Source organism: Streptomyces sp. NPDC060232 (genome assembly GCF_042726555.1).
Taxonomy (GTDB): Bacteria; Actinomycetota; Actinomycetes; order Streptomycetales; family Streptomycetaceae; genus Streptomyces.
This window is the reverse complement of record NZ_JBHXAG010000001.1, coordinates 787,956-896,237: the sequence shown is the minus strand read 5'-3', so window position 1 is coordinate 896,237 and position 108,282 is coordinate 787,956. Positions and strand designations below refer to the sequence as shown.

The 108,282-nt window shown below is 71.5% G+C and carries 89 protein-coding genes and 9 pseudogenes (1 of these 98 cut by a window edge); 50 read left to right on the top strand and 48 right to left on the bottom strand.

The window, feature by feature from the left end; genetic code table 11:
- Positions 1 to 597: 597 nt before the first annotated feature.
- The gene (locus tag ACFWFZ_RS04040) at positions 598 to 1,206 is read right to left on the bottom strand and encodes a L,D-transpeptidase (RefSeq protein ID WP_387116166.1); all 609 of its coding nucleotides are present in this window, start codon (positions 1,204 to 1,206) and stop codon (positions 598 to 600) included.
- Positions 1,207 to 1,444: 238 nt separating this feature from the next.
- On the opposite strand from ACFWFZ_RS04040, the gene ACFWFZ_RS04035 reads away from it, so the two are divergent.
- Positions 1,445 to 2,314, top strand: a complete 870-nt coding sequence (locus tag ACFWFZ_RS04035; protein ID WP_387116163.1) for a DUF2690 domain-containing protein — start codon at positions 1,445 to 1,447, stop codon at positions 2,312 to 2,314.
- Between the two features lie 73 nt (positions 2,315 to 2,387).
- Here the strand turns inward: ACFWFZ_RS04035 and ACFWFZ_RS04030 are convergent.
- Positions 2,388 to 3,230 (bottom strand): annotated as a pseudogene (locus ACFWFZ_RS04030) (site-specific integrase); the annotation flags it as partial.
- 58 nt (positions 3,231 to 3,288) lie between these two features.
- On the opposite strand from ACFWFZ_RS04030, the gene ACFWFZ_RS04025 reads away from it, so the two are divergent.
- From ACFWFZ_RS04025 to ACFWFZ_RS04010, 4 genes and pseudogenes are all read left to right on the top strand, one after another.
- Positions 3,289 to 4,551, top strand: coding sequence for a cation:proton antiporter (locus tag ACFWFZ_RS04025; RefSeq protein WP_387116160.1), 1,263 nt, complete (start codon positions 3,289 to 3,291; stop codon positions 4,549 to 4,551).
- Between the two features lie 50 nt (positions 4,552 to 4,601).
- Positions 4,602 to 4,801, top strand: a pseudogene (locus tag ACFWFZ_RS04020) (IS5/IS1182 family transposase); the annotation flags it as partial.
- 305 nt (positions 4,802 to 5,106) lie between these two features.
- A complete protein-coding gene (locus tag ACFWFZ_RS04015; RefSeq protein ID WP_387116157.1) occupies positions 5,107 to 5,955 on the top strand; it encodes a hypothetical protein in 849 nt (282 codons plus the stop codon).
- Positions 5,956 to 6,272: 317 nt separating this feature from the next.
- The gene (locus ACFWFZ_RS04010; protein ID WP_387116154.1) at positions 6,273 to 7,967 is read left to right on the top strand and encodes an alkaline phosphatase D family protein; all 1,695 of its coding nucleotides are present in this window, start codon (positions 6,273 to 6,275) and stop codon (positions 7,965 to 7,967) included.
- Positions 7,968 to 8,708: 741 nt separating this feature from the next.
- Here the strand turns inward: ACFWFZ_RS04010 and ACFWFZ_RS04005 are convergent.
- Entirely contained in the window at positions 8,709 to 9,194 is a 486-nt protein-coding gene (locus tag ACFWFZ_RS04005; RefSeq protein ID WP_387116151.1) for a hypothetical protein, read from the bottom strand.
- 16 nt (positions 9,195 to 9,210) lie between these two features.
- Positions 9,211 to 9,456, bottom strand: coding sequence for a hypothetical protein (locus ACFWFZ_RS04000; RefSeq protein WP_387116148.1), 246 nt, complete (start codon positions 9,454 to 9,456; stop codon positions 9,211 to 9,213).
- A gap of 182 nt (positions 9,457 to 9,638) precedes the next feature.
- Here ACFWFZ_RS04000 and ACFWFZ_RS03995 point away from each other — a divergent pair, with 182 nt between their 5' ends.
- The gene (locus tag ACFWFZ_RS03995) at positions 9,639 to 10,535 is read left to right on the top strand and encodes a phosphotransferase (RefSeq protein ID WP_387116145.1); all 897 of its coding nucleotides are present in this window, start codon (positions 9,639 to 9,641) and stop codon (positions 10,533 to 10,535) included.
- A 65-nt stretch (positions 10,536 to 10,600) separates the two neighbouring features.
- Here the strand turns inward: ACFWFZ_RS03995 and ACFWFZ_RS03990 are convergent, their stop codons facing one another.
- The 3 genes from ACFWFZ_RS03990 to ACFWFZ_RS03980 are packed head-to-tail and all read right to left on the bottom strand — an operon-like array spanning position 10,601 to position 13,645.
- Positions 10,601 to 11,956: a tyrosine-type recombinase/integrase gene (locus ACFWFZ_RS03990; RefSeq protein WP_387116142.1), complete on the bottom strand. Its 1,356-nt coding sequence runs from the start codon at positions 11,954 to 11,956 to the stop codon at positions 10,601 to 10,603.
- Positions 11,957 to 11,960: 4 nt separating this feature from the next.
- Complete coding sequence (locus tag ACFWFZ_RS03985; RefSeq protein WP_387116139.1) at positions 11,961 to 12,974, bottom strand: site-specific integrase; 1,014 nt, start codon at positions 12,972 to 12,974, stop codon at positions 11,961 to 11,963.
- A gap of 53 nt (positions 12,975 to 13,027) precedes the next feature.
- The gene (locus ACFWFZ_RS03980; protein WP_387116136.1) at positions 13,028 to 13,645 is read right to left on the bottom strand and encodes a TetR/AcrR family transcriptional regulator; all 618 of its coding nucleotides are present in this window, start codon (positions 13,643 to 13,645) and stop codon (positions 13,028 to 13,030) included.
- Positions 13,646 to 13,713: 68 nt separating this feature from the next.
- On the opposite strand from ACFWFZ_RS03980, the gene ACFWFZ_RS03975 reads away from it, so the two are divergent.
- The gene (locus ACFWFZ_RS03975; RefSeq protein WP_387116133.1) at positions 13,714 to 15,048 is read left to right on the top strand and encodes an alpha/beta hydrolase; all 1,335 of its coding nucleotides are present in this window, start codon (positions 13,714 to 13,716) and stop codon (positions 15,046 to 15,048) included.
- 51 nt (positions 15,049 to 15,099) lie between these two features.
- Here ACFWFZ_RS03975 and ACFWFZ_RS03970 read toward each other — a convergent pair.
- Positions 15,100 to 16,085: pseudogene (locus ACFWFZ_RS03970) on the bottom strand (IS256 family transposase).
- Positions 16,086 to 16,228: 143 nt separating this feature from the next.
- Positions 16,229 to 16,672 carry a hypothetical protein gene (locus ACFWFZ_RS03965; RefSeq protein WP_387116130.1) on the bottom strand — a complete coding sequence of 148 codons (444 nt, stop codon included), beginning with the start codon at positions 16,670 to 16,672 and terminating at the stop codon, positions 16,229 to 16,231.
- 532 nt (positions 16,673 to 17,204) lie between these two features.
- Here ACFWFZ_RS03965 and ACFWFZ_RS03960 point away from each other — a divergent pair.
- The 3 genes from ACFWFZ_RS03960 to ACFWFZ_RS03950 all read left to right on the top strand — a co-directional run bounded on the left by ACFWFZ_RS03960 (position 17,205) and on the right by ACFWFZ_RS03950 (position 19,077).
- On the top strand, positions 17,205 to 17,765 hold the full coding sequence (locus ACFWFZ_RS03960) for a hypothetical protein (RefSeq protein WP_387116127.1): 561 nt from the start codon (positions 17,205 to 17,207) through the stop codon (positions 17,763 to 17,765).
- 318 nt (positions 17,766 to 18,083) lie between these two features.
- Positions 18,084 to 18,530: a hypothetical protein gene (locus tag ACFWFZ_RS03955; RefSeq protein WP_387116124.1), complete on the top strand. Its 447-nt coding sequence runs from the start codon at positions 18,084 to 18,086 to the stop codon at positions 18,528 to 18,530.
- A 64-nt stretch (positions 18,531 to 18,594) separates the two neighbouring features.
- Positions 18,595 to 19,077, top strand: a complete 483-nt coding sequence (locus tag ACFWFZ_RS03950; protein ID WP_387116121.1) for a hypothetical protein — start codon at positions 18,595 to 18,597, stop codon at positions 19,075 to 19,077.
- A 329-nt stretch (positions 19,078 to 19,406) separates the two neighbouring features.
- On the opposite strand, the gene ACFWFZ_RS03945 is transcribed toward ACFWFZ_RS03950, so the two are convergent.
- Positions 19,407 to 19,610 (bottom strand): hypothetical protein, encoded by a 204-nt coding sequence (locus ACFWFZ_RS03945; RefSeq protein WP_387116118.1) that lies wholly within the window; start codon positions 19,608 to 19,610, stop codon positions 19,407 to 19,409.
- 401 nt (positions 19,611 to 20,011) lie between these two features.
- Here ACFWFZ_RS03945 and ACFWFZ_RS03940 point away from each other — a divergent pair, with 401 nt between their 5' ends.
- Positions 20,012 to 21,499 (top strand): hypothetical protein, encoded by a 1,488-nt coding sequence (locus ACFWFZ_RS03940; protein ID WP_387116115.1) that lies wholly within the window; start codon positions 20,012 to 20,014, stop codon positions 21,497 to 21,499.
- Positions 21,500 to 22,206: 707 nt separating this feature from the next.
- Positions 22,207 to 23,778: an alpha/beta hydrolase gene (locus ACFWFZ_RS03935; protein ID WP_387116112.1), complete on the top strand. Its 1,572-nt coding sequence runs from the start codon at positions 22,207 to 22,209 to the stop codon at positions 23,776 to 23,778.
- A 974-nt stretch (positions 23,779 to 24,752) separates the two neighbouring features.
- Here ACFWFZ_RS03935 and ACFWFZ_RS03930 read toward each other — a convergent pair.
- The 3 genes and pseudogenes from ACFWFZ_RS03930 to ACFWFZ_RS03920 all read right to left on the bottom strand — a co-directional run bounded on the left by ACFWFZ_RS03930 (position 24,753) and on the right by ACFWFZ_RS03920 (position 30,677).
- Entirely contained in the window at positions 24,753 to 25,493 is a 741-nt protein-coding gene (locus ACFWFZ_RS03930; protein WP_387116109.1) for a hypothetical protein, read from the bottom strand.
- A gap of 291 nt (positions 25,494 to 25,784) precedes the next feature.
- Positions 25,785 to 29,906, bottom strand: coding sequence for a hypothetical protein (locus tag ACFWFZ_RS03925; protein WP_387116106.1), 4,122 nt, complete (start codon positions 29,904 to 29,906; stop codon positions 25,785 to 25,787).
- Between the two features lie 194 nt (positions 29,907 to 30,100).
- Positions 30,101 to 30,677, bottom strand: a pseudogene (locus ACFWFZ_RS03920) (DUF4253 domain-containing protein).
- Positions 30,678 to 30,820: 143 nt separating this feature from the next.
- Here ACFWFZ_RS03920 and ACFWFZ_RS03915 point away from each other — a divergent pair.
- The gene (locus tag ACFWFZ_RS03915) at positions 30,821 to 31,351 is read left to right on the top strand and encodes a hypothetical protein (RefSeq protein WP_387116103.1); all 531 of its coding nucleotides are present in this window, start codon (positions 30,821 to 30,823) and stop codon (positions 31,349 to 31,351) included.
- Between the two features lie 45 nt (positions 31,352 to 31,396).
- Here the strand turns inward: ACFWFZ_RS03915 and ACFWFZ_RS03910 are convergent, their stop codons facing one another.
- Positions 31,397 to 35,269, bottom strand: a complete 3,873-nt coding sequence (locus ACFWFZ_RS03910) for a hypothetical protein (RefSeq protein ID WP_387116100.1) — start codon at positions 35,267 to 35,269, stop codon at positions 31,397 to 31,399.
- 577 nt (positions 35,270 to 35,846) lie between these two features.
- Between ACFWFZ_RS03910 and ACFWFZ_RS03905 the strand changes: the two genes are divergently transcribed.
- Positions 35,847 to 36,335, top strand: a complete 489-nt coding sequence (locus tag ACFWFZ_RS03905; RefSeq protein WP_387116097.1) for a hypothetical protein — start codon at positions 35,847 to 35,849, stop codon at positions 36,333 to 36,335.
- A 428-nt stretch (positions 36,336 to 36,763) separates the two neighbouring features.
- Here ACFWFZ_RS03905 and ACFWFZ_RS03900 read toward each other — a convergent pair whose 3' ends face one another.
- Positions 36,764 to 37,573, bottom strand: coding sequence for a dienelactone hydrolase family protein (locus ACFWFZ_RS03900; RefSeq protein WP_387116094.1), 810 nt, complete (start codon positions 37,571 to 37,573; stop codon positions 36,764 to 36,766).
- A 1,210-nt stretch (positions 37,574 to 38,783) separates the two neighbouring features.
- On the opposite strand from ACFWFZ_RS03900, the gene ACFWFZ_RS03895 reads away from it, so the two are divergent.
- The 3 genes from ACFWFZ_RS03895 to ACFWFZ_RS03885 are packed head-to-tail and all read left to right on the top strand — an operon-like array spanning position 38,784 to position 40,760.
- A complete protein-coding gene (locus tag ACFWFZ_RS03895) occupies positions 38,784 to 39,482 on the top strand; it encodes a hypothetical protein (protein WP_387116091.1) in 699 nt (232 codons plus the stop codon).
- Positions 39,427 to 40,242, top strand: coding sequence for a hypothetical protein (locus ACFWFZ_RS03890; protein WP_387116089.1), 816 nt, complete (start codon positions 39,427 to 39,429; stop codon positions 40,240 to 40,242). The genes ACFWFZ_RS03895 and ACFWFZ_RS03890 overlap by 56 nt, the downstream gene beginning before the upstream one ends.
- Positions 40,239 to 40,760: a DUF6262 family protein gene (locus ACFWFZ_RS03885; RefSeq protein WP_387116085.1), complete on the top strand. Its 522-nt coding sequence runs from the start codon at positions 40,239 to 40,241 to the stop codon at positions 40,758 to 40,760. Before ACFWFZ_RS03890 ends, ACFWFZ_RS03885 begins: the two co-directional genes overlap by 4 nt.
- Positions 40,761 to 40,874: 114 nt before the next feature.
- Here ACFWFZ_RS03885 and ACFWFZ_RS03880 read toward each other — a convergent pair.
- The 7 genes and pseudogenes from ACFWFZ_RS03880 to ACFWFZ_RS03850 all read right to left on the bottom strand — a co-directional run.
- Positions 40,875 to 41,054: pseudogene (locus ACFWFZ_RS03880) on the bottom strand (transposase); the annotation flags it as partial.
- 201 nt (positions 41,055 to 41,255) lie between these two features.
- Positions 41,256 to 41,690: a hypothetical protein gene (locus ACFWFZ_RS03875; RefSeq protein WP_387116082.1), complete on the bottom strand. Its 435-nt coding sequence runs from the start codon at positions 41,688 to 41,690 to the stop codon at positions 41,256 to 41,258.
- Between the two features lie 107 nt (positions 41,691 to 41,797).
- Positions 41,798 to 42,265, bottom strand: a complete 468-nt coding sequence (locus tag ACFWFZ_RS03870) for a hypothetical protein (RefSeq protein ID WP_387116080.1) — start codon at positions 42,263 to 42,265, stop codon at positions 41,798 to 41,800.
- A 35-nt stretch (positions 42,266 to 42,300) separates the two neighbouring features.
- Positions 42,301 to 43,611 (bottom strand): tyrosinase family protein, encoded by a 1,311-nt coding sequence (locus tag ACFWFZ_RS03865; protein WP_387116078.1) that lies wholly within the window; start codon positions 43,609 to 43,611, stop codon positions 42,301 to 42,303.
- A 543-nt stretch (positions 43,612 to 44,154) separates the two neighbouring features.
- Complete coding sequence (locus tag ACFWFZ_RS03860) at positions 44,155 to 44,445, bottom strand: hypothetical protein (RefSeq protein WP_387116076.1); 291 nt, start codon at positions 44,443 to 44,445, stop codon at positions 44,155 to 44,157.
- 399 nt (positions 44,446 to 44,844) lie between these two features.
- Positions 44,845 to 45,375 (bottom strand): DUF4396 domain-containing protein, encoded by a 531-nt coding sequence (locus ACFWFZ_RS03855; protein WP_387116074.1) that lies wholly within the window; start codon positions 45,373 to 45,375, stop codon positions 44,845 to 44,847.
- Positions 45,376 to 45,614: 239 nt separating this feature from the next.
- Positions 45,615 to 46,652: pseudogene (locus ACFWFZ_RS03850) on the bottom strand (MFS transporter); the annotation flags it as partial.
- Positions 46,653 to 47,442: 790 nt separating this feature from the next.
- On the opposite strand from ACFWFZ_RS03850, the gene ACFWFZ_RS03845 reads away from it, so the two are divergent.
- Complete coding sequence (locus ACFWFZ_RS03845; protein WP_387116072.1) at positions 47,443 to 48,072, top strand: DJ-1/PfpI family protein; 630 nt, start codon at positions 47,443 to 47,445, stop codon at positions 48,070 to 48,072.
- A 98-nt stretch (positions 48,073 to 48,170) separates the two neighbouring features.
- On the opposite strand, the gene ACFWFZ_RS03840 is transcribed toward ACFWFZ_RS03845, so the two are convergent.
- Together ACFWFZ_RS03840 and ACFWFZ_RS03835 are read right to left on the bottom strand one after the other, a co-directional pair.
- Positions 48,171 to 48,362, bottom strand: coding sequence for a hypothetical protein (locus ACFWFZ_RS03840; protein ID WP_387116070.1), 192 nt, complete (start codon positions 48,360 to 48,362; stop codon positions 48,171 to 48,173).
- Positions 48,363 to 48,448: 86 nt separating this feature from the next.
- Complete coding sequence (locus ACFWFZ_RS03835; protein ID WP_387116067.1) at positions 48,449 to 49,036, bottom strand: TetR/AcrR family transcriptional regulator; 588 nt, start codon at positions 49,034 to 49,036, stop codon at positions 48,449 to 48,451.
- Positions 49,037 to 49,152: 116 nt separating this feature from the next.
- Between ACFWFZ_RS03835 and ACFWFZ_RS03830 the strand changes: the two genes are divergently transcribed.
- On the top strand, positions 49,153 to 50,010 hold the full coding sequence (locus tag ACFWFZ_RS03830; RefSeq protein ID WP_387116064.1) for a class I SAM-dependent methyltransferase: 858 nt from the start codon (positions 49,153 to 49,155) through the stop codon (positions 50,008 to 50,010).
- 26 nt (positions 50,011 to 50,036) lie between these two features.
- Here ACFWFZ_RS03830 and ACFWFZ_RS03825 read toward each other — a convergent pair whose 3' ends face one another.
- From ACFWFZ_RS03825 to ACFWFZ_RS03815, 3 genes are all read right to left on the bottom strand, one after another.
- Positions 50,037 to 50,324 (bottom strand): metal-sensitive transcriptional regulator, encoded by a 288-nt coding sequence (locus ACFWFZ_RS03825; protein ID WP_387116333.1) that lies wholly within the window; start codon positions 50,322 to 50,324, stop codon positions 50,037 to 50,039.
- A gap of 136 nt (positions 50,325 to 50,460) precedes the next feature.
- Positions 50,461 to 52,746 carry a heavy metal translocating P-type ATPase gene (locus ACFWFZ_RS03820; RefSeq protein WP_387116061.1) on the bottom strand — a complete coding sequence of 762 codons (2,286 nt, stop codon included), beginning with the start codon at positions 52,744 to 52,746 and terminating at the stop codon, positions 50,461 to 50,463.
- A gap of 87 nt (positions 52,747 to 52,833) precedes the next feature.
- Positions 52,834 to 53,118: a heavy-metal-associated domain-containing protein gene (locus ACFWFZ_RS03815; RefSeq protein ID WP_387116058.1), complete on the bottom strand. Its 285-nt coding sequence runs from the start codon at positions 53,116 to 53,118 to the stop codon at positions 52,834 to 52,836.
- 194 nt (positions 53,119 to 53,312) lie between these two features.
- Between ACFWFZ_RS03815 and ACFWFZ_RS03810 the strand changes: the two genes are divergently transcribed.
- Entirely contained in the window at positions 53,313 to 54,272 is a 960-nt protein-coding gene (locus ACFWFZ_RS03810; protein ID WP_387116055.1) for a hypothetical protein, read from the top strand.
- Between the two features lie 67 nt (positions 54,273 to 54,339).
- On the opposite strand, the gene ACFWFZ_RS03805 is transcribed toward ACFWFZ_RS03810, so the two are convergent.
- Positions 54,340 to 55,494 carry an aminotransferase class V-fold PLP-dependent enzyme gene (locus ACFWFZ_RS03805; RefSeq protein WP_387116051.1) on the bottom strand — a complete coding sequence of 385 codons (1,155 nt, stop codon included), beginning with the start codon at positions 55,492 to 55,494 and terminating at the stop codon, positions 54,340 to 54,342.
- Between the two features lie 1,011 nt (positions 55,495 to 56,505).
- Between ACFWFZ_RS03805 and ACFWFZ_RS03800 the strand changes: the two genes are divergently transcribed.
- Both ACFWFZ_RS03800 and ACFWFZ_RS03795 read left to right on the top strand, forming a co-directional pair.
- Positions 56,506 to 57,495 (top strand): Ku protein, encoded by a 990-nt coding sequence (locus ACFWFZ_RS03800; RefSeq protein ID WP_387116048.1) that lies wholly within the window; start codon positions 56,506 to 56,508, stop codon positions 57,493 to 57,495.
- A gap of 21 nt (positions 57,496 to 57,516) precedes the next feature.
- Positions 57,517 to 58,554, top strand: coding sequence for an ATP-dependent DNA ligase (locus ACFWFZ_RS03795; RefSeq protein WP_387116045.1), 1,038 nt, complete (start codon positions 57,517 to 57,519; stop codon positions 58,552 to 58,554).
- A 770-nt stretch (positions 58,555 to 59,324) separates the two neighbouring features.
- Here the strand turns inward: ACFWFZ_RS03795 and ACFWFZ_RS03790 are convergent.
- On the bottom strand, positions 59,325 to 59,540 hold the full coding sequence (locus ACFWFZ_RS03790; protein ID WP_387116043.1) for a hypothetical protein: 216 nt from the start codon (positions 59,538 to 59,540) through the stop codon (positions 59,325 to 59,327).
- A 165-nt stretch (positions 59,541 to 59,705) separates the two neighbouring features.
- On the opposite strand from ACFWFZ_RS03790, the gene ACFWFZ_RS03785 reads away from it, so the two are divergent.
- Complete coding sequence (locus ACFWFZ_RS03785; protein WP_387116330.1) at positions 59,706 to 60,365, top strand: TMEM175 family protein; 660 nt, start codon at positions 59,706 to 59,708, stop codon at positions 60,363 to 60,365.
- A 1,181-nt stretch (positions 60,366 to 61,546) separates the two neighbouring features.
- Here the strand turns inward: ACFWFZ_RS03785 and ACFWFZ_RS03780 are convergent.
- On the bottom strand, positions 61,547 to 61,873 hold the full coding sequence (locus ACFWFZ_RS03780) for a hypothetical protein (RefSeq protein ID WP_387116040.1): 327 nt from the start codon (positions 61,871 to 61,873) through the stop codon (positions 61,547 to 61,549).
- Positions 61,874 to 61,961: 88 nt separating this feature from the next.
- Positions 61,962 to 64,013, bottom strand: a complete 2,052-nt coding sequence (gene ligA / locus ACFWFZ_RS03775; protein ID WP_387116326.1) for an NAD-dependent DNA ligase LigA — start codon at positions 64,011 to 64,013, stop codon at positions 61,962 to 61,964.
- A gap of 270 nt (positions 64,014 to 64,283) precedes the next feature.
- Here ligA and ACFWFZ_RS03770 point away from each other — a divergent pair, with 270 nt between their 5' ends.
- Positions 64,284 to 64,625: a HopJ type III effector protein gene (locus ACFWFZ_RS03770; RefSeq protein ID WP_387116037.1), complete on the top strand. Its 342-nt coding sequence runs from the start codon at positions 64,284 to 64,286 to the stop codon at positions 64,623 to 64,625.
- Between the two features lie 394 nt (positions 64,626 to 65,019).
- On the opposite strand, the gene ACFWFZ_RS03765 is transcribed toward ACFWFZ_RS03770, so the two are convergent.
- The 3 genes from ACFWFZ_RS03765 to ACFWFZ_RS03755 all read right to left on the bottom strand — a co-directional run bounded on the left by ACFWFZ_RS03765 (position 65,020) and on the right by ACFWFZ_RS03755 (position 69,089).
- Entirely contained in the window at positions 65,020 to 65,349 is a 330-nt protein-coding gene (locus ACFWFZ_RS03765) for a hypothetical protein (RefSeq protein WP_387116034.1), read from the bottom strand.
- Between the two features lie 217 nt (positions 65,350 to 65,566).
- On the bottom strand, positions 65,567 to 68,206 hold the full coding sequence (gene rph / locus ACFWFZ_RS03760; protein WP_387116031.1) for a rifamycin-inactivating phosphotransferase: 2,640 nt from the start codon (positions 68,204 to 68,206) through the stop codon (positions 65,567 to 65,569).
- A gap of 259 nt (positions 68,207 to 68,465) precedes the next feature.
- Complete coding sequence (locus ACFWFZ_RS03755; protein ID WP_387116028.1) at positions 68,466 to 69,089, bottom strand: TetR family transcriptional regulator; 624 nt, start codon at positions 69,087 to 69,089, stop codon at positions 68,466 to 68,468.
- 99 nt (positions 69,090 to 69,188) lie between these two features.
- On the opposite strand from ACFWFZ_RS03755, the gene ACFWFZ_RS03750 reads away from it, so the two are divergent.
- Together ACFWFZ_RS03750 and ACFWFZ_RS03745 are read left to right on the top strand one after the other, a co-directional pair.
- Positions 69,189 to 69,380, top strand: coding sequence for a hypothetical protein (locus tag ACFWFZ_RS03750; RefSeq protein WP_387116025.1), 192 nt, complete (start codon positions 69,189 to 69,191; stop codon positions 69,378 to 69,380).
- Between the two features lie 92 nt (positions 69,381 to 69,472).
- Positions 69,473 to 69,688 (top strand): DUF4190 domain-containing protein, encoded by a 216-nt coding sequence (locus ACFWFZ_RS03745; RefSeq protein ID WP_387116022.1) that lies wholly within the window; start codon positions 69,473 to 69,475, stop codon positions 69,686 to 69,688.
- A gap of 101 nt (positions 69,689 to 69,789) precedes the next feature.
- Here ACFWFZ_RS03745 and ACFWFZ_RS03740 read toward each other — a convergent pair whose 3' ends face one another.
- From ACFWFZ_RS03740 to ACFWFZ_RS03730, 3 genes are all read right to left on the bottom strand, one after another.
- Positions 69,790 to 71,943, bottom strand: a complete 2,154-nt coding sequence (locus ACFWFZ_RS03740) for a CHAT domain-containing protein (protein ID WP_387116019.1) — start codon at positions 71,941 to 71,943, stop codon at positions 69,790 to 69,792.
- Between the two features lie 10 nt (positions 71,944 to 71,953).
- Positions 71,954 to 72,361, bottom strand: coding sequence for a hypothetical protein (locus ACFWFZ_RS03735; protein WP_387116016.1), 408 nt, complete (start codon positions 72,359 to 72,361; stop codon positions 71,954 to 71,956).
- A 187-nt stretch (positions 72,362 to 72,548) separates the two neighbouring features.
- Positions 72,549 to 73,895 carry a hypothetical protein gene (locus ACFWFZ_RS03730; protein ID WP_387116013.1) on the bottom strand — a complete coding sequence of 449 codons (1,347 nt, stop codon included), beginning with the start codon at positions 73,893 to 73,895 and terminating at the stop codon, positions 72,549 to 72,551.
- A gap of 292 nt (positions 73,896 to 74,187) precedes the next feature.
- Between ACFWFZ_RS03730 and ACFWFZ_RS03725 the strand changes: the two are divergent.
- The 4 genes and pseudogenes from ACFWFZ_RS03725 (at position 74,188) to ACFWFZ_RS03710 (ending at position 76,647) form a co-directional block, all read left to right on the top strand.
- Positions 74,188 to 74,612 (top strand): annotated as a pseudogene (locus ACFWFZ_RS03725) (pyridoxamine 5'-phosphate oxidase family protein).
- A gap of 202 nt (positions 74,613 to 74,814) precedes the next feature.
- A complete protein-coding gene (locus ACFWFZ_RS03720) occupies positions 74,815 to 75,792 on the top strand; it encodes a GlxA family transcriptional regulator (RefSeq protein WP_387116010.1) in 978 nt (325 codons plus the stop codon).
- 71 nt (positions 75,793 to 75,863) lie between these two features.
- A pseudogene (locus ACFWFZ_RS03715) lies at positions 75,864 to 76,271 on the top strand (MBL fold metallo-hydrolase); the annotation flags it as partial.
- Positions 76,272 to 76,347: 76 nt separating this feature from the next.
- Positions 76,348 to 76,647: a hypothetical protein gene (locus ACFWFZ_RS03710; RefSeq protein ID WP_387116323.1), complete on the top strand. Its 300-nt coding sequence runs from the start codon at positions 76,348 to 76,350 to the stop codon at positions 76,645 to 76,647.
- 54 nt (positions 76,648 to 76,701) lie between these two features.
- On the opposite strand, the gene ACFWFZ_RS03705 is transcribed toward ACFWFZ_RS03710, so the two are convergent.
- Complete coding sequence (locus tag ACFWFZ_RS03705) at positions 76,702 to 77,379, bottom strand: MerR family transcriptional regulator (RefSeq protein ID WP_387116007.1); 678 nt, start codon at positions 77,377 to 77,379, stop codon at positions 76,702 to 76,704.
- A 147-nt stretch (positions 77,380 to 77,526) separates the two neighbouring features.
- Here ACFWFZ_RS03705 and ACFWFZ_RS03700 point away from each other — a divergent pair, with 147 nt between their 5' ends.
- Entirely contained in the window at positions 77,527 to 78,912 is a 1,386-nt protein-coding gene (locus tag ACFWFZ_RS03700; protein WP_387116004.1) for a YhgE/Pip domain-containing protein, read from the top strand.
- 127 nt (positions 78,913 to 79,039) lie between these two features.
- Entirely contained in the window at positions 79,040 to 81,100 is a 2,061-nt protein-coding gene (locus ACFWFZ_RS03695; RefSeq protein WP_387116001.1) for a protein kinase, read from the top strand.
- A 133-nt stretch (positions 81,101 to 81,233) separates the two neighbouring features.
- Here ACFWFZ_RS03695 and ACFWFZ_RS03690 read toward each other — a convergent pair whose 3' ends face one another.
- Together ACFWFZ_RS03690 and ACFWFZ_RS03685 are read right to left on the bottom strand one after the other, a co-directional pair.
- Positions 81,234 to 81,542: a hypothetical protein gene (locus ACFWFZ_RS03690; RefSeq protein WP_387115999.1), complete on the bottom strand. Its 309-nt coding sequence runs from the start codon at positions 81,540 to 81,542 to the stop codon at positions 81,234 to 81,236.
- Between the two features lie 165 nt (positions 81,543 to 81,707).
- Positions 81,708 to 82,772, bottom strand: a complete 1,065-nt coding sequence (locus ACFWFZ_RS03685) for a serine hydrolase domain-containing protein (RefSeq protein WP_387115997.1) — start codon at positions 82,770 to 82,772, stop codon at positions 81,708 to 81,710.
- 344 nt (positions 82,773 to 83,116) lie between these two features.
- Here ACFWFZ_RS03685 and ACFWFZ_RS03680 point away from each other — a divergent pair, with 344 nt between their 5' ends.
- The 3 genes and pseudogenes from ACFWFZ_RS03680 (at position 83,117) to ACFWFZ_RS03670 (ending at position 86,574) form a co-directional block, all read left to right on the top strand.
- On the top strand, positions 83,117 to 83,821 hold the full coding sequence (locus tag ACFWFZ_RS03680) for a 4'-phosphopantetheinyl transferase family protein (protein WP_387115994.1): 705 nt from the start codon (positions 83,117 to 83,119) through the stop codon (positions 83,819 to 83,821).
- A gap of 54 nt (positions 83,822 to 83,875) precedes the next feature.
- A pseudogene (locus ACFWFZ_RS03675) lies at positions 83,876 to 84,190 on the top strand (nuclear transport factor 2 family protein); the annotation flags it as partial.
- Positions 84,191 to 85,002: 812 nt separating this feature from the next.
- Positions 85,003 to 86,574, top strand: a complete 1,572-nt coding sequence (locus tag ACFWFZ_RS03670; RefSeq protein ID WP_387115991.1) for a S8 family serine peptidase — start codon at positions 85,003 to 85,005, stop codon at positions 86,572 to 86,574.
- A gap of 776 nt (positions 86,575 to 87,350) precedes the next feature.
- Here the strand turns inward: ACFWFZ_RS03670 and ACFWFZ_RS03665 are convergent.
- The 3 genes from ACFWFZ_RS03665 to ACFWFZ_RS03655 all read right to left on the bottom strand — a co-directional run bounded on the left by ACFWFZ_RS03665 (position 87,351) and on the right by ACFWFZ_RS03655 (position 90,552).
- Positions 87,351 to 87,803: an STAS domain-containing protein gene (locus ACFWFZ_RS03665; protein ID WP_387115988.1), complete on the bottom strand. Its 453-nt coding sequence runs from the start codon at positions 87,801 to 87,803 to the stop codon at positions 87,351 to 87,353.
- Entirely contained in the window at positions 87,800 to 88,831 is a 1,032-nt protein-coding gene (locus ACFWFZ_RS03660; RefSeq protein ID WP_387116320.1) for a B12-binding domain-containing protein, read from the bottom strand. Before ACFWFZ_RS03660 ends, ACFWFZ_RS03665 begins: the two co-directional genes overlap by 4 nt.
- Positions 88,832 to 88,932: 101 nt before the next feature.
- On the bottom strand, positions 88,933 to 90,552 hold the full coding sequence (locus ACFWFZ_RS03655) for a PP2C family protein-serine/threonine phosphatase (RefSeq protein ID WP_387115985.1): 1,620 nt from the start codon (positions 90,550 to 90,552) through the stop codon (positions 88,933 to 88,935).
- Positions 90,553 to 90,829: 277 nt separating this feature from the next.
- Here ACFWFZ_RS03655 and ACFWFZ_RS03650 point away from each other — a divergent pair, with 277 nt between their 5' ends.
- Together ACFWFZ_RS03650 and ACFWFZ_RS03645 are read left to right on the top strand one after the other, a co-directional pair.
- Positions 90,830 to 91,174, top strand: coding sequence for an STAS domain-containing protein (locus ACFWFZ_RS03650; protein WP_387115982.1), 345 nt, complete (start codon positions 90,830 to 90,832; stop codon positions 91,172 to 91,174).
- 67 nt (positions 91,175 to 91,241) lie between these two features.
- Positions 91,242 to 91,676 (top strand): ATP-binding protein, encoded by a 435-nt coding sequence (locus ACFWFZ_RS03645; RefSeq protein WP_387115979.1) that lies wholly within the window; start codon positions 91,242 to 91,244, stop codon positions 91,674 to 91,676.
- A 649-nt stretch (positions 91,677 to 92,325) separates the two neighbouring features.
- Here the strand turns inward: ACFWFZ_RS03645 and ACFWFZ_RS03640 are convergent.
- Positions 92,326 to 92,484, bottom strand: a complete 159-nt coding sequence (locus ACFWFZ_RS03640; protein ID WP_387115976.1) for a hypothetical protein — start codon at positions 92,482 to 92,484, stop codon at positions 92,326 to 92,328.
- 132 nt (positions 92,485 to 92,616) lie between these two features.
- On the opposite strand from ACFWFZ_RS03640, the gene ACFWFZ_RS03635 reads away from it, so the two are divergent.
- Both ACFWFZ_RS03635 and ACFWFZ_RS03630 read left to right on the top strand, forming a co-directional pair.
- On the top strand, positions 92,617 to 93,864 hold the full coding sequence (locus tag ACFWFZ_RS03635) for a diacylglycerol kinase family protein (protein ID WP_387115974.1): 1,248 nt from the start codon (positions 92,617 to 92,619) through the stop codon (positions 93,862 to 93,864).
- Positions 93,865 to 94,056: 192 nt separating this feature from the next.
- Positions 94,057 to 94,887 (top strand): phosphatase PAP2 family protein, encoded by an 831-nt coding sequence (locus ACFWFZ_RS03630; protein ID WP_387115971.1) that lies wholly within the window; start codon positions 94,057 to 94,059, stop codon positions 94,885 to 94,887.
- 7 nt (positions 94,888 to 94,894) lie between these two features.
- Here ACFWFZ_RS03630 and ACFWFZ_RS03625 read toward each other — a convergent pair whose 3' ends face one another.
- Positions 94,895 to 95,215, bottom strand: coding sequence for a DUF1905 domain-containing protein (locus ACFWFZ_RS03625; protein WP_387115969.1), 321 nt, complete (start codon positions 95,213 to 95,215; stop codon positions 94,895 to 94,897).
- Positions 95,216 to 95,294: 79 nt separating this feature from the next.
- On the bottom strand, positions 95,295 to 95,795 hold the full coding sequence (locus ACFWFZ_RS03620; RefSeq protein ID WP_387115966.1) for a MarR family winged helix-turn-helix transcriptional regulator: 501 nt from the start codon (positions 95,793 to 95,795) through the stop codon (positions 95,295 to 95,297).
- 101 nt (positions 95,796 to 95,896) lie between these two features.
- On the opposite strand from ACFWFZ_RS03620, the gene ACFWFZ_RS03615 reads away from it, so the two are divergent.
- From ACFWFZ_RS03615 to ACFWFZ_RS03570, 10 genes are all read left to right on the top strand, one after another.
- Positions 95,897 to 97,108, top strand: a complete 1,212-nt coding sequence (locus ACFWFZ_RS03615; RefSeq protein ID WP_387115964.1) for a PP2C family protein-serine/threonine phosphatase — start codon at positions 95,897 to 95,899, stop codon at positions 97,106 to 97,108.
- 52 nt (positions 97,109 to 97,160) lie between these two features.
- Positions 97,161 to 97,688: a MarR family winged helix-turn-helix transcriptional regulator gene (locus ACFWFZ_RS03610; protein WP_387115961.1), complete on the top strand. Its 528-nt coding sequence runs from the start codon at positions 97,161 to 97,163 to the stop codon at positions 97,686 to 97,688.
- 188 nt (positions 97,689 to 97,876) lie between these two features.
- Positions 97,877 to 99,169, top strand: a complete 1,293-nt coding sequence (locus ACFWFZ_RS03605) for a PP2C family protein-serine/threonine phosphatase (RefSeq protein WP_387115958.1) — start codon at positions 97,877 to 97,879, stop codon at positions 99,167 to 99,169.
- Complete coding sequence (locus ACFWFZ_RS03600; RefSeq protein WP_387115955.1) at positions 99,166 to 100,800, top strand: ATP-binding protein; 1,635 nt, start codon at positions 99,166 to 99,168, stop codon at positions 100,798 to 100,800. The genes ACFWFZ_RS03605 and ACFWFZ_RS03600 overlap by 4 nt, the downstream gene beginning before the upstream one ends.
- A 62-nt stretch (positions 100,801 to 100,862) precedes the next feature.
- Positions 100,863 to 101,321 (top strand): response regulator, encoded by a 459-nt coding sequence (locus tag ACFWFZ_RS03595; RefSeq protein WP_387115952.1) that lies wholly within the window; start codon positions 100,863 to 100,865, stop codon positions 101,319 to 101,321.
- 79 nt (positions 101,322 to 101,400) lie between these two features.
- Positions 101,401 to 101,763, top strand: coding sequence for an STAS domain-containing protein (locus ACFWFZ_RS03590; RefSeq protein WP_387116318.1), 363 nt, complete (start codon positions 101,401 to 101,403; stop codon positions 101,761 to 101,763).
- Between the two features lie 285 nt (positions 101,764 to 102,048).
- Positions 102,049 to 102,828 (top strand): restriction endonuclease, encoded by a 780-nt coding sequence (locus tag ACFWFZ_RS03585; RefSeq protein WP_387115949.1) that lies wholly within the window; start codon positions 102,049 to 102,051, stop codon positions 102,826 to 102,828.
- The gene (locus ACFWFZ_RS03580) at positions 102,825 to 104,030 is read left to right on the top strand and encodes a phosphatidylserine/phosphatidylglycerophosphate/cardiolipin synthase family protein (protein ID WP_387115946.1); all 1,206 of its coding nucleotides are present in this window, start codon (positions 102,825 to 102,827) and stop codon (positions 104,028 to 104,030) included. Before ACFWFZ_RS03585 ends, ACFWFZ_RS03580 begins: the two co-directional genes overlap by 4 nt.
- A gap of 180 nt (positions 104,031 to 104,210) precedes the next feature.
- Positions 104,211 to 105,287, top strand: coding sequence for a zinc-dependent alcohol dehydrogenase family protein (locus ACFWFZ_RS03575; protein ID WP_387115943.1), 1,077 nt, complete (start codon positions 104,211 to 104,213; stop codon positions 105,285 to 105,287).
- 102 nt (positions 105,288 to 105,389) lie between these two features.
- On the top strand, positions 105,390 to 105,839 hold the full coding sequence (locus tag ACFWFZ_RS03570) for a universal stress protein (RefSeq protein WP_387115941.1): 450 nt from the start codon (positions 105,390 to 105,392) through the stop codon (positions 105,837 to 105,839).
- 31 nt (positions 105,840 to 105,870) lie between these two features.
- Here the strand turns inward: ACFWFZ_RS03570 and ACFWFZ_RS03565 are convergent, their stop codons facing one another.
- A complete protein-coding gene (locus ACFWFZ_RS03565) occupies positions 105,871 to 106,863 on the bottom strand; it encodes an Acg family FMN-binding oxidoreductase (RefSeq protein ID WP_387115938.1) in 993 nt (330 codons plus the stop codon).
- Positions 106,864 to 107,038: 175 nt separating this feature from the next.
- Positions 107,039 to 107,698, bottom strand: a complete 660-nt coding sequence (locus ACFWFZ_RS03560; protein ID WP_387115935.1) for a CBS domain-containing protein — start codon at positions 107,696 to 107,698, stop codon at positions 107,039 to 107,041.
- 430 nt (positions 107,699 to 108,128) lie between these two features.
- On the opposite strand from ACFWFZ_RS03560, the gene ACFWFZ_RS03555 reads away from it, so the two are divergent.
- Positions 108,129 to 108,282: the 5' portion of a GAF domain-containing protein gene (locus tag ACFWFZ_RS03555; protein ID WP_387115932.1), read on the top strand. 1,595 nt of this gene lie beyond the right edge of the window; only the first 154 of its 1,749 coding nucleotides appear in the window; it begins with the start codon at positions 108,129 to 108,131; its stop codon lies off the right edge, out of view.

Here is a 108,282-nt window from a genome sequence, read left to right as displayed (position 1 = left end):
GCCCGCACCGTTCGGTTGGGCGGGGAGGGCGTTGCCGCGGGCCAGCCGCTTGGACGGGACGGGCACCGCTTTCGGCGGCAGCCCCCCCCCGGCGGGGGGGCCCCCCCCCCCCCCCCCCGCGACCCGGTGGCGGATCGCATCCCGTTGGTGGGGGCAATAGCCCCCCAGGCCGGGACCGGCAGCAAGGGCCGGATCTCGGCCCACTCCGCGTCCGTCAAGTCCGATGGATACCGGTGCAGGCGATCGGGATGGTCGGCCGCGTTGCCACACATGCGCACGAAGCAATCACACGATTGTGCGACCAAGTTGAACTGGACGGGCTCGTACACGCATAACAGCGACATCGGTGCCTCCCGGCACTGCGCAGTCAGACTCGCATCCCCGAGTTACCGAAAGGACTGTCTTCACGCGCGGACAACGGGAATTACACCTGGGCGGGAAGGCTGTTCGAACGGTACGCACATTGTTCGGTTGAGATACGGCTTCTGAAGTCTCGTTGTGCTGTACCTGGGAAGCGCAGCCGCTATTGCGGACATGGACCCCCGGCGGTGTGCTGCCGGGGGTCACGCTTGTCGGCCAAGTGCTCGGCTCTGTGTGTCAGCCGACCCGCAGGGTCAGGTTCGGCCAGTCGTTCTTCAGACGGGAGAACAGGTCCTTGATGTGATCGGGGCGCAGCTTGATGCAGCCATAGGACTTGTAGTCGCTGTCACCGTCCCATCGGGTGGGCTCGGTGGAGCCGCGGCCGCCGTTCTTGGTCATCTCGCTGTGGATGAACAGATCATCGCGGGTGACGGCGTCCTTCTTCTTCCCCGACTTGGGGTGGCACTCCTTGTTGGAGAGCTGGATGGCGTAGCCCTTGACCGTGCTGTCGCGGCTGGTCTGGTGTCCCTTCACCTGGTAGGTGCCGCTGGGCAGCCATCCCCTGTTGCTGAGGCAGTCGTTCGTGGATCCCAAGCCGGACCCGGCACGGTAGCTCTTGACCACGTGGCCGCCCTTGACAAGGGAGAGGGTCGAGCGGTCCGGGTGCTTCCAGTTCTTGGTGAACTTCAGGTAGGCGGACGAGTTCGCGGGGGGCCGCGCCGATCCCCCTGCGGGGTCGCCGTCATATGCGGCAGCGGTGGCGGGCGCCGACAGAGCGACCACGGTGAGCATTGCGAGCGAGGCCGCCGCAGTGGCGATGCCGCGGGAGCGGGTTGCGTTGTTCACAGTCGTTCGTCCTTTTCGTGTCGTGCCTCCGAGGTTGTCCGGACCGCGGCAGGGCATGGCGCTGCCAGGGACAGTCGGAGGCGGGATTGGCCGGACGTTCGCGCCGGCTGTCAGCAACTTTGCCGCGTGTTCCTCGTTGGCTCTACGGTGTCCGAGGCACCGGCCATACGTGTATATACACGGCCTCGCGTATGGGCTTTGAACTGGTGTTTTAGGTCGTGGACAGAGGGGGCGCGTGGTGGACGCTCAGCAGAATGCCGATGCTCTGGACGGTCAGCAGGCAGTCGTTCCCGCGCGCGTCGAACTGGGCCAGCTCCTGAGGAGTTGGCGTGTGGCGAACAACCGGGGCCAGCCTTGGGTTGCCAAGGAGCTCAACACCAGTCAGCCGACGGTTTCGCGATGGGAGTCGGGGCAGAGCCTGCCCGAACCTGAGTCGATTGGTGCGTTATGGCGGATCTGTGCCAAGCCTGAGCAGTCCACGTTGAGCGATCCGCAGCTCGACAAGGCCTTGGCCCTCCACCGCCGCGCGGTAGAGGAAAGCACACACGTCCCAAAGCAGAGGCCGGCACCTGAGTGCGTAACGCCGCAGCAGGACCAACCATCGCCGCAGCCACATGCCAGGAAGAAGCGGCTGGTGGCCTGGACTGTGGTGGCGGTCGTGGTTCTGGGGACACTGGCTTGGGTTGGTTTCCACTACGCGGACAAGGATGCGGGTGCATCCCCTTCTTCTGCCTCCCCATCGACAGCCCCGGTCCGGCCGACGCCGACCGCAACATGCGACGGGGCCTCGTGCGCGTCGCTTGAGCCGGCGACCACGACATGCTCGAAGGACGCCACCACCGCGTACACCGGCCACGGGTACGGCGTTCGGGTTGAACTGCGCTACAGCGCCGTGTGCCACGCCGCCTGGGCCAAGATGAGCGGCACCTCGGAAGGAGACCGGATCATGGTCACCCCGAAGCAGGGGCACGCCCAGGAGTACCGCCAGCAGTACGGCCACGACGCCCACACCCGGATGGTTGCCGCGCTCACCCCAGGCGAGGCCCGGGCCTGCGCGATCATCGACGACCGCGGCACCGTGTGTGCCACCGAAACCGCCAAACCGTGATCGGCTGCAGAGCCGACACTTTCCACCCTGCGCCCGGCAACAGGCCACCGCCCGCCCCCGAGATCACCCCAGATCAGAAAGAGCCTCGCGGGCTGAGCGTTGTTCTTTCGGCGCAGCGGTCGCCGGGGGCGAGCAGGCTGGTGACTTCTGCGAGGAAGGCCGCGCCGGGCACGAAGTATTTCCGGGCGGCACTGAGGGACTTGTGCCGGGACTACGCCATGAACAGAAGCAGGGAGACGCCCTGTTCGCCGAGGTGGGTCAGGCCGGAGTGGCGGAACTCGTGCGGGTCCCAGCCGGTGCCCTCCTCGCCGCCGACGCAGGTGTGGCGGTCCAGCAGGGCGCGCAGCTGGCCGTAGGACAGGCGGGCCAGGCCGGAGTCGAGGCAGACGTCGCGCGGGGTGAGGAGCTTGCCGGGGCCGGGCTTGCGGTGGGTGACGAGGAGCGGGCCGCGGGTCCGCTCTCCGATCAGGCGTGGAAGGAGCCGGGCGGTGCCTGCGTCCCAGTAGACCGTCTCGGTGGCGTAGTCCTCACGGGCCCGGCCCGGGCGGCGGACGGCCTTGGCGCCCTTGGCCTTCACCCGGCACTGGCGGGCGGCGAGGTTGAGGTCCTCGATGTTCACGCCGAGCAGCTCGTCGGCACGGGCGACTGTCTCGTAGAGCATCAGGTAAGTGACCTTCTCGCGCAGGCGACGTCGCGCCGCGCGATCAGGCGGTCGATGGCGGTCCTGGAGCGAGCGGACCGGGGTGTTCGAGCCGGGGTCGGGCATCCCCTTGCACCAGGCCGGGATGTGCGGGGCTGCAGACCGATCGGCAGCCACCTCTACGCCGGCAGAGCCGCGCAAGCCCCGCCCACTCCGTCGGTCCGATACCGACCGCGGTCCGCCCTCACATCGGCACCGGGCATACGGGCCGACACCCCAGCACGCCTCCGCTGTCGGCCGTGTGAAGGGGCTCGACTGGGACAGGATGGGACAGGTGACGCTCTCCGATGCGGTTTACCTGGCTTTGGGCATCGGCGCGCTCGGCGCGGCCGTGCTTCCCCGGCTCGTCTTCCGCCGGCCGTTGTCCATGCCGATGGTGTTCCTCGCGGCCGGCGCCCTGGTAGCGGTACTGCCGGTGTCGGTCCCGGTGCTCGATCCGGAGCGGCAGCGGCTTTGGGTGGAGCATGCCACCGAGGTGTGCGTGATCGTGTCGCTGATGGGAGCCGGGCTGGCTCTCAACCGGCCGGTCGGCTGGCGCCGCTGGATGGGCACGTGGCGGCTCCTCGGCGTCAGTCTGCCTCTGACGATCGCCGGGATGGCCGTGACCGCGGCTCTCGTATTCGGCTGGCCGCTCGCACCGGCACTGTTGCTGGCGGCCGTGCTGTCGCCGACGGACCCGGTGCTCGCGGGGGAGGTGCGGGTGGGTGAGCCGACCGACGCGGACGACGACGAGGACGAGGTTCGGTTCTGCCTCACCTCGGAAGCCGGCCTCAACGACGGACTCGCCTTCCCGTTCGTACTCGCCGCCCTCGCCCTCGCCGCGGTCCCCGCCGGGCAGTCAACCGCCTGGATCGCGAACTGGGTCCTCGTCGACGTCCTGGCCCGGATCGCGATCGGGGTGGCAGTCGGCGTCCTGACAGGATGGCTGCTGGGGCTGATGTTCTTCCAGGCTCGCCTTTCGGCTTTGCGGCTCTCCGAGCACATGGAGGGGTTCGTCGCCCTCGGCGCCACGTTCACGGCGTACGGAGCAACTGAACTGCTGCAGGGCTACGGGTTCCTGGCCGTCTTCGTCACAGCCTGCACGATCCGTGCCGCCGAACGCAGCCACGGCTACCACAAGGTCCTGCACGAATTCACCGAACAGATCGAACGGCTGCTGACCGCCTTCCTGCTCTTCCTCCTCGGCGGCTACCTCGTCGCGGACGGACTTCCCTCGCTCACCTGGCAGGAAGCCCTGGTGGGACTGGTGCTCGTCCTGGTTGTCCGGCCCGCCGCAGGATGGGTGGGCCTGCTGGGCGGCGCAGCCGGCCGCCGTGAACGCATCGTCACGGCCGTGTTCGGGATCCGTGGCATCGGCTCCCTGTTCTACCTCGCCTACGCCCTCGGGCGCAGCGACCACTTCGGCCCCTACGAGCAGCAGCTGTGGACCGTCATCACCTTCACAGTCATGCTGTCTGTCCTCCTGCACGGCGCTACCGCCACCCCCGTCATCCGCCGCCTCGACCGGCTCCGCGACACCTCTCCCACACCTCCCTGAGCTGGGGAGTCTCAGTAGCCGAAGAAGCCCAGGAGCAAGTACGACTCTTACATGTCCGGGCTCTCAAAGGGGGCACGGCGGGCTCTCGCCCGTTGACCGCGCCCGGCCCGGATCCGAGCACCATCTGACGGTCGACCGCCGAGGAACCCCGCCCGCCGTCATGCGTACCGATGGCAATCGCCGCGACGTCACCCAACTCCGGCCGTCGCTGGACGCCATGTGGCGGATCCGGGGCCTATGGAGACAACCCCCGCCACAATCCGGGACTTAATCCAGTTCGGTGGCGCAATCACGTCCGCCTGATCGGATGATCTCTCCGCTTCTGGCGGCAGGCTGCCAGGAGGGCGCTGGCTCTCGGGGGTGCTGCCCTTCCAGGGTGATGCCGCCAGCGGCCCTCACTCCGAGTCGGCGGGAGTGCCGCCGCAGCGAAATCCGGCCACGCTAAGCAATGTCACAATCACTGAGAACTATCCATACGGGGTCGTCGAGAGAGGTCTCCTGCACATCTTGCAGAGGGCCCGGGTCGCTGTAGCCGCCCTGGGGGTGGTGGCCGGCATGCTGGTGGCTTCAGCTGGCCCGGGAACGTCGGTCTCGCAGGCAGCGACGCACGCGGACGGCGCCACTGCGGCGTCGCGCATCTACGGCGTCGAGATCGTCAAGCAGGGCAGCGGGGCCGGCGACCTGCAGACCCAAAGGGTCCTCTGCCCGCAGCGCAAGGTTCCGATCGGCGGAGGCGCCGAGGCCGGTTTCGGCCGCACCCCCTGGGGCCACGACATCCAGCTCGTCAGCAGCGCCCCGCTGATCGAGGGCGGCCAGCCCGTCGGTTGGAGAGCGTCCGCTTACAAGACGGTCTCCCCCGGCATGACCCTGACGGCCTACGCCGTCTGCGCCTACCCGCCCGACGGTTACCAGATCATGCAGAGCGCCACCATGCCGGCACCCAACGACAAGCTGGCCGCATTGTCGTGTCCGGCCGGGAAGGTCGCCCTCGGCGGAGGCGGAGAGGTCAGAGAGGTCAACGGGTCCGACGCCTGGCTGAGCAGGTCGTATCCCACCCCGGTCAGCGGCACCGCCCAGCCCACCCGGTGGGCACTCGGCACCGCCGGATGGGAGACGGCCACCGCCGTGGTCCACGCGGTCTGCCACGACCCCGTCTACGCGCTGACCGTCACCCGCTCTAACACCGCCTCCGAACGCCCTTACGGCGGCCTGCTCACATGCCCCGCCGGGACCGTCGTCGCCGGTGGAGGCGCATCGGCCAACGGGCCCGCGGCCAGCCTCATCTCCAGCCGCCCCGCCAAGGCGGCCGAGACCGGTTCGCGCGACGGCTGGTGGGCCCAGGGCAGCGACAACCTGCAGAGCTCCAACATTGACCTCTACGTCATGTGCACCGAGCCCGTCTAAGGTCTGTATCGAGTTGCCCCGTGGAGCAAGGAGCGGCGTTCGGTGCGTGCCCTCGGCGTGCGGGACGAATGTCCTCGTAGCGGAGCTACTAGGGCATGTGGCTCGTGCGCCGAGGGCACGCACCGGGCGCCGCGACGCCGCGGGGCAACTCGATACAGGCCTCAAGGCGCGGGCCGTCGCTGCTGACCCGCTGCTCCCGTGTCCGCCAAGTCCGACGCGGGGCGGCCGGGCAGCACAACGGCCCCGTTCGCGCCGCCGTTCAGTACTGTACAGAGCGGCCGTTCCGTACCGTGCGGAGCACCGGAAGGGAACTCGCGATGGCCGGTCTGAGGCTGGGCCCGCTCCTGCGACACGTGGACTGGGAGTCGGGCACCAGCGCGACGGTGTGGGTCGAGACCGACCGGGCGTGCACGGCGGAGGTCCGGTGCCTGGGCGGCGGCGGTGGTTCGGCTCCCACGTTCTGCGTCGTCGGCCACCACTACGCACTGGTGGTCGTGACCGGACTCGCCCCTGGGTCCGCCACAACGTACGAGGTGCTGCTCGACGGCGAGCGGGTGTGGCCCCTCGCGGACTCGCCCCAGCCGCCCAGCACCATCCACACGCCGCCGGTCCCGGCGACGGGCGCGGTGGTCGCCTTCGGCTCGTGCCGGTGGGCGGCGCCTGTTGTGGGCGAGCACGATCCGGTGGGCCCCGATGTCCTCGACACCCTCTCCGCCCGGCTCGCCGCCGACCCGGAGGCCGAGCGTCCGGACGTTCTCCTCCTCCTCGGCGACCAGGTGTACGCGGACGAGACGTCCGCCGACACCCGCGCCTGGATCGCCCGGCATCGGCGGGCTGCCGGCACCGGCTCCGCCGCCCCGCCGGACCAGGTCGCCGACTACGAGGAGTACACCCGCCTCTATGACGAGTCCTGGGGCGACCCCGAACTGCGCTGGCTGCTCTCGACCGTACCCAGCTGCATGATCTTCGACGACCACGACGTCATCGACGACTGGAACACCAGCGCCGCCTGGGTAGCCGACATGCGGGCAACGCCCTGGTGGCGCGAGCGGATCGCCAGCGGCCTGATGTCGTACTGGGTCTATCAGCACCTCGGGAACCTCTCCCCCGCCGAGCTCGCCGAGGACGAGCTGTACGCGGCGGTACTGGCGGCCGATGACGGCACGGAGGTGTTGCGCGAGTTCGCCGAACGCGCCGACGCCGACCCTGCGACGGTGCGCTGGAGCTACCGCAGGGACTTCGGCCGCACGCGGCTGCTGATGGTCGACACCCGGGCCGCGCGGGTGCTGGAGGAGCAGCACCGGGCGATGCTGGACTCCGAGGAGGCCGCCTGGCTGCGGATGCAGGCGTTCGACGACCCCGGCGGCGTCGACCACCTGCTGGTCGGGACCTCGCTCCCGTGGCTGCTGCCCCCGATGGTCCACTTCGCGGAGGGCTGGCACGCGGCGCTCTGCCGCGGCGAACGCGGGCCGCGCTGGGCGCGCGTGGGCGAGTGGCTGCGCCGACGGGCGGACCTGGAGCACTGGGCGGCGTTCACCTCGTCGTTCGAAAGGCTGACGGCGACGGTTGCCGAGGTGGGGAGGGCCGAGGCGGCCCCGGCGACGGTGTGCGTGCTCTCCGGGGACGTGCACCACGCGTATGTGGCGGAGCCCGTCTGGACCACCGGGCGGCAGCCGCGCTCCCGTGTCTTCCAGTTCACCTGCTCACCGCTGCACAACTCTGTGCCGACGGTCATACGGGCCGGATTCCGTTTCGGCTGGAGCCGGTTCGCCAAGGGGATCGGGCATCTCCTCGCCCGCCACGGACGGGTTGCGAGACCGGCGGTCCGGTGGGGGCGTACCGGCGGACCGTGGTTCGGCAACCAGTTGATGACGCTGACGCTGCGCGGACGTTCGGCGCGGCTGCGGCTGGAGAGGGCCTCGGCGGGTGCCAAGCGGGGGCGCCGCGGGACGGACCGTGCGGGAGCGCGGCTCATCGGCGTCCTGGACCGCAGTCTGACGGACGGAAGTTGACGCCCCGCCGGACGGTCCCCCATTACTTTCTTGTACTTTCTTGGAGGCTCACCGATGGGGTCACCGGGCCTCTAACAGCGAGCCCAAGCTTCGCGAGATGTTCGGGAGGCTGCCGGCCAAGCACGGGACCGTCTTGGTCGCGGGCCACTGCCAGCCGGCCCCCATCGGTGCCCTTGCCGATGGGGTGGCCCGGCGTTGGAGGGCTTCGAAGAACAGCCGGCCGGCGGCGGTGTCCCAGACGGCGAGGTCGCCGTCGAGGGCCAGGTTCTCGGGCAGTTTCTCGCAACGGCGACCAGGACGGGGAACCTGTCCTGGATGAGTAGCCGCTCCGGGTTTGCGGAAGCAGTCGGCCGCCGTGGTCTGCGGAGGCGAAGAGGAGCGCGCGGTGGCCGTGCAGCGCGCTGTCCTGGAAGCCGGGGCCGCCGCCATGGCGTAGAGCGCCTCTTCCCTCGCTGTCGGGAAGCCGGGCGTCAGCGCGCCTCGCGCCGCCGCCGTCACGCGCCGGGCCAGGATGGTGGCCCCGCGGGCCCGTTGCCTTCGGGGGAAAGAGACCGGATGATCACCACGGGCATTCAGCACTGTGGCAGCTCTGTCCTGGTCAGTGTTGGCGGGGGACTCGACGAGGAAGCGGGGGCGACGGTGCTTCAGCAGGCGCCGGAGGACGTCGCCGTCCACGCGCGTTCATGATCGACCTGCACGGCGTGGTGACCATGGACGCAGCCGGCCTGCTCCGACACGGTCTTACTGGGAGAACGCGTAGGTCCGGACGGGGTCGAGGTGCAGTTCGTAGGGCCCGAAGCAGTCGGCCGCGAGGGTCGCGACCGGAGCGCCGCAGGGGCAGGCCCGGTTGAGTCCCTCGTCGCCTGTCGGTCCGCAGCACCCACTGCTGTTCTCCCAGTTGGGCAGGGGCTGAAGGCCAGCGGCGTCATCAGGGTGCACCAGCACCGTATGTCGGCTGCCCGCCCAGATGACGAATCCTTCTTCACGGCAGACCACAGGTCCGCGCGACTGAGCTGGCTGCGGGCGCTCCTGATCGTCCTGCACGACGTAGGGAGGTCCCCAGGGCTCGGGATCGATCACGTAGTGGCCCCGCGGAACGGTGGAAGGTGCCCGGCGTGTCTCCTTGTCCCGGTCGCGCTCGTCGTCGGAGACGTCAGGGATGGCGGCAAGCTCGGCCAGCTCCGGCGTGATCGCGGTGCCGCACTTGGAACAGAGGAAGACGGTCATCCCCTCGTTGTAGTGCTCAGGCCTGCCGCTTCGCATCCTCGTTTCGCTGCTCGGAGTCGACGCGCGCGACGACGTCACGGAGATCGGGCATGCCCAGGTGGACGGTGGTATGCCGGACCGCGAGGTCGCGCATGGCGGCGAGCTTCTGCTCGGCGGCGGCGAGGCTGGCCTCGATCGCGGCTACCTCGCCGAGCCATCCCTGTTCCTTGGCCTCCTGGAGCCGGTCGAGCAGGTTCGCGTGGATCTCTTCCAATCGGGGCATCTGCTCGGGATCAGGCCGCAGGACAGGGCAGCGGATGCAGGCTTCTCTGAACTTGGAGGCTGGGCGTCCCAGAGCCTCTCATCTGCAGCTCTCTGTAACCGGATTGGTGATGCCAGAGGAATCACAGCGAGTGTTCCGGAGCGAGAGCCGCTCCGCCTGCCGCCTCAGTACTGTGACTTCGCATGACCGACACCGAGATCGAGATCACCGCAGACCTGGTCCGCGACCTGCTGCAGGAGCAACATCCAGACCTTGCAGGGCTGGCCATCCGGGAGGTGGCGGGCGGCTGGGGCAATCAAATGTGGCGCCTCGGGGACGAGTTGGCTGTGCGCATGCAGCGCATGGACCCCACTCCGGAGCTCCAGCTCAAGGAGCGGCGGTGGCTACCGGTGCTAGCCCCGCGCTTGCCGCTCCCGGTGCCGCTCCCGGTGCGGTTCGGGGACCCGTCCGAGCGCTTTCCCAAGCACTGGACCGTGATGACGTGGGTTGCCGGCGAGCCGCTGGACCACGGCTCGATCAGCCGCGGCGCCCACGCGGCCGACACGCTGGCGGGCTTCCTCCGGGCGCTCCATGTGGAGGCGCCCGCCGAGGCGCCGATCTCTACGGATTTCGGTGCCCATCCCAGGAATTGCACGGACGGCTTCGAGAACTTCTTCCAGGCCGTTGTCCCCGACGACATCGCTGCTGACGTCCGGGCCGTCTGGGACGACGCCGTTGCGGCCGACGCGTGGGAGGGCCCGCCGGTGTGGGTGCACGGCGACCTCCATCCCGCGAACGTCGTCGTCTCGGACGGAACGCTCTCGGGCATCGTCGACTTCGGTGCCATGTTCGCCGGCGATCCGGCGTGGGACCTCGCCGCCGCATGGGTGCTGCTGCCCGCGGGCACGGCCTCACGGTTCTTCGACATGTACGCGCATGCAGACGCGGCGGCGATCCGGCGCGCCCGCGGGCTGGCTGCTATGAAGAGCCTGTTCCTGATGCTCATGGGGCAGAACGGAGATCGGGGCCTTCCCGGCGGCAAGCCGCGCTGGGGACCTGCAGGCCGGGCGGCACTTGATCGTGTTCTGAAGGGCGTTTGAGGCACGCTTCTTTGCACCTGTTCTCGATCTTGGTTGAGGGCCATGCGGCAGCCACCTTCGTGGGTTCATCGATCACCACGCATGGTGGGGATGCCAAGGTCCACGGCCGTATGCTGCCCGTGGCCCCGATCGAGCTGGCTGAGCTTCTCCTCGGCGCCAGCCAGGCTGACCTGGAGACCCTCGACCTCGCCGAGCCAGCCTTCCGTCTCGGCTTCGGCGATTCGGGCGATCAAGTTGTCGCGGATCTCGGCAAGCCGTGCCCGTGGGGCCGGGTCAGGTCGGAGGAGCGAGCATCTGACACAAGCGTGCTCATGAATGCAGGGGGATCCGAAGGCGCGTGCACAGGTGCCGATGGACACCTTCCGCTTCTCGAAGTGGGCGAGGAAGGCGTCCCACTCATCCTCTGTCGGGATCCGGTACTCCTCGCCGGGGCGGGAGGCCCGTCGGCGGGCGATGAACGCCCGGTGGGCGTCGATCGTCTCGGCAGGGTAGACCGCCTTGTATCCGATCGTGGTGTCGATGTTCTTGTGACCGCAGATGACCTGGGCAATGCGCGGGGGCAGTCCGTTCATGACGGCGTCAGTGACGAAGATCCTTCGAAAGTCGTGGGGAGAGAAGGACAGTGCCTCACCTTCGGCGTTGGTCAGCCCGGTCGCGGCCAGCGCATTGATCAGCAGTCTGCGGATCGCGGTCGGGGTGAAAGCGCGGTGCTCGGAGCCGATTCCGCGCTGGAACAACAGCGGCATCGGCGGGTTCCAGACCTTCTCGCGGACGTCATAGGCGGCCACCAGCGGAACCATCCCGCCGGGGCCGCGCAGTCGACTGATGATGGCGCTGAGGACGTCGGCGAGTTCTGGGCTGACCAACAGGAGTCGCTCGGTGTCGGTCTTGGACGGAGCGATCTGCAGCAGCGGCACGACCTCGCCGGTGGCCGGGAGCCGGTACTGGGTGACGCTGTGGTGCGTGAGTTCCAGGAGTTCCTCGTTGCGAACGCCGGTCAGACGCAGGACCTCGATCGCGGCGAACGCCCAGAAGGCTTCCTCTTCTTCATAGGACAGGTTTCGCCGGCGCCCGCTGGAGGTCTCCTCTGCCCACGTGAGGTGGCCTGCGGCCTTCGGAGGGATGGCTCTGCGCAGGGCTCCGCCGGTGCCGGGGATCAGTTCTCCGGGCTCGGTGTCTCCCGCCGCCTGGAGCAGGCCGGCGGCTTCACGGCGCCGCCGGTCGGTGGTGCTGACCAAGATGGGAAGGACGGGCAGCCGCTCGCGGGTGCGCTGATCCATCCGGGCTTTGCGTCTCTTGCGTTCCTTTGCCTTGTGGATCTCGTCGTCGCTGATCGGACAGGGCACGGCCCATGGCCCCCAGCGGGCCGGTTCCTCGGCCGCCCAATGCGCGATGTCGAGGTAGAACGCTCGGACGCGCATGAGTTCATCCTTGGCGTTGAGTCGCGGGCTGGAGACCTCGACGCTCTTGCCGTCGGGGCCCGACGACGGTGCGCTTCTTGACTTTCAGGTCGTCCTTCCAGGCGCGAGCCACCGCCGGGGGCAGCCGCAGTGAGTCGATTCCGGGCGACAGAGCTTCGATCGGATTGTGGTGCGCGTGAGCCCGCCCAGAGCGGCGGGACAGATCCAGCGGGAACGGGTTGAGCAGCGGGCCGGTCCCCGCATCGCGGTGCACATCGTAGAACCGGCGCAGGACCGTCTCGCTGTGCACGACGGTGGCCGGAGCGTATCCGGATCCGGTCGACGGCTTCCCGGTCACCGGGTTCGCGGCACCGGCTCCCCGTACCGCTTGCGGGCCCTGGGCCTTGATCTTCATGGGTTTGACGGTCTCTTGGATCCAGCAGCTGAAGTCCCTGGCCTCCCGACGGGTCGCCCGGTTCCAGGAAACGTCCACGGCCTGCAGGAACCGCCACCACCGCAACAGATCCAACCCGTAGGAACGAACCGTTGACGGCGCTTTCCCCGCGGCCAGCAACTCCTGAAAGTGGATGGCGACCGCCTCGACGGCCGCTCCGTCGGGATCGATCAGCCGGTAGGGCTCGTATACCGGTCGCCGGTCTCCACCAGCCGACCCAACCGGGGAACCACCAGGGCCGAAAAATCTCGTCGGGGAGCATCGTTCATCACGGGGGGTGACCGTAGTGCTCGATGACTCCATCCGCCCACTGAACTGGGCAATCTCCAGGGTTCGTTCAGTCAACGGGGCATCCGTTGCCCGGTCCTCCAGATGGATCCTCGCCAGCGGCCCCGCCTCCTGGAGATCATCCAGAACCTCCGCGAGCGCATCCGCGAGGCGCGCGCCAACGGCTGCCTCGGCGAGGTCGAAGGACTTCAAGTCAGCTTTGACGCCGCGATGGCCAAGCTCAACAGCCTCCAACGGGCTCCGACCGATGGACGGCCGCACCTGGTTGACCTTGGCATGCCGGTCGTCACCGACCACGCACCACGGCTTCAGCCAGGGTCGGGAGAGCCTGGATTCCGGCCCTGATCCGGTCACCGGGCGAGTTCGGCTTGGTGAAGACTGCGGAACACCTCCGGGGTCGTCCATCCGCGCAGCGTGGCGTGAATCGTCGAGCGGAAAGCGGCCTCGGCCGTGGTGGCGTCGAGGGCCCCGGCGAGTTCGAGAGTCACGAGCCCGTGCAGGGTAGCCCAGATCGACAGGGCGATCGACGTCGCTTCGCCGGCGAGGACGGACGCCGTCAAGGCACGATCGATCGCCGCGAGGAGCGGGCGGATCGGGTCACTGGCACCGGCCTCTCCCGACGGGTCGAAGGACTGCACACCACCGAACAGCACCGTGTAGAGGTGGCTGTGTCCGCGCCCCCAACGACGGTAGGCGACGGCCAGTGCGTAGAGGTCGGCGAGAGAGTCCGCGGAGGTCTGTACCGCCGACAGGTCCTGGAACAGGCCGGCGACGGCTCTGTCGCGCACCGCACGGATCAACCCGTCCTTACCGCCGAACAAGGAGTACACCGCCGTCGTCGACGCCTCGGCGGCAGTGGCCACGGCGCGGACCGTGACGGACTCCCGCGGACGGGTGGCGAGCATCTCGGTCGCGCACTCCACAAGCCGCTCTTTGACGGCCTCGTCGTTTGTTCTGGGCCTACCCACGGTCAGCAGCCTACCCCCTCTGATAACGTCGTTTTGAAACAGCGTTCTGAAACTGTCGGAGGTCCGCCGTGCCCACGTTCGTCATACGTCTCGTCCGCTTCACCGGACGCCTACTGTTGGCCCTGGCCGCCGTTGCGGCGCTGGTCGTCGTCTTCCTCGCACTGATCGCACTCACGGACGGGGCGGGTTCGGGGCTCGCCGCGTGGTTGACGACCCTCGGGACCGGGACCGTCTTCGCGCTGTGGCGGGGTCGGCACCGCACCTGGCCGGCGCGGCTCGTGCCGTTCCTGCCGGTGGTCGTCGCGGCGGCGTTGACGGCGGCGGTCTGTATCCCGACCGCACCGACGGCCCGGCGGTATCCGCCCGCGCTGCCGTTCGTGTCCACTCAGCACTGGAACCTGGCCACGGGCAGCCGGGTCGCGGTCTATCACTACCCGCCCGCGAACCCCGGCCCCCGGCATCCCGTCCCGCTTGTGTACCTCCACGGAGGACCCATCCGCGGCATCTCGGTGCAAGACCACACCTTTCTGCAACTCCTGGCACGCCAGGGCTACGACGTCTACGCCTACGAACAGGCCGGCGGCGGACGAAGCGACCTGCTCCCCATGGACCAGTACACGATCTCCAAGGCGGTCCGTGACCTCGCCGCCTTCGTCGACCGCCTAGACAAGGGCAAGGTCGACATCCTCGGATTCTCCGGAGGCGGAGTCGTGCTCACCCGAGCCCTGGCCGACCCAGGCGTCGCCACACGCCTGCACCGGGCGATCATCGCCGAGCCCGGGCCCATGGACGGCCCCACCGCACACATCACCGGGCACAAGGGCCGAGCATCCGCACAAGGCCTCGCCCCGAACCCGACCGGACCGCGATCGACGCACGTCCCCCGGTACGCCGTGGCATTCGGCCTCATGCGACTCGGACTCCTCAGCCCCGACACCGGACTGATCGGACAGGCCGAAGGCGCCAACGCCTTCACCGCCGCAGACCTCGGCAGCGACACCGCATCCGCCTACTGCGCGGGCGACGCGCACCGCATCCCCAGCGAGGACACCGAACAGAACTTCTCCTTCAGCCCCGCCGCCAGCCTCCGCGTCCAGCAGACAGTCAAGGACTCGCCCTCCATCGCACCGCTACTGAGGCAGTCCCGGACCCCCGCGATGCTGATGATCGCCGAATGCTCCTCCCAGGTCCGTCAATGGGCGACCGCCATCCTCGCCAATGACCCCGCCATCCAGCGCACGCAGTACATGCCCGGAGTCGGACATCACATGTGGAACGGCCTCGACGACAACAACGACCGGGCCGCCGCCGTCATCACTGCGTTCCTTCAGGACAAGCCGGCCCCCCTGCCGAACTACCCGACCCGCGACGAGATCCCTGCCTTCATGCGCGACCACAAATGAAGTCGTGCAGCCGGGTCTGTCAATCGAACGGTGTATCGAGGGTGGTTGGGGTTACTGACGGGCTGCGGAGAGTCGGCCGTCGAAGGTGATGTCGAAGGCGTTCAGGGCGGTCTTCCAGCGCATGGTCCAGCGGGCCTGACCCCGGCCGGTGGGGTCGAGGGACATGATCGCCATGTAGACGCACTTCAGGGCGGCCTGCAGCAGGTGGACCACGCAGGTCTGGACGGTGGTGCGGGGCCAGACGGTCTCGACCGCGTCGGGCAGGCCCTTGAGGCCGTCGCAGACCAGCATCAGGACGTCGCTCACGCCGCGGTTCTTGATCTCGGTGAGGATGTGCATCCAGTGCTTGGCGCCCTCGCCGCCGTCGCCGGCCCACAGCCCCAGGATGTCCCGCCGGCCTTCGGTGGTGACCGCCAGAGCGACGTAGATCGGCCGGTTGGCGACGGCGCCGTCGCGGATCTTCACGTGGATCGCGTCGATGAAGACCACCGGATAGACCGCGTCCAGGGGCCGGTTCTGCCATTCGGCCATGCCGTCCATGACCTTGTCGGTGATGGTCGAGATCGTCTGGCGGGAGACTTCGGCGCCATAGGCCTCGGCCAGGTGGGCCTGGACTTCACCTGTCGTCAGGCCCTTCGCGGACAGCGAGATGACCATCTCGTCGACGCCGGACAGGCGCTTCTGCCGCTTCTTGACGATTTCGGTTCGAAGGAGCCGTCCCGGTCGCGGGGCACGGCTATCTCCACCCGTCCGACGTCCGTCAGGACGGTCTTGCCTCGTGTTCCGTTGCGGGAGTTGCCGCCGTTCTTCCCGGCCGGATCGTGCTTGTCATAGCCGAGGTGGTCGGTGATCTCGCTCTCCAGGGCGGACTCCAGCAGCCGCCTCGTCAGCTGCTGCAGCAGCCCGCCCTCGCCGGTCAGCTGCAAACCCTCGGCCTGGGCGCGGGAGACCAGCTCGTCGATCAGCCGGTGACAAGACGTGTGCCTCAAGGACGGCGGCACCCGCGCCGACCAGCTCGAAGCCGAGTTCACCGACATCGCATGCCCCTCCAGTGAGCCGAAGCACGACAGTCGACACAGAAACGGGCTTGTTGTCACCCGACAAGCGCTGTACTGAGCAGGGCCGCGTTCTCGGGGCGGTGCCCGGGCCGGCTGCCGACCCGGGCACCCGGTTCACGTCTCTACTCCATGAACTGGAAGGTCCACGCCTGGCGGCGGTTGCTGACGTCGAGTGGCCTCAGGGCGATACGGGGCGGGAAGATCCGCAGCAGGCTGAGGTCCAGGGCCAGCTCCTCGCCGTCGACAGGGCCTCCGGGTACGACGACGTGGAAGGTGTGCGGCTGGTCGCTCTGGTAGAGAGTCCACTCGCGCGGCTCGGGGTATCCGACGACCGGCTTGTTCATCTCCGGGTCGCCGTCGTAGGAGACGTAGGTTTCGCTGCAGAGGTTGCGGATCGTGTAGTTGCCGTTACTGAGTCTCTCCAGCTGCCATTCCTGCTCGCCGGGGTTGCCGGTTGGAGGCAGCAGGACAACGGGTGTCTTGGGCTCCGATGCCCCGTCCAGCAGCGTGAGCAGCTGCTCGGGAGGGCGGGTGATCGTGTACGTGCCGTTCGGTACGGATGTCATGGCCGACTCCACTTCTGGCGTGCGGCGCCCGTGCGGGTCGCCGCTGGTCTTTGGGCCAGGCGGATCCCTTCCCTGCCGACGTGCGACAGAGGGTCGGAAAGGCCCTACGTCACCCTTCAGGGGTACAGCGGATGCGTCCCGGTGTTCGACCGGCTCGGTGAAGTCGTCCTCCGACGCCTTCCGTGGTGTGTCCGGTGGCAGTTGCTCTGCGGAACCGAGGCGGCACGCATCGCGGCGCACTGGCGACGGGCCGGCAAGGAGCCCGGCCACCGTGCCGCCGCCGCGCACTGGTCCCGCATCGCCGCGGCTCAGGCCCGCGAAGAACACGCCTATACCGATGCCGCCCGGCACATGGCGGACGCCGCCGCCGTACACGCCCCGATGGACCCGCAGCGCGTCCCGGCGCTCATCGAGCTCGCCCGCGCCGAGTACCGGAAGTACGACGAAAGCCTGGGCCACTGCACCGAAGCGGCCCACGCGGCGAACGCGACCGACCAGCCCGCCCTGCTCGCCGAGGTCGCCCTCCCTCTCTGTGCGGGCGCGGGCTCTGTTCCTCGCGGGGCGGCCGGACGAGGCGCAGGAGGCCTACTCCCAGCTGCGTCGGCTGCTGCCGATCCCGATGGCGAACCCGACGTGGCCGGCGGTACTACTGCACGTGGTCGACCTCTTTGCACTGGTCGGCGATGCCGAGGGGGCGCAGTTGGTATACGACCAGCTGGTGCTGTTCCAGCCGTATCCGGGAGCGCTCGGCACGCCGACGGCCTGTTTCTCCGGTACGGTCAGTCGCGAACCCGGCCGCCTGGCCCTGGCTGCCGGCCACCCGGCAGAGGACGCCGAGAAGCTGTTGCGCGAGGCGCTGATCCGCAACCGGGCTCTCGGCGCGCGGCCGTACGTGGCGCTGACCTGCCTGGACCTCGCCGCCGTCCGACGCGACCGAGGTGCCCTGGCGGATGCGGCAGCCCTCGCCGGGGAGGCTCCGGTCCTCGCCGACCGGCTAAACCAGCCCGGCCCCTGCGCCGCTGCTCTGCGCCTCATTGAGGACCTACGGGTCGCCGCCGGCCCGCTCACGCCGGGAACCGGGGAAGGATGTTGAGGACAAGGCGGCAGCCCTGCTCGGCTCGATGGTGAGGAGCTGCGGCCGCGGGCCCAGCCCTCGGGCTCAGCCGTCGGGCTCAGCCGTCGGGAGGAGGGGCGGCGGGTGTTCGGCGTGCCCTGGGCAGCCGCGAAGCCCGGGAGTGACGCGGGTGCCGGGATCGGCCGGCTGCCGGGTCGCGGACGGCGCGTGACGGTCGTGCGGGGCGTACCGATTCCGCCGGCGCGACGCTCATACGAGACGTGACCGGTTCCCGTCAGGAGGTCGGAAGCGCGCGGCACCCGCCGCTCGCGGCACACCTCGGGAAAGGGACCCACAATGACGCACTCGTCACCGACAACGCGCCGGCACGGACGCTTCGGCACCGCCGGTCTGCGGTCATTCGCAGGGCTGCTCCTGGCCGTCGCGTCGATCCTGATGGCGGGTGCGCAGCCGGCGGCCGCGCACCCGCCGAGCGGATCCGTGCACGTGTGGGCCTCCGACGTCCGGGTGCGCACCTGCCAGAGCACCTCCTGCTCCCTGGCGACCACGGAGCGGCTGACCAACGTCCGGGTCCAGGCGTACTGCCAGATGGACGGAGGCGAGGCCGGGCGCGTGACGGACGGCGCGTACACCAACACGTACTGGGTTCAGATCATCACTCCGGGCCGGACGCTGGGCTGGATCTCCGCGGTGTACGCCAGCGGTGGTTCGAACAACTCCCCGGTCCCCGGCGCACCGGTCTACCGCCCCGGCGACGCCACCGTGCACTGCGAGTTCATCTAGATCCGCCCCTGACGGCGCCCGCCACCGCCGTTCGCCCGATCATCCGACGACACCCGAGGAACCCGTGAACACTCGACGTCTCATCAAGGCAATGACCGCCGCGGCCGCCGCCGCGGCGGCTCTGACCCTGGGGTCGCCCACGGCCGTCGCATCGCCCGCGGCCGCCCAGGCCGGTCCCCCGACGACCACTGCCTCGCCCGCCTCGCCCGCCTCTCCCGCCTCTCCCGCCTCTCCCGCCTCTCCCGCGTCCGCGGCGGCGACGTCGGTCTACGTATGGGCAACCAATGTGAACGTCCGCTACGACGGGGCCGACGCCGACTGCGTCCACTACCCCTCCCGCGCCTCGTGCGTGAAGATCGTCGCCACGGTGTCGCGGACGACGGCCGAGGGCATGTGCCAGCACCCCGGCGAGGAGATCGTCGACAGCGGCTACCGAAACCGCTGGTGGACGCTGCTCAAGCTGCCCGACGGCACGATCGGCTGGGTGAACAACATCTACATCCGGGGCGGCGAGAAGATCGCGGGAGTGCCCGACTGCGGCTGGTAGGCAGCATGCTGGGGTGCGCACCAGGTGCCGGGGCCGTCCGTGGCGCCGGGGCGAGGTCGTCGGCCTTCATCGAGGACGGGTCGTGGCCGGCGCCCCGTCGACCTGCTGCCAGACCGCGAGGCATCCAGCCTCGCGGCCTGGCTCGCCGAACGGCCAGGCGCTGAGGTCATCTGCCGGGATCGGGCACCGTTCCTCGCCGAAGGCGCCTCCGCCATCGCTCCACAGGCCGTCCAGGTCGTGGGCCGTGGCACCTCTGGCACAACCTGAGCGAAGCTGCCGGACGGGCCGTCGCCCAGCACCGCCACCTGGGCCAGCGACTGGCTCTGGAGCTAGGCGACGAGGTAATCGAACCTCGCCTTCCCCTCGTCGGCGGAGGTGACCTTGGCCCCAGGGGTGCCGGGGCCGGATGCCGGCGCGACGACGGCGACAGCGGCTGTGGCGACGGCGGCTTCGGGCCCGGGTGCGCCAACCGGGGTAGCGATTGCGGCGACGATGGCGAGGGCAGCGACAGCGCGCAGGGTCCACTTCAGCATGACGGGACTCCGATCCGGACGTGTGATGGCATGCCCTCGATCGTCGCCACCGATGCAGGGTCCGGGCATCGGCCGAAGGTCGCGTCTGTCTCCCCCGCACGGGGGAGGCGGCCGGCCACGGGGGTGCCTCCCGTCCATGCAGCAGCTGCGGCACCGTCGACCACGTCCGCGGCGGCACCTGGGACGCGCCTTTGTGCGCGAAGTGCATCAACCCGGATCCGGACTTCTGGGCCCGCTGCCCCGTTTGCCGCACCACATGGCAGCTCAGCACCCGCCCCTGCCAGTGATGTGCCCTCGACCAGTTGGTACGCGACCCCCTTGGCGGCAACACCGGCACAGTCCGGCAAGACCTCGTCCCCCTCTACGAGGCACTGTCCTGAGCCGAACGTCCCACCAGCACCATGTTCTGGCTATCGGGCTCGAAGGTCAGCACCCTGCTCCAGCAAATCGGCCGCGACGAACGACCCGTTACACACGAAACACTCGACGAGCTCCCCGCGAGCAGGGTTCTCGCACATCTCCGCAGCGTCATGGTCGCCACCGGAGCACTGCCGGCCCGCGACGAACGCCTCGTCGCCCTGGAGGGCTGGATCACCGCGGCAGTCCAGGGCCGCACCGACCCCGCCGAACGCCGGATCCTGCACGGATACGCAAGCTGGCATCACCTGCGGCGACTCCGACGCCGCCTCGGCAAGGAACACACCACGCATCTCCACCTCGACTGGCTGACCGGCAACGGCCTGACGCTCAGCCTGACCTGGAGCACCCCGCCCGACGACTGGCAGGACAAGGAAGCGCACACGCACGGTCACACCGCGGTGGTACTCCGGCCCGACTGGACCATGGTGCCGTCTCGATCCATCACGCCCTACGATCTGGCCGGCCCCCGGGTACCAGCGCCCCGTCCCGATGGCCGGGCGGCGGCGTACCAGTTGGTGACCGAGCTCGGCCCGGACTGGGACCCGCGTCTCACCGTTCGGGCAGCGGAGGAGCTCTCGGACGGCCGCATCCTCGCCACGCTCGGCGGAGTGCAATTGGAGTGCTGGCTTCCGTCGGGGGAACGGGAATGGGCCATCCCGGACAAAGAAGGGGGCCGCGAAATCGCCGTGGCCTGGGACGAGACCTCAGCCTGGATCTCCCTCGTACGCCCCGAAAGACACAACCGACCCCCGCAGTCCGTGGTCCGGCTGTCGCTGGCGGACGGTGCGCAAGTGGACCAGGTCGCACCGTCTGGCTATGTATCACTGTCGAGTGCGGCGGACGGCGATCCGACCCTCGCCCCCTCCAGGTACTGGATCAGGGGTATACCCGTCGCCAGCAGGTACCCCTTTCATATCCGGCACGCCGGCCAACCGTATTTCCTGCGTAAAGCAGGAAGGCGCCCGGCGTTCAAGTCCTGGCGTTCCGTGGGTAGCCACCGCCGAGCTGGAGCCCGAACGAGGTCTGACCGACCGGCCGAGCCGGAGGAAAAGAACGTACGGCGCCTGTTCCCCTACTCCTGGGTCCCCGGTGAAGAGCACTACGGTGGGCCCGGCGTGGAGGCCGCCGACGGGAGCCTGATCCACGCGGGCAGGGTCTGCAGGCAGAGACGCCAGCCCGGTGACTCGTTCGTCGTACGTCGCGCGGCATCGGACGGGACACCACAGTGGGTCTTTCGCACCGACTACTCCGCCACCGCCCTTGACGCCGACGCGACCACCGCCTTCATCGCCTACGACGACGGCGAGATCGTCGCTCTCGGCCTCGATACCGGCACCGTGCTCTGGCGACACCGTCTCAGCCTCGGAAACGTGTCTTTGATACCGACAGCACTCACCCTCACCCAGGCAGGTCGCCTGCTCATCGGGACCCACGACGGTCGAATCCTCCTCTGTTCCACCACAACCTGACGGCCTCTGCACACAGTGCCGCTACCCGATCGTTCGTCTGACCTGTGAGCGCTTCAGTTCGCGAAGTCCGCCAACTGACCCGCTCGGTCGCACCCCGGCACGCTCCTGACCGGCTGCGGCAAGCCGAGAGGCCTACTGCGAAGCACCGGCGGCAGCGGTCCCGGCGCACCGACTGACAGAACCCTGCGCCGCACTGACATCTACTCTGCGCACGACAAGAAACGAGCCCCGGACCGATCCACGGTCCGGGGCTCGCCCGTTTTCTGTCGCTCGGTGGGAACACCCTGGGGAACACCAGCCAGGGCTCAAAGGAAGCCGCGGCGAAGGACGCTCTGTCATTCTCCCCGGGGGTGCTGCGATCGGACTGTACAAGATCATGGACGTTCCTTCCGCCCGGGGTGTCAGTGCCAAGGCGATGTGGGCGAGCCATCTGGATCCAGACCGTAGGGCCAGCGTTCTTGGACGCTGTCGGGCAGGGTCCCAGTGGGCGATCTCCCCTTACGGCAGGCGCGTGACCTGGACAACCCTCAGCGCAGCCCCGCCGGCGGTCTCCTCCCGGAGGAGGAGGCCGGACCGGGCCGCAGGTCCCGGACCAGGGGTGGACGGGACCGGGGTCCTCGTGCCCTTGGGCGATGCGCCGTACCAGGGCGGGTTCCTAGCCTCGGGGCATGCGATCACACGAAGCGGACGATGCTCAAGGAGACCCCGTGACCACTGTCAGCCCCGCCGCACGCCGCGCCTTCGCCGTGGGCCTCACCCTCGCCGCCTGCCTCACGTCCTCCCCCGTCCTGGCCACGGCCGCCGAGACCCCCGCCCAGGACAGCTCCAGGGCCGGACTGGACCGGTACTACCGCCAGCACCTCGGCTGGGGCAGCTGCATCAAGGGCACCGACGACACCACGGGCCGCGATCTGGACCAGGCAGGCGTGCAGTGCGCGGACGTGACCGTGCCCCTGGACTACGCCGACCCCCGGGGGCGCACGATCACCGTGGCGATCTCGCGGCTCAAGGCCACCGACACCCGCCACCGCATCGGCGCGATCCTCCTCAACAACGGCGGTCCGGGCGGTCCCGCCCTCCAGTCCCCGCCGCAGGCCCGTGCGTCGATGAAGGAGGTCGGCGCGCGCTACGACATCGTCGGCTTCGACCCGCGCTTCATCGGGCGCAGCACCGCGCTGGACTGCGGCTTGCCCGTCGGCATGACCTGGCTGTCCGCCGGCACCGGCCGGGCGGGCTTCGACCGCCAGGTCGCCCTGCAGAAGAGCCTGGCCGACAAGTGCCGGGCCACCGACGCCGCAGTGCTCCCGCACATCACCACCCGCAACACGGCCCGCGACATGGACGTCATCCGCGGCACGCTCGGCGAGCGGAAGATCTCCTTCCTGGGCTACTCGTACGGCACCTACCTGGGCACGGTCTACACGCAGATGTTCCCTGGCCGCCACGACCGGATGGTGCTGGACGGGGCGATCAACCCGAGCGACTACCGCCCCCGGCTGCTGAAGGGCACCGAGCGCGAGAACGAGAAGGCGCTGTCCGACTGGGCAGCCTGGGCCGCGGAGCACCACGACACCTACGGCCTCGGCCGCAGCCGCGCCGAGGTGCTCGCCGCCGTCGACCGCATCGTCGCGGTGGCCGCGCGCGGTCCGCTGACCATCGGCGCCGGCGCCGATGCCTTCCGGATCGACGACAGCCAGGTGCCGCTCCTCCTCTTCTCGGGCATCGCGGACGACACCGCCCCGGCGCGGGCGTCGTTCGGCGAGCTGCTTTCCGTACTGGCCAAAGCCGCGGAGGGCCGGCCGACGACGGTGCCGCCGATGCTCGTCCCGGAGCTCCGGTACGTGCTGCGCGGTGAGGGCGAGCCCACCGGCGCGCAGTCAGCCGTCATCTGCGGGGACGTGGCCGCCGCGCGCGATCCCGAGCTCTACTGGCGGGACATCGAGCGCAACCGCACCGCGCACCCGCTGTTCGGCGCTCTGACCAACAACATCAACCCGTGCGCCTTCTGGGACTCGCCGCGCGAAGAGCCCACCCGGGTGCGGCGCGATGCGCCTGCACTGATCGTCGCCGCCACCGGTGACCCGCGTACGACGTACAAGGGAAGCGTCGAGCTGCACAAGCAGCTGCCGAGCTCCAGGCTGGTCACCCTTGAGGGCGCCAACCGGCACGCCCTCTACGGACACTATGGCAACGCCTGCGTGGACGACCAGGTCAACCGGTACCTGGCCACCGGCAAGCTGCCGGCGAGGGACCGGACCTGCGTCAAGCAGGCGGGATAGCGGCCGGCCGTTCACGTTCCGAGTGCGCGCCCCTCAGGCATCCTCTGCCGGCTCCCCTTGACCCCGCTTCGGCCACGGCGCCCCTCACTGTGGCGGATCACGCATCGGGCTCGTGCGTGCGGCAGCTTGTCCGGAGCGAGGGCGCCCCCAGCCGTGGTCGTCGGAGGCGTTCGGCGGGGGGCAGGTGTATGCCAGGATCAGCCCAGTCGCCGACGGCCTCCCGGCGCGCCTCGCCGAACAGCTCCGAGCGCTGGCCCCCCGCCGACAGCAGGGTCAACGTGGCGGCCATGCCTGAAGTCTCGCCGAGCACACGGCCGCCCTGATCGACGCCATCAACTCGTACTACGCCCCTAAGCTTGTCGTTTAACCCTCAGGCTGCCCCCGGGTGGATCAGTCGATCCAGATCAGCATCGCGTGACCGGCGGATGCGGCGCCCTGGAAAAACTCCATCAGGGGAGTAAACTTGCGAGCACGTCTGCCTGGACTGGGCGGCGGTAGGTGAGGGGTCGCCCAGGCGGTTGAGGACCTTGACCTGGACTCCGGGCAGGCCGGGAGGGACGGAGTAAAAGTTCCCGTCGAACTAACACCAGGCTCTGCGGGCTGACCGTCCACTCGACTTCCAGCTCGGCCGGGGAGGGGCCGCACCGGGATGTCGAGCATCGGCTCGGCCGCGGCGAGCTCACCGACCGTGGTGGCCACTCCGTCGATGCGGCGGCGCCACTCGTCCCTCCGGACGGCAAGTGTGTTGACGCCGGACCGGGCCTGGACGACGGTCAGCCCCGTCGGGGACCGTGCGCCACCAGCGTCGGGCCGACGGAGTGGTTGGTCTTCTCCACCCGCGGTTGCCGCGGCCGGGCGGGCAGATGTCCACGCCGGCTCCGTAGTACTTGGCGACGGCGGGAGGCGAGGGCGGTGCGTGCGGGCGACGTGGGTCAGGAAAGATCCGGAAGGGGGCGGCCCAGGGGCCGTGGGCCTCAGCTTTGCGCCTGCTGGAGGAGAGAGATCTGCTGGGCGATCATGGCGGGCGGGAAGGCGCGTATGTCGCGGCCGCCGACCGACAGTTTGGTGAACGTGGCGATGACGCTTCCGGTGCGGACCACCGTGTACTGGGTGACGTGCGGGCCCACCTCGGTGGGGGCGGTGATCTCGAACTGCACCGCTTCGTCCCCGAGTCTCGGGGCGGGATCGACTGTGACCGTGCCCTTGTAGGTCGTGGTGGGGGCCGGGCTCTCGTAGTACCGGCAGGTGCTCAGACCCTCGCGAACCTCCGCGAACACCGCCACTGCGCCGGAGTTCCCATACGAGGCGAGGGTGGATGCGCCGCCGTTGTCGTCCTTCCAGTTGAACGTCTGGCCCACCACGGACGGGGCCGGCTGGGAGGGCCGCCAGGCGTGGGCGGCTGCCAGCAGCTGTCGGCAGGCAGGATCGGAGACCTGGTCCTCCCGGCCGCTGACCTGGGGCTCGCGGACGGAGACGGGATGCCAGTCCGCGTCCGGGCTCTCCTGCGGCAGTGCAGCCGACACCAGCTGTTCGGCGGTCAGCGGGCGGCTCGCGGAGGCCACGGCGGAAGGGGGGACGGAGGCGGAGGCGGGCTCGGGGGGCGCGAGCTCGGACGCAGGCTTTCCAGGACCCGCCCCGCAGCCGGCGACGGCCAGTGTGGCGACCGCCACGAGGGCCGGCACGCCGGAAGTCCGCAGTGCGAAGCGTATTGCCATGGTCTGCCCCCGAGCACGGTACGGATGATCAGGCGGAGGCTACCTCACCGGAATCCCGGTGACACACGGGGCCCGCTTGCGCGCGGTGCCGCCTGTGGTTCTGGCACGACCGCCGGGAAGCGGTCACGAATCTCCTTCTGATCGCCGCCGGCAGCGGGGCGCGCAGCCGCCAGCGGCACACCCAGGCGCAAGCACTCGGTGCCGTCGGCCCGCGCGACCATCACCCCGCCACCCTGCCTTCCTGCTTGCGTGCCACGGAGCCGTATGTGCGTGAGGCGTGCAGCAGCAGCATCACGCATTCGTTTCTGGCCGTGCCGCACTGTCCGCCCAGGCTCGGGTGAACCGCTCGTGCGCGGGTGCCGGGACCGCAGCGGGGGCTTCTGCCGGGGCGGCGGGTTTGGGGCGCGGGGCCTTTGCGGCGGTCAGCTCCTTGCGGACGGCGCGGTGATGACCGATGGACCAGGAGTTCCAGCGGCGGACGGTGCGGTCGGCCGGGCGGTCGAAAGTGTGCAGCTGGAGCTGGAGGGCGGCCGCGTCACGGCTGACACCGAGAGCCGCCGCCACCTCGTCCACCAGCTCCGGGACGCTGAACAGCGGGTTGGTCTCGTACTGGCCTGGCGGAACGGGGGTGGTGGCGGACCGGTCCGCCAGCCTGTGCAGAGCGGTGAGTAGATCGGCGGGCAGGTCCGTGAGCCCGCCGAGCAGGACGCGGGCACCCTGCGCCGCAGGGTCTTCTACCGGGCGCTCGGCGAGAGCCCAGGCGACAGCGGTGGCGGCGGCCTGCATGCCGTCGGCCTCCAGAGGGTTCTCGAGGCGGCCGGTGAGCAGGGCCTTGGCCCAGATCTCCGGGAGTCCGTGGTCCGCGGCGAGGGCAGCGGCATGGCTGCCGTCATCGGTGTACGGGGCACTGCCGAGCAGCTGGGCCCAGGCCACGGCCATGCGTTCCGCGGCCGCGGTCATCCCGCCAGGGGCCCAGAGTTCCGCCGGGTCGCCGGGCAGAGCGGCGGCGAGGACGGCGCGTCGGCCGGCCGGCCCGAGCCTTCGCTGGAACTCGTCGTACGTGTAGAGGGTGTTCTGGTCCGCCTTGTAGGGCTTGGAGCGGACCAGCTTGCGGTGCGCACCGTAGTCGTCGCTGCCGGCGAATCCGTCGAGGACCAGGGCGGCGATCGGGCGCGGCACCCCGGTGCGCCAGCGGAACAGGTCGAGGGCCTCCTCGGGCACCGGCAGCGGGCCCTGTCCGGCGAGCAGGGCCAGCAGGCGGGGGAGCCGGGCGGTGTCGTCGGTGGCGACGGTGTGCGTGGCGCACTCCTCGGCATCGTCTGGTACCGGATCGGCTGCTCGCTGGAGGAAGGGGGCGAGACCGCTGCGGTCCGGGCCGGAGGCCACGGCGAAACCGTCCGCGCGCAGTGCGGCGATCCGCTGCTCCGGGGCCCGGCCGGTCCGCCAGGAGCTGTCGGCCTCCGCGAACGGCTGCCGGCTCCACACGCCGAGCAATGCCGCGAGCGCCTGTCGCTGCTCGTCGGGGGTGGCCGCGACGACGGTCCGCCAGGCCACGGCATCGATCCGGCCGGTCAGCACCGCCCACTCGGAGGGCGGCGCGGGCAGGGCGAGCACCCGCACCTCGTCGTCGATCTCACCGCGCAGGTACCGGCCGTCGGCGGCGACCGAGGTGAGGAGGGCGGGCTGTGGCTGCGGCTGCCGTTCCTCGTAGCCGCGCAGCTGGGGCAGCAGGCCGTGGAGGGCCGGGACGAGCCGGTTGTCCGGCGCAGGGTCGGGCAGGTCGACGACCGGCCCGGCCCGCATGACGGCGACCCGGTGGGACAGCTCCTGGCGGCGGCGCAGCACGTCAGCGGCGAGCCGGACGGCGCGGTCGACGCCCTCCTGGACCCGCGGGTCGGTCACTCCCGGGAGGGGGCGCCCGATGCCCTGGTGCAGCAGCTCGCGCACCGCGCTGTCCGTGACCGTCCGCAGGACACGGGACGAGGGCTCGTCGCGCGGGGTGAGGAAGTGCCAGAAGGCAGGTGGCGGCACCGGCCCGGCCAGTTCGCCCAGGGTGGCCCGGCTCCGGGTCCTGTGGCGGCTGCCGGGGAAGCTCTGGACCTGCCAGAGCAACGAGTTGTCGCCAGCGGCATGGCAGCGGATGGTGGTCCCTCCGGCCAGGACGGCGTCCTCACCGCCGAGCGGCAGGGCAAGGATTCCCCACGGGCGCCGGCCCCAGTTGTTGCTGCGGTAGGAGGCGGTGCGGCCGTCGATGGACTCCAGCACGAACTCGCGGGGCGAGGGACCCGCGTACGGGGTGCGGTAGTCCACCCGGCAGCCGGTGAGTGTGCCGTCCTGGCCGAGCGGGGAGGGCGGGGCGCCGGGCGGCAGTGCGGCGAGGATGCGGTGGTCGGGGAAGGGCTTTGTGCCGGGCGGGGACCGGTCGGGGTCGTGGAAGGCGGGCAGGGTGCGGTCGGCGGTGGGAACACCGGTGGCCGGGTCGATGCGGGCCCAGCCGCCGCGCCCCTCGCTGAACACCGTGGCGCTCCAGAAGGCGTGGCCGTCGTTCATCTGGTAGTCGCGGGCGCCGATGCCCTCACAGCCCCCGGCCCGCAGCACGCGCTCGCCGTCGAACCGGCCGCCCCCGTCCGGGGTCTCGAACTGGTAGCCGAGGCCGCCCTGGATGCTGCCGCCGTAGGGGCGCAGCCCGTACGTCTGCTCTGGTTCGAATTCTTCGCTGGGGTGGTCGGACCAGTAGGCGGTGTTGGAAGAGTTCTCCTTGTGCTCCTCGTTCCAGGCGACGAGGAACTGTCCGCCGACCCAGTGCACGGTGTGGCCGAGTGCGCCGTCGGGCAGTTCCAGGGTGTGCTCTGCGCGCAGCCCGGCGTGGTCGACGGCGAGGGCGCGGGTCTCGCCGTACACGGTGAGCACCGGCCAGGTGCAGGTGACGTGCACGGTTTCGTCAGGCCGGAACGCGGCGAGGGCCTGGTCCAGGGCGGGCCAGCCCAGCTCCTCTGGGAGCCCGGCCCGCAGGGCGCGGGCCAGTGGGCCGGTGAGGTCGAGTGCGTCGAGGGCCTCCTCGATGCCGTCCAGAGCGATGGCGGTGGGCCGGTCGAGGAGGCCGCGCAGCTCGTCGACGGCCTCGTCGGCGGCGGCGAGTCCCCCGCCGCGCAGGGCGTCGAGCAGCTTCTCGACGCGGGCGTGCACCTCGGCCGTGATGCCCGGGTTGTGCGGGAGCCGGCTGATGGCAGTGCCGCTGATCGCAGTGCCGCCACGGGTGCGGAGCCCGGCGTGCACGGTGCCTTCCAGCCGGGGGCCGAACACCGGGTCGGTGGCGAGTGCCTTGAGGTCGCGCTGGGAGTGCTCACCCCAGAACTCCAGGCTGATCGCAGCACCGGGGTCGTGGACGGGTACGCCCTCGGCGAGGCAGAGGTCGAGGAGGTCGGCGTCCAGATGCGGCCACCGATAGCGGTCCTCGTGCAGCCGGACCGGGGTGCCGTGCGCGCGCAGCAGCGGAGCGAACCGGCCCACCAGGTCCAAGAGTTCCGCGGGCATGGGCTGGCGGGTCACCCCACCGCCACCGACCGTGCGGTGGGAGTACCCGGCGGCGTACCGGCGCAGCCAGTCGCCGAGGCCGCCCTCCGGGGTGATCCGCCCGGCCGCGGCCGCGTCGGCGGCACCGCACGCGATGAGCAGCCGCAGCCAGGCAGCCGCGTCGTTCTTCGACTCGGGAAACAGGTCGAGGAGGGCGGTGGCCTGCTCGTCGGCGGGCGGGTGGTCGCGGAGCGGGCCGGCTGCCGCGTCGAGCAGCCGGTCGGGTATGGCCTTGCCGCGGGCCGCGGCCAGCACCCCGCCCAGCACCCGGGCCTCCTCCTCGCTGCCGAGCCCGGCCGCACGGGCCGAGTCCCGGACCCGGCGGGCCAGATCGGCGGGAAGCTCGCCGGGGGACGCCGCCCAGGCGCTCAGCAGGCGGACGAACTCGTGGTGCGCGTCGACCGGGTCGAGGACACCGGCCAACCAGGCCGCCGCACCGCTGAGTTCACTGGCGGGCAGGGCGCCGAACCGGGCGAACAGCAGCTGATTCGCCCGCCGCCAGTCGGGATCGACCGGCAGAGCGTGGGTGCGCTCGGCGGCGCGCGCCTGCGCGTAGGCGCGGGCGGCGGAGCGGCGGTGCGTCTCCAGCATCCAATGACCGATGGTGTCCCAGAACCAGGGCAGGTGGTTGGCCGGCAGGCCCCGGGCCAGGCGCTCCGCGTCGTCCACGAACCGGCCGGGCTTCTCCCAGGCCCGGTGCCGGCTGCTGCCCGCCCGTTCCAGCGTGTCGCGGGCGTCGGTTTCGACGCCCGGCCCCTGAGTACGTGCCCAGTCGGCGTACGTCTCGGAGATGCGGTGATTGGCTGGGAGCGGGACGGGAGTTCCGGTGTTGCTGGTCATACGTGTGATCTTGCCAGGTGGTTCTGACAGGGGTTGTTCACGAGTGCCTCTGATCAGGCATGCGTGAAGCCCCTTGAAGATCGCTTCCCGCCAGACGGGTGATCGCTTCCCAGGTATGGGACGGATCAGTCCCACCAGAAGTCCCAGCGGTGGGCACCGGTGATCTGCTCGGCGTACGCGGCCAGTGTGTACGGTCAGCAGGCCTGCCAGATGTTGTCCGGGCAGAACGCAAAGTGCTCGGCCGCGACCAGGAGAGCATTCCGCTCGCTCACCGGCGGCGCGGCGACGCTGAGGTGCAGCGTGTCGAACCCCTGCGACGACACGGGCGCAGAACCGGTGCTCCCAATCGTGGAGGACGGCGGAGATCATCGCGGTGTCGTTGTCGTAGTTGCAGGGGCCAAACCAGCCCGCAACGGTCAACGCATCGGCACCCGAAGGTGCGGCGATCAGCCCCAGACGTGTTCGCGGGCAGTCGACGAGGAACGCCTTGACGAACTCGGAGGCCAGTTCATCGGGGCCGGCTTGCGCTCCCAGATCTACGCCCTCACCGCACTGGGACGCCACCAGGAGGCAGAGGCGCTGGCACGCGAAGCACTGGGCAACAGCAAAGTCGGCGGGCGCAGCGTCGTGGTCAACCGCTGCCCAAGCCCCGGTCGCGCGATCCCGGCCCCAGAGGCGGGTGTGAGCGTGATCGCCGCTCGTGTACCAGGCGCACGAGGCAGCGGGGACGGCCAGGCCGAGGTGGAACTCGGCGACGAGGCCGCCGCCCATGACCGCCGACAGCGACAGCCCCAGCGACGCTCAAGTCGCTCAGCGGGTAGCCGGGAGCCGTCCGGACGCCCGCTTCGAGCACGCCTGGTGCCGGGGGGCGGCGGCGCCGCAGAATGGGGTAACGCGAGAGGAGGGACGACACCGTGGATCCGATCACACTGGCAGGTATCACCGCCGTTGCCCTGAACGAGGGGGTCAGGTTCCTGTACGAACAGGCGGGTGAGGTTCTGCGGAACTTCCGTGAGCGACGCGCGGCCACCACCTCGTTGCCCGCGGAGTTGTTCGAGGGGGCTCCGGGGGAACTCGTCGCCGACCCGGAGAGGGTCGCCGCACTCGAACCAGAACTGCGTCTGCTCCGGCGCCACCTGGGCGAGTACGCGCAGGGTGTGGACCCCCTCGACCCGCGGGACGCCGAGGTCCTCGCGCTCGTGGACGGGCTGCGTCGCACTCTGGAGGCGGTCTACGGCGCGCCCATCGTCTTCCGTGGGGAACCGCGACCGGAGGACGGGCCCCGGATCCGCGGTGGGGTCGAGGTAAAGGAAGTGCGCGGTTACGTGGCGGGCATCCGCGCCCGCACGGCCGCGTCAGGAGACCTGACGGGTTCGGTGCGCGCCGACAGTGTCGAGGAGGGCGGCCGGGCGGTCGGAGTCGATCTCGGGGGCAACTCGGGCTGATGCCGGGAGGGCGGCTCCATCTTGGCCCCGGCCGGGCTGGGCCGCTCAGTTCCCCGCCCCGGCCGGGGCCGCGAGAAGCTGCTCCTCAATCTCTGTGCCGGGGGTGATGATGGCCAGTGTGGCGAGCAGGTCCACGTGGTCGAGGTTGGGCAAGCCCGGCGAGCCCACAATCTCCTCCAGCGCGCGGCGGGCGGAGGCGGTGTCCGGGCCGCCGCGCAGCACCGTCACGGCCAGTGTCTCGGCCACCTCCGCAAGCGAACCGCCGTGCGTCCGGGCGGCCTCGGGCCAGAGCAGCCGTAGGTCGTCGTAGCGGCCCAGGCGGGCCGCCGTCCCGGCCAGTTCGGTGAGGGCCCGGATCCGGTGACCTGGGCCCGCGAGCGCCCTCGCACTGTCGACGGCGTGGGAGAACCGGGAGGTGGCCTCCCGGTCGTCACCTATGTCATGGAATGCCTCAGCGAGTTCGGCTGAGGCCTGGACGCTGCGGCGCAGTTGGACGTCGAATTCGTCACGGATCTCGACATCGCGCGGGCGATGGCCGCGGGGGTGCTCGAAGCCTGCGCTGAACGTCGCCCTCTCGAGTGCCCTGTTCCACTCTCGCGAGGCCGCAGTGATGCCCTCGGGCCACTCCAGTCTGATGGTCTGGAGCAGGCACCAGACCGCGCCCTCCTCGTCGACTCCCCCAGGGACCCAGGTGTCCTCGGGCAACTGGGCCAGTCCCCCGAGGATTCCCTGCACGGTGAGGCACAGTGCAGCACGGCTCTCCTCGAAGGCCTGCCCGTCGTCGCCGGCCCGACGAACGCGCATCGTCAGAGCCTGCTCGTACGGGGAGAGCCTTCGTGTCGGGTCGTTCGGGGTGGCGCCCTCTGCCTCCTGAAGCAGGGCCAGTTCGGTGTATTCGGCATGGGCCGCGAGCCTGTTCCGCACGTCGCCCAGGTTCATCAGGCCGGCGGCTTCACCGCTCGTCGTCGGTGTACGGGTCACCCTCACAGCCTCGGCGGGTAGCCGGGCTCGCAGCAAATTCTTCACCAGGCGGTCGGCGTCCTGCTGTCGGCGCCGGTCTCGGGGCAGCGCGGTGAACCACGCGGCAGCCTCGGCGCCGAGGGCCTCGGCGCGCCGGCGGTCTCCGCGCACGTGCGCGGCCCAGGCCAGCGCCGCCCGGGCGGGGCCGGCCACCATGGGCTCGCGCCCGCGGAGGCCCGCAGTGCGGGCCAGTGTGTCCGCCAGGCGTCGGTGGTCCGCGTCGGCGAGGACCAGGTACGCCTGGGCGCACAGGCTGTGGGGGATCCGGTTGGCGGCTTCCCGGGCTGCGGCGACCAGAGCCGTCCGGGGGCCGGGCCGGGTCTCGTCACGGGCCAACCACGCGAGAGCCCGTACATGTTCGGCGGGATGGTTGGTGCGTAGCCGGTCGGCCTCCTCGCGTGCCCGGTCGCTCTGCCCGGCAGCGGCCAGGAGGCGTACGACGGCCAGCCGCAGCCCGACGCCGCACCAGCCGTGGAAGCCGTCGATGTGCCCGGCATGCAGGTCGCTTTCGTAGGCGGGCAGCTCCTTGACCAGTGCGTCGAGCAGCGCGGGAGCCGTCCGGTCGCCGATGCGGACCATGGTGGCGGTGTGGTGCAGCAGGACCCGGATGTCCCGCCGGGGGTCTGCCAGAGCCGCATTGCCCGCCGCGCGCGCCCGGGCGGTGCCGGCCGGGCCGAGCCGCGCGGCCTGGACGATCCGGGCCAGCAGGACCGCGGCGTCACTCAGCTCTCCGGCCGCGCGCGCCGTTCGGTCGGCGAGTTCCGGGAGACGCCTGTCGAGTTCGCCCCGTGCTGCGTGCACCAGCAGGACGGAGTCGGCGACGTCCGGCTCGGCCAGCGGCGACGTCCAGGGATGCGAGTCCTCCGGCGGCGGCATGTGGCCCGCCGCGATCAGTGCGCCCAGCTGGTCGAGTCCGCCGAGGTCCGTTCCCGCAGGATCGGTGAGCGCCGCCAGTGCCGCGCGGGTGAGGATTCCTTCGACGGCGCGGGCCCGTGCGACGGTCTCGCGGATGCGCAATGTCGGCGGCACGGCCGCCTCAGGTCCTGCCTCCTCCAGGAGGAACGCCGCCAAGTGGCACAACAGGTCGTCGTCGGCGACGTCCATCACGGCGCCCGACTGCTCCGGCGTGAGGCGAGGGAGGAGCGGGGCCAGCAGCGCCGCGGCCGCCGGAGCCCAGCGCTGTCCGGCAACGTGGACTCCGGACGCGATCTCCTGCAGGGGGGCAGCGGCCTCGCCGGGCGTCCGGGCGCCGAGGGCGGCCACGATGAGCAGCAGCCACAGCAGGGCGGTGTCCTGCGGATAGGTACGAGCCTTGGCGACGCCCGCCGCGGCTCCCCAGCGCAGGGCGGCCTGCACCGGAGTCTCCTCGTCGGCCTCCGCGCTGGCCCGCACCAGACTGAGCGCCACCCTGGCAGACCGGGGGTAGGCGTGGGCGGCCAGTGAGGCCTCCAGCGCGCGGCTCAGTGTGACCAGGTGCAGCTCCCGGCCGGGGGCGGCTGCGCGCTGCGCGGCGAGGTAGCCGGGGGACGTGGCCAGGGTGTACAGGCGGTCCTGGAGCGTCCGGCTCCGGGTGGGGCTGCCTGCTGTGGATTCCGCGGCGGTCAGCAGGTGGTCCGTGAGGTGCTGCAGCAAGTACGGGTCGTCGCAGCCGTCCCATGCGTCCGCCCAAAGGGTGAACGCGTTGTCGGCGATGCGCCGGTGTCCCTCGCCGGCGTCGAGGTGGGGATCGTCCCCTGAAATCAGGAACTCCTCGAAGGACCGGTGGAAGAGCGTCCACGGGCCGCGCTGGTCACGGCCCCGCAGGTACTGCCCGAGGACCCGGACGGTGTCGAGAACCTCCTGTTCCGTGCGGTCGAGGAGCTCAGCCAGGCGGCTGGCGGTGAATCCGTCCTCCCGGGCCGCGACCAGCAGGTCGAGGACCGGTCTGAAGGCGGTACGCCAGCGCTCCTCTGCGTCCGCGCTGCCGACCGGGCGGATCTCCCGTCGCATGAATTCCCGATAGACGCCTTCGAGCCCGTATGGAAGCGCAGAAGCGGCCAGTTCGTCCACTGTCCGGACTCCGTCGGCCACTTCCTGGGTGAGGTGGCGCACGTACAGATAGTTGCCCTCGCCGGCTGCGGCCAGTCTGCGGGCCACCTCTTCTTGGCGCGGTCCGGCGCCCCGCGCTCCGCGCAGCCGGTGGCGGGCGTAGGCGAGGAGGTCGGCGCCGGGGTCCGGTGCGTCGTCCACGAGGTCGACCACGACGGCGTCCGGCAGGTCCCGCAGGGCCGCGGTGACCCGGGCATCGTGTCGTGAGGTGAGCACGAACCGCAGTGGGAGCCGGTCGACGCCGGTGAGGACGAGTTCGGCGATCGTACGGCTGCCCCGGTGGGTGAGCGCTTCATCCAGGGCGTCGACGACGGCGACCGGTCGCTGCGCCGGGGCGAGGAGCTCCAGCGGACGGCAGACCAGTTGTTCGAAGGCCTCGTCCGCGGTGACGTGGGAGAGCGAGAGAGAAACCTGCGCGCCGATGACACTCGCGTGCGGGTGGACCGTGCCTGCGGTGGCCGTGCCCTCGATGCGTAGTTCCCCCGGATGCCCCGAGCGCTCCCGCGCCACGCGGACCAGGGCTTCGGCGAACCCGGGCACGGTCGTACTGAACTGCTCGGCGAGTGACTCGGCGAAGCGGACCGGGTCGCAGCTGCTGCGGCTGGCGGTACGGCAGCGGTGGACCGCCGTGCCGACTACGGGGTCGCGGCCCCACAGGTGGTCCACGGCGGCGGACTTGCCGGTACCTGGCCCACCGGTGAGGAAGAGGTGCGAGGACCCGGTCGCGGCCCACTTCCGTACGGTGGCGTCGAGCCAGCCACGCCCGACGAACTCGGTGGCGGCATCGGACGACGGCGGATCAGCTGCCATGGCCGAAGCGTAGACCCGCACAGTGCCCGTGAGAACCCGGTTTCGGTCATGTCCGTCCGCGGCACGGCTGACCGGCGTCGTTCGCGTAGGCCTCGCGCCTCTGGGCGTCCATGACCTGGCCTGCCCCGGGGAGCGCCGGGTGTCTACCGGCCGCGGCGGGGCCGGAAGCCGGGGCCGGGGCCGGGGCCGGCGGGGACCCGTTGGGGTGGGCGTGGCCCACGGGTCGCCGGCCGGCACCCGGGCGCCGGCTGCTGGTGCGGGAGCGGGAGCGGTCGCGGACCAGGGCCGGGGAGTGCGCGGCAGCGACAGCCAGGAGGTCCCGAGCGCGGCGACATCACCGGCACCGGAGACTTGTCCGGCGCGGCCCAGGAGAGCGGAGGCCTCGCGGATCCGTATCTCGACGGGACGGAGCCGGGGCGGATGCTGCCGGCCGGGGCGGTGACCGGCGACGTGTGACAGCAGCCGGGGTCCTGCCCACCACCCGGACGCGATCGTGTCGACCCGGTGAACCGTACTGAGGACCCCTCGAGCCTTATCCAGGTGTGGGCCAGCACGAGAAGATGCCAGAGTCACCGTCGTGACCTTGATGAACGTGCTCGTCGACTTCGCCCGGACCGGCCGTATCGGCCCGCTTCACTGCGGCATGCCCCTGACCCAGGCCGAGGATCTCCTGGGGCCAGGACGCCCGCACCCCGCCATCCGGATGAGACCGGACATTGACGGCTACCCCCACGCCTGGAACGGCCTGGAACTGTCCATCACCCAACGCCTTGTAAGCGGAATCTCGATCAGTCTCCGGCCGGGCTCGACAACCACGTTGCCGCCCCTGGTCTTGCCACACTCAGAGTCCTATCCGTCCACAGTGCTCCGAGAGGACCTGATCGCTGGCCTTGACTCTGTCGACTGCCGCCACGACATCAACGACCGCCTCGCGTTCGGAGAGCAATCCAGCATCCTTACCCAACCCGCGAACGTCTGCGCGGTGTTCTTCACGCCTGGACGTGACGAGCATGTGCCCCATCGTGAACGCCTCTACCTCGGCGTGATCCACAAGCACACCGCTTGACATCTTTGATTTCACAGAACGCCCTGGCCAACGGTGTACTGGTACGCCACCTGGTGGCACGACGACGGCACCGTCGAGCGCGTCCACGACGCACTGCGGGACAGGGTGCGCGAGGCTGACGGCCGCAATGCCGAGCCGAGCGCCGACCTGATCGACTCACGGTCCATCCGCACCGCTGACACCGTCCCCGCCGGTCCGGTATTCGCTGTGGCAGTTGCGAACGCGTCTCCGCGATCGACTATCCGCCCGAATGCGGTTCTGCTGTGCGGACTTGAGGGGAGGGGACTGTCAGTGCCCGACGCCGACCATGCCCGGCGCCAGCATGCTTACCTGGGTCACGCCCCTAGGGCCTGTATCGAGTTGCCCCGCGGCGTCGCGACGCCCGGCACGCACCCTCGGCGCACGAGCCAAATGCCCTAGTAGCTCCGCTACGAGGACATTCGTCCCGCACGCCGAGGGCACGCACCGAACGCCGCTCCTTGCTCCACGGGGCAACTCGATACAGACCCTAGATCCTCCGTCACGGGCAGGCACTCGGCGAGCAGGTCGACGACGTCGCGCCAGGCTCGCTGCGCGTGCCGTGAGTGGTAGCCCACGCCGGGGACCACGGGGTGGCCGACCGGCGGGTGGTGGAAGGCGTGCAAGGCGCCGCCGTAGACCGTGAGGCGCCAGTCGACGCCCGCGGCCTGCATCTCGGCGGTGAACGCGTTCCGTTGCGCGGCCGGCATGATCGGGTCTTCCGACCCGACCCCGGCCCACACCGGGCAGCGAATGCGCGCCGCCTCGCCCGGTCGGCCCGTGGTCAGCGCGTTGACTGTCCCGATCGCGCGCAGGCTGGCGCCGCCGCGCCCGAGTTCCAGCCCGACGGCGCCCCCGGTGCCGTAGCCGACGGCGGCGATACGGTCGGGGTCGGTCCGCGGTTCGGTGCGCAACACGTCGAGCGCCGCATGGCCGATGCCCCGCATCCGGTCGGGATCAGCGAGCAGTGGCATGCAACGGGCCAGCATCTCCTCGGGGTCACCCAAATAGCGCCCGCCGTGAAGGTCGAAGGCCAGCGCTACATATCCCAGCTCGGCGAGAGCATCGGCCCGGCGGCGCTCGACGTCGCTGAGCCCCATGCCCTCTGGTCCGAGCAGCACCGCGGGCCGACGGTCGACACCGGCCGGGAGCGCGAGGTGCCCGATCATCGTCAAACCGTCGGCCGGGTACTCGACCGTACGCGTCGTAATCGTCGTCATGGGACTGGACTGTAGTAATCGTCGAGCCCGGTCCGGCCGGTGTTCTGCCGCTGGCAGAACAGCGCGGGTATCCGGGCCGGCACTCAGGGCTTCAAGAGCATCCCGTTGCCCCTTTGGCGCGTTTCTCGGTCACACCCCTCGCACCGTGCTCCTTTCCTCCGACGAGCGGCGAAGCCGAGGGCCGGGGAACCTCCTGTACGAAGCAGGCTCAAAGCCTGGCAGGCGGCGAGTTGACCGCACAGCCCCTGCGGGAATTGTGGCTGCCGTCGAACCGGCCTTCTTGAGCTTGTTGGGCTGGTCCGACGGCCGCCAGGTGCTGACGTTCCCCGTCGAACACCCGCTGTTGGGTATGCCGCTGTGCCGGGTGTCCGATTGTGACTGCGTCGCGTACTCGTCCAGCAGGCTGTGCAGAAACTGCGAGAGCCGCTGGAAGAAGGGGGACCAGGACCTCGTCAGCTTCACCGGCGCGGTCAGGGTCAACCGCCGTCTCGGGGTACAGGACTGCGCCGTGGCGGGCTGCCCGCGGCCTTGGACTACACGGACAGCACAACTGTGCAGTGCACACCACTACCAACAGAGGAAGACCCTTGCTCTCCCGCTGGAGCAGTTCCTAGGCCACAGTGACGTCCGTCCCCTGCCCGCGCTCGGGGCGTGCGCGGTGATCGCCTGCGAGCGACAGCGCTCCGGGAAAGCCTCTCCGGACTGCCTGCAGCACTGTCAGCGGCGCGGGCGTCAGGTCCGGGATGGGTCATTTCCGGGCGATGAGGCTTTCCAGGCCGTCACCCGGGCCGTCGGCAAGACCTTCGAGGTCAGTCTGCGTGGCCTGAGCCCTCTGGTTTCGGCCGAGGTCCTCTACGGTCTGCAGGAACGCGTTCGAGGCGGAACCCAGATTCCGCCGTGGCAGGTACGCCTCGTATGCGAGCAAGCGCTTGCCGTGCGAGCCTCGACGCTGGCCGACCTCGTTCCCGCGCAGCTCTGCAAGCGAGGCAGGCGGGTCCTTACTGCCTTTACAACCGCCGTCCGCCGACTAGGAATGACACCGGAGAGCGAGCGTCACAAAGACGTCTGGGACGCCGCGGCATTCGGTCTCTCTGGAACCCTGCGCTTTACGGAAGTACGTCAGCCGTGGCTGCGTGAGGCTCTGAAGGCCGCTGTGTGCGAGGAGTTCCCCCCCCCCCCCCGGCGCCGGGGCACTCAGCTCTGTGCCCGTATGCAGAACCACATCAACGCCTTCGCGCGGCTGTCCGACAGCCTGCACGTGCAGCGTGAAGACCACGGAGCCCACCCTGCGCTCCTGAACCGCCAGGACATCGTCAACTCCTCCAACCGCCTTGCCTTCCTCACCGAGGGCGGTGAGATCAGCGCCTACACGTGGATCACCGTCGCCCGCATGGTCAGAAAGTGGCTGGAACTCATGCGGGGCATGGGTCTCACGCACCCCGGTCAGCCGTTGCACGGCCTTCCGGCCGAATTCGCCCTGCTTGCTCAGGACATCCCCGACGAGCCGGAGGAATCGGAAGCCGGCAAGGACCTGCCCGACGAGGTGATGCGCCAGCTCTGCGGCAACCTCGACCTCCTGGAACAGAAATCGAGCCGCGAAGTACGCGTCGCCGTCGAGTTGCTCATCGACACCGGCCGTCGACCCTTTGAGATCTGCAGCCTGCCCTACGACTGCGTCACCCGATGCCGACGGCAAACCAGTCCTCCTCTACGACAACCAAAAGGAACTGCGCCTTCGACGTCGCCTACCCGTGCCCGAACCCACCTCTGCCCTCATCACTCAACAGCAGGCACGCGTCCGCTCCCCCTACCCCAACACACCGATCAGCAGGATCGCCCTGCTGCCCACCGTCATGTCCAACCCAGAGGGCACCAAGCCGATCGCCGACGTCCTCACCCAGCACCGTGACTGGGTCACCACCCTGCCGGACTTCAATCTCACGATGACCGTTCACCATGACGCACACCCTGAACGGACCAGGGTCGTCTTCGACCGCGAGAAGATCTTCCCCTACGCCTATCGGCATACCTATGCCCAACGGCACGCAGACGCGGGCGTGTCTGTGGACGTGTTGTCCCAGCTCATGGATCACCGGCACCTGTCGACAACCCAGCGGTATTACAGGGTCGGGGAACAACGCCGACGCGAAGCCATCGACCGGGTCACCGCGATGCAGTTCGACCGGAAGGGCAACCGCGTATGGCGGCAGGCCCAACTCGTCCTCGACTCCGAGCACGCCCGGCGGGCCATCGGTGAGGTTCAGGTGCCCTACGGGCTCTGCACCGAACCAACCAACGTCGCGGCCGGCGGGCACGACTGCCCTGTCCGGTTCCGCTGCGTCGGATGCTCCCACTTCCGCACCGACGTCTCCTACCTCCCCGGCCTCGAGGCATACCTCGCCGACCTCCTGCGCGGACGGGAACGGCTCGCCGCTTTCGCCGCGGACTCCTGGGCGAAGGCCGAGGCCATGCCCTCCGACGAGGAGATCACCCGGGTCCGCCGCCTGGTCAAACGAGTCCGCGACGACCTCGAAGACCTCACCGGCGAGGGCAAGATCCAGATCCAGGACGCGATCACCGTCGCCCGCCGCACCCGCCGCGTCGTCTCCCTCGGTCTGCCCCGGATCGGGCCACCCGAAGACCTCCGTCCTGAAAGGCCCACCGGATGACCAACCCCATGATCGACGGGAAGCGGGCCGACTCCGCCCTGCGCCGCGACCGGGTTTTGAAGGCCATCGACGCCGCGGTGAAGTCCGGCGGGGACATCACCGTCTCCGGGCTCGCCCGCGCTGCCCGAGTCGACCGGACATTCCTCTATCGCCACCGCGACCTGCTTGAACGCATCCACATCGCCGCCAGCACCCCCGTCGAGAACGGACGGATGGCAGCAGTCAGCCGGACCTCGCTCCAGGCCGACCTCGCGAACGCGCTGGAAGCCAACAAGCGCCTCACCGCACGGGTCCGACAGCTGGAGAAACGCCTGTCCTCCCAGCTCGGCGAGAGCGTCTGGGCGGAATCCGGGCTCGGAGCCCCGGTCGACATCGACCAACTCCAGCGGCGGATGGCCCTGCTCGAACAGGACCTCGCCGAGCAGCGGGGCGAGCTCGACGAGCGGACGGAGGAGCTGGACGCGGCACGGGCCGCGAACCGCGAGCTGACCCGGGCCCTGAACCACGGTTCGCATTAACCGCGCCAACACACAGGGCTGCGGGCCACAGCGGTGTGTCCTCGACAGCTGCGCCGCCGATCGCGACGCCCTCGGTGGACTCCGACGGCGACTCTCCGAGTTGCTGAAGGCCTAGAAGACACCGGCGTCCCGCCACTGCCGGAAACGGTTGTGGACGGTCGGCCAGGCCCCGAACTCCTCCGGCACCTCCCGCCGCTGCCCGCCCGTCCGAAGCCACCAGTTCACGTCCTCGAACTGCTGCCGCAGCCGCTCCGGGTACGGCCCGTACCTGCGGATCGGCAGGTACGGGCCGATGAACTCCCACTCTGGTCCGCGGGCCGGTCACCACCCGCGCCTGCTCGCCTTTCGCGGGTCAGCCGCAGGGTGACCCGCCCGACCGCCACGCGCTGAGGCGGTTGATGCTGCGGAAACCGCCAGCCCAGAGCTGCGGGGCGACGGCCCGCAGCCCTTGGGCGAGCGCTCTCGCCACGTGTGCAGGCCGCCGCGACGGGCGGGTCAGGACTCCCTTCTCACCGCGAGGAAGCTCGCTGTCTGTCCGGCCCTAGCGAGGTTGGCGCCGCTGCCGTGGTCTTTGGCACGAAGGACGGTTCCGGCGAGGGTCATCCGTTGTCCCACTCCCGTCGGCCAGTGCCGCAGGACCACGCCCTCGTACTCGTAGTGGAAGTCCTCGATCGGGGTTCCGGCGACCCCCTTGCCTGTGAGCGTGATCGCCAACGGCGTCCCGGACGCCTGCCCGGCCATCTCCATCGCCAACGGTTCCACGCCCGCCGGCGCCGGGAAGACCAGGAGACCGCTCACGCCGCCCGCCGAGGTGGCTGTCAGCCTGAGCTCCAGCTGAGCGAACCTGAGATCGTTGAAGTCGTCGACTGGCTCTGGCCTGTTGAGGAAACTCCGGTAGGTGTACGTGCCTGTCAGGTCTGTGGCCTGCACTGTTTCTCCTCGGTCAAGCGTCGTCTCCGGCGGCCGGATCGGCGACAGGGTCCGTGATGAACCGCCCTTCACTGGGGGAAGTCCGGGCGAGCGGTCGACGGACGTGTTCAGTGCGCCTGAACGCCGGTGCTGTCATGGATGAACAAGGCCCGGGTGTCGGAAGCGCTGTAGCGTTCCTTGAGCTCGAAGTCATCGGCGGTACCGGCCACCGGGGCGTCGGGCGGTTCGAAGTACAGGACGTAGGTCTTCGCCGTGTCCGACTCGCTCTCCAGCTGGAGCCACCCCTGGTAGCCCGCGGCGGGGAACGTCCCGGTCGCTTTGACGGTGACGGAGCTGGGTGACCGGTTGACGGTGATCACCGCGGTGCCGACCTCCAGGCGCTTGAGACCGCCCTCCTTCCAGCGCCGGAAGACATCGATCCACTCCTGCGGCCACGGCCCGCCGAAGGCCGTCGGCGGCATGCTCCCGGCCTCCAGACGGTCGAGGATGTGCTCGGCGTGCTCGACCACATCCTCGTACTTCCAGAGGTTCAGTGAGTGAGGGATCATGTGGTCGCGGTCCGTCGCGGTGAACATGGGCCGAATGTGCAGCTCATACACCGGGGTGCGCATCAGGAGTACACCTCCATGCGAACGTCCTTGAAGTCCACCTCGTCGATTGGCGGCAGGGGATGCGGGGGCAGCCCAGTCTCGCTGGGCGCGGGAACGAACTGCAGGGAGAACACCAGGTCGGCGCCGTCCGCTCCCAGCGACTCCAAGACACGTTCCACGTCGAAGCGGGCGGTACGGGAAACGTCGTGGTGGTCGCCGTGGCCGTCGTGCAGGTTGCCGTGGCCGTCGTGCATGTGCCGGTGGGCCCGCCACAGCGCCACATACCCTGCTCCGAACCGACGTGCGAACTCCCCGTCGTCGGGTTGGAAGGGCACCTCGGACGGATGGAGGAAGGCGCGCAGCAGGTAGCTTCCGGTGGTCGGCACCTTGAGCTCGTCAAGTCGCACACGCAGTCGTTTCCCCGCGGTCTCGGGCACCTTGAACGCGAGCTGCACGACCTCCTTGTCACGCAGTTCGCCTAGGATGTCCGCGTTCCCGTCGAGCGGTGAGAGCAGCTCGGTCGCCAGGAGGTTGAGGGGCGCCGGGGGCACGGGTGCCGGCGGCACCCCGAAGGCTGCGTTGAGCTGCGCCGTGTACTCGTACTCGTAGTCGAGGTCCGCGGGGTTGGTGAACTCGGAGATCTTGTTCTTGGGCTGCGAGGCGAACCCCTGCAGCACCTCGTCCGGCGACGTCAGGGGCGGCGTGCCGTTACGGCGCTGCCACTCCGCCCACATCAGATCGATGAAGGCGTGGAAGCTGAAGTAGATGGGGTCCTCAGCCGCTGCCGAGGGGTTCGCCATCGCCCCACCGATGTAGAAACCGTGCATCCGGTTGTGCGGGCCCCCTTCGAGCCGTCCGTCGTCCCCGGAGAGGTCGCCATCCGGATAGCCGGCGAACTCCTTCTGGTCCGTCTCCGTCGTGACGATCTCCAGCGTGTCCGGCGGCAGCGACGCCGCCGCGGAGCTGCGCGCGGCTTTCAGCCCCGGCTTCTTGAACGCGAGAGGGAACTTCTCGGGCGTCTGTTCGCTGATCCAGTCCCAGTACGGAATGGTGACGTTCTGGGTGCGCGGCGGGTCGGCCGCCTGGAGCAGCTTCTCGAAATAGTGCAGATGCGCCCGGTGCCACGGCAGGAAACGGTCGTTGTTGTGCTCGCATCTGATGGCGACGCCGTCCGGTCCCACGAAACCGTTGTGCAGCGCCGCCTGGAACGCGTACCCGGCCGGATCGGCCTCGTTCACCTCCGAGCGCTGCCGCAGGATGTCGAGCGCGTGAATGTAGTCGTCCAGTTCCGCGTCGGTGAGGGCGTTGATGTCTTTGCGGACCTTGGGCATTTCGCCTCCATTGAGGGGACAGTCGAAGTGGGCAGGCCGCTGTTCTCGTTCAGGTGCCAGAGTCAGAGGTTTAGAGGGGGTTTGGAAGGACGCTGCAAGCCAGCGGCGCGTCCGGAGCAACCAGTACCCCCGTATGCCGTATAGATGGCCTTTCGACAGGGCGTGCCGTGGGGAGGTCAGGGCACCCGCCGGAGCACACGAGCCCCAGGGGGCCGCGCACCCCGGCACGCCGCCCCCCTGCACAGTTCAGACGCTGGCGGAAACACAGCTCTGCTGCGGGTGGCCGGAGGTGGGCAGGGTACGGGCCGCCGCTGACACCTGGAGAACAGTTCCGGGGGCGGCCACCCGGGGCTTTGCGCCGTGGGCCGTGTCGTGGGTCAAGGGCCGCGCCTCCGCAGTGAGCTGGGGAGGATCACGAGCTCACCGTTCCATGCCCGCGAGAGCAGTCACATTCCAGGCCCCTGACGGCAGCCGTGAGCCGTTCGCGGGCCCGGCGTGGTGCACGCTGGGCCCGCGAACGGCTACAAAGGTGTCGGCCCGGGGTCAGTGGCTGTGGGAATGGCCGTCCTGTGCCGGCTCGGCGGGTGCCTTGGTCGGAGGGGCCGGCTCAACGGGAGCCTGGTCCGGTTTCGCGGGTGTCCCCGTCGTGGAGCCGTGGTCGTGGCTGTGGCCATCGGAACCGATGGTGCCGGCGAGAGCGGTCATGCCCAGCCAGGTGAGGGCCGAGATGGCCACGACGACCGCCGCGAACGGGCTGACGAGGTGCCGCCAGCGGCCCTTGGAGTCCTCGGCGACGAACGCGACGTACGACATGAGCAGGCCGATGGGGGTCATCCAGGCGCTGCGCTCGGGGAACTGCTCGAAGTGCTGGATGCCTCCGCCGACCAGGCCGACACGAAGGACAGCAGCAGGGAGAAGCGCGCCGGCACCAGTGGTGCGGCGTCACGCTGTGCTGCTCTCAGCAGCGCAGGATCGAAAGTCGGTAAAGGCACGGTGGGTCGCCGGTGCGGCTGGTCCAGTAGTGCGTACGTTCTGCGCGTCGGCCGAGGATGCGGTTGGCGACCCCTCGCCTGAGGGTGAACGTGAACAGGGCAGCGACGATATACACGCGGGGCCGGCGGATCCGGGGCGGCCGCCATCGAAGCCCCCGGTACCTCAAGCTAGCGCTCGAAGGCGCGAACGCGCCCGGCCGCACCGTGAGGTGCGGCCGGGCGCGGTGCCCTGCGGCTGGGGTCAGTGGTAGGCGTGGACGACGGCGTGGCCCTTGCCGCGGCCGATCATCCACTTGTTGACCGGCGTCGTGATCACGAAGGCCACGGCGAAGCCGCCCAGCAGCGCCGTCCAGAACAGCGCGTCCGACAGGTGGGCGTCCATCGCGCCGGGCGTCAGGGCGATGATGCCGTTGTCGACGAGCTCCATCACCGCGATCGAGACGGTGTCGGCGGCCAGCGCCACCTTGATGGCACTCTTCCAGTCCAGGCCAGCCTTGCGGACCGCGAACAGGGTGAACGAGTAGCCGAAGAGGAACGCCAGGGTGATCGCCAGGATCATCGTCTGGACGTTGCCCCACATCAGGGCAGTGCCGATGACCATGCCGAGGATCTCGCCGATCGCGCAGCCGGTCAGGCAGTGCAGCGTCGCCTTCGCCGCGGCCCCCCACGTCACCGGGCCCATCTGGTGGCCGGCATGCCCCGCGAGACCTGCGTGCGCCTGGTGCGCGGTGTGGTCGTGGGCGGTGCTGGTGTGGTGTGCGCTGTGGTCCATGACCGTCATCCCCAATCCCATTCAGTGTGACCCCGTCCCCGGGCTCACACCACCACTGTATACCCCATGGGGGTATACGCAAGAGGGGTTTCCTGGATCACTGCAGTCCCGGTCTGCGAGGGGCCGCGCTCTCCTGGTCGCGTGAGACCGGCGGACGGGCGGGCCTGCGCCGCGCTGCTGCGTCGCCGCCATGGGGAAGGCCCGCCAAGGGTCGGCGGGCCTTCCCGCTTTCCTCCCGGTCAGTTGGGGGCGTACTGCCGCTGTGTGGCCCCCTTGGTGGGGGTGGTTTCGGTGGGCGGGCTCTGCGGCTTGCCGCGCATGAGGGCGAGGGTGGCCAGGGCGCCCGCGGCGGCGATGGCGGCCGCGGCAAGGAATGCCGCGCTGAATCCGTCGGTGAGGGCGGTCAGGTCGCCGAGTGCGCCCGCGCCCTGGGAGGTGGCGAGCGCGGTCAGGGCGGCGAGGCCGAGGGCGGAGCCGACCTGGTAGGTGGTGTTGACGATGCCCGAGGCGAGGCCGGCCTGTTCCTGCGGGGCGGCGGACATGGCCGCCATCAGGGTCGGGATATAGGCGAGGGCCATGCCGAGGGCTGCCACCAGCGAGGCGGGCAGGACGTCAATGACGAAGGATCCGCTCGGGCGGGCCGCCGACAGCCACACCAGGCCCGCGGCCAGGACCAGCAGGCCGCCGGTGATGAGCGGCTTGGGGCCGAAGCGGCCGAGCAGGCGGGCGCTGGCGGTGGTCATGACGACCATCAGCAGGCCGGTCATCGGGAGCAGGGCGGCGCCGGAGGCGAAGGCGCCGTAGCCGAGGACCTGCTGGAGGTAGAGGTTGAGGAAGTACCACATCGGGATCCAGGCCGCTCCCAGCAGTGCCATCGCCAGGTTGGAGACGCCGAGACCGGGGGTGCGCCAGATGCCGAGCGGCATCAGGGGCGAGCGGGCGGAGCGCTGGATGAGGACGAACACGGCCAGCAGGGCGGCCCCTGCGGTCAGCTGAAGGACCGCCTGCGCGGTCGACCAGCCGGTTTCGGGGGCGCGGACCACGGTGAAGACGGTGAGCGCGAGCCCTGCGGTGACGGCCGCCGCGCCCAGGACGTCGACTCCGCCGCCGCGGCGGGCTGCGACGGCTGGCAGCAGGCCGGTGGCGAGCAGGGTGGCGATGCCGATCGGGATGTAGATGATGAACACCCACGGCCAGCTGGCCCACTGGGTGAACACCCCGCCGAGGAAGACGCCCGCGGTGCCGCCGGCCGGGGCGGCCGCGCCGTACAGCTCTACGCGGCCGGGCACCTCGGCGTCTTCCGACTCGGCCCCACCGGCGCCGTACGGATCGCCGACCGCTACCAGGACACCGCCGGCATCAACCCCTGCCGGGCCGACACCCGGCAGGGGCCGCCACGGGGCAGGCGCCGACGGCCGGGCCCTGATGCCCGACGGCTACGCCGGCGGCGGCTGCCCGGCGCCGAGCAGGACGGCCAGCGTGCCGCGTGGTCATCTCCGTGTCCTGATCCCTGTCCATCGGCCGCGGCAAGGGCCACCAGCGCTGCCACCGCCACCGGCAGGGCGAAGGCGTGCTCGAACGCCAGAAACCCCCCACGTCCGCCGCCCAGGCCGGCGGCGTCCTCGTCGACCGTTGCCAGCCCGTGGACGCCGTCGACGACCAAGCAGGCACCGGTCGGCTGGACGCCGGCCCGCGTTGGGCCGGCGCACGACCTCGGCCACCGAACGCACCGGCATCCGCAGCCCGGTGCTCGACTGCACCCAGGTGATCCCCACGGCCCTGGTGTTCGGACGGACCGCCTCGCCGATCGCCGCTGCGATGCCGTCCGCCGTCGCGATGGCCGGATCGGCTTCTGTAAAGATGTGCGGTGTCAGCGACGGCGCAACCAGTCCAGCCATCCCCGGATGCCCCGATGCCCTGCACCAGGCGACGGCAGCACGGCGGCTGGCTGGTCGAGCCGGGTCGAGGCGGCCCGGCACCACCCGTTCTCGCTAACTTGCCGCGCATGCCTGGGCGTGTCCGCGATGCGTCCTCAGGCAACGCAGATGCCTGCATAAGCTCCCCGGCATGGACATCGTGATCCCGCTCTTCAGGCTCTTCGAGCCGCTCGACGCCATCGGCCCGTACCAGCTCCTGGCGAACGTCCCCGACGCCCGGGTGCGCTTCGTCGCGCCGGAACCGGGGCGGATCGCCGACGTGCTGGGCGCCATGCGGGTGGACGTGCCCACCCGGTTCACGGAGGTCGAGTCCTGCGACGTGCTGCTCGTCCCGGGCGGTGCGGGGGCGCGACTGATGCTGAACAACACGGAGTTCATCGACTGGGTGCGCCGGATTCACGAGACGACCCGCTTCACCACCTCGGTCTGTACCGGGGCGCTCATCCTCGGGGCAGCGGGGCTGCTCCAGGGGCAGACCGCGACCACCCACTGGCTGGCGATGGACGACCTGGAGACGTTCGGAGCCACTTACACCGCGGAACGCGTCGTCCGGCACGACAAGATCATCACCTCGGCCGGGATCTCCTCCGGTATCGACATGGCGCTGGGGCTGTGCACGTTGCTGAGCGACGAACTCACCGCCCGGGCCATTCAGCTCCTCACCGAGTACGACCCCCAGCCGCCGTACGACAGCGGCTCCCTGGCCACGGCGACGCCCGAGGTCGTGGCCAGGGCCCGGGAGCTCATCAGCGGCGGCTGAGCCCGCTCAGCCCCAGGCGTGCGCGCGGCAGCCCAGTTTGGGCCATCAGCTCCCACCTCGCCGGACCCGCGTGCCGGCCCCTCCACAGGAAGTCCGCATCAGAGTTCGCCGCTGACCGGCGACGGTGGAACAGTGAGGATCCGGCCGTCGGCGGCGAGGGCGATGAGCAGGCCGGGCTCGGGCTGCTCCACGGCGACGGCCGCGGGTGCGCCGGCGACGGGCTGGAAGGTGGCGGCGCCGTCGTCGCTGCGGAGCAGGCCCGTGCCGGTGGCCGCCCACACCTGCTGCATCTGTGCGGGGCGGGCGGCAAGATCGAGCAGCGTCGCGGGCCTGGCCGCTGCGGGCCATCGCCTTAGCGGCGGCGCAGGCGTGCAGGTCAGCCGCCGAGGAGTACAGCCAGCAGCCGCTGCGTGGTCGCCCCGGTGTCGGCGGTCTGTCCGCGGCTGCGGGTCATCAGCAGGTGGTGGGTGGTGCCGACGAGGGCGAGCGCGATGGCGGCGGTGTCGCTGCCTGCCGGGATCCGGCCGGCGTGCTGTTCCGCCTGGAGGTAGGCGGTGACGGCGTGCTGGATCGCATCGAACGCCGGCGCGCCGGACTGGAAGCCCTCGCGGGTGTGCGACGCGGCCGCGGGGCGGGTCATCGCCAGGCCCACCACCGCAGGTGGCAGGGAGTCCAGCAGGGCCAGGACGACCTCCTGGAGGTTCTCCGCGACCGTGGCCTGCCCCACTTTGTCCCGTAGGGCCTCGGCCTGGCGGGCGCTGCGGGCGAAACGGTCCAGGACCAGTTCGGCGACGAACTCGTCCAGGCCGGCGAAGTGCGTGTGCAGCACGCCCTTGGCGCAGTCCGCCTCCGCGGTGACCGCGCGGCTGGTCAGGGCCGCGGCGCCGTCGCGGGCCACCACCCGTTCCGCGGCCGCGAACAGCCGCTCGCGCAAATCCGGAATCGCCACTCCACGAGGTGACACAACGGCCCCTTCCCCTCGGCCCATTGCAAGTATGGGCGTTCGCCCATACTGTTTGGGCACTTGCCCATTCTAGGGTCGGGGCGCCTCGCCGCGCCCCGGCGGGAGGGAGTTCACCCATGGGACAGTTCGCCAACACCGCGCAGGCCGAGGCGTGGAACGGATACGAGGGCGCGCAGTGGGCCCGCAGCCAGGAGCGCTGGGACGCTGTCAACGACGGCTGCAACCAGCCCCTGCTGGACGCCGTGGCCGTCCTCGACTCGGACACCGTCCTGGACGTCGGCTGCGGAGCCGGCCGCACCACCCGCCTCGCCGCCCGGCGCGCCGCACGCGGCCGGGCGCTCGGCCTGGACCTGTCGGGGCCGATGCTGGGCAAGGCCCGGGAGAGCGCCGTACGCGAAGGGGTCGAGAACGTGGCCTTCGTGCAGGGCGACGCCCAGGTCCACCCCCTGGACTCCGAGGCGTTCGATGCGGTCATCAGCCGGTACGGCATGACCTTCTTCGCCGACCCTGTCGCCGCGTTCTCCAACCTGCACCACGCGCTGCGCCCCGGCGGCCGGCTGGCCTTCATCTGCGCGGCCGAGGCCGAGGCCAACGAGTGGCTCGCCGCGCTGGCCTCGCTGAGAGACATCCTGCCGCTAGACGGCTTCGGGAAGGCTGGCGGTCCGGGCATGTTCTCGCTCACCGATCCCGGCCGCATCCGCGAACTGGTCACCGCGGGCGGATTCTCCGATGTCGACGTTCAGCGCATCGAGGTGCCGGGGAAGTGGGGCGCCGACGCGGAGGACGCCGCGGCGTTCCTGCTGGACTCCGGCCCCGGACGCCACCTGCTCAGCCAGGTCACCCCGCAGCAGCAGGCCCAGGCCCGCCGGAAGCTGACCGACGTCCTCGGCCGATATGAGTCGGACGGGGCGGTGTGGCTGCGCAGCAGCTCATGGCTGGTCACCGCCGTACGCGGCGGGGCCGCACCGCGCTGACCATCGCCGGGCAGGTCCGTGGTGGCTCAGGAGCGGACCATGCGGGCAATCGCCTGGGACGCTTCGGCGATCTTGTCCTGGGCCGTGTCGCCGCCTTGCGCGATGGCGTCGGCCACGCAGGACTGGAGGTGGTCGTCCATCATCGTCAGGGCGAAGGACTGCAGCGCTTTGGTGGTGGCGCTGACCTGGGTGAGGACATCGATGCAGTAGGTGTCCTCCTCGACCAGGCGCTGCAGGCCCCGCACCTGGCCCTCGATGCGGCGCAGTCGCTTGAGGACGTCGTCCTTGTTGGCGGTATAGCCGTGCACGGCGATCCCTTCCCTTCACTGATTACCCCCAGGGGGTATGGGCGTAACGACGGGGTGCGGTGATGTGTTCCGCCGGCGCCGGGCCGGATATGGCGGTGCCCCCGCCCGGGTGGCTGGGCGGGGGCGTCTGCGGCAAGGGGTCTCAGCTGCCGGCGCGGAAGGAGCGCAGGCGCAGGCTGTTGCCGACGACGAAGACCGAGGAGAACGCCATGGCGGCTCCGGCGATCATCGGGTTGAGCAGGCCGGCAGCGGCCAGGGGAAGGGCGGCGACGTTGTAGCCGAAGGCCCAGAAGAGGTTGGACTTGATGGTGCCCAGCGTCTTGCGGGACAGGCGGATCGCGTCGGCCGCCGCCCGCAGGTCACCGCGGACCAGGGTCAGGTCGCCTGCTTCGATCGCAGCGTCGGTGCCGGTGCCCATGGCCAGGCCGAGGTCGGCCTGGGCGAGGGCGGCGGCGTCGTTGACCCCGTCGCCGACCATGGCGACCGAGCGGCCTTCGGCCTGGAGGCGCTTGATGACGTCGACCTTGTCCTCGGGCATGACCTCGGCGATGACCTGGTCGATGCCGACCTCGGCGGCCACCGCCTCGGCGACGGCCTGGTTGTCGCCGGTCAGCAGGATCGGCGTCAGCCCCAGGGCCTTGAGCCGGGTGATCGCTTCGGCGCTGGTGTCCTTGACGGCGTCGGCGACCTCCAGGACCGCCCGGGCTTCGCCGTCCCAGGCCACCGCGATCACGGTCCGCCCGGCCGCCTCGGCCTGGTCCTTGGCCTCCTTCAGGGCGGCGGGCAGGGTGATGGCCCATTCGGCGAGCAGCTTCTCGCGGCCGACGAGAATGGCGTGGCCCTCGACGATCCCCTGGACGCCGAGGCCGGGAACGTTGGCGAAGTCCTCCAGAGCGGGCAGGGAGCCGAGCCTGTCGGCAGCACCGGTCGCGACAGCCTGGGCGATGGGGTGCTCGGAAGCGTGCTCCAAAGCGCCCGCCAGCCGCAGGGCCTCGGTCTCCTCGACGCCTTCGGCGGTGTGGACGGCCAGGAGGGTCATCTTGCCGGTGGTGACGGTGCCGGTCTTGTCCAGGACGATGGTGTCGACCTTGCGGGTCGACTCCAGGACCTCGGGGCCCTTGATGAGGATGCCGAGCTGGGCGCCGCGGCCGGTGCCGACCATCAGTGCGGTCGGCGTGGCCAGGCCCAGGGCGCAGGGGCAGGCGATGATCAGCACGGCGACCGCGGAGGTGAACGCGGCGGTCCACCCGGCGCCGTTGCCCAGCCAGAATCCCAGCGTGCCCAGTGCGAGGGCGATGACGACGGGGACGAACACGGCGGAGATCCTGTCGGCGAGGCGTTGGGCTGCGGCCTTGCCGTTCTGCGCGTCCTCGACCAGCTTCGCCATCCGCGCCAGCTGGGTGTCGGCGCCGACGCGGGTCGCTTCGATGACGAGGCGGCCGCCGGCGTTGAGGGTCGCGCCGGTGACGGTGTCGCCGGCGCCCACCTCGACGGGGACGGATTCGCCGGTGAGCATGGAGGCGTCCACCGCGGAGGAGCCCTCGATCACGGTGCCGTCGGTCGCGATCTTCTCGCCGGGACGGACCACGAACTGGTCCCCCACCCGCAGCTCGGCCGTGGGGATGCGCTCCTCGCGGCCGCCGCGCAGGACGGTGACCTCCTTCGCGCCGAGCTCCAGCAGCGCCTTCAGCGCCGCGCCGGCCTTCCGCTTGGAGCGGGCCTCGAAGTAGCGGCCGGCCAGGATGAACGCGGTGACGCCGGCCGCGGCCTCCAGGTAGATGTTCCCGGCGCCGTCGGAGCGGGCGATGGTCAGCTCGAACGGGTGCGTCATACCGGGCGTGCCGGCCGTGCCGAAGAACAGCGCCCACACCGACCACAGGAACGCCGCCGACGTCCCCACCGAGATCAGGGTGTCCATGGTGGCGGCGCCGTGCCGGGCATTGGTGAACGCGGCCTTGTGGAACGGCCAGGCCGCGTACGTGACCACGGGCGCGGCCAGGGTCAGGGAGAGCCACTGCCAGTAGTCGAACTGCAGGGCCGGGACCATCGCCATCGCGATGACCGGCACGGACAGCAGGACCGCGGTGATCAGGCGCTGACGCAGCGGCCGCAGGGCGCCTGCCTCGTCCGCGCTCTTCCCTTCGGCGCCGCCCGTACCGGCATCACCGGCGGGCGCTCTGGGCGGTTCGGGCTCGCGGGCGGTGTAGCCGGTGGCTTCCACCGTGCCGATCAGGTCGGCGACCGAGACCGAGGAGTCGTAGGTGACCTTGGCCTTCTCAGTGGCGTAGTTGACCGTCGCGCTCACCCCGTCCATGCGGTTGAGCTTCTTCTCGATCCGGGCCGCGCACGAGGCGCAGGTCATGCCGCCGATGGCGAGCTCGACCTCGGCGGCGCCGGCATTGGCGACGGTGGTGGTGGCGGTGCTCATGCGTGCTCCTGGTGGCGGCGGACATCCGGGGCCCTGCGTGGGCCCCGACGGCCCGGAACGAGAAGGGAAGGAAGAAGCGGCGGCGGGTCAGGCCGTGCGGCCGGTGACCTCGTAACCGGCCTCGTCCACGGCGGCGGCGATCACCCGGTCGTCGAGATCGGCGGCACTGACCACGGTGACCTGCCCGGAGGCGAGGTCCACCTCGACGCGGCTGACGCCGTCCACGGCGCCGACCGCCTTGGTGATCGCGTCCCTGCAGTGACCGCAGGTCATACCCGCCACCGCATACACGGTGCGGACGCCGTCCACGGCCGCCGACGACTGCGCGGCGGTGGAGCAGGTGTTGTTCGGGGAGCAGCAAGACGAAGACATCTGGTTCTCCAACATCTATCGAGTGGGCGATACCCCCTGGGGGTATCTGCGGGCTGATTCAGGTATACCCCCACCCGGTATGAAAAGCAAACACCTCTCGCCGGTTGCATTGATACCCCCAGGGGGTATCCTCGGGATCCATCGGGAACCTTTCAGCGCGCCGCGCCGGCCCGCGTACGACACGGGAGACCACCATGAACACCGCAGCCAAGATCGGCCTCTACGGCGCAGCCCTCGCTCTCGCCTTCACCGGCGCCTACGGCATAGGAGCGGTGGCCGATCCCCTCACCGGCAACACGCCCACCACCCCGCACGCCGCACATCAGGAGAGCAACGCGATGAACCACGGCGACCAGCACACCGCAGCCACACCGCCACTCCCCGGCGGACTGCAGATCTCCCAGGACGGCTACACCCTCGACCTGCTGACCCCGCGCCTGGCCGCCGGCCAGGAAGCCCCACTGCGCTTCGCCATCAAGGACGGGGCCGGTAAGGCCGTCACCGCCTACGCCACCGCCCACGACAAGGACCTGCACCTCATCGTCGCCTCACGCGACCTGAACACCTTCCGCCACCTCCACCCCACCCTGGGGCCGGACGGGACCTGGAGCACCCCCGTCGACGTGCCCGCGGCAGGCGACTACCGCGTCTTCGCCGACTTCACCCCCGCAGGGCAGGGCGCCAAGCCCCTCACCCTGGGCGCAGACCTCGCCGTCGCCGGCCTCTACCAGCCGCGCGAGCTACCGCCCCAGAAGGCCACCGCCGAAGTCGACGGATACACCATCACCCTCGAGGGCACCCTCACGGCCGGCAGGATGACCGGCCTGACGCTGAGCGTGGCGAAGGACGGCAACCCCGTCACCGATCTCGAGCCCTACCTCGGCGCCTACGGCCACCTCGTCGCCCTGCGCTCCGGCGACCTCGCCTACCTCCACGTCCACCCCGAAGGCACCCCCGGCGACGGCACCACCCAGCCCGGCCCCGGCATCTCCTTCATGGCCACCGCACCCACCCCGGGCGCCTACCGCCTCTTTCTCGACTTCAAGCACCAAGGCACCGTCCGCACCGCCGCCTTCACCCTGCACACCACCAACAGCACCACGACCGCCCCCACCGCACAGCACGAGGACCACACCAGCGCCGAACACCACTGACCCGCCGGCCAGCAGCGGCTTCCTCACCGAAGACGACGCCGAGAAGTGGTCGGTGTCAGGGCCGGGCTCAGCGGGTGAGGTCGGCCAGGCTGTTGAGGGCGGTGTCGATCTCGGCCGGCGTGTTGATAACGGCGGTACCGATCCGGGTGTAGGTCGAGGTGGACAGCCGCACGCGGCGGGTGGCGGCGTGGTCGACGACCTGCTGATGAGTGTGTCCGGCCACGCTGAAACAGGTGATGCCCGCGGACAGCTTCGCGTCGGCAGGGGTGTGCACGGTGACCCCGGGGATGCGGCCCAGTCCCTGCTTCACCTGCGTCGACAGCTGCGTGATGCGGGCGGCTACGCGTGCTCGGCCCAGCTGCTCATGCAGCGCTACCGCCACCGGCAGTGCGAAGGCATGCTCGAACGCCACAAACCCGCCGGGCGACAAGGGCGCTGCTCCCCCGCCGCTGATGAAACTCACGAATGTGGGCCGCAGCTGGTCGAGGACGTCCGGCGCCACCCACACCAGCCCCGTTCCCCTTGGGCCGAACAGCCATTTGTGCGTCCCGGCGATCACCACGTCCGCGCCCAGGCCGGCGGCATCCTCGTCGATCGCCGCCAGCCCGTGCACGCCGTCGACGACCAGCAGGCACCGGTCGGCAGGGCTGCGGCCTTCGTTGGCCCGTCGCACCACCTCGGCCACCGCACGCACCGGCATCCGAAGCCCCGTGCTCGATTGCACCCAGGTGATCCCCACTACTCTGGTGTTCGGGCGAATCGCCTCGCCGACCGCCGCTGCGATACCGTCCGCCGTCGCGGTGGCCGGATCGTCGAACCACGAGCCCAGCCGCAGCGTGTTGCCGTGCTTGTCGGCGGCCAGCCGGGCGGCGGTGCGATGGGCGGTGTGGTCGTGCTCCGTCAACAGGAACTCCTGTCCCGGACGGGTCACGACGCCGTTGTAGAAGACGCCCAGCCCGATGCTCGTGCTCGCCGTCATCGCGATGTCCTCGGCCCGGCCGCCCAGATAGTCCGCGAGCGCCTGACGTACCCGGGGCCAACCGGTGGGACCATCGGGCAGCGCCAGCCCCGTGGGCACCGAGAGGGGATTGGCGTCGACCTGTGCGCTCAGATGATCCACCGCACCCCGCACCACCTTCGGATGCGAGGCCAGATAGAACAACGCAAGGTTCGCCCACCCCGGCTCCAGACGGAACTGCGCCCGCAAGGCGGTCCAGTCCACACGCCCGTCGACCGTCGCGACCGGCCGCTCCCGCGACGAGTCCGCCCCTGCTGCGCTGCAGCCGGGGACGAGTGCGACCGCCACCGCTCCCGCAGATCTCGTCAGCAGACCACGCCGACTTGTCATCGACATCCAGCACCCCTTTGCACCACGACCGCCCGAGCGGTGTCGGAATAACTGTCCGGCGCCCTTCAGGTCACGAGGTTACGCAAAGCGCCCACAGGCGCCTCCTCAGCCGGCGATCGCCGGGGGCGCCTGCTGCGGCACCCAGCTGCTGCGGGAGCTCTTTAGGGCTGCTGAAGGCAGCTCGGCCCCGCCGCCCGCGCCGACTGGCGCCCTCGACCGCGCGCTCGGGTGCCTGGGACCCCACAGCGGCAGTCCGCCATACACCGCCGACGACTCTCCACCCACAAGCCGTTACACCGCCGGGCGGCGAAATGGTCGAGCAGAGCCACTCTGCTCTCGGCCCGCCCAACGTCGCTCGATCCAGCGATGGCGCCACACCTGTCGCACTCGATACCGTGAGACGCACCGTCGCTGAGCTGCACCAAACCTCGCAATACGCCTCGCGCCACACTTCCAGCCCCAGAGAAGGGACCAGTAGCGGAGCGCACCGGTGATGTCGAGGTGGGCGGCGTCCGGCGGGATCGCCTGGACGCGCGGGGTGATGTCTTCGGCGAGGCCCAGAGGCTGCTCGTACAGGTCTGGGCGTGCGCTGTGTGGAGGTGGAAGTGCGGCATGCCCAGTCCGAGATCCGCGACCGGATCGAGGACGCACTCCTCCCCGGCCAGCTCGGTCTCCGCCAGCAGCGCGGCCGCGTGGCCGGCGCCGCCGCCGTACGTCTGGGCGATCCGCTCAGCGTCGGCCTGGATGGTGGCGGCGTCCTTCAACCAGCACTCGCGGCACTCCAGCATCCGGCGGTCGATTTCGATTACTCCGAAGGAGGGATGCGATCAACGGACACAAGCCGTCAGCTGGAAGAGCAAGGGGCGACTGGAGGAGGTGGCTGTCGTGGCGCGTCCCGTATGGGCCGGAAACCTGTCATTCGGCCTGTTCAGCCTGCCCGTGGGCCTCTACACGGCCACTGACAGCCACACGATCCACTTCCATCAGCTGCAGCGTTGGACCGCGGACCGGATCCGCAACCGGCGGGTGAACGAGCGGACCGGCGACGAGGTGGACCTCTCCGACGTCGTCAAGGGCTACGACGCGGGCGGGGAGTACGTGCTGGTCGAGCCGAAGGAACTGGACGAGATCGCGCCGGGCCGCTCCCGCTCGCTGGAGATCGCCGGGTTCGTCGACATCGCGGAAGTGGACCCGATCTTCTTCGACAAGACTTACTACCTGGGACCGCGCGGAGCCGAGTACGGCAAGGTCTACAGCCTTCTGGAGCAGGCCCTCGCCAAGACCGGCAAGGCCGGGATCGCCACGTTCGTGATGCGCCAGCACGAGTACCTGGTCGCCCTCAAGGCCGAGAACGGCCTTCTGACCCTGCACACCCTGCATTGGGCGGACGAGATCAGGGACCCGGAGAAGGAGATCGACAGCCTCCCCGGCAGGGCGAAGGCCTCCGACAAGGAGCTGCAGATGGCCGAGCAGCTCATCGACGCCCTGAGCATGAAGTGGGACCCGGAGCAGTTCCACGACACTTTCCAGGAGAAGGTCGCCGCCATGATCGAGGCGAAGCGGTCCGGCGAGACGGTGGAGAAGGCCGAGCCCGCATCCGAGCCGACCGGCGTGGTCGACCTCATGGAGGCCCTGCGCGCCAGCGTCGAGCGGGCCGGCAGCCCCAAGGCCACCGGCGGCAAGGCCACCGCCTCCGGCAAGACCGCCGAGAAGAAGCCGGGGGTGAAGAAGCGGATCCGCTCCGCGCCGAAGGAAGACCTGAGCGGCTTGTCGAAGGCCGACCTCTACAAGAAGGCAGCCGCCGCCGACGTCCCCGGCCGCTCGCACATGACCCGCGAGGACCTCGTGAAAGCGCTGTCCTCCTCCCGGACGTAAGCGAGAGGCAGGGCGGCCAGGGTGACGTTGCGACCGCCGGTGGAGCCGATGCTGGCGCAGGCCGTGGAGTCGGTGCCGGGTCCGGGAGTGCTGGGCGAGCTGGCGTTCGAGCAGAAATTCGACGGCTACCGGGCCCTGCTGTTCACCCCCACTGGGCCGGACAGCGCCATGCTGCTGCAGACCCGGCGCGGATCGCTGATCCAGGACCGCTTCCCCGACCTCGTCACCGCGGCGGACAAGCTGCCCGACGGCCTGGTCCTGGACGGGGAGCTCGTTGTCTGGGACACAAAGGCAGGCCATCTCTCCTTTGAGGGATTGCAGCGCCGCACCACCGCCCGCGGCCGCCGCAGCACGCGCGCGCTCGCCACGTCGCTGCCCGCCTTCTTCATCGCCTTCGACATCCTGCAACAGGACGGAAGCGAGTTGATCAACTTCTCTTACCGCCAACGGCGCCTCCGGCTGGAAGCCCTGTTCGCCGCGCGGCATCTCTCGGCGCCCTGGACGCTGTGCCCGATGACTACGGACCTACTCAAGGCAGAGCAGTGGCTGGAGTCCTGGACCGAGATCTCCGGCGTCGAAGGCATCGTGGTCAAAGCCATGAACCAGCCCTACCGGCCAGGACACAGAGGATGGTACAAACTCCGCCGCCGGAACACCACGGAAGCGATCATCGGCGCGATCACCGGCACCATGATCCGCCCCCAGCTCCTCCTCCTGGGCCGCCACGACGCCTACGGCGACCTCCGCACGATCGGCCGCACGGCCCCGCTGCGCGCCGAGCTGGCGCGCCTTGTCGGCGGCAACCTCATCGCCGCCGAGGCCGGACACCCCTGGGAAGGATGGCGGTTCGCGTCGGCGTGGGGCAGCCGGGACATCCTGAACGTGACCCTCGTACGCCCCGAGCTGGTCGCGGAGATCAGCGCCGACACGGCCGTCGACCGAGGCGGTGTCTTCCGGCACCCGGTCCGCTTCAAACGGCTGCGCCTGGACGTGACCGTGGAGGAGGTGCCGCTGTTCAGTCCCGGTCCGAGCGCGCCACCGGCAGAGGGGTCTGGGTGAGCACCTGCACGGAGGGGGAGGTGGGGCAGGTGCTCACGGGTGACGGCCGGGGGGCCGCTCAGCGCGCCGGCCGCCGTCTCCAGCCTAAGTTCCCCAGGCGGGGGTCACCTGCCAGTCGTGGTGGCTCCGGACGAGGCGCTCGATCCTTTGCCAAGGGAGCCGCTTACCAGGCGGCTACCCACACGCTGGGTCCGTTGGCACCGCCAGGCGGTGCCCAGAGTGGGCCGGCGACCCACACATGATGACCGTCGGCGGGTCGGGCCCGGTGTGCCGAGTGGAAGGCGCACAGACCGGGTCCGACCCCAGTCGGCGCCTGCCCCGCACAGGCCGCCATATGCCATTGGTAGGCCCTGCTACGAGATCTCGCGGATGACGCGGAGCGCGGCGCGGGCGTAGTCGGCGGGGGTGGCCTCGCGGCGGTGGACTCCAGGAAGCCGGCCGCCGCCTGGGCCGCTGGTACGACGTCGACCGCATCCTCGACCACGATCGCTTCTACATCCCCATCACCAACTGCACCACCAGCCCATAGCCCCACCCCGCACCAGTGAAAGCCCAGTGCCCTCCGGCCCCTCCACCGCGTCGAGGGATCCCGGCCGCCCGCCACCCACGATCAGATCCTCGTAGTAGCTGCGCACGGTCCCCTCCGGTCCCGTGCCGCACTGCCGATTGGAGCCGGAGTCGCCACAGGCCCTCGGCAGACGGCCGCGGGGCGGGCTGCGCGGGACGAGCTCCGCCCGTCCCGCGTCGGCGACCTCCCTCTCGGCGGGAATTCAGCCGCTGGGACTGGGCCCTCCGGGGGCCTTGGCGGCGGAAGCGCTATGGGGAGTCTTCTTCGTCGTGTTCGCGGCGAGGTCGGTGTGCAGGGCAATCGGGCAGTGGGCCAGCGGGCGGCCCCAGACCGCGTACCCGATCCGGATCCACGGCTCGCGCAGGTCGGCGACCGCTCCTGCGGCCAGCAGGCCGACGACGGTAGGGGCCGTCAGCATGCTCGGAGCCGGGCGTACAGGCGGCTCGGACCGGGCCCACAGGGCGAGGCGAGGCAGGCCTGTGTCGCGTCGACTGGCACGGATGTTCCTCAGAGCCCCTGACCGAGTTCACGTAACGCGCCCGCGTAAATCAGCACATTCCGGCATGTTCAACCCTATCGTGGCCTGGTGAACGGCCATCAGCGAGTGCGGGACGACGAGGGGAGTGCGACCCGGGTCCTCGCGCTGTCGGACGGTGTTTTCGCCATCGCGATGACGTTGCTGGCGCTGGACATCACGCTGCCCGCCGAGCTCGACCCGGCCGGTTTTGAAGAGGCGCTGGAGGAGGTTCTGCCGAACCTGTGGGCGTACGCCCTCAGCTTCGTGGTCATCGCAGCGTTCTGGCGGGGCCACCACCAGGTCTTCCAATACGTGCGGGAGGTGGACGGGACGGTCCTCAACCTCGGGCTGCTGAACCTGGGGCTGATCGCCCTGATGCCGTTCCCCACCACGCTGCTGGCCGAGTACGGGGACCGGCCCCAGTCGGTGGCGGTCTACTCCGGCGCCGTCGCGGCCATCGGGGCCGCACAGCTCGCGCTGGCGGTCGTGCTGTGGAAGCGCCCGTGGCTCAGCACTACGGCGATGCCCGATCCTGTGGCGCGCAACGATGTGCTCGATCTGGCGTCGATGGTGCTGGTCTTCGCTGTAGCCGTGCCGCTCGCCTTCGTCTCCCCGACGGGCGCGCAACTGTGGTGGGCGGTACTGGTCCCGGTGAAAGTGGTGCTGGGCCAGCGGGGCAAGCGCCTGCGCGCGGCCACCCAACCACCTCCCGCCCCGGGCGGCTGAGGCATCCAGGCACGGTGTGAAGCGCCATTCGGGGAACGACGGGTGTCGGGCGCAAGGGGGTCGCAGGTGCGGCTCCTCCGTTCGGCTGCCATGACCTACGTACCGAGTGATCGCCCCGCCTGCCCCACCCGCCGCACCACGCTCGGCCGGCTGATCGGTGGGGCCGGGGCCGCGCTGGCCGCCGGGTGCACGCCGTCGGGGGCCTCGCCCGCACCCACCCCCTCAGACTCGATCTCCGCCCCCGGGGCGGACCCACGCCCGGGGTAATGACCCTCTTCACGGACCCTGCCTTCAACTTCAACGGGCTGTTGCGCTCGGCGGGGCCGGTTTCGGCGCCGCCGACGCGGGCGAGGTGTTCACCGCCGTGAACGCGATCCACAAGGCCGGTCTCTCGGCACAGGTGTATACCGAGACTTTCCGGAAACTCGGCGATCAGCCAAGGCAACCGCCCCAGGGCAGCAAGCCCGCCCCACAGACCACGCGCTTCCGTGCCCTGCGGGCCGCGCAGTACAACGACTCGCGCGGGCGTGGTGGTCCGCTGTGCGCCCGGCGCGGCGGGCGCACAGCTACCTCGTTGGGGCAGGGCGGGAAGCGGTCTGACACCGTAGCGGCCGCGGCTCGACCGCCAGCCGGGGCCCAGCTGGCATCGTGGACACACGAGCCCGGTCGGACGCCCTTCGCACGTCCCGGGCGGGCCGCCGTACGCGGCCCTGTGGGGGCACCCGGGCTGTACCGCAGAAGGTGGAACACTCCGGCCGGCGCGTGCTCCACCTCACCTCCCCGGTCGCCTCTCCTTCGACAGCAGCTCATACAGCTCCGAGACGGCACTGTGCTTGTGTCGCTCCGGCGAGAAAGTTCCAGCGGCGCCTGACGGACACCGTCCCCGACGGCCGCGGCGACGTCCAGCGGGACGAGGAAGGCCGGGTCGTACGCCGCTTCGCCGCTCCCCACGCAGACGGCCAGCCCCGCGGCCGAGCGCGTCGACGCCGCTCAGAGCCATCAGCACCTGCGCCCGGCCAGCGAGCCGCTGCTCGGCGGTGTACGCCCGCACCTGCGCAGTGGACTCCCACCCCGCAGTGGCTGGGACCGCCTGTACCGCGACCAATGGGCGTACTCGGCCGGGTTGTACGTGGTGTCGTGGTTGATGTGCCACGAGGACGTTAACGGCACCGCAAGCTCCTTCATCGCAGTCGGCATCTCGTTGCAGGATCAGGGACTTGGAGCGGGCGAACCGTCCAGGACTGGACGCTGGGGATGCGGCCTCGGCCACACCGGCAGCACCCGGCCAGGTGCGGCCACGGCGTCGGCTGGCCAACCCGCGAGTCGCCCCGCAGCACCTCACCCTCCAGCGCGTACCGGTCACCGTGCTTGGAGATCCCGGTGATCCTGGCGAGGGCAAGCACCGTGCCTTCGGTGTTGACGATCTGCACCTCGTCCTGCGCGAGAGCACGGTCGGCGTTGAACTTCCAGATACCCCGGCTGGCTTCCCACGCCTCGGCTTCGGTCATCCCCTGACGCCATCCGATGGTTGAGCGGCCCGGGCTGTCGTCCTGATCCGCCATCCGCTCGGGGCCGAGAATTTCAAAGCGATGCGGATCAATAGGTGGTGGGAAGGAGGTCGGCGACGAGGACGGCGAATTCCTCTGGGTCGAGGATGCGGATGCCCAGTTCTTCGGCCTTGGTGCGCTTGGAGCCGGCCTTTTCCCCCGCCACCAGGAGGGTGGTGCGCTTGGACACCGACGACGATGCCTTGCCGCCAGCCCGCTCGATCAGCTCGTTCATCTCGTTCCGGGACAACACCGCCAGGGGGCCGGTCATGGAGCCGGTGACCACGACGGCCTGTCCGGCCAGCGGGCAGCCCGCCGGATCCTTGTCGGCGTCTGCGTCGGTGGCGGGCTTCTGCGGCTCGGTGACCTGGATGCCGACCTTCTGGGCCTGGAGCTTGTCGAGGAGCGGGGCGAGTTCGATGAGTTCGGCCGCGATGACGCGGGCCTTCTCGGTGCCGATGCCGTCGACCCCGGCCAGCGTGTCCGCGTCTGCGGCCCGGATCGCGGCCATCGAGCCGAAGTACGCGGCGATCCGGCGGGACATCGTGCGCCCGGTGCCGCGGACACCGAGCGCGCAGAACACACGGCTCAATGCGGCCCCGCGGGCGGTCTCGATCGCGGCCAGGAGGTTGGCGGCGCTGGTCTCACCCATGCGCTCCAGACCGAGGAGCTGCTCGCGGGTCAGCGTGAACAGGTCGGCGACGTCCTTGACCAGACCGGCCTCCACCAGCTGGATGGCGCGCGTGCCCCCGAGGCCTTCGATGTCGAGCTGGTCCCGGCCGGCCGCGTAGATCACCGAGGCCACGGCCTGACAGGTGCGGCCGCGCACGCACCGCCACCGCTGCTCGGACGGGTCGATCGCGTCGCCGCAGCGGGGGCACGCCTCGGGGAAGGCGATCGGGCTCTCGGCGCCGGTGCGCTGGTCGATCAGCGGTGCCTCGATCCGGGGGATCACGTCGCCGGCCCGGTACACGAACACCTGGTCACCGATCATGAGCCCGCGACGGGTGATGTCGGACGGATTGTGCAGGGTGGCGTAGGTGACCGTCACCCCGTCGATGACGACGGGCTCCAGGACGGCGCGCGGGGCGATGATCCCGGTCCGGCCGACGTTCCACTCCACCGCCAGCAGGCGCGTCACCTTGTGTTCTGCCGCCAGTTTCCGGGCCACCGCCCATCTCGGGGCGCGCGAGCCGCTGCCGGCCTGTCGCTGGTCGGCGGCCGTGTCGGCCTTGACGACGACTCCGTCGATCCCGAAGGGCAGGTCTGCGCGCAGACCGGCGATCATGTCGATGCGTTCCTGCACCTGCTCCACGGTCTCGCACCGCATCGGGGCGGCGGCCGTACTGGCGGCCGTGTTCGCGCCGAGCGCGGCCAGGGTCTCCAGCAGAGCGACGTGGCCGAGCTCGTCCAGGCCGATCGCGCTGTAGGCGAAGAAGGTCAACTCGATGCGGTAGGGGCGGTCCTTGGCCCGCAGGGTGCCGGCCGCTCCGCTGCGCGGGTGCGCGAAGGGGGTGGCCTCGTGGGCGAGCCGGATCCGGTTGGCCTCCTCGAACTGCGCGGTCTTCAGCAGCACTTCGCCGCGCAATTCGACGTCGATCGGCTGGGTGAGTACCGGCGGCAGACCGAGGACGGCGTCGGCGGCGTGGGTGATGTCCTCGCCGGCCAAGCCGTCGCCGCGGGTGAGGATCTGCGCGAGCCGACCTCCCCGGTACCGGGCGGCCACCGCGAGGCCGTCGAGCTTGGGCTCCACACACCACCCGGCCACAGGACGCCCCAGGCGCCGTTCCAGCCCTGCGGCCCACTCGGCGAGCTCGTCGGCGTCGAAGACGTTGTCGAGGGAGAGCATCGGCACCGAGTGCGGCACATCCCCCTGAACAGCTCCGCCCGCCACCTTCCCGGTCGGCGAGTCGGCAAGCACCTCGTCCGGGTGGGCCTCCTCGTAGGCCGCGATGACGCGCAGCAGCCCGTCGTATTCGTCGTCGCCGAGTGGGGTGGTCCCGTCGCCGTAGTACGCGGCCGACGCCGCCACGGCGGTGGTCACGGCGTCCACATAGTCGGCAGGAGAGAGCAGGGCACTGTTTTCGGTCATGAAGGTCATCATCGTGCCCGGCACTGACAACGCCGCCGTCCGGCCCCGTCGTGTCCGCGGCACACGAGCGAGTCGCCCTGCGGCACGGGGCGGGCACGGCAACGGCAAACAGCCGCAGCCGCAGCCGCCCAGCCGCCCAGCCGCCCAGCCGCCCAGCGTGACCTGCGGAGATGCCGCCCGTCCGGCATGTGGCGCGATTCCTACCGGCTGGGCTCAGGGGGTACCGTCGTCCGGTCACGGACGGCGATCGGATCGTCTGTTCAACCCTGAGGAATCGACATGACTGATCTGAACTCGCTGCGGGCAAGCCTTGCGTCAGGTGAGCACGACTTCGCCGACACCTTGGCCTTCGTCGACGCGCACTACGAGTACCAGCCGCAGGCGTTCCGCAACGGAGAACTGGAAAACGCCGCAGGCGAGAACGAGGGCTCCTGCAAGACGCTGGGGCTTGCCCTGCTGGAGGGGCTGAGCGACCAGGAGGCGCTGCTGGCATTCGGCGAGCATTACCGCAGCGTGCTGGCAACGCCGAACGGCACCGATCACAGCAACATTCGAAACCTCATGGCCCATGGCCTGGCAGGGGTGAACTTCGCCGGGCAACCGTTGGCCCGCAAGCGCTGAACAGCGACGGCACCGGCGGGGGGGTGAGTCCGGCCTTCTCACGAACGCGCCCGGGCTGCGGCAGGCGCGTGACGGTCATGGCCAGCGGCGGCGGGTCGGCGCCGGGGCCACGCGCCGACCGGGACGGGGCGGGACGAAACGACGGCGGAGCGGCCGGTGGAGTGGGGGGGGGTGGGGTGGAGCTCGGCGTTCTGCCCGGGTGCACGCGAATCCCTTACCCGCACACGAACCGGGCGAGCGCGGAGCAAGGGATCATCCGCTGACGCATCGCGCCAGCGGGGTGCGGCGGCCGTCCGCACCTCGGACGCGGGTTCCGCCCGAAGCGACGAAGCCGAAACCTTTCCGACCGGATCGGGGAGGGGCCGGCCGCCTTCCGAGGTGCAGACGTACGGGATCAGATGCGGGCGACGTTGCCCGAGTAGATCCAGCCGTCCTTCACGCCGTAGGTCTTGTCGACCCAGAACCAGAGGTTGCCCTTGGAGTTCGTGCACTGCCGGGTGTAGTTGAGCCTGTCGCCCCGGTGGACGGTGTCGACCGCCCGGCCGGTCTCGTAGTAGGCCGTGCGCACGGGGGCGGAGTCCTTGGTGACGTACAGCTCACCGGCCGCGTTGCGGCAGGTGATGGCGGCGGCCGAGGCGGGGGTGGCGGCGCAGAGCGCTGCGGGGAGGGTCAACCCGGCTGTGAGGGCCAGGGCGGAGAGACGGCGTGCGGCGCTGGTGCGCATGATGCTCCTTCGTCTTCGCGTAAAGGGAACAGCAAATGATCAAATGGATGGCATGGCTGGGTCAAATCCATGCACCCTCCGGCCACATGGACCCGTGTCGGCGAACCGGGGAAGCGTTACTCGCTGTTCGCTGCCGAGAAGGCCAGGCCGGCCACGGTACCGAGGGCGTGGCAGGTCGTGGCCGGAGTGGGTGGTGTGGCCGGGGCGGTGTGGCCGGTCAGGGCAGGATCTCGACGTACCCGTCGGTGCCGTGCACGCGGATCCGCTGGCCGTCCCGGATCAGCCGGGTGGCCCGCTCCACGCCTACGACGGTCGGCAGGCCGTACTCCCGGGCGATGACCGCGCCATGGGTCATCAGGCCCCCCACCTCGGTCACCAGGCCTGCGATTGCGACGAACAGCGGCGACCAGCTGGGGTCGGTGAAGGCCGTGACCAGGATGTCGCCCGCTTCGAGATCGGCTTGCGCCATGTCCAGGACGACCCGGGCCCGGCCCTCCACGGTCCCGGCCGAGACCGGTACGCCGACCAGGGCTCCGGCGGGGATGTCGTCCCGGCGGTACGACCCGGTGAGGGCCTCGCCGTCCGAGGTGAGCACCCGGGGCGGGGTGAGCGCGCGATACGCCCGGAACGCCTCCCTGCGCTGCCGGACGAGTTGCTGGACGGACTGCCGGACGGACTGTGGGCCGACCGGCCGGTCCGAGCGCACGAGATCGTGGAGTTCCCGGAAGGTGAGGTAGAAGACGTCCTCCCGCTCGGCGAGCAGCCCTGCCCGCACGAGGCGTTCGGCCTCCGCCGTCAGGGCCTGCTTGTAGACGAAGTAGCGGCTGATGATGCCGTACTTCGGGTACTCCCGGTACCCGATGAAGGTGCGGACGCGGTCGATCATCCGCTTGGCCTCGTCGGCCTTCCGGTCCCCGTCCGGCAGGGCGCGCAGGCGTGACAGCACGTCCTGTTCCTTCTGTTGGGCCTTCTGCCGCCCCAGCTCGAAGCGCTTCTCGGCGGCGCCCGGCTCGGAGTTGCGCACGTGGTCGAGGATCACGGGCACCAGCGCGCCGGGGTGTTCGCGCCAGCGCGGCCTGGTGATGTCGATCTCGCCGACGCAGCGCATCCCGTACCGGTCGAGGTAGTCCTCGATGGCGTCACGCGCCTCAGGCCCGCCGGTGAGCTTCCCCAGCCCGTCCAGGAAGCCGTCGTCCTGCACGCCCCGCAGGTACGCCACCACCTCGGGCAGCGGGCGGATGACGTCCGCGACGTCGAGCAGAGCCAGGCCCATCTCCGAGGTGACGTTGCCGGGGGCGGACAGCGTCAGCGTGTCGGCGGCGTTCTTCTCACCCAGCCACTCCCCCAGCTTGTCGTTGAGCCACCACGTGGCCTCCATGCCCGCCGTGATCACCTGCATGCTCAGCGGATCGCCGAGGTTGCGCTTGTGCTCCTCGAAGGCCTCCAGCAGGAAGTCGAACAGCGCCGGTCCGCTCTTCGCCCGGATGTCGCGCTCCAGGGCGGCGAGGGAGGCCCGGCTGCGCTCGATCAGCTCGGTGACGATGGCCGGGTCGGTCTCGATCAGGTCGGGCGCGCCGCCGGGCGGCGGACCGCCGGGGCCCGGATCAGGGAGGGACGCAACGAAGTCACCACGGTCGAGGACGGTCTGCAGAGCGTCCCGGACCAGCGGATCGCCCTTCCCGAGGGCGTCCAGGAGGGCGGCGCGGCTCGCAGGCGAGGCCAGGCGCGCGGTGACGTCCACGAACAGCCGCCCGCCGGCCTCGTACATCGGCACCAGGGCCGTCAGCTGCCACACGGAGTACCCCAGCGGCTTCATGGGGTCGGTCATCATCTGCGCGTGGCCGACGGAGACGTAGACACGGTTGTCCCGGTCGCCGCGCTCCGGGACGGGGAACAACGTCGTGATGGGCCGGCTCTGCACGATCTGGAAGTCGTCGTCCACCAGGCACCATTCGATGTCCTGGGGGCGGCCGAAGTGCGCTTCGATCCGCCGCCCGAGCTCGACCAGCCGTACGACCTGCGCATCCGTCAGCGCCGGCTGCGCCTGCCGCGCCTGCCGCTGTGGGTCGGTCGCCACCTCGTGCGTACCGCCGGCCGGCAGGGCTGCCGGCGTGCGCTGTTCGGCGGCGATCGTCCGGGCGACGACCTTGCCGTCGCGCACGGTGAAGACGTCCGGGTTGACCAGGCCGGAGACCAGCGCCTCGCCGAGGCCGGGTCCGGCGTTCACGGTGGCGACCTTTCGGTTGCCCGTGAGGGGGTCGGCGGTGAACAGGACGCCGGACGCGTGCGGGAAGGCCATCCGCTGCACGACCACGGCCATGTGGACCGTGCGGTGGTCGATGCCGCCGCGGTGGCGGTAGGTCACGGCGCGCTCGGTGAACAGCGAGGCCCAGCACCGGCTGATGTGCCGGAGGACCGCCGCCGGGCCCACGACGTCGAGATACGTGTCCTGCTGGCCGGCGAAGGAGGCCGTCGGCAGATCCTCCGCCGTCGCGCTGGAGCGCACGGCGTAGGCGGCCCGTTCGCCGGACCGGGCCAGTGCGCGGGTGATCGCCGCCACGAGATCGTCCGGGATGGCGCTCCCTTCGATGGTGCGGCGGATCTGCGCGCTGAGCGTGCGGATCGCTTCCCGGTCGTGGTCGTCCGCCGGCACGCGCGACAACCGATCGAGCAGACCGTCGACCGCGGGCGCCCCCTCGATGATCCGCCGGAAGGCCGCCGTCGTCACGCAGAAACCTCCCGGCACGCGGACCCCTTCGATGCGCGACAGCGCGCCCAGGTGTGCGCCCTTGCCGCCGACGAGCGCGACGTGGGTCTCGTCCACCTGGTGAAGGTCGCACACGTACTGCTCGTTCACTGCGATGCCTCCAAGGCGGTCAGGGGGTCATGGCTCGGGTCGACGATTCTGCGCCCTGACCGGGCCCTTGCGGCAAGCCCCCGGTCGCGCTATAAGTTGAGAGTGGCAAGGAGAGCGCTCTCCTTGCCTTTGTCGTTTCCGAGGCGGCCCGTCGGGGACCGTTGAGGCGGGGCGGGGGCGCACCCCCTGGCCGGGGCGGCTGACTCGGGCGGGCGTTGAAGCCGAATCCGGCACGGGAGGCGGGTCGTTGCCGTCCGGGTCATCCCGACCAGTGCAGGCGTCCGAGGTGGATGAGGCGGAGCTGGCCGAGGGCCGTACGGGCGGCGGCCGTCCAGTCCTCACCGCGCAGGGAGGCGGCCAGGAACGCCGAGGCCGTCATGAACATGTGGTCCACCAGGAGCCGCGACAGCATCGTCACGTCCCGCTCGGCCCAGCCGGCGCTCACGGGATCGGCCGCGAGGGCGGCCCCCGTCTCCTCGGCGAACACGTCCAGCTGGTCCGCGATGGCCTCTCGCACCGCCGTCACCCCTCCGTGGCGCTCACGGACCAGGAAGCGGACGTGAGCGGGCCGGGTGCGCACCAGCTCGGCGACGAGGCGCACGGCGGCCTCGCCGCGCCGCTCGGGGTCGCCGGTCGCGGCGAGGACGTCCCGCACCGTGGTGTGCAGGCTGGCCAGTGACTCCTCGACCAGTGCCGTCCCCAGCTCGTCCATGTCGCGGAAGTGCCGGTAGAAGGCGGTGGGGGTGACGCCCGCGGCCCGGGTCACCTCCCTGAGCCCGAGACTTCCCAGGCTGCGCTCCTCCAACAACGCCAGGGCCGCGTCGAGCAGTGCGCGGCGGGTGCGACGGCGCTGGGTCTCGCGGACCCCGGCGGAAGGGCTCATGACGCGAAGTCAACCGCGTCACACTCGTGCGCCGCCAGCATGACGCCAACTGAACCGGGTAGTCAGTGAACAACTGTTACCTGAATGGAAGGACATCCCATGCTCTTCCTCGTAGGCGCACTTCTGGTGCTCGGCGTCGTCTTCGGCGCCGTCGCTCACCTCCCCGTACCCGTCGGCGCGGCCGCCGGTCTCGTCATCGCCCTGTGGCTCGGCCTTTTCGCCGCCCGCGAACGGCTGTCCGGCCGGGGCCGGAGCGCACTCCCCCACCACGAGCGCGGGGGTCTGCGATGAGCCCGCGCACCCCACCCCGTACGGGTACCGGTACCGGTGCCGGTACCCGTACCCGACCCCGGAGCGGGGCCCGTGCCCGCGACGCCGACGCGATGGCGGTCACCGCGTTCGTGCTCGGCCTGGTGGGACTGCTCGTGATGAACCTGCTGCTCGGCCCCGTCGCCGTGGTCCTCGGCACCCTCGCCCTCTACCGCCGCACCACCCGGACCGGCCGCGCCCGCCTGGCCATCGCCCTGGGCATCACCGACGTCCTGGTCCTCATCTGCCTCGTCACCGCCGACGGCACCTGGTCCTGGAGCATGACCTGAACCCTCCGCCGGCTGCCGCCCGGCCGACCCCGGATAACGGAGACCCGAGACCGGAGGCCGGAGACCGGAGACGGACCTGCGGGCTCGGTACGGCGCAGGCCTCAGCCCCGGCCGATGAAGGCGAGGCCGGCCGCGCCGGGGCGGCGGTCCGGGGGGAGGGCGAGGTGGGCCTGGCGCAGGGCCTGGGACAGCGGCACGCCCCGGCGCAGGTGCCGGTCGTAGGTGTCGGCCAGGAGGCGACCGGCCAGTTCGTCGTCGATGGCCCAGAGGCCGCCGACGACCTGCGAGGCCCCGGCCACCAGGCAGGACAGGGCGGCGGCCGTGGTGTCGGCGCGCTCGGTGGACTTGGCCGACCAGCAGCAGCCGAGGACGACCACCGGCGGCAGCCCGAGCCGCAGCAGGGCGGCCGGCGAGGAGGGGCCGTCGGGCAGCAGCATGCGGTACTCGAAGCCGTCGCTCTCCGTGCCGTGGACGCTGACGGTGAGGATGTCGTACGGCGCCGCCTCCAGCGCGTCCTGGAGTTCGGCCAGCGAGTGCACCCGGGTGAAGCGGATGTGCCCCTGGGCGTCGAGCTGTTGCAGGGCGCCGGCCTCAAGGCGGGAACCTTCGAGCTCGACCTCGTCGAAGATCCCGATCACCCGCGGCACGACGGCCGCGGGGGCCGGCCGGGAGCGCAGGGCCGCGCCCGCCGACATGCTGATCGTCAGCTCTGTGGTGCCCCGCGGGGCGAGTTCGTTCCAGGGCATCGCCCAGGTGCCCGAGTCGGGGACGACGAGGATGCTCGCGCCCGCGGCATCGGGACCGATGTCGGCGAAGAACAGATCGGAGATCCGTCGGACGGCCTCCGCGGGGGCGTCCTCGGAGTCCTCGTCCATGCACTGGGCCAGCGCCTTGCCGTCGGCCGCCGAGACGTGGGTGCGCCGTACGAGGGGAACGGGGTGCGAGGGGCGGAGTGTGACGACGGTGAGGTAGTGCTCGCCGACCTCCGCACCGGTGAAGAGCACCCAGACGACATGGTGTGCCGGGAGCCCCTGCGCGATCTCGGCCGGCGTCACCGGCGCCGTGGTCCGCGCCAGGAAGTCCACGAGCGTGATGTCCGCGCGGGCGTCGGTGTCGTAGGCGCCGCTGTCCTGGGGGCGGCCGACGGCGGTCCCGCCCCGGAACTCCCCCAGGAAGTCCGCGAGTTCGGCGACGATCTGCGGATCGTGGCCCGCCTCGTGGAGGTCGACCGCCGTCATGAGCAGGCCCGTGAGAAGCAGCTCGACGTCGGTGACGGTGCGGGCGGCGAAGACGTCGTCGGCGCAGAGCCGGGACAGGCACTCGCGCAGAGCGCGAGGTGAGGGCAGCAGGCCGCCCTGCACCCGTGCCGCTTCGGCGAACAGGCGCAGCGCCGACCTGGCGGGGCCGGGAGGCAGCTCCTCGGCGCTCTGGCCGTACCATCCGCAGGCCCCCACGTAGTCGCCTCGGAGGGCGGCCTCGGAGGCGTGTGCCATGGCGCTGTCGTGCGGAGTGACGCTCGCCAGGACCGGCGCCACCAGCTCGTGGGCCCGGTCGTTCGGGCCGATGTCGGCCGCCGTCCGCGAGAACTCCCGCTCCGCGGCCAGCCCCTCGTCGATTCGGCCGGCGGCGATCAGCAGGCGGGAGCGGTAGAAGGTGACGAGGGCCCGGTAGCCGGGTGTGTCGGCGGCCGTCGCCAGCGCCTCCACCGTGGTCCGGAGGCGTTCGATGTTGGCCGTCGAGTGCGCGGCGTAGGCGACGGCGCCCAGGATCTTCGCGCGGCGGATCCGCCGGCCGCTGCGGCCCACCTCGTGGAGCAGCGCGCGCAGGACGGCGTCGACCGTGAGGGATCCGAGGGCGTACAGCTGCTGCTCGCTGGAGATCGCGGACAGCAGGTACAGGATCGTCTTGTCCGGGCCGTCCGGCGCCAGCTCGGCAGCGATCCGGCGGCATTGCGCCGCCTCCCCCGTACGGCCCAGTTCCCCGAAGTGCCCGCCGGTCTCGTCCAGGAGCGATGCCAGGAGGCGGCGGGTCAGCGGCTTGGGCGAGGCGCGGGAGTAGTGCTGGTCGACGGTCTGGACGATGTGGTCGAGTCCGGCCGAATACACCGGCCGTCGGTCCAGCACCTGGTACAGCCTGGTGATGGCGCGGACGTCGGTCGCGTCGACGTCCTTCAGGTCGCTCACCAGGTCGACTTCCAGGTGGCGGCGGACCGCGGTGACGACCAGCGACTTCAAACGGCTCCGCAAGGCGCCCATGGCGGGGCGGTCAGACGGCGTCGGTGTCGAGGGCGGCGGCCCGGGCTGTGCCTTCGGCCGGTCCGGGGCTCTGTGCGGGAAGGATCGTCCGCCGCAGCAGCCGCTCGATCTCCTCCACGGTCGCCTCGCCGTCGAAGCGGATCTGGCCGTGCGGGCCGATGGCTTCGACGTACATCCGGGTGCGGTCGTCGGTGCGGTCGGCGCGGCGCCGGGACGCGAGCGAGCGGATGGCTCCGGCGAGGTAGGCGATGGTCTGCGGGGCCTGCATCAGGGCGATGACCGTCGCGGTCCCACCGATGAAGCCGCCGTCGAGCCCCCACTGGGAGCTGCGCCGTCCGCGGGTGGGCGTGGCGTGCCCCTCGGCGACCAGGAGTTCCGCGAGCTCTCCCGGAACGCTCATCTTGATGGTGTCGCTCATGTACGCCCTCTCACGGAGCGGGCCGCCCGTACTGCTCCCGGACCCGGGCGGATCCCTCAACTGGCCTGTTCCGCTTGCAGTATGGCCCCGTGGGCGTCCCGGCATCCGGTGTTCCGGATTTCCCGTTCCGCTTCCCGGGTACGGCGGTCGCCGGCACCGGGCGCAGGGGGCGGCGCGTCGAAAGCGTTCAGGAGTTGGGCAGGCGGCGGAAGCGGTGGTCGTCCTCGTACCCGACCGCGGGGATGCCCAGCAGGTCGTCCACGCCGGGGAAGCCCTCGCCCGCCTGGAACTCCGTCCCGTGCACGGAGGTGTTCTGCGGCGGTCCCCCGTACATGCCGGTGTGGGCGCTGCCCAGCTCCATGAGGTAGCCGCCCGTCGCCGACGGGCGGCGCCGGTCGTTGGCGACGGCCTGGGTGGCGTAGGTGTTCATGGCCGCGATGCGCTGGTAGAGGTCGGCAGCCGGCATCGCGGAGCGGCGGGCCGGGCGGCCGTCGAGGCCCTTGACGCGGATGTCGTGCGTCCGGGCGGCCTCCAGTACGGCTCGCAGTCCGGTCGCGCCCAGGTTCATGTTGCTGTCGTAGCGGGTGACGAACGTCTGCAGTTCGTCGCTCATCGGCCCGCCTGCGAGGTACGCGTCGACGTGTGCCTGGTAGCCGTCGTCGCGGATGCTCTCCAGGTAGAGGGTGCTCACACCGGCGGCCCGGATCTCCTCCATGTGCGTGCACAGGAACCGCCAGATGGGTGCGCCGGAGTGGCTCCCGCCGATGGCCACGCCGTCGAACCGCTCCAGCAGTGCTCGCAGATCGCCCATCGCGTCCTGGGAGCCGGAGCCGGCCAGGGTGTCCTCCACCGTCTGGTGGCGCTGCTGCCGGTCCTCGGCGGTCTCCGTGTACGCGTCGCGCGCGGCTCGGGCGTCGCGGCCGAGCTGTGCGTCGCGTGCGTCCTGGCTGTTCCAGTAGCCGCGGGTCTGCGGGTCGGCGCGGCCGATGCCTTCCAGTACCTCGTTGCGCCCCGCCGTCAGGGAAGCGTCCGGCGCCAGCCTGCGGATGTTGCCCAGGTGGTAGTGGAGCATCTGGTCGGTCTCCTGCAGCGTCTGCGGGTCCGCGTCGACGGCCACACGCTGCTTGTTGGCGGCGTCCCGGGTGGGCTGGGGCAGGCTCTGCCATTCGGCCGCCGTCAGCGCGTTCGGTGTGCGGCCGTTCGCGCGGGATGTGCGGGGACCGCGCACCCGTAGCGCCGGGCCCGGGGGGTGCTGGTGCAGTTCTTCCTGCTCCATGCGCTGGATGGCGGGAGCGGGACCGGCGGGTGCGGCCGTGCCCTGGACGGGAGGGGTGTGGCCGCAGTCGGCGGTGTGCGCGTGCCGCTGTGCCTCGATGATGCGGGACACCGCGGCGTTCCCGGCGAGACGCTGGAGTTGCAGCATCGACTCCGCGGTCGTCGCGCCGCCGCCGGACCGGGCCTGTCGCGCGGCCTGCGCGGCTCCCGAGCGCTGCGGCCCTCTCCGCTGCTCGTCACCGGTGTGCTGCGCCCGCATGCGGCGTCCCCTCTTGCGACTCTTGCGACGTGCGACGTGCGACGTGGACTGGGAGAGCCGAGTGTCGCTGGACCGACGTGTTCGGCGGTATGTCCGGAGGGGCAGGTACGGGTGCAGGCGTCTTGCCCTTCACACGGGGAGTGGGGGCGGGGTCGGGCCACCCCGCCGTAGCCGCTGGTCACGGTGATGACCGGCTCGGGGAGTCCTGGTGGTCGGCCTCGGGGAATGGTCCGGCGCCGGGGTGGTGTTTCCGGGGCGTACGCCTTTTCCGCCCTGGTAGTAGGAGGATGTCGTGGCCCTGTCCCGGACCGAGCGTGAGCAGTTCCTCGCCGAACCCCACATCGCCGCCCTCTCCGTAGCGCGGGCGACGAGCGTGCCCCGCTGACGGTACCGATCTGGTACGACTACTCCCCCGGCGGTGACATCTGGATCATGACCGGCCGCGATTCCCGCAAGGCCGAACTGATCGCTGCCGCTGGCCGGTTCAGCCTGATGGTCGACCGTGTGGAGCCGTCGGTCCGGTACGTGTCGGTCGAGGGCCCGGTCGTCTCGGTCGTGCCGGCCGTGCGCGAGCAGTTGGAGTCGATCTCCGCGCGGTATCTCCCGGCCGACAAGGTGGACGGCTACGTCGACGGCGCGTGGAAGAACCACGGTGAGCAGGTCGTGATCCACATGCGTCCGTCGCGATGGGTGAGTTCGGACCTCGGCCAGGTGTGACCCGGTAGCGCGCCCCTCGATCTCGCCGTTGCGGCGGCGCCGGTGCGGGCGGCCCCGGCCGTAGCGCCCCCCGGGCCTGGGGGCGGGGCCGTGAGGCCGTCCGTGCGGTCGCGGGTGGTCCCGGGGCCGGCCGGGCGCTCGTGTCCGGATGTGACAGAACATGGTCATTGCGGCCATCACGCCCGGGCGGAATGATCGGCACATGCAGTCACCGCACAGGGTCGTCATCGCCGCCTTCCCCGGCGTCGAACTCCTCAACGTCACCGGTCCGGCCGAGGTGTTCTCGGTCGCCACCCGTGTCGCGGGCACCGGCCGGTCCGGGTACACCGTCCGCATCGCGACCGCCGGAGGGGAGCCGGTGGCCACCGCCAGTGGAATCCGGCTGATGGCCGACCTGACGCTGGACGAGGTGCACGGCGACGTTGACACCCTCCTGGTGTCCGGGGCGGTCCGCGTGGACGGCCACGAGGTGGAGCCGGTGCTCGACGGCGGGACCATCGACTGGCTGCGGGAGGCAGCCCCCGGAACCCACCGGGTGGCCTCCGTCTGTTCGGGCGCCCATCTGCTGGCCGCGGCGGGCCTGCTGGACGGCCTGTCCGCCACCACCCACTGGCGTACGGCTGCCCGGCTGGCCTCCGACCACCCGCAGGTCACCGTCGATCCGGACCCGATCTTCATCCGGGAGGGCCGCCTGTGGACCTGCGCAGGCATCGCCTCGGGAATGGACATGGCCCTGGCCATGGTCACCGAGGACCACGGACCCGGACTCGCCCTGGCCACCGCCCGCACCATGGTCATGTACGTCAGACGCGCCGGCGGCCAGAGCCAGTTCAGTGTTCCGCTCACCGTGCCGGCCGCCCCGGGCGACCGAATCGACGAGCTGCGCATGTGGATCGGCGAACACCTCACCGAGGACCTGTCCGCCGATGCCTTGGCCGCGCGGCTGCACCTGAGCGTGCGCCACTTCTCCCGGCTGTTCTCCCGGCGCACCTCCACCACCCCGGCCGCCTACGTCGAATCCGTACGGCTGGAGGCCGCCCGCCGCCTGCTCCAGGACAGCAGCCACGGCTTGCCCGAGGTCGCCGCCCTCAGCGGCCTCGGCTCGGTGGAGAGCTTGCACCGCTCCTTCCGGCGCCGTCTCGGTACCACTCCCGCCGAATACCGGCGTCGCTTCCGCTAAGGGCCGTCCCGACGCCTCACCCCTTTTGCCCCTCGCCGTCCGCGAGAGCCACCGCGCGGCGTAGGACAGTCATGCCCAAGGAGAGAACCATGTCCCGAACCAAGGTCGTCCCTATCCCGGTCATGGGCCGACACAACATCAACGCGTACCTGCTGCTGGGCCGCCGGCCCGTCATCGTCGACGCGGGTACACCGGGCAGCGGCAGAAAAATCGCCGCGCAGGTCGCCGCGCACGGTGTGGACCCCGCCGACGTCTCGCTGATCGTCGTCACGCACGGCCACATCGACCACTTCGGCTCCGCCGCCGAACTGCACCGCCTGACCGGGGCACCGGTAGCGGGGCACGCCGCCGACCTCGGCCCGTTCCGCACGGGCCGGGCCCGCGAGCCCTACCTGCCCACCGGGCGGATGGGCCGACTCATGGCCAGGAACAAGAACCTGCACCTACGAGTCGAACCGTTCGAACCCGGCGTACTCGTCACCGGCGAGACGGACTTGGAGGACTTCGGGGTCGCGGCACGCATCATGCCCACCCCGGGGGCACACCGCCGGATCGATCTCCGTCCTCACCGGCGAGGGAGACCTCGTCGCCGGCGACCTGATCGCCAACTCCTTCTTCGGCCTCGTACCCGGCCGGCCTGCCAACCCGCCCTTCCACGACGACCCGCTGCTCAACCTCGCCAGTCTGCGCAGGATGCTCGACCTGAACCCCACCAGACTCCACGTGGGACACGGCACCCCCCTCGCACCCGACCGCGTCCGACGCTGGGCCTCCCGGGAACACCGGCGGCTGTCCCGGCTCGAAGCAGCCGGACGGATCCGCGCGCGTCGGGACGACGCGACGACCCTCGGATGAGCGGACGCCGAGCGCAGACCCTGTCCGGCGCACCGCAAAGTGGGCCGGGCCGGGTCACCGGGGCGCTGCGTCCCCGCCGGCGCCGGCACCGCCCGCGACTCGGCGCCTGACCTGGTCCTCCTGGGCGAGGCGCCGCAGCAGCTCGAACACCGGGGCACAGACCGCGAGGACGACGACCGCCCGCTCGGCCAGCGACACGGGGTCGTCGATGCCGACCGCGCGCTCCAGGTCCAGGCGGGCCACCGACTCTGCCAGGCGGGCGTAGGCGGCGAGCTCCCCCGGGGCATACTGCGCGTCCAGCCTCCGCAGTTCCCTCAGTGCCGCTGTCAGTCCCTCCACGTGCGGTGACGTACCCGGCACCTGCCACTCCAGGGTCGCGAGCAGCTCCGCCACCTCGGTGCCGGCGGTCGCGTCGCCCCCGGACGCGTCACCGGGGTCGGCCACGGGCGAGGCCGTCCCCGGCACCGGCAGCGCGTAGCTGACCGCCCCGAGGGCTCCCTCGACGCCGTGAGCCTGGTCGACGGCTCCGAGCACGTCGCGGGTGGCGGCGATCGACAGGCCGCCGAGCGTGGTCAGCGCCTTGATCAGCCGCAGCCGTTGCGCGTGCTCCTCCCCGTACTCGGCCAGGGTCGCGGCCGTCGCCCGCCCTGCGGGCAGCAGCCCCTGCCGCAGGAAGTACTTGATGCTGGCGACCGGAACGCCGGTCCGCCGGCTGAGCTCCGAGATCTTCATTGCGGCTTCCCTGCTGGTCGTGCGGTCGGGCTCCCGGCGCCCGGCACGGCCCTTCGGCGATTGGACACCACAACAAGATACTGCCACTATCCAGTATCTGGATACTCGAAGTATCCAGTGCAGGAACGCAGCCGCACCGGAGAATCGATGCCTCAGCCCACGCCGCCCCCGTCCGTGCTCCGCCGACCCCAGCTGTGGATCGGAACGGGACTGATCGCCTCAGTGCTCTCGATGGTGTTCGCCCTGCTCTACGTCGGCGGCAACGTCGACCCCAGGGGCAGCCTGCGCGACCTGCCGGTGGCTGTGGTGAACTCCGACCGCGGCGCCGACGCGGGCGGCCGCCATGTCAACCTGGGCGAGCAGGTCGTCTCCGGGATCCAGAAGGCGGCCGAGGGCGACAAGAGCGTCGACTGGCAGGTCATGAGCCGTGCGGAGGCCGACAGGCGGCTCGGCAAGGGCAAGCTCTTCGGCGCGCTCGTCATCCCCGAGGACTTCTCGACCACGGTGACCGGGCTCATCGCCCCGCAGCCGGCACCTCCGGGCAAGGCGGCCCCGCCGACCCTGACCGTGCTGACCAACCAGGCCGCCGGCAGCATCGGGTCCTCCATGGCCTCGCAGGCTGCGCAGAAGGCCTCCCACGCCGCCTCCACCCAGCTCGGGCAGGAGCTCCTGAAGCAGGCCGGATCGCCGACCGGGTCCCAGAAGACCCCGCTCCCGACGGCCGCCCAGCTCAAGCTGGCCGACCCGGTGACCGTGACCGTGGCCGACGGCCACCCCGTCGGGCCGCGCAGCGCCATGGGCCTGAGCGCCTTCTACTACGCGCTGGTCCTGGTCGTCTGCGGCATGCTCGGAGCCAACGTGGTCCACTCCCAGGTCGACACCGCGCTCGGCTACCTGCACACCGACTTCGGCCCCTTCCGCAAGCGCGAACCCGTCCAGCACACCAGCCGCGTCCGCACCCTGGCCATCAGTATGGCTCTCATGCTCGGCCTGTCAGTGATCATGGGCACCCTGGTGGAGGCCGCCACGGTCGGCATCCTCGACATGGACGCCTCCCACTTGGGCCTGCTCTGGCTCTACTCGGTCGCCACGATCGCGGTCGTCGGCATCGGCAGCCTGGCCCTGTTCGCCGCCTTCGGCACCCCGGGCATGCTGCTGGCCACCATCGTCTTCGTCGCGATGGCCGTCCCCTCCTCCGGCGCGACCGTGCCCGTCCAGGCGCTGCCCGGCTTCTTCCGCGCCCTCGCCGGGTTCGAGCCGCTGCGCCAGATCACCGAGGGGCTCCGCTCCCTGCTCTACTACGGGGCCCAGGCCGACGCGGGGCTCACCCGGGCATGGGCCTCGATGGGCGCGGCTCTCGTCGCGGCACTGCTCTTCGGCTTCGTCATCACCCGCCTCTACGACCGTCGTGGACTGCACCGCATCCCCCGGACCGAGACCGGGGCTGGGGCCGGAGCCGAGACCGGGGCCGCAGCCGCGGTACACGCCGAGGCCTCGGAGTCCTCCGAGGCGTCCGCACCGGTCACGGCCTGATCCGGCCTCGCCGGGCACGTCCCGGGCACGTCCCGGGCACGTCCCCGCTCGGGACTGGCTTGACTGGTGGACAGCGCGCCAGGTAGGGAGAGGCTGTTCATTGCGCAAGGTGTGAAACGGGGGACATATGAAGCCGCTCGAAGCGGGCGATCCGACCTCGCTCGGCGAGGGCCGCTACCGGCTGGTGGGGCGGCTCGGCCAGGGTGGCATGGGGGTCGTCTACCTGGGTCGCTCCCAGTCCGGCCGTGCGGTCGCCGTCAAGGTCGTACGCCCCGAACTGAGCACCGAGCCCGGCTTCAAGCGCAGGTTCGCCGACGAGGTCGCGGCGGCGCGCCGGGTCGGCGGCTTCCACACCGCGCCGGTGGTCGACGCGGACCCGGACGGGGACCCGGCGTGGCTGGTGACGGCCTTCGTGCCCGGACCCACCCTGCAAGCGGTGCTCGCACGCGTCGGTTCGCTGCCTCCGGACACGCTCACGGTCCTCGCGGCCGGCCTGGCCGAGGCACTCGAGGCGATCCACCGGGCGGGGGTCATCCACCGCGATCTGAAGCCCGCGAACATCATCGTCGCGGAGGACGGGCCGCGAGTCATCGACTTCGGCATCGCGCGCGCCCTGGACGGAACCGCCCTGACGCAGACCGGCCTGCAGGTCGGCACGCCGGGTTTCCTGGCACCCGAGCAGCTCACCGGCGGTGGGCCGGTCACCCCTGCGGTCGACATGTTCGCTTTGGGGGTGGTACTCACCCAGGCGGCGGGCGGCACCCCCTTCGGCGACGGCCCGTCCGCGGCCAGGCACTACAAGGTGGTGTACGAGGAGCCGGACCTGAGCGCGGTGCCCGGTGAACTCCGCGAAGCCATCGGCGCCTGTCTGTCCAAGGACCCGGCCGCACGGCCCACCCCAGCCGCCTTCCTCACCACTCTCACCGTCCGCCACCCGGACGGTGCATCCTGGCTGCCTGATGCGGCGACGCAGCTGCTCCCGCCCGCGGAGCCGGTGGTGCGTCCCACCGCGCGCGACACCACGCCGGACATCCCGCAGGCCGGCCCGCAGGATCCTCCGGTGGCGGACACTGCCCAGCCCGGTGTCGCGGAGCCCCGTACGGAACACGCGCGCACGGTGACGGGGCCCGTGGCGGAAGTCGTCTCCCCCGTACCCCTGCCCGTACCCGTAGCCCCGCACGAGGCGCAGGCGGATGCAGCAGGGCCCCGGCGTCGCCGCGCCATGATGGCGGCAGCGCTCGTGGCGTCTCTCACGGCCGTCGGCCTGTTCGTGTGGCAGCCGTGGAACGGCTCCGCCAAGGACGATGCCAAGCGCGGCGCCGCCACGCCCACCGGATCCGCCCCCGCCCCCGCTTCGTTCCCGACCGATCCCCTGCTCATCCGGCAGGACACCGCCCCGGGCTGGCCCGGGACCTGCCACGCCGTCATCGCCCGCCGGGACGCCGCGGCGGAGAAGCCCGTCCAGCTCATCGCAGGAGGCGCGGGCGCATGCGACACCCTGCCCCAGTGGTCCCCTGACCGCAGGTCGTTCGCGTTCACCCGCAGCACACCCGAGGGCACGGCCGTCTGGACCGCCAACGCCGACGGTTCGAACGCGCGCCGGATCACCTCCATCGCCGGCGGCAGGGTGTCCTGGTCGCCGGACGGCAGCCGGCTCGCCGTGCTCCGCATGAAGGACGGTGTGCAGCAGCTGTTCGCGGTGACCGTCGCCGACGGCTCCTCGCGCCAGCTCACCTCGGGCAAGGGCCCGGTCGAGGATCCCGCGTGGTCGCCGGACGGCAAGAGCATCGCGGTCTGCCTGCAGACGGAGCCCGAGAACTGGCAGATCCACGTGGTCGACCCCGCCGCCCCGAACCGCGCCCCCCAACAGGTGACCCGGCTGCCCCACCCGGCGCTCGACCCGGTGTGGTCACCCGACGGCGCCACCTTCGCCTACACGGCGGGCACCTACGGCACAGCCACTCAGGGCGACATCCGCCTCGTGGACGCCGACGGCAGTGACGACCGTGCGCTGGTCGCGACCAGCGCCCATGAGATGGACCCCGCCTGGTCCGTCGACGGCAAGTGGGTGGCATTCGTCCGCGGCCCCTACGAGAAGCCCGTGGTCTGGGCCGTGCGCATGGACAAGACCGGCGAGCGCGCACTCACCACCGGTGACTCCACCGAGGGGCATCCCGCCTGGCGCTGACACCGACGTCGGAGCCGGCCGGCGTCCGCTGCGCGCCGCCACCCGCACTTCGGGTCAGCACCACACGGTGCCGGTGGCGCGCCGGTGCCCCGGCTGCTGCGGCTCCGCGGCCGGTGGCGGGGCCGGCGGGGGGTCAGGACTCGCCGTCGATTCCCGTGACCGCGGGCGGCCCCAGAGGGGCCTCCTTCTCCGGGAAGCCCAGTTCCTCAAGGGTTGTGGCCAGGAGGCGGACGGCGTCGCCCTCGGCCGATGCCCGGTCGGCGGCCTCGACTTCGAGCCGGACGGAGAAGGTGCCGCCCTCGTGGACCGTGAGCAGTTCCACGTCTTCCGTCTCGCTCAGGTCGGTGTGGTGCGAAGCCAGCCTCCTGCTCAGCTCGGAGCGTGTCTCGTCGTCGATGTCGCTCAGGAAGGTGCCGGGCACGGTGATGACGTAGGTGGTCACTACTGCCTCCTGTCGGTCGGCTGGGTCGAATGGTGTGGATGCCCCGGTACCGGGTTTCGAATCCCCGTGGCTCGCCTGATCAGCCTGCCGGATACGGTGCGGAGCGGCCCGGCACCATCGTGCCCGGGCGGCTGCACGAACAGCATGTGCCCCACCGCGATGCCTTCAGGCGGTGCGGCACAGGGCGTGGTCGACGAGGTCTCTCAGCGCGTCTTCCTGACGGGCCGCGTTCTGCGGGTCCGCAGAGCGGCTGTGCGCGGAGACGGTGATGGTGCGTCGGCCGTCCACGGTTGTCGCCGCCCGGACGACATATCCGAAGCCGCTTCCTCCGTGCCCGAGGTAGCCGCCTCCGCAGGACAAGGGTGTGAAGAACAGGCCCAGGCCGTCCCGGGTGCCTTCCGGGTGGCCGCTGTCCCGCGGCACCGGCACGGTGTTCGTCATGGCGGCGAGCACGGCGGGCTTCAGCAGCCGTCCGCTTGCCAGTGCGGCGAGGAAGCGGTTGAGGTCGCGGGCCGTGCCGGTCATCGAGCCGTCGGCCCCGCTGTCGAAGGGACGGTAGGCGATCGTGGTGTCGACCATCGGGCCGTCCGCGGTGAACTGCTGATAGTTGGCTGTGCGCGGATACGGGAGGTAGGGCCGGGTGCCAGGAGTGTCGGTGTGCTGCAGGCCGAGCGGACGCAGGATCCGATCGTGGACCTGCTGTTCCCAGGTGCGGCCTGTGACCTTCTCGATGATCATTCCGGCAAGCACGTAATTCGTGTTGGAGTACGCCCAGCGGGTGCCTGCCGGGAAGGCAGGTTCATGGCGCATCGCCAGGTCCACCAGCTCTTCGGGCTTGTAGGCACGCCCCCGGTCGGCGAAGTAGGTCCGCGAACCGGGGTCGGGGAAGACGTCGTGGATGTAGTCGGACAGGCCGCTGGTGTGCTGCAGCAGGTCGCGGACGGTGATGGTCCGGCCGTCGTTTCCAGCACCGGACACGACCCCGGGCAGCAGCTGGTCCACTGTCTGGCCGAGGGAGATCCTGTTCTCGCCCACCAGTTGCAGCAGGACGGTGGCGACGAACGTCTTCGTGGTACTGCCCAGACGCAGGTAGCCGTCCTGCGGAACCGGGCGGCGGGTGACCAGGTCCCCCACCCCGGAGCGGGCCGTGACCGTCCCGCGCGGGGTTTCCAGGCGGACTGCCACCCCGGTGACCCCGGTGTCCCGTAGCGCGTCGGCGTCGCGCTGCACAGACCAAGCTGTTCCGGACGGGTGGGGTGTGGCAGAAGCCGCGACGGGCGGCAGAGACGACACAGCCAGCACCGGCACGGCGGCTGACAACCACAGACGACGAAAGATCATGACCTGATGCTAGGAACGGCACGGGTCACCAGCCATCCGGCATACGCCCCGTCCCGAACGGGTGCCAGCCGGATGGACATCACGGCGCGCACTGAACACCGCCACCGGCTTCGGCCGCCGAGTACGACCAGGCCGCCGGAGTCGCCGCGCGAGCCGCTCGGGCGCAGCGGCCCGCCCGCCACATCGGGCAGCCACGACCGACACCCCCACCAGCCTCGACTACCCTCAAACACGTGATCGAGCACGTGAACCAACTCGGCCCCACCGCGCCCGTACCCGGCCCCGCGCCCACCCCCACCACACCGGTGGTGTGGGCCCTCAACACCACCATCGACGCTGTCGGCGGCCACCCCGTCACCGACGCCAACTCCGTCCTCGACGCAGAGGAACGCGAACGCGCCGCCCGCTTCCACACCCCGGGGCTGGCCCACCGCTACGTCGCCTCCCACCTCGCCCTGCGCACCCTCCTCGGCCTCTACCTCGACCAGCCACCCCACACCGTCCGGCTCACCCGCGAGGACTGCCCCTGTTGCGGCGCCCCTCACGGCCGCCCCAACGTCCCCGGAAACCCGCTCCACTTCTCCCTCTCCCACAGCGGCGACCACGCCTACATCGCCCTCGCCACCACCCCCGTCGGCGTCGACATCGAGGAGCACCCGACCCCGCAGACCCTCACCGACGTCCTCCATCTCCTCCATCCCACCGAGACGCAGGAGCTGACCGCTCTGCCCGCCTCGGAGCGCGTCACCGCACTCGCGCGTTGCTGGGCCCGCAAGGAGGCCTGCCTCAAAGCCGCCGGGACCGGGCTCGCCAACGGCCTCGCCGACCCCTACGTCGGCGCCCTGCCCCACCCGGCCGCCGTTCCCGGCTACCACCTCGCCGACCTCCCCACCCCCACCCGCTTCCAGGCCGCCCTCGCCACCGTCACCGCCCCCTGACACCGCACGCACCAGCAGGACCGGCGTCGCGAGAGCCGCCGAGCCGGTAGGCGCGTTCGGCAGCACGCGACCGGCGACCCGGCTCACTTCCGCGGCGCGTCTGCGCCCACCGCCCCCATCGAGGGCATCCGTGAGGGAGCGTTCGCCTCCTGGCCCCTGGACGAATACTGCGCCCGCTTCCCGGGCCGACCGGCCCCGGACGAACCGGCCCACAGCCGCCGCATCGACGCGATCGACGTCCACGGCACCGTCGCCACGGCGACCATGACGCTCTCGCACGGCGCGGCCCCCTTCACCGATGTCTTCCTGCTGGTCCGTTCCGGCGACAGCTGGCGCATCGCCGGCAAGGCGCATCACCGGCACTCGTGAGGAGCCTGCGGCCGAACGCCTGCGCGGAGGGCCGGTGGGGTCGCGCGGATCGCCTCCGCCCCTCGCCGCGCCGTGCTGTTGCCTCTGCTGCTCCCTGCGTTTGATTTCCTGCTCCTCCGGGGATCCGGGCGCCGCCCTCTCGCGCGAGGCCCGCGCGGGCCCACTCACGAAAATTTCACAACTCGGGTCCTGCGCACTTCGGCAGGTGATCCCCTATGCCTCCGCAGCCCTCCCCGGCCCCTGGCCGGTCCCCGATGTCACCCACCCGGGCGACTTCGACGAGCGTCACGCGACCGCTGATCCCGCGCGGCCGGGGCTCTCGCCGGATGCGTGGTGTGGCGTGAACCCGCTGCGTCCGCGGGGCCGGCGTAGTCCGTCACGGCGCCGGAGACGCGTGGATCGGGCCAGGCAGCGGCGGCGCCGGGCCGTCCCGCTGTGGAAGGGCGGGCGCCCGGATCGGTTCCGGCGCCCCACCGGTCTCCGGCGTGAAACCGCGCCCGTCGGGCCGCCGCGGGCCGGGGCGGTACGAGCGGTACGGGCACGGGGGCGGCGCGCTTCCTGCCGCGGGCCGACCCCACCGGCCGTGCCCGCGTCATGTGCGGCGCGTCTTTGCCCCGTCACGACCGGAGCACGGCAAGGATGCCACGCGCTCGCCGACCCCTTGTGGGTGGGCCGGGGGTGGGTCAACCTTTCGAAGGCAGAGGCGAGTTGGCGAATTGTCATGACCATGTCCGCCCACATGACCGCGCACCCGTCGGCCATCGCCCCCGCCTCATCCCCGCAGTGCACCACCTACGAGGAGGACCCCCCACATGTCCGTGATGCGTCACACCCGCCGGAGGCTCGCCGACATCAGCGCGACCGCGGTCGCGGCCCTCGCGCTCGGCGCGGCAGCCGCCTTGCCCGCCTCGGCGGCCGACAGCGGCGCGCAGGGCGTCATCGAGAACGCCGGCGCCGCCGGAACCATCTCCGGCAGCTACATCGTGACCCTGAAGGACTCCGCGGCCCGTTCCACCGCCGAGAGCGGCAAGGCCGTGGCGAAGCGGTACGGCGCGCGGATCGACCGGACCTACACCGCGGCCCTCAACGGCTACTCCGTCAAGGTCTCCGAGGCGCAGGCCAGGAAGCTCGCCGCCGACCCGGCCGTCCAGTCGGTCGTGCAGGACCGCGTCTTCACCGTGGACGCGACCCAGCCGAACCCGCCGTCCTGGGGCCTCGACCGGATCGACCAGCGGGCGCTCCCGCTGAACCAGAGCTACACCTACCCGGACCAGGCAGGCCAGGGCGTCACCGCGTACGTCATCGACACCGGGGTCCGCATCACCCACCAGGACTTCGCCGGCCGCGCCTCCTACGGCTACGACGCCATCGACAACGACAACACCGCCCAGGACGGCCACGGCCACGGCACGCACGTCGCCGGCACCGTCGCGGGCACCTCGTACGGCGTGGCCAAGAAGGCCAAGATCGTCGGCGTCCGCGTCCTCGACAACAACGGCTCCGGCACCACCGCCCAGGTCGTCGCCGGCATCGACTGGGTGACCCGCAACGCCGTCAAGCCGGCCGTCGCCAACATGTCGCTCGGCGGCGGCGCGGACTCCGCGCTCGACACGGCCGTCCGCAACTCCATAGCCTCCGGCATCACCTACGGCGTCGCGGCGGGCAACGAGTCGACGAACGCCTCCACCAAGTCCCCGGCGCGCGTCGCCGAGGCCATCACCGTCGGCGCCACCACCAGCACCGACGCCAAGGCGAGCTACTCCAACTACGGCACCGTCCTCGACCTCTTCGCCCCCGGCTCCTCCATCACCTCCACGTGGGGCACCGGCGACACCGCCACCAACACCATCTCCGGCACCTCGATGGCCACTCCGCACGTGGTCGGCGCGGCGGCGCTGTACCTGGCGCAGAACCCTTCGAGCACCCCGGCCCAGGTCCGCGACGGCCTGGTGGCCGCCGCGACCCCGAACGTGGTCACCAGCCCCGGTACGGGCTCCCCGAACCTGCTGCTCAACGTCGGTGAGGGCGGCACCGTCCCGCCGGGCAAGCGCTTCGAGAACACCGCGGACTACGCGATCGGGGACAACGCGACGGTCGATTCGCCCGTCACCGTCAGCGGGGTCGCCGGCAACGCCCCGGCGGCGCTGTCCGTCGCGGTCGACATCAAGCACACCTACATCGGCGACCTCAAGGTGGACCTGGTCGCGCCCGACGGCACCCTGTACAACCTGCACAACCGCTCGGGCGGCAGCGCGGACAACATCATCAAGACCGTCACCGTCAACGCCTCCTCCGAGGTGGCCAACGGGGTGTGGAAGCTCCGGGTGAACGACAACGCGAATCTCGACACCGGAAAGATCGACTCATGGGCGCTGCAGTTCTGAGCGCACGGAGCAGCGCGTGACTTCTGAGCCGCGATGAACAGGCGGGGGTGACCGGGGGCGGTCGCCCCCGCTGCGCGTCCACGCCCCCTCGACCACCGCGCTCGCGGCCGCATAGGGTCCGCGCATGGCCACGTTGAGCCGGCAGGCAAGCGGCGCCCAGGCCGCGCGGGCCTCGGGGCCGGTGGCCTCGCGCGGCTGGCGGGCGGGGGCGGCGCCGGGGCGTCCGGCAGCGGCGTGTAGGTCAGGTGTACCGGGGACAGCGCGCCGAGGTCGGTGAGGACGAAGGAGTGCTTCTCGACGGTGCGGGTCGAGGAGGTGAGTTCGAGGACGGGCCAGGAAGCGCAGGGTCCGCCGAGAGGCGGAACGGGGGCAGGGCGGTGACTCCGTCGTCGGCGACGGTGAGCGTGTGCGCCGTGTCGCCCGTACGGAGCAGGTCGCGGGTGGCGGCCGTGGCGATCCAGGGGGCGAACGGTGACGGTGCCGCGGTCGGGTCGTTCGGTCCCGGCGAACAGCCGGAGGAGCCGCCCCGCTCTACCACGAACTGCTGCTCCTGAGGGCCGCGCCGGACCCGGAGCTGCCCCACCGGGCCGCGGCGGGCGCCGCGGCGGCCGGACGTGCCGGGGTCTGCCGGGCGGTCGGGGCCCCGACCGGCACTCCCGGTCCGCCGGACGCGGTGTCACCGCCCCACGGCTGAGGGTGCGACCGTCCGCGTCCCCGCCCCACCGCTGTTCATGAGCCGTCCGCGTCCCCGCGGCACAGCTGGTCATGACACGGGCTCAGGCGCGCGGCTCCGGGCCGGCGGAGGGGCCGGCGAAGGGGGCGGCGGGCAGGTTCTCCTCCGGCTTACCGCCGCGCGCGGTGCCGCCGCCGGTGCAGCGGAGGGCCCGCGCGCCCGCACTCGGTGCCGTGAGGTGGTCCAGGGTGCAGGTGATCTCCAGGAGGCGGTCCAGCTGTACGGTCCGGCCGTCGAGGTGCAGCCCCGCGCCCGCCTCGTCGGTGCGCCGCCGGACCATCAGCAGCGCCGACAGGCCGCTGGAGTCGACCGCGGACAGCCCGGTGCAGTCCAGCCGCAGGTCACGCAGCCCGGGGTGCTCGGCGAGCACCCGGTCCACGGCCTCCACGAGGCGGTCGGCGTGGCGGTGGTCGAGGTCGCCGCTCAGCTCGACGCGCACGGCCTCGCGCGAGGAGGAGTACGTCAGGCCGAGCGGGGCGGAGGGCAGGCTCGTCATACAGCGGTCCCGGCAGCGGTGAGAGGGTGGACGGTCAGGCGGGCGGCTCCGGCCCGCAGCGTGGCGGTGGCGCGGGGGAAGTCGTGCAGTTCCCGCTGCAGGAGCTCCAGGGCGGGCAGCAGCGAGGCGGCCGGAACGCCACGGGCCTCCAGGACCGCGGCGGTCCACAGCAGGAAGTCGCAGAAGAGGTCCTCGTCACCGGTGTAGAGGGCGGCGGCGAGGAACTCGACGGTGTGGGAGAGGTCTTCGGCGGTGCGCTCGCGCTGCGCTTCGGTGTAGCCGCGCATCGCCGGAAAGGCGTTCTCCAGCTCCGCGCACACGGTTCGGACGAGCCGCGGGCGGCTGCGGGCGACCAGGGTGTACTCCTGGTCACTGAGGTGGGGCAGGTCGTCCACGGCCTGGTGGCCGGGCCGGGGCCGCGGCAGCGGGCCGCAGGCCAGTTCGTCGGCGGCGGCCCGCGCGTCGGGGGCCCAGGAGTCCGCGCCGAGCAGGCGGGCGTAGCGGCCCCCGGGTCCGAAGGCGGCCCCGCCCACGATCACGGGGGTCCCCACGGCCTGGCATGCGGTGATGGCCGCGTGCGCGGCGGGCAGCCGGGTCGCGAGGGAGCCGGAGAGCGCGACGGCGTCCGGGCCGGTGCGGTGCAGGTGCGCGACGAGGTGCGGAGCGGTCACCTGCGCCCCGAGGTAGTCGACGCGCCAGCCCCTGATCCGCAGTACCTCGGCCAGGAGCCGGGCGGGCAGGGCGTGCCATTCGCCGTCCACGCAGGCCACCGTGACCCGGCCGCGTGTCGGTGCCGTGTGCGCCGAGGGGTGCAGGGCGACGGCTGCGACGGCCCGGTCGTTGATGGCGGTCGCGGCGTGTTCCTGGGCCACGGTGATGCGGTTCGCCGCCCACTCCCGGCCGACCCGCCCCTGGACGGGGGCGATCACGTCGAGCAGGAGGTCCTCCGCCGCCATGCCGTCGTCCAGTGCGCGCAGCACCGTACCGACCGTGGCGGCCTCGTCGAACGCCATCACCGACTCCCACACCCGAGCGCGGAGTTCCTCCGGCGCCGGTGCGGATGCGGGTGCGAGTGCGGATCCGAATGCGGGTGCGGGTGCCGGTCCGGGTGCCGTGGTGTCGTACGGGCTCACGCGGTGAACCGCCCGCGGGTGTGGCCGTCCACCGCGCTGAGGTGGTTGGTGCGCGGGGCCGCGATCACGACGACGGCCATGTCGTCGTGGCGCCCGGCCCCCACCCACTGTGAGGTGAGCATCTGTACGTGCTCCACCACCGCCTCGGCGGGCATCGCCGCGCACTCCGACAGGGCGCGGCGCAGCCGATCCTCCCCGAACATCGCACCGCCCATGGGTCCTCCCCGTGCCTCGCTGATCCCGTCGGTGTACAGCACGCAGGTGTCCCCGGGTGCCAGGGTCACGCGGGCCGTCTCCGTGGTGATCTCGGGCAGCGCCCCCACCAGTGTTCCCTTCGTAGGGGCCTCCTCCACCCGGCCGTCGGAGCGCAGGATCAGCGGGGCGGGGTGTCCGGCGCTCGTCAGACGCAGCCGCACGGCGTTGCCGTCCCGGGCCGCGGAGGCCAGCACCATGGTGGCGAAGCGGGCGTTCTCGGAGTTCAGCAGCGAGGTGTTGAGGAGGCTGAGCATCCGGTGGTGGTCGTCGGCCATCGGCAGGAGGGCGTGCAGCGTGTTGCGGATCTTGCCGGTCATCACCGCCGCCTGCAGTCCCTTGCCGCACACGTCTCCGAGCACGACGAGGGAGGGCTCGCCCTCGTCGGCGGCGGGATGTACGTCGTAGAAGTCGCCGCCGACCCGTTCGTGGTCCTTCGACGGCCGGTAGCCGCCGGCGTACTCGACCCCTGAGACCTGGTGCAGCAGGGGTGGGAGGAGTTCGCGCATCAGGGTGTCGGTGATCGACGCCTGCTCCGTGTAGAGACGGGCGGCCGACATGGCGGCGCCGGCGCGGGCGGCGAACAGCCGCGCGAACACCTCCTCGCCCTCCGTGAACGCGCTCGCGCCGTCGGCGCGCAGCAGTACCAGGGCGCCCGCGGGTACACCGTGCCCCGGCAGGGGCGTGATGACGATCGACCCCAGGGCGTCGAAGCCGTCCGGCACCAGCCAGGCCGGTGCGGCGGACGGGTCGAGCCACCGGGAGGGTACGGGCGGGAAGCCCTGGAGCGCCTCGGCCAGCCCGGGCACGTCCTCGGGGTCGCCGACGGCGCGGGATACGGACGGTCTTCCGCCTCGGACGCAGGACACGACCGGAAGCTCGGGGCCGTGTGCGGCAGCGATCACCAGGGCCGCGTCGGCGAGGTGGTCGGCCGCCATCTGGGCCGTGACGTCCATGCACCGGTCGAGGTTGAGGGACGACAGCAGGAGGTTGGAGGAGCGGACCAGGAACCCGGTGCGTTCCCGCTCCGTCCACAGGGCCTCCCGGGCCAGCCGGTGGTCGGTGTCGTCGACGAGCCACCACACGACCGTGCCGTCGTCGCGGGGTGTCGGATGCGCCTCGTACGAGCGGTCGCCGACGGGCCCCTGGACGGTGCCGGCCCCGGCGGGCGGGCGCTGTGCGGGCAGGGGCGTGGTGTAGCGCGCGTGCGCCGACGCCAGCCATCCGGGGACCGCGTCCGCCATCGCCGAGCCGGGGCGGGCGTCCGGGAACACCAGCCCTGCCGCCTCGTTGGCGTGGACCACGACCGCACCGGCGTCGGCCACCAGCACCGGGTAGGGGGCCTGACTCCACGACAGGCCCATGGCGGGCGAGCTCGACGTCGTATCGGTGGAAGGAACCAAACGTTGAAGGCCCGCTGCGCGGACCCCTCACCTCTTCATCGCGTTCATCACGTCGGAAAAACCTCGGACCAGACAGTTGCCCTCCGGCAACCATCCTCCATGGGCCGTACCCCTCGCAACCGCGCCACAGGGGCACGCGGTATCGAGGGCTCATCCCTGGAGGTGACCAGTTGCGAACCCTGCCCTGACGGGTACCCGGTCATCGGGCCCGCACGCGATGTAGGAGGATGTCCCGGTGATGGGAGAGGAAGCGGTCGTCACCGCGACCACAGCACGCGACGTGACGGTCATCCGCCTGCGTGGCGAAGTCGACGAGGACAACGCCCCGTTCCTGGCCGGCGCCCTCGCGCAGGCCGCGGCGTCCGGCCTGCCGCGCACCGTGGTGGACCTCTCGGGCACCTTCTTCGTGGACTCCTCCGTGCTGCACGCGCTGCTCGACGCGCAGCGGGCCCACGCGGACGCCGGGTCGGTGCTCGTCCTCGCCGGCCCGCTGCACACCGCCGTCCGGCGGCTGTTCGAAGTCACCGGAGCCGCGGCGGCGTTCCGTATGGCGGACAGCCTCGCGACCGCGATGACATGCTGACCCCCACCCCCCGTCCCCGAACGGGTCGTCACGGTACGACCCGTGCGGCCATGGGCAGGCGATGAGTATGAACCCACCCCCGCCGTCCGAAGCCCCTCTGGGCTCGCAGCGGCACCGCGAGGACGCCGTCGGCGACCACCGGCACGCCGCGCCGCCCGGCTCGGCGGCCGCGGCCCGTGAGCGTGTCCGCGAACTGCTGCTCCTCGCGGGTGTCAGCCTCGACAGCGTCAGCGCCGCGGACGCGCTGCTCGTCACCTCGGAGCTGGTCACCAACGCCATCCGGCACGGGTACGGCGTGATCGCCTTCCAGGCCGACATCGCGGGCGACGTCCTGCGGCTGTCCATCGCCGATGCCAATCCCCGCCTCCCCGCGGCCCGTACGGGTACGGTCGACCACCCCGGCGGTTACGGCTGGCCGCTCATCCAGCGCCTGGCGGAGCACGTCGACTGCCGCACCCGCCCCGATGGCAAGACCATCACGACGGCGCTCCGCCTGAGCTGAGCCGTCCCGGGCGCAGGCCGCGGCCGTGCGGCGTCCGTCGTCAGTCGGCGGTCGGCCGGCGGCCGCCGGTGTGCCCCTCAGAGGCGGATCCGTCCGGGGAAGGCTCCGTGGCCCACGCCCGGTGCGGTGACGGCGAGCCATCCGTGGCCGACGACCCGCGTGCCAGGGCCCACCCGGCCCGGATCCGCGGACAAGTGCGCACAGGCCTCACGGGCCGCGCGATCACCGCCCGGTCGCACTCGTCGAGCGCGTCGGTGCCCCCGCCGGCGACCAGGGCGGCCATCGCACCCCGCCGGATCCGCGCCGGCACGGCCGGACCACGGCGCACGGCGCGCAGCCGCGGCCGGAAGTCCTCGTGCAGCAGCCGGGCGTACCGGGACCCCTCGTGCGGGACGGCCGCCGCCCCGGGCGAAGGCCTTTACCAGGGCCCGCATCCCGGCCTCGGAGTCCGTCCGAAGCCGGTGGAGGGCGCCGAAGCCGACACCGGACCTGCCGTAGTCCCTCTCGCTCGCCAGCGCGGCGTAGCGGTCGGCGCAGCGCTCGTCGAACGCCCCCACAGCATGTGGGCCGCCCGGCCCCCGGAGCTCCCTGCGCCGCACGCCGGCCAGCACTTCGTCGAAGGCCGGCGGCCCGATGTGCCGCAAGGCCCTCAGGTACGGCCGGATCGCGCGATGCCCTTCACGGCAGCCGCCCTGCGCAGCAGCGCCGGAACGGAGCTGCCGGGCTGATCGGCCAGGTGCCGCAGGGCCGCATCCGCTCGTGCGACGTCGTCGCCCGCCAGGTCTTCGAGCAGCGTGTCGATCTTCATGGGACGGCACCCTACGCAGGCGGTCGGACGGCGCCTCATCCCTTCCCCAGGGGACAGCGGTAGCCGGGGCAGCGAGGGTGTTCAGCGGCCGGCGGGCGCATCATCGGGCCGCGACGGGCAACAAGGGCCTCCATGACGACGGAGAACAGCGGGGCTGCCAGACGCTCGCGGCTGGTGTGGCTCCTGGCGGCCCAGACCGCCTTGATGGTGCTCCTGGGCCTTTGGGTGACGCGTGGGGCGGTAGGCCATTGGCCGCTCCTCCTGGAGGACCGGCTGGTGCAGGACTTCGCCGCGCATCGCAGCCCGGTGGGGGACGGTGTGACCGCGGGGCTGTCGCTGCTGGCCGGCACGGAGGGCATCGTCGCAGTGACGGTGCTCTGCGTGGCCGCGCTGCTGGCGCTGCCGCCCGCCCCGCGGTGGGCACAGGCCGTGTTCCTGGGGGCGTCGGTCGCCGTCCAGTCGGCGGTCTTCCTCGTCGTCACCTTCGTCGTGGAGCGGCCCCGGCCCGACGTTCCCCAGCTGGACGGGGCGCCGCCCACGTCGAGTTTCCCCTCGGGGCACGTCGGCGCGTCCGTCGCCCTGTACGGAGGGCTGGCGGTCCTCGTGTTGCGCCGTGCGCGCGGACCGTGGCGTTACCTCGCGGCCGGGGTACTGCTGCTCGTGCCGCCCGCGGTCGGACTGTCCCGGGTCTACCGGGGCATGCACCATCCGTCCGACGTGCTGGGCGGTCTGCTCAACGGCGCGGCGGTGCTGCTCGTCCTGGGGTCCGTGTTCCTGTCCGACCGCGGCGCCGCCGACGGCCCTGCGCCGAAGGGGACTCCGGGTGACGGGGCCGCCGCCCCGCCCGTACCCGCGCGGCCCGGCCGGCCCCGCCCCGCGCGCGGGAGCGTCGTCGTCGTACGCCATCCCCACGGCTGCCCGGACGAGCTGGCCGCCGAGGTGCGCGCCCGGCTCCACCGGCACGGTTTCCCCGACCAGCGGTGGACCTCGACCACCGTGGACCGGCCCAGCGGGGACCTCGCCGAGGAGTGTGCCGCGGGCGGTGTGGGCCTGGTGGTCGCCTGCGGCGGCGACGGCACCGTACGGGTCTGCGCCGACGTCGTCGCCGGCACCGCAATCCCGCTGGCACTCGTCCCCTGCGGTACCGGCAATCTGCTCGCCCGGAACCTGGGCCTGCCGTCCGACCCGGCGACGGCCCTCGACGAGGCCCTGGCGGGCGGCGACTTCGGGATCGACGTCGGACGGGTCGAGAGCGACGGCGACGGCGACACCATGACCGGGGACAGCCGGCTGACCGTCGACACGGAACCGGGGGGCCTGCGGATACGGCTTCCCCGTACGCCCGCCGCCGCACCCCCTCACGTACCCGACGGCACCTGACGTACCGCCCGCGCCGCCCGTACCGCACCTGTCGCGCGCACCGCGCGGCTCTGACCGCGGGCGCCGTGTAGGAAACGGCGGGAACCGCCAGCCGGGTACCCCGGCGGCCCGGGACCTCGGCGTCTGACACCGCACCCGCCCGTCCGCCTATCCGCCCGTTACGAACCCTCCCCGAAGGCAGGTTTCGCCGCCATGGCACAGCGCACTGTCCGTACCCGACGCCTCGGCACCGTCCGAGCACTGCTGGCCCGGCACTCGGGGCCCGACGCGGCGTTCGGCCGCAGACTGGTGCTGGCGGTGACGGCCACGGCCGCGGTGGCGGTGCCGTTCGCCCTGGCCCTCGTACTCGTCGAGTCCCGGTGGCCTCCGCTGTACCGGCTCGACCGGACCACCGCGGAGCGGCTGCACCGTACCGCCCTCGAACACCCGGCCTGGGTAGGCGTCCTGGACTTCTTCACCGGCGTGGTGTGGGACCCGGTGACCATGCGCCTGCTGGTGGCGGCCCTGGTGGTGTGGCTCCTGACCCGGCGGGCGTGGCGGCTGGCGACGTGGGCCGGTGTCACGGCGGTGTCCGGGGCGCTGATCGGGTTCCTGGTCAAGAACGCGGTGGAGCGAGCCCGCCCGCACCTGCCGGAACCCGTCGCCCACGCGCCCGGCTTCTCCTTCCCCTCCGGCCATGCCATGACGGCCATGACCTCCAGCGCCGTCCTTCTGCTGGTCCTGCTCCCGCTGGTGCCCCGCGCCTGGCGGCCGTTGCCGTGGGGGCTCGCGGCGACGGCGGTCCTGGGGGTCGGCTACACCCGGGTCGCACTGGGGGTGCACTGGGTGAGTGACGTCGTCGGGGGCTGGCTGCTCGGCATCGCCGTGGTCACGGCGACCACCCTGGCCTTCGAGGCCTGGCGGGCCGACACCGGCCGCCCGCGTACGGCGGTGAGCGAGGGCCTGGAGCCGGAGATCTCCTGCGCCACCGACCCGGAAGCCCCTCCCGCCGCCACGCCCCCGTCCGCTGGGCGTGGAAGCTGATCTCGGCTCAAAGCCGCTGTGCGCGGCGGCCGTTGACGGCGGTGGTCCGAACGCTCATCTCCACGGTGACGTCGTCGCCCGCGACCAGCCCCAGCGGGTTCCGTACGGCGTTCTTGAGGGGCAGCAGGTATCCGCCGTCCCTCGGGAACAGCGACGTCTCGAAGACGGCTTCGCCGATGCGGGCCTCGACCGGGACCACGCCCCAGCCGTACGTGGCCAGGGCCGCCACCTGCCGCACGTCGGCGGACTGCTCTTCCGGCACGGGGACGAAGTAGTACGGCGCGGGGCCGCGCCACTCGATCACCCGGCCGGCGAAGACCATGTCCATCAAGACGTTCCCTCCTCGGGACGGCGAGCGGCAGGCAGTGCCGGTGGCCCGCCCACCCTACGCAAAGCCTCCGCCCGCGTCAGGCCGTCCTGGTGGTGAAGGAGTTCGGGGAGGGCAGCCGCAGCGGCTTCGCGACCGCAGCGCAGAAGTCGGCGAGCCCCGTGGCCAGGGCGGCCCGCGAGGCCTCCGGCATCGCGGCCATCGCCTCGGCCAGCGCCTCCTGCCTGCGGGCGCGCAGTCGTTCGAGGTAGGTACGGCCTGCGGGTGTCAGCCCGAGCAGCACCTCGCGGCGGTCGTCGGTCCCGGGGTGCCGTTCGAGGAAGCCCACGGCCTGCAGGCGGTCGCACAGCCGGGTGACGGACGGCGGGGCCGCCTCCAGCAGCCTGCCGAGGTCACGCAGGTTCAGCTGGTCGTTCGCCTCGACGAGGAACAGCACCCGCGCCTGCGCGGAGGAGACGGGCGCGGCACTGGCCGTGTCCCGGCCCCGTTCCCAGACCACTTCCAGCAGCTCGATCAGCTCGCTCATCTCCGCCACCGCCGACACGGCCGGCCGCGGGGAGCCGATCGACCGCTGACCCATGTGACACTCCCTACCGGACGTACGCGCAGCCCTTCCCCGGCGGACCGGCGGCTTCGTCGTCCCCCATAGTGGCAGTTACGAGAGAGACAGGTACGGGGCCGGTGACGAGAGGCGTACGCGGCGAGGGTGTCGGGGGCGGCGGAAACGTCGAGCGGGTGCTGCGCGGCGCCGCCCCGCACGCGCTGTTCGAGGAGGTCCGGGCCATCCTGGCCCGCGACCACGGGGCGGCCGGCGCCGAACTGCTGATGGCCGACTACGCCTCGGCACGCCTCCAGCCCGTCACGGCGCAGCCGTTCACCGCCGACTCCGTGTCGGCGTACAACAGTGCCGAGGGCCGGGCCTTCGGTGCTCAGGAGGCGCACGTGGTCCCCGGGGAGGACGGTGTCACCGTCCACCTGCCGGTGACCGTGCGCGGCGACCGGCTCGGGGTCCTGAGTGTCCGCTACCCGTCCGGGGTCCCGGTGGGCGTACACATCGGCCCGCTGCAGGACGTGGCCGACGCGCTGGCCCACGAGATCCTCGTCGCCGACCGCGACACCGACTTCTTCCTGCAGGCGCGCCGGGCCAGGAGACTCACCCTGGCCGCCGAGATGCAGTGGCAGCTGCTGCCGGGACGCTCGTGCTCCCGGCCCGAGTACGACCTCGGGGCCCAGCTGGAGCCCGCGTACGCCGTCTTCGGCGACAGCTTCGACTGGTCGGCCTCCGCGGACCATCTGACGCTGACCGTCAACAACGGCATGGGTGAGGGCATCGACGCGGCGCTGCTGACCAGCCTCGCCGTGAGTGCCCTGCGCAACGCCCGGCGGGCGGGCCTCGACCTCGCCGACCAGGCGGCCCTGGCGGACCAGGCCCTCTACGGCCAGTACCAGGGGCGGCTGCACCTGGCGATGCTGCTGCTCCGCTTCGACCTGGAGACCGGCGAGGTCGAGGTCATCGACGCCGGGTCGCCCCGGGTCTGGCGGCTGCGCGGGGGCAGCGTGGAGCGGTTCGAGCTGGAGGCGCAGCTGCCGCTCGGCATGTTCGAGGACACCGTGTACACCTCCCAGCGCTTCCGGGTGCTGCCCGGGGACCGGCTGTTCTTCCTGAGCGACGGCGTCTACGACGTCCTCTCCCCCGCCGGCGAGCCGTACGCCCTGCACGCCCTGACCCGGGCGGTCATGAACACGCGGCTGCTGCCGCCCTCGCAGGTGCCGCGGGCGCTCCTGGAGGAGCTGCCGGGGTACCGGGGCGGCGTGGACGCCGCCGACGACGCGATGGTCGTCTGCCTCGACTGGCACGGCCGGCCCGGTACCGGGGCAGGCGGCGGGCGGTAGGGGCCACGGGGCGGCCGGGGCCCACGGCGCCGGACAGTGGCACAGTGGTGCCATGCCCCGTCCCGGCCGCTCCGGCGCCCACGAGGACCCGGCCGCGGCCCTCGCCGCCGCGGCGGATCTCCTCGCGGTGCTGCACGCCAGGGGCCAGGACGGTGTGGAACCGGCCGTATCGCCGTCGCAGCTGCGGGCGCTGCTCGCCGTGGAGGGCGCCGAGGGCGCCAATCTGCGGACCCTGGGCGACGTGCTCGGTTCCCGTCCGCCGTCGGTCACCCGGCTCTGCGACCGGCTGGAGGCGATGGGGCTGCTGACCCGGTCGCCCCATCCGTCCCGGCGGCGCGAGGTGGAGGTGCGGCTCACGCCGCGGGGGCGCGCACTGCTGGACGAGCGGCGGGCCATCCGGGTGCGCGAGCTGTCGGCGGTGCTCGGGCGGATGGCACCCGAGGCGGTGGACGCGCTGGTGGCGGGCCTGGAGGCGTTCCGGGAGGCCGCGGCGGGCTCCTACCCGGCCGACGGCCCCGTCGCGGACACCGGCCCCTCCTGCGCGGGGCCGCCCCCTGCCGCCGTACCCGGCAGCGCCTGACGGCCGGGGGCGCGGCCGCCGCGCCCCCGGTTCATGGGGGTGGTTACCGGTCGGTCCGCGGAGATGGCAGACTCATTGAGTTCGTAAAATATTGCCTGACGGCAAATGATCACTCTAGGCTTGTCCGACGCAACCAGGCGTCCCTCGGGCGTCCGCCGTCCGAGACCAGAAGGGACAGACGCGACGCCATGGTGAGCACTCCCGGGCTCGGGGCCCAGCGCCCGGCCGCCCGCACACCGCAGCAGCCGGTGGTCCGGCCCCGGCAGTCGTCCTGCGCAACGCAGGACGACTCGCTGGCGCTGTGGAACGGCGTACCGCCGTACGTCCTGCTCATCGAGGACGACGAGGGCGACGCCGTGCTCGTCGAGGAACTCGTGGAGGACAGCGGGATCGAGGTCCGCCTCGGGCGGGCCAGCTCACTCGCCGACGCCCTGCGTCTGCTGCGGGCCGAGGCCCCCGAGTGCGTCCTGCTGGACCTGCACCTGCCCGACGCCCAGGGCCTGGACGGGCTGAAGAAGGTCCTCGCCGTGTCCGCCGAGGCCGCGGTCGTCGTCCTGACGGGCCTGTCGGAGGAGCGGGCGGGGCTGACCGCCGTCGCGGCCGGCGCCCAGGACTACCTGGTCAAGGGACGCCTGGAGGCCGACGTCTTCATGCGGGCGATCCGCTACGCGATCCAGCGCAAGCGCACCGAGCTGGCGGCCGCCGCCCTCCAGGCGGGCAGACTGCGGGCCGAGGAGAACGCGCGCCTCGAACGCGGCCTGCTTCCCACGCCGCTGCTGCTCGACGACGCGGCCGACGCCGTCACCGTCTGCGCCCGCTACCACCCCGGGCGCGCCCAGACGCTGCTCGGCGGGGACTTCTACGATGTCGTCCAGACTCCCGACGGGGCCACGCACGCCGTCGTCGGCGACGTGTCGGGCCATGGCCCCAGCGAGGCGGCGCTGGGCGTGTGCCTCCGCGTGGCCTGGCGGTCCTTCGTCATGGCGGGCGCCCGCGGCGCCGAACTGCTCGGGCTTCTGGAGCGGATCCTGCTGGCGGAGCGCTCCGGCCCCGAGATCTTCGCCACCCTCGTCTCCCTCACCCGGCCTGCCGGCACCCGTACCGTCTCCGTACAGCGCGCGGGTCACCCCGGTTTCCTGGTACGTTCCGCGGCCGGTGTGGAGTTGCGCACCGTTCCGGGCGGGCCCGCGCTGGGCATCCTGCCCGGCTGGGAGGCCGGCTGGCCCGTCACCGAGGTGGCACTGGAGGCGGGCGGCGCCGTGATGCTCTTCACGGACGGCCTGATCGAAGGGCGCATCGGCCCCGGCTCCGACCGCCTCGACGAGGCGGGCCTGCTGGAGATCGCCCGCAAGCACGCCGACCTGCCCGCGGAACCGTTCGTCGACACGCTGATCCAGGCGGCGCAGGGCCTCGCCGCGGACTGGGGCGGCCTGGCCGACGATGTCGCCGTCCTCCACCTCGAATGGAACTCCTCCACGTGACCTCCCCCGCACAGCCTCCCGCATCGCCCCCCGGACGGGCTCCGGTCCGCCGGGGGCCGAGCCTCCAGGTCTGGCTGACCACCGTGCTGGTGGCGCTCGCCCTCATGGTCGTCGGCACGGGCGCGCTCGGCGCGGCCCTGCTGTCCCACACCACGACGGCCGGGAACCGGCTCGTCGACGGAATCCTGCCCGCCCAGCGGGACGCCCTGCGGCTGGAGACGGCCCTGCTGGACCAGGAGACCGGGGTCCGCGGCTACCTGCTCGCCGACGAGCCGGCGCTGCTGGAACCGTACGAACGAGGGCTGGCCGACGAGACCGCGGCCGCCCAGCGCCTGGCGACGGTCCTCTCCGGCGATGTCGGCGACGACGGCGTGCGCGAGGACCTGGCGGCCGTCCAGGAGGCCGCCCGGACCTGGCGCGAGCAGTTCGCGGCCCCCGCCGTCGCCTCCGTGGAGAACGGCACCGCCCCGCCGTCCCTCCAGGCCGGCAAGGACCGCTTCGACGAGGTCCGCCGCCGGATCGCCGCCCAGCAGGCGCGTCTGGACCGCATCCAGGCCGACGCCCGTGCCACCTTCGGCGATGCGCGCACGCAGCGCGACCACATCCTGCTGGCGATCGTCGCGGCCTTCCTGCTGGCCGGCTCCGCGCTCGCGGTGCTGCTCCACGTGGGCGTGCTGCGCCCGCTCGCCCTGGTGCGGACCGCCTCCCAGCGGGTGGCGGACGGGGCCTTCGAGGAGGAGATCCCCCTGCGCGGCCCCTCCGATCTACGCGCCCTGGCGCAGGCGGTGGAGGCCATGCGGCACCGAACCGTGGCCGAGCTGAAGGCTTCGCGGCGCAATGCCGAACGGCTCGACCGCACGGCCGCCGAGCTCGACGCGCAGGCGGTGGAGCTGCGCCGCTCCAATGCCGAGCTGGAGCAGTTCGCGTACGTGGCCTCGCACGACCTCCAGGAACCGCTGCGCAAGGTGGCCTCCTTCTGCCAGCTGCTGGAGAAGCGGTACGGGGACCAGCTCGACGAACGCGGCGCCCAGTACATCGGCTTCGCCGTCGACGGCGCCAAGCGGATGCAGGTGCTCATCAACGACCTGCTGACCTTCTCCCGGGTGGGCCGGGTCCAGGACGCGCGCGAGACGGTCGAGTTGGACGGCACCCTGGACCGGGCGCTGCGCAACCTGGCCGCCGCCGTGGAGGAGAGCGGCGCGGAGATCACCCGGCCCGAGCGGCTCCCGGACACGGTCGGCGACCCGACGCTCCTGACGATGTTGTGGCAGAACCTGGTGGGCAACGCGGTCAAGTTCCGCTCGCCTGACCGCGCTCCGCGTATCGAGGTGGCCGTGGCCGGCGGCCCCGAGGCGGAAGCGGGCTTCCACACCTTCACCGTCACCGACAACGGCATCGGCGTACCGGCCGAGTTCGCCGAGAAGGTGTTCGTCATCTTCCAGCGGCTGCACGGCCGGGAGACCTACGGCGGCACCGGGATCGGCCTCTCGCTCTGCAAGAAGATCGTCGAGCACGCGGGCGGGCGCATCCGCATCGACGCCGACCACCGGGAAGGCACCCGGATCGTCTTCACCCTGCCCGTCGCCACTGCCCCCACCGACAGCGGCACCGCCGCCCCCGGCGCGGCCTAGACCGCGGGGTCCGGCGCCGATGCCGGAGCGCACGCTCCCGTACCTACCGAAGGAACCCTCCGATGAGCACTCCCGCAGACCGGCCCCAGGCCGCCCCCGCCGAAGTCCTGCTGGTCGAGGACGACGCGGGCGACGAGCTGATGACCCGCGAGGCCTTCGAGGACAACAAGATCGGGAACGTGCTGCATGTCGTGCGGGACGGTCTGGAGGCCCTGGACTTCCTGTACCGCCGCGGCGAGCACGCCAACGCCCCGCGTCCCGATCTGATCCTGCTCGACCTGAATCTGCCCAAGTACGACGGACGGCAGGTCCTCGAACAGATCAAGACGGACCCGGAGCTGAACCACATCCCCGTGGTCGTGCTCACCACCTCGGCGGCCGAGGAGGACATCCTGCGCAGCTACAAGCTGCACGCCAACGCCTACGTGACGAAGCCGGTCGACCTCGACCAGTTCATCCGGGCGATCCAGCAGATCGACGACTTCTTCGTCACCGTGGTCAAGCTCCCCCGCGCACGGTGAGGCAGGCGGCGGGGCCGGTGACGGGGCGCAACGGTTCGGGAACGCGGACGGAAATGTGGGGAAGACGGACGTGAGCAGCATGGACACGCACAACACCGGGGCACGCAGTCGCGTGGAGACCCGCTCCGCCGGGGACGTGCGCATCGTCGTGATGGCGGGTGAGTTCGACATGGACAACGTGGCCGATCTGCGGACCGCGATGGATCCCGCAGTGCCCGGTGTAGCCCGGTTCGTACTGGACGTCACCGGGGTGACCTTCGTGGACTCGACCGCGCTCAGCATCCTGCTGCAGCCCGCGCTGGACCGGCCGGTGGTCCTGGCGGGGACCGTGCCGAGCCGGCTGGCCCGGCTGCTGGAGCTCACCGGTGCCGAACAGGCCTTCGCCACCGCGCCCAGCGTGGCCGAGGGCATGGTCGTGGTCGTCCCGCCCCGGAAGGGCTGACGGCGTTCCCCGACCCCGCCCACCCGTCCCGCCGGGGCGGCGACGGGCCGGGCGGCTTCGGACGGCCGCTGGTGATCCGCCTCACGCGGAGCGTGACGATCACCCCCGGCGCACGCAGCGGCAAACGCATCGAGGTCGTCGTCCCGCTCGAAGGCGCGGCGGATCCTCAGGGGGATCGCCGACGGTTTTGAGACCCCCTACCGGTTTCAGCCCGGGGATTTCGGCCATACGGGCGTCGAACAGGCTTCGGCGTCCGCCGTGGGCCGGGGCGGGAGGGGGACTCGTATGACCACATCCGAGGAAGGTGTACCCGCGTCCGTACGCGGCGCCGGAGCGGCGGGACGCCCCGGCCCGGGGCGTACGGGGCGGACCGGCCTGGGGCGCGACGCCGTGCTCGCGCTCGGGCTGCTCGGGACCGCCGTCGCGGGCGTGGCCGCCTTCCTGAGGGCCGCCCCGGCGGACGGCGTCAGGCTCCCGGTGACCCCGGTCGCCGCCCTGGCCGTACTGCTGCTGGGCGCGCTCCTGGCGAAGTGGGGCTTCGCGCCCGTCCGGCGCCGGTCGGGCGCCCCGCGGCCCGTCGGGTACGCGGAGGCGCCTGTTAACCTCCCCGACGTCGGGGGTGACGCCCTGGACCACGCCGCGGTCGACGCCGACGGCTTCGAGCACGCGGTGGCCGCCCTGTGCGCACGCGACGGCTGCACCTCGGTGGAGGTGGTCGGCGGCGCGGGCGACCTGGGCGCCGACGTCCTCGCGACGACGGCGGACGGGCGCCGCGTCGTGCTCCAGTGCAAGCACTACGCCGAGGACAACCGGGTCGGCTCGCAGGACCTCCAGCGCTTCGGCGGAACCTGCTTCGCGGTCCACGAGGCCGATGTCGCCGTCCTCGTGACGACCAGCTCCTTCACCGCGCCCGCCGCGGAGTACGCCGACACCTGCGGGATAGTGCGCGTCGACGGCGAGGCCCTGGCGGCCTGGACCGAACAGCAGGCGCTTCCCCCGTGGGAGTCCGGCGCCGGCGCGCCCGCACCTGCCCCGTCCGCCCCTGCCCGAGGAGCCACGCCATGACGACCGCCGACACCGCCACCACCCCGGTCGACGCCGCCGACCGGGCCGACCAGCGGATCCACCGCATCCGGCGCCGCCTGGAACGCCTCATCGGCATCGCGGCGACCGAGGGGAACTCCGTACGTGTGTTGCGCAACGGCGACGAGATCTTCGCCGCGATGCTCGACGCCGTCTCCTGCGCCCGGCACACCGTCGACATGATGACCTTCGTCTACTGGAAGGGCGACATCGCCCGCCGGTTCGCCGAGGCCCTGGCCGATCGGGCCCGCCACGGCGTGCGCGTGCGGCTGCTGCTGGACGGCTTCGGCAGCCGCCTGATCGAACAGGACCTGCTGGACCGGATGAGCACGGCCGGGGTGGACGTCGCCTGGTTCCGCAGACCCGTCTTCCTCTCCCCGCTCAAGCAGAACCACCGCTGCCACCGCAAGGTGCTGGTCGTCGACGAACGGACCGCGTTCACCGGCGGCGTCGGCATAGCCGAGGAGTGGTGCGGCGACGCCCGCAACCCGCACGAATGGCGTGACACGCACGCCGAGGTCCGCGGGCCGGCCGTCGACGGGATCGCCGCGGCGTTCGCCCAGAACTGGGCGGAGTGCCATCCCGAACTCTTCGACGACCGCGACCGTTTCGTGAGCCACGAGCCGACCGGCTCCGCCGTGGTCCAGGTGGTGCGCGGCTCGGCCGCCTTCGGGTGGCAGGACATGCAGACGCTGATGCGGGTCGTCCTGGAATCGGCGGAGGAGCGCGTGCGCCTGGCGACCGCGTACTTCGCCCCCGACGACTACTTCGTCGAGCTGCTGTCCGCCACCGCCCGCCGGGGCGTGACCGTCGAGATCCTGCTGCCCGGCCCGCACACCGACAAGCGGGTGTGCCAGCTGGCGGGCCAGCACCACTACGAGGCGCTCACCGCCGCGGGGGTGCGCATCCACCAGTACCAGCCGACCATGATGCACGCCAAGATCATGACGATGGACGGGGTGGTCTCCCTCATCGGCTCGTCGAACGTCAACCGCCGCTCGCTCGACCACGACGAGGAGGTCATGCTGGCCGTCATGGACCCGGCCGTCACCCGCACCCTGGACGAGCACTACGACGAGGACCTCCGGGCCAGCACGCGCATCGCTCCGGGCCGCTGGCGCCGCCGCTCCGCACTCCAGCGCGCCCGGGAACTCTCGATCCGGCCGCTGCGCCGCTTCCTGTGAGGCGGTGCGGCGGTGGCCGGCGGCCACGCCGTGGGGCGTCGCGCACGACCGTGGCGCGACGGGGACCGACCGGTCCCCCGGGTAGGGCCGACCGGCCCAAGCGGGACGGGGGCGGGCGGGCACAGCCTGGCTGTGAGCTCTCCCCCACACGCTTGCGTGCAGCACAGAGAGGCGGCAGTCATGAAGGCGCTCGTCTTCCACGGTCCCGGCCAGACCTCCTGGCAGGAGGTCCCGGACCCCTCGATCAAGGACGCCGCCGACGCGGTCGTCAAGGTCGACGCCGTCACCATCTGCGGCACCGACCTGCACATCGTCAAGGGCGACGTCCCCGAAGTGACCCCGGGACGGATCCTGGGCCACGAGGCCGTCGGCACGGTGGTGGAGACCGGCAGCGACGTCCGCAGTGTCCGCCCAGGTGACCGGGTCCTTGTCTCCTGCATCTCCTCCTGCGGCCGCTGCCGCTTCTGCCGTGAGGGCCGCTACGGCCAGTGCCGCGGGGGCGGCGGCTGGGTCCTGGGCCACACCGTCGACGGGACCCAGGCCGAGTACGTACGCGTTCCCTTCGCCGACCTCTCCGTCCACCCGCTGCCCGCCACCGTGGACAGCCACGAAGCCGTCCTGCTCGCTGACATCTTCCCCACCTCCTACGAGGTGGGTGTGCTCAACGGGAAGGTGGGTCCGGGCGACACCGTCGTCGTGGTCGGCGCCGGCCCCATCGGCCTGGCCGCCATCGCCACCGCACAGCTCTACAGCCCTGGCCTGATCGTCGCCGTCGACCTCGCGGCCTCCCGTCTCGCGGCGGCACGCGGCCTCGGCGCCGACGCCACGGTCGGCGTGCGGGAAGAGCCCGAACGACTGGTCGAGGACCTGACCGACGGGCTCGGCGCCGACGTGGTCATCGAGGCCGTCGGCGTGCCCGACGCGTTCGAGATGTGCACCCGCATGGTCCGCCCCGGCGGTCGGGTCGCCAACATCGGCGTCCACGGCAAGCCCGCCACCCTGCACCTCGAAGATCTGTGGATCAAGGATGTCACCATCACCACCGGTCTCGTCGACACCCACTCCACCCCCATGCTCCTGCGCATGTTGGCCGCGGGCCGCCTCCCCGGTGCCGCGATGATCACCCACCGCTTCGAGCTGGACCAGATGGAAGAGGCGTACGACGTCTTCTCGAACGCCGGCCGGACCGGCGCCCTCAAGGTCGTGCTCGGCGGGCCGCGGCACGACGCGGTCGCCGTACCGCCTCAGGAACAGTGAGGGCCGTACCGAGCGTGACCGAGGGGGCGCGGCCGCTTCGCGTGGCGGGGCGTCGCCGCCTCGCACAATGTGGAAGTGCAGCCATCGGAAAGGTGAGACGGGATGGACAGTCAGCGTGAGGCTCCGCGGATCGTAGTGGGTGTCGACGGATCACCTTCGTCCCAGGCCGCGCTTCGCTGGGCGGTCAGGTACTCGGGTCTGGTGGGCGGCAAGGTGGAGGCGGTCACCGCCTGGGACCTGCCGGGCGCCGGAACGTGGTCGGCTCCTGCAGTGGACGCCGATTTCGACGAGGAGGAGGCCGAGCGGCGCCTGGTCGAGGAGGTCCGCACGGTCCTCGGCGAGGGCGGTGCCTCCCAGGTGCACCAGCGCCTGGTCCGGGGGAATCCCGCCGAGGTCCTGGTCGAGCAGGGCGAGGGCGCCGACATGCTGGTCGTCGGCAACCGCGGCTACGGCGGCTTCCGCCGGGCCCTGCTCGGTTCGGTGAGCCAGCAGGTGGCACTTCACGCTCCCTGCCCGGTCACCATCATCCGGCCGGACGTGCCCGCCGCGTAGTTCCCCCGCCGGCTGCTCCCGGACCCGGCGGCTACTCCCGGATCTCCAGGACGTCGGCGACCGGGCGGCGGGGTGTCTCGGGCCCGAGGGGCCCGTATCCGAGGCGCAGGACCATGTGTACGTGGCCCATGTCCTCCAGCGGGTCGCGGGCTGCCCAGCGCAGTTCCGACCATTCGAGGGGCTGGGAGGTCATCGAGGTGGCCAGGCCGTCGGCGGTGGCCTGGAGGAGGACGCGTTCCAGTGCCTGGCCGGCCCGCAGCCAGTCCACCCGCGTGTCGTTCGACGTGCCGAGCAGGGCGAGCTGGGGCCGCTTCTCGAACGCGGCCCAGCCGCGGTCCGCGACGGTGTGGTCCCGGTCGAAGTCCCGGACGGGGGCCGGTCCCCCAGCGCTTCGCGGGCCGAACGCGGCGGCGGGAACACCGTCGCGGCGGGTGTCGGCCGAGGGCTGTGCGGGGGAGGTCCAGGCAGAGGTCTCCGCCCGGACGAGAGGGTCGATGTCCTCGCGGTGCTCCGCGTCGCGGACCAGCCCGAGCACGGTGTCCAGGTGCCAGTCGCCGGGGAGGGCCAGTCGGCAGCCCTCCCGGCGTGCGGCGCTCTTCAGACCGTCCATGAGGGCGTCCGGCACCCGCTCGTCACTGAAGGGGAAGCGGCAGGTGTGCCGCCGCCGCAGAGCGGCGTGCAGGACGGCCAGGTCGTGGTCCTCGCCGGGGGGCTCGTCGAGGACCGCCGAGGCCAGGAGCCATGGTTGCGATGCGTCGGGTAGCAGGCGCACGTCTGCCCGCAGTCCGTACCGCGCCGCGGACACGCGCAGATTGAACAGGGCCGCAGCGCAGCCGAGGTGGAGGGCCCGGTGATGCGGATCGGTCCGTGTCATGGCGCGGTCCAGGTCCCCGTACAGCTCGATGACACCGCCGGCGGGGCGGAAGACGAACTTCCAGGGCTGGGCGTTGTGCATGGACGGAGCGGTGACGGCGTCGCCGACGAGCCGGGCGACGGTGTCGGGGTCGAGGTGTGCTGCGGCCATGGGACTCGTCCTGTCTGTGCGGCCTCATCGGTGCGCCACGGCGGCGACCGGTGACGGGGCGCCGCCACTTCCAGGCTCCGGCATCAGGGGTGCTTCGGGCAGGGACCGAGCGGCCCTTCCGGGGACCGACCGGCCCCCCGTCGGTGCTCACGCGCTGTCCGGGCCGGGTGCCGGGCTACCACGGAATCGCACGGCGGCCGACGTGAGAGGCGGTGTCATCCGTCCGGGCGGTGACGTGGGACACCACGGCGACGACTCCGTCGAGCTGTTCGACCAGGCCGACGAGCGAAGGGAGCTGGCTTCGGAGCTCGACGTGCCCCTCCAGGGTGACGATGCCGTCCACCACATGGACGTCGACGTTGCCCCGCGGTACACCGAGCACCTCCGTGAGGACCTCTTCGTTCACCCGTCGGCGAATTTCGGAGTCGGGGCGGATGAACAGGCGCAGCAGGTCCCTTCGGGTGACGATGCCGACCAGCCGGTTCTCCTCGTCCACGACGGGCAGCCGCTCTATGGCCCGGCGTGTCAGCAGCCGTGCCGCGTCGGCGGCTGTCTCCTCGGCATGGATGGTGATCGCCGGCGCGGACATGACGTCGCCGGCGGTGAGCGGTTCTGCCGTCGTGCCGTTTCCCTGGGCGGGGAGAGTGGCCTGCACCGTCCGGGCCAGGAGGTCCGTCTGCGAGACCACGCCCATCACTCGGTCCTCGTCGTCCAGCACGGGAAGTCCGGAGATGTCGTACTGGGCGAGGAGTTTCGCGACGTCCTTGAAGGCGGTGCCAGGCGCCACCGAGACGACCTCGTCGGTCATCAGGTCTGCCACGCTGATGTGCTTCATGCCGTCCTCCTGGTCCGCCGTTCGATGCGAGGTCCCGGTCCTCGTCGGGCGTGTCCCCACCATCCGTCCGGGGCTGCCGCCGGGCGAGGGCCGAACGGTCCCGAACGTGGTCCCGGGCGACCCTCTCCCCCGCGCTTCGCGGTCGCCGGTCGCCGGTCGCCGGTCGCGCCGGTCGCCGGTGATCATGCGGACGACGAGGTGGCGCTCCGGGCCCTGCTCACCCTGCTCTGCGAAGCCACGCCACACGCCGGATCTGCGGCAAAGGACCCGGGTGCACGTCACCCCCGTAGTCCCGCGTCCGCCCCGTCGAGGGCTGCCCGGTGATCGTCGTACCGGCTGGGTGTGCGGTCCCGCCGGAGCGGACATGCCACCCCGGCCGTACTACCGTGGAGGAGGTGCCGCTCCACGTTCCGGCGGCCGGAGGTGGGACATGAGCACGGACGGCCGACCCGCCGAGGGCTGTGTGCCACGGTTGCGGCTGGACGAGCTGCTTGACGAGCTCCAGACACGGATCGACGAGGCCAGGGGTACCCGGGACCGGCTGAACGGTCTGCTGGAAGCTGTCATGTCGGTCGGCCGCGAAC

What these genes read in the sequence shown, in the direction of transcription:
- ACFWFZ_RS04015 (WP_387116157.1), top strand. Translation starts at nt 5,107, where the DNA reads ATGCTGGTGGCTTCAGCTGGCCCGGGAACGTCGGTCTCGCAGGCAGCG.
- ACFWFZ_RS04010 (WP_387116154.1), top strand. Translation starts at nt 6,273, where the DNA reads ATGGCCGGTCTGAGGCTGGGCCCGCTCCTGCGACACGTGGACTGGGAG.
- ACFWFZ_RS04005 (WP_387116151.1), bottom strand. Translation starts at nt 9,194, where the DNA reads ATGACCGTCTTCCTCTGTTCCAAGTGCGGCACCGCGATCACGCCGGAG.
- ACFWFZ_RS04000 (WP_387116148.1), bottom strand. Translation starts at nt 9,456, where the DNA reads ATGCCCCGATTGGAAGAGATCCACGCGAACCTGCTCGACCGGCTCCAG.
- ACFWFZ_RS03995 (WP_387116145.1), top strand. Translation starts at nt 9,639, where the DNA reads ATGACCGACACCGAGATCGAGATCACCGCAGACCTGGTCCGCGACCTG.
- ACFWFZ_RS03990 (WP_387116142.1), bottom strand. Translation starts at nt 11,956, where the DNA reads ATGCGCGTCCGAGCGTTCTACCTCGACATCGCGCATTGGGCGGCCGAG.
- ACFWFZ_RS03965 (WP_387116130.1), bottom strand. Translation starts at nt 16,672, where the DNA reads ATGACATCCGTACCGAACGGCACGTACACGATCACCCGCCCTCCCGAG.
- ACFWFZ_RS03955 (WP_387116124.1), top strand. Translation starts at nt 18,084, where the DNA reads ATGACGCACTCGTCACCGACAACGCGCCGGCACGGACGCTTCGGCACC.
- ACFWFZ_RS03945 (WP_387116118.1), bottom strand. Translation starts at nt 19,610, where the DNA reads ATGCTGAAGTGGACCCTGCGCGCTGTCGCTGCCCTCGCCATCGTCGCC.
- ACFWFZ_RS03940 (WP_387116115.1), top strand. Translation starts at nt 20,012, where the DNA reads ATGTTCTGGCTATCGGGCTCGAAGGTCAGCACCCTGCTCCAGCAAATC.
- ACFWFZ_RS03930 (WP_387116109.1), bottom strand. Translation starts at nt 25,493, where the DNA reads ATGGCAATACGCTTCGCACTGCGGACTTCCGGCGTGCCGGCCCTCGTG.
- ACFWFZ_RS03925 (WP_387116106.1), bottom strand. Translation starts at nt 29,906, where the DNA reads ATGACCAGCAACACCGGAACTCCCGTCCCGCTCCCAGCCAATCACCGC.
- ACFWFZ_RS03910 (WP_387116100.1), bottom strand. Translation starts at nt 35,269, where the DNA reads ATGGCAGCTGATCCGCCGTCGTCCGATGCCGCCACCGAGTTCGTCGGG.
- ACFWFZ_RS03900 (WP_387116094.1), bottom strand. Translation starts at nt 37,573, where the DNA reads ATGACGACGATTACGACGCGTACGGTCGAGTACCCGGCCGACGGTTTG.
- ACFWFZ_RS03895 (WP_387116091.1), top strand. Translation starts at nt 38,784, where the DNA reads ATGCAGAACCACATCAACGCCTTCGCGCGGCTGTCCGACAGCCTGCAC.
- ACFWFZ_RS03890 (WP_387116089.1), top strand. Translation starts at nt 39,427, where the DNA reads ATGTCCAACCCAGAGGGCACCAAGCCGATCGCCGACGTCCTCACCCAG.
- ACFWFZ_RS03885 (WP_387116085.1), top strand. Translation starts at nt 40,239, where the DNA reads ATGACCAACCCCATGATCGACGGGAAGCGGGCCGACTCCGCCCTGCGC.
- ACFWFZ_RS03870 (WP_387116080.1), bottom strand. Translation starts at nt 42,265, where the DNA reads ATGTTCACCGCGACGGACCGCGACCACATGATCCCTCACTCACTGAAC.
- ACFWFZ_RS03865 (WP_387116078.1), bottom strand. Translation starts at nt 43,611, where the DNA reads ATGCCCAAGGTCCGCAAAGACATCAACGCCCTCACCGACGCGGAACTG.
- ACFWFZ_RS03860 (WP_387116076.1), bottom strand. Translation starts at nt 44,445, where the DNA reads ATGACCCCCATCGGCCTGCTCATGTCGTACGTCGCGTTCGTCGCCGAG.
- ACFWFZ_RS03855 (WP_387116074.1), bottom strand. Translation starts at nt 45,375, where the DNA reads ATGGACCACAGCGCACACCACACCAGCACCGCCCACGACCACACCGCG.
- ACFWFZ_RS03845 (WP_387116072.1), top strand. Translation starts at nt 47,443, where the DNA reads ATGGACATCGTGATCCCGCTCTTCAGGCTCTTCGAGCCGCTCGACGCC.
- ACFWFZ_RS03840 (WP_387116070.1), bottom strand. Translation starts at nt 48,362, where the DNA reads ATGCAGCAGGTGTGGGCGGCCACCGGCACGGGCCTGCTCCGCAGCGAC.
- ACFWFZ_RS03830 (WP_387116064.1), top strand. Translation starts at nt 49,153, where the DNA reads ATGGGACAGTTCGCCAACACCGCGCAGGCCGAGGCGTGGAACGGATAC.
- ACFWFZ_RS03820 (WP_387116061.1), bottom strand. Translation starts at nt 52,746, where the DNA reads ATGAGCACCGCCACCACCACCGTCGCCAATGCCGGCGCCGCCGAGGTC.
- ACFWFZ_RS03815 (WP_387116058.1), bottom strand. Translation starts at nt 53,118, where the DNA reads ATGTCTTCGTCTTGCTGCTCCCCGAACAACACCTGCTCCACCGCCGCG.
- ACFWFZ_RS03810 (WP_387116055.1), top strand. Translation starts at nt 53,313, where the DNA reads ATGAACACCGCAGCCAAGATCGGCCTCTACGGCGCAGCCCTCGCTCTC.
- ACFWFZ_RS03790 (WP_387116043.1), bottom strand. Translation starts at nt 59,540, where the DNA reads ATGCTGACGGCCCCTACCGTCGTCGGCCTGCTGGCCGCAGGAGCGGTC.
- ACFWFZ_RS03780 (WP_387116040.1), bottom strand. Translation starts at nt 61,873, where the DNA reads ATGACCGAAGCCGAGGCGTGGGAAGCCAGCCGGGGTATCTGGAAGTTC.
- ligA (WP_387116326.1), bottom strand. Translation starts at nt 64,013, where the DNA reads ATGACCTTCATGACCGAAAACAGTGCCCTGCTCTCTCCTGCCGACTAT.
- ACFWFZ_RS03770 (WP_387116037.1), top strand. Translation starts at nt 64,284, where the DNA reads ATGACTGATCTGAACTCGCTGCGGGCAAGCCTTGCGTCAGGTGAGCAC.
- ACFWFZ_RS03765 (WP_387116034.1), bottom strand. Translation starts at nt 65,349, where the DNA reads ATGCGCACCAGCGCCGCACGCCGTCTCTCCGCCCTGGCCCTCACAGCC.
- ACFWFZ_RS03755 (WP_387116028.1), bottom strand. Translation starts at nt 69,089, where the DNA reads ATGAGCCCTTCCGCCGGGGTCCGCGAGACCCAGCGCCGTCGCACCCGC.
- ACFWFZ_RS03750 (WP_387116025.1), top strand. Translation starts at nt 69,189, where the DNA reads ATGCTCTTCCTCGTAGGCGCACTTCTGGTGCTCGGCGTCGTCTTCGGC.
- ACFWFZ_RS03745 (WP_387116022.1), top strand. Translation starts at nt 69,473, where the DNA reads ATGGCGGTCACCGCGTTCGTGCTCGGCCTGGTGGGACTGCTCGTGATG.
- ACFWFZ_RS03740 (WP_387116019.1), bottom strand. Translation starts at nt 71,943, where the DNA reads ATGGGCGCCTTGCGGAGCCGTTTGAAGTCGCTGGTCGTCACCGCGGTC.
- ACFWFZ_RS03735 (WP_387116016.1), bottom strand. Translation starts at nt 72,361, where the DNA reads ATGAGCGACACCATCAAGATGAGCGTTCCGGGAGAGCTCGCGGAACTC.
- ACFWFZ_RS03730 (WP_387116013.1), bottom strand. Translation starts at nt 73,895, where the DNA reads ATGCGGGCGCAGCACACCGGTGACGAGCAGCGGAGAGGGCCGCAGCGC.
- ACFWFZ_RS03720 (WP_387116010.1), top strand. Translation starts at nt 74,815, where the DNA reads ATGCAGTCACCGCACAGGGTCGTCATCGCCGCCTTCCCCGGCGTCGAA.
- ACFWFZ_RS03705 (WP_387116007.1), bottom strand. Translation starts at nt 77,379, where the DNA reads ATGAAGATCTCGGAGCTCAGCCGGCGGACCGGCGTTCCGGTCGCCAGC.
- ACFWFZ_RS03700 (WP_387116004.1), top strand. Translation starts at nt 77,527, where the DNA reads ATGCCTCAGCCCACGCCGCCCCCGTCCGTGCTCCGCCGACCCCAGCTG.
- ACFWFZ_RS03695 (WP_387116001.1), top strand. Translation starts at nt 79,040, where the DNA reads ATGAAGCCGCTCGAAGCGGGCGATCCGACCTCGCTCGGCGAGGGCCGC.
- ACFWFZ_RS03670 (WP_387115991.1), top strand. Translation starts at nt 85,003, where the DNA reads ATGTCCGTGATGCGTCACACCCGCCGGAGGCTCGCCGACATCAGCGCG.
- ACFWFZ_RS03665 (WP_387115988.1), bottom strand. Translation starts at nt 87,803, where the DNA reads ATGACGAGCCTGCCCTCCGCCCCGCTCGGCCTGACGTACTCCTCCTCG.
- ACFWFZ_RS03655 (WP_387115985.1), bottom strand. Translation starts at nt 90,552, where the DNA reads ATGGGCCTGTCGTGGAGTCAGGCCCCCTACCCGGTGCTGGTGGCCGAC.
- ACFWFZ_RS03650 (WP_387115982.1), top strand. Translation starts at nt 90,830, where the DNA reads ATGGGAGAGGAAGCGGTCGTCACCGCGACCACAGCACGCGACGTGACG.
- ACFWFZ_RS03645 (WP_387115979.1), top strand. Translation starts at nt 91,242, where the DNA reads ATGAACCCACCCCCGCCGTCCGAAGCCCCTCTGGGCTCGCAGCGGCAC.
- ACFWFZ_RS03640 (WP_387115976.1), bottom strand. Translation starts at nt 92,484, where the DNA reads ATGAAGATCGACACGCTGCTCGAAGACCTGGCGGGCGACGACGTCGCA.
- ACFWFZ_RS03635 (WP_387115974.1), top strand. Translation starts at nt 92,617, where the DNA reads ATGACGACGGAGAACAGCGGGGCTGCCAGACGCTCGCGGCTGGTGTGG.
- ACFWFZ_RS03630 (WP_387115971.1), top strand. Translation starts at nt 94,057, where the DNA reads ATGGCACAGCGCACTGTCCGTACCCGACGCCTCGGCACCGTCCGAGCA.
- ACFWFZ_RS03625 (WP_387115969.1), bottom strand. Translation starts at nt 95,215, where the DNA reads ATGGACATGGTCTTCGCCGGCCGGGTGATCGAGTGGCGCGGCCCCGCG.
- ACFWFZ_RS03620 (WP_387115966.1), bottom strand. Translation starts at nt 95,795, where the DNA reads ATGGGTCAGCGGTCGATCGGCTCCCCGCGGCCGGCCGTGTCGGCGGTG.
- ACFWFZ_RS03610 (WP_387115961.1), top strand. Translation starts at nt 97,161, where the DNA reads ATGCCCCGTCCCGGCCGCTCCGGCGCCCACGAGGACCCGGCCGCGGCC.
- ACFWFZ_RS03605 (WP_387115958.1), top strand. Translation starts at nt 97,877, where the DNA reads ATGGTGAGCACTCCCGGGCTCGGGGCCCAGCGCCCGGCCGCCCGCACA.
- ACFWFZ_RS03595 (WP_387115952.1), top strand. Translation starts at nt 100,863, where the DNA reads ATGAGCACTCCCGCAGACCGGCCCCAGGCCGCCCCCGCCGAAGTCCTG.
- ACFWFZ_RS03590 (WP_387116318.1), top strand. Translation starts at nt 101,401, where the DNA reads ATGGACACGCACAACACCGGGGCACGCAGTCGCGTGGAGACCCGCTCC.
- ACFWFZ_RS03585 (WP_387115949.1), top strand. Translation starts at nt 102,049, where the DNA reads ATGACCACATCCGAGGAAGGTGTACCCGCGTCCGTACGCGGCGCCGGA.
- ACFWFZ_RS03580 (WP_387115946.1), top strand. Translation starts at nt 102,825, where the DNA reads ATGACGACCGCCGACACCGCCACCACCCCGGTCGACGCCGCCGACCGG.
- ACFWFZ_RS03575 (WP_387115943.1), top strand. Translation starts at nt 104,211, where the DNA reads ATGAAGGCGCTCGTCTTCCACGGTCCCGGCCAGACCTCCTGGCAGGAG.
- ACFWFZ_RS03570 (WP_387115941.1), top strand. Translation starts at nt 105,390, where the DNA reads ATGGACAGTCAGCGTGAGGCTCCGCGGATCGTAGTGGGTGTCGACGGA.
- ACFWFZ_RS03565 (WP_387115938.1), bottom strand. Translation starts at nt 106,863, where the DNA reads ATGGCCGCAGCACACCTCGACCCCGACACCGTCGCCCGGCTCGTCGGC.
- ACFWFZ_RS03560 (WP_387115935.1), bottom strand. Translation starts at nt 107,698, where the DNA reads ATGAAGCACATCAGCGTGGCAGACCTGATGACCGACGAGGTCGTCTCG.